The sequence below is a fragment of the Vibrio sp. R78045 genome (genome assembly GCF_042466085.1).
GTDB classification, from domain to species: Bacteria; Pseudomonadota; Gammaproteobacteria; order Enterobacterales; family Vibrionaceae; genus Vibrio; species Vibrio cyclitrophicus.
The window spans coordinates 1,557,129-1,672,471 of record NZ_JAXHBS010000013.1; the positions used below are offsets into that span (position 1 = coordinate 1,557,129).

Annotated in this window: 96 protein-coding genes, 2 tRNA genes, 3 pseudogenes and 1 riboswitch (1 of these 102 only partly in view); of the genes and pseudogenes, 59 read left to right on the plus strand and 42 right to left on the minus strand. The window is 43.4% G+C overall.

Going from position 1 to position 115,343, the window contains the following annotated elements; translation table 11 throughout:
- The first annotated feature begins 103 nt into the window (after nt 1-103).
- From SJY39_RS17375 to thiM, 9 genes and pseudogenes are all read left to right on the plus strand, one after another.
- Nucleotides 104-1,132 (plus strand): DUF4382 domain-containing protein, encoded by a 1,029-nt coding sequence (locus SJY39_RS17375; RefSeq protein ID WP_016789043.1) that lies wholly within the window; start codon nt 104-106, stop codon nt 1,130-1,132.
- Between the two features lie 174 nt (nt 1,133-1,306).
- The gene (locus SJY39_RS17380) at nt 1,307-2,035 is read left to right on the plus strand and encodes a helix-turn-helix domain-containing protein (RefSeq protein ID WP_372264188.1); all 729 of its coding nucleotides are present in this window, start codon (nt 1,307-1,309) and stop codon (nt 2,033-2,035) included.
- Between the two features lie 85 nt (nt 2,036-2,120).
- The gene (locus SJY39_RS17385) at nt 2,121-3,038 is read left to right on the plus strand and encodes a DMT family transporter (RefSeq protein WP_016789045.1); all 918 of its coding nucleotides are present in this window, start codon (nt 2,121-2,123) and stop codon (nt 3,036-3,038) included.
- 98 nt (nt 3,039-3,136) lie between these two features.
- Nucleotides 3,137-3,248, plus strand: a riboswitch (TPP riboswitch).
- A gap of 96 nt (nt 3,249-3,344) precedes the next feature.
- Nucleotides 3,345-4,238 (plus strand): bifunctional hydroxymethylpyrimidine kinase/phosphomethylpyrimidine kinase, encoded by an 894-nt coding sequence (gene thiD, locus SJY39_RS17390; protein WP_010430528.1) that lies wholly within the window; start codon nt 3,345-3,347, stop codon nt 4,236-4,238.
- Nucleotides 4,228-4,992, plus strand: a complete 765-nt coding sequence (locus SJY39_RS17395) for an ABC transporter ATP-binding protein (protein ID WP_016768297.1) — start codon at nt 4,228-4,230, stop codon at nt 4,990-4,992. Before thiD ends, SJY39_RS17395 begins: the two co-directional genes overlap by 11 nt.
- A 103-nt stretch (nt 4,993-5,095) precedes the next feature.
- Nucleotides 5,096-5,830, plus strand: a pseudogene (locus SJY39_RS17400) (ABC transporter permease); the annotation flags it as partial.
- A 120-nt stretch (nt 5,831-5,950) separates the two neighbouring features.
- Nucleotides 5,951-6,907 carry an ABC transporter substrate-binding protein gene (locus tag SJY39_RS17405; protein ID WP_010430522.1) on the plus strand — a complete coding sequence of 319 codons (957 nt, stop codon included), beginning with the start codon at nt 5,951-5,953 and terminating at the stop codon, nt 6,905-6,907.
- An 8-nt stretch (nt 6,908-6,915) separates the two neighbouring features.
- Nucleotides 6,916-7,611 carry a thiaminase II gene (gene tenA / locus SJY39_RS17410; protein ID WP_016768299.1) on the plus strand — a complete coding sequence of 232 codons (696 nt, stop codon included), beginning with the start codon at nt 6,916-6,918 and terminating at the stop codon, nt 7,609-7,611.
- Between the two features lie 3 nt (nt 7,612-7,614).
- Nucleotides 7,615-8,400 (plus strand): hydroxyethylthiazole kinase, encoded by a 786-nt coding sequence (thiM, locus tag SJY39_RS17415; protein ID WP_010430518.1) that lies wholly within the window; start codon nt 7,615-7,617, stop codon nt 8,398-8,400.
- Between the two features lie 127 nt (nt 8,401-8,527).
- On the opposite strand, the gene SJY39_RS17420 is transcribed toward thiM, so the two are convergent.
- Nucleotides 8,528-10,471: a methyl-accepting chemotaxis protein gene (locus SJY39_RS17420; protein WP_016793020.1), complete on the minus strand. Its 1,944-nt coding sequence runs from the start codon at nt 10,469-10,471 to the stop codon at nt 8,528-8,530.
- A gap of 261 nt (nt 10,472-10,732) precedes the next feature.
- Between SJY39_RS17420 and thiE the strand changes: the two genes are divergently transcribed.
- Nucleotides 10,733-11,350 carry a thiamine phosphate synthase gene (gene thiE, locus SJY39_RS17425; protein ID WP_010430512.1) on the plus strand — a complete coding sequence of 206 codons (618 nt, stop codon included), beginning with the start codon at nt 10,733-10,735 and terminating at the stop codon, nt 11,348-11,350.
- 201 nt (nt 11,351-11,551) lie between these two features.
- Here thiE and SJY39_RS17430 read toward each other — a convergent pair whose 3' ends face one another.
- Together SJY39_RS17430 and SJY39_RS17435 are read right to left on the minus strand one after the other, a co-directional pair.
- Complete coding sequence (locus SJY39_RS17430) at nt 11,552-11,896, minus strand: hypothetical protein (protein WP_010430509.1); 345 nt, start codon at nt 11,894-11,896, stop codon at nt 11,552-11,554.
- A 389-nt stretch (nt 11,897-12,285) separates the two neighbouring features.
- Nucleotides 12,286-13,188: a LysR family transcriptional regulator gene (locus SJY39_RS17435; RefSeq protein WP_016793019.1), complete on the minus strand. Its 903-nt coding sequence runs from the start codon at nt 13,186-13,188 to the stop codon at nt 12,286-12,288.
- A gap of 138 nt (nt 13,189-13,326) precedes the next feature.
- Here SJY39_RS17435 and SJY39_RS17440 point away from each other — a divergent pair, with 138 nt between their 5' ends.
- On the plus strand, nt 13,327-13,755 hold the full coding sequence (locus tag SJY39_RS17440; protein WP_016785403.1) for a PACE efflux transporter: 429 nt from the start codon (nt 13,327-13,329) through the stop codon (nt 13,753-13,755).
- A 257-nt stretch (nt 13,756-14,012) separates the two neighbouring features.
- Here the strand turns inward: SJY39_RS17440 and SJY39_RS17445 are convergent, their stop codons facing one another.
- Complete coding sequence (locus SJY39_RS17445) at nt 14,013-15,020, minus strand: AraC family transcriptional regulator (protein ID WP_016788038.1); 1,008 nt, start codon at nt 15,018-15,020, stop codon at nt 14,013-14,015.
- Nucleotides 15,021-15,179: 159 nt separating this feature from the next.
- Here SJY39_RS17445 and SJY39_RS17450 point away from each other — a divergent pair, with 159 nt between their 5' ends.
- Genes SJY39_RS17450 through SJY39_RS17465 form a run of 4 tightly spaced genes read left to right on the plus strand, consistent with a single transcriptional unit; the run spans nt 15,180 to nt 19,093 of the window.
- A complete protein-coding gene (locus SJY39_RS17450) occupies nt 15,180-16,301 on the plus strand; it encodes an HlyD family secretion protein (protein ID WP_016793017.1) in 1,122 nt (373 codons plus the stop codon).
- The gene (locus tag SJY39_RS17455) at nt 16,291-17,310 is read left to right on the plus strand and encodes a DUF2955 domain-containing protein (RefSeq protein WP_016793016.1); all 1,020 of its coding nucleotides are present in this window, start codon (nt 16,291-16,293) and stop codon (nt 17,308-17,310) included. Before SJY39_RS17450 ends, SJY39_RS17455 begins: the two co-directional genes overlap by 11 nt.
- Nucleotides 17,311-17,332: 22 nt before the next feature.
- Nucleotides 17,333-18,433, plus strand: a complete 1,101-nt coding sequence (locus SJY39_RS17460) for an AI-2E family transporter (RefSeq protein WP_016793015.1) — start codon at nt 17,333-17,335, stop codon at nt 18,431-18,433.
- Entirely contained in the window at nt 18,434-19,093 is a 660-nt protein-coding gene (locus SJY39_RS17465) for a potassium channel family protein (RefSeq protein WP_016796765.1), read from the plus strand.
- A gap of 112 nt (nt 19,094-19,205) precedes the next feature.
- Here the strand turns inward: SJY39_RS17465 and SJY39_RS17470 are convergent.
- Nucleotides 19,206-19,463, minus strand: a pseudogene (locus tag SJY39_RS17470) (hypothetical protein); the annotation flags it as partial.
- Between the two features lie 458 nt (nt 19,464-19,921).
- Between SJY39_RS17470 and SJY39_RS17475 the strand changes: the two are divergent.
- A complete protein-coding gene (locus SJY39_RS17475; RefSeq protein ID WP_016793447.1) occupies nt 19,922-20,515 on the plus strand; it encodes a hypothetical protein in 594 nt (197 codons plus the stop codon).
- A 230-nt stretch (nt 20,516-20,745) separates the two neighbouring features.
- On the opposite strand, the gene SJY39_RS17480 is transcribed toward SJY39_RS17475, so the two are convergent.
- Nucleotides 20,746-20,955, minus strand: a complete 210-nt coding sequence (locus tag SJY39_RS17480; protein WP_010430480.1) for a hypothetical protein — start codon at nt 20,953-20,955, stop codon at nt 20,746-20,748.
- A 1,132-nt stretch (nt 20,956-22,087) separates the two neighbouring features.
- On the opposite strand from SJY39_RS17480, the gene SJY39_RS17485 reads away from it, so the two are divergent.
- The 4 genes from SJY39_RS17485 to SJY39_RS17500 all read left to right on the plus strand — a co-directional run bounded on the left by SJY39_RS17485 (nt 22,088) and on the right by SJY39_RS17500 (nt 25,793).
- Nucleotides 22,088-23,020 (plus strand): siderophore ABC transporter substrate-binding protein, encoded by a 933-nt coding sequence (locus tag SJY39_RS17485; protein WP_016793446.1) that lies wholly within the window; start codon nt 22,088-22,090, stop codon nt 23,018-23,020.
- Nucleotides 23,021-23,119: 99 nt separating this feature from the next.
- Nucleotides 23,120-24,073, plus strand: coding sequence for an ABC transporter permease (locus tag SJY39_RS17490; protein WP_016793445.1), 954 nt, complete (start codon nt 23,120-23,122; stop codon nt 24,071-24,073).
- On the plus strand, nt 24,066-25,016 hold the full coding sequence (locus SJY39_RS17495; RefSeq protein ID WP_016793444.1) for an iron chelate uptake ABC transporter family permease subunit: 951 nt from the start codon (nt 24,066-24,068) through the stop codon (nt 25,014-25,016). The genes SJY39_RS17490 and SJY39_RS17495 overlap by 8 nt, the downstream gene beginning before the upstream one ends.
- 12 nt (nt 25,017-25,028) lie before the next feature.
- Nucleotides 25,029-25,793 (plus strand): ABC transporter ATP-binding protein, encoded by a 765-nt coding sequence (locus SJY39_RS17500; RefSeq protein ID WP_016793443.1) that lies wholly within the window; start codon nt 25,029-25,031, stop codon nt 25,791-25,793.
- A gap of 209 nt (nt 25,794-26,002) precedes the next feature.
- Here SJY39_RS17500 and SJY39_RS17505 read toward each other — a convergent pair whose 3' ends face one another.
- The 6 genes from SJY39_RS17505 to SJY39_RS17530 form a co-directional block, all read right to left on the minus strand.
- A complete protein-coding gene (locus SJY39_RS17505; RefSeq protein ID WP_016793442.1) occupies nt 26,003-26,821 on the minus strand; it encodes an ETEC_3214 domain-containing protein in 819 nt (272 codons plus the stop codon).
- A 9-nt stretch (nt 26,822-26,830) separates the two neighbouring features.
- The gene (locus tag SJY39_RS17510; protein WP_016793441.1) at nt 26,831-27,283 is read right to left on the minus strand and encodes a hypothetical protein; all 453 of its coding nucleotides are present in this window, start codon (nt 27,281-27,283) and stop codon (nt 26,831-26,833) included.
- A 9-nt stretch (nt 27,284-27,292) separates the two neighbouring features.
- Nucleotides 27,293-28,516, minus strand: a complete 1,224-nt coding sequence (locus SJY39_RS17515; RefSeq protein ID WP_016793440.1) for a murein transglycosylase domain-containing protein — start codon at nt 28,514-28,516, stop codon at nt 27,293-27,295.
- A gap of 21 nt (nt 28,517-28,537) precedes the next feature.
- Nucleotides 28,538-29,512 (minus strand): LPP20 family lipoprotein, encoded by a 975-nt coding sequence (locus tag SJY39_RS17520; protein ID WP_016793439.1) that lies wholly within the window; start codon nt 29,510-29,512, stop codon nt 28,538-28,540.
- A complete protein-coding gene (locus tag SJY39_RS17525; protein WP_372043019.1) occupies nt 29,512-30,120 on the minus strand; it encodes a hypothetical protein in 609 nt (202 codons plus the stop codon). Before SJY39_RS17525 ends, SJY39_RS17520 begins: the two co-directional genes overlap by 1 nt.
- A 141-nt stretch (nt 30,121-30,261) precedes the next feature.
- Nucleotides 30,262-32,070, minus strand: a complete 1,809-nt coding sequence (locus tag SJY39_RS17530; RefSeq protein ID WP_241805179.1) for a caspase family protein — start codon at nt 32,068-32,070, stop codon at nt 30,262-30,264.
- A gap of 249 nt (nt 32,071-32,319) precedes the next feature.
- Here SJY39_RS17530 and SJY39_RS17535 point away from each other — a divergent pair, with 249 nt between their 5' ends.
- From SJY39_RS17535 to SJY39_RS17550, 4 genes are all read left to right on the plus strand, one after another.
- Nucleotides 32,320-32,454: a hypothetical protein gene (locus tag SJY39_RS17535; RefSeq protein WP_016793436.1), complete on the plus strand. Its 135-nt coding sequence runs from the start codon at nt 32,320-32,322 to the stop codon at nt 32,452-32,454.
- Nucleotides 32,455-32,462: 8 nt separating this feature from the next.
- Nucleotides 32,463-33,437, plus strand: coding sequence for a bifunctional oligoribonuclease/PAP phosphatase NrnA (locus SJY39_RS17540; RefSeq protein WP_016793435.1), 975 nt, complete (start codon nt 32,463-32,465; stop codon nt 33,435-33,437).
- Between the two features lie 223 nt (nt 33,438-33,660).
- Nucleotides 33,661-34,686, plus strand: coding sequence for an HD-GYP domain-containing protein (locus tag SJY39_RS17545; protein WP_016793434.1), 1,026 nt, complete (start codon nt 33,661-33,663; stop codon nt 34,684-34,686).
- The gene (locus tag SJY39_RS17550; protein ID WP_372275185.1) at nt 34,679-39,607 is read left to right on the plus strand and encodes an ATP-binding protein; all 4,929 of its coding nucleotides are present in this window, start codon (nt 34,679-34,681) and stop codon (nt 39,605-39,607) included. Before SJY39_RS17545 ends, SJY39_RS17550 begins: the two co-directional genes overlap by 8 nt.
- Nucleotides 39,608-39,786: 179 nt before the next feature.
- Here the strand turns inward: SJY39_RS17550 and SJY39_RS17555 are convergent, their stop codons facing one another.
- Nucleotides 39,787-40,677 (minus strand): LysR family transcriptional regulator, encoded by an 891-nt coding sequence (locus SJY39_RS17555; RefSeq protein ID WP_016768313.1) that lies wholly within the window; start codon nt 40,675-40,677, stop codon nt 39,787-39,789.
- A 259-nt stretch (nt 40,678-40,936) separates the two neighbouring features.
- Here SJY39_RS17555 and SJY39_RS17560 point away from each other — a divergent pair, with 259 nt between their 5' ends.
- On the plus strand, nt 40,937-42,112 hold the full coding sequence (locus SJY39_RS17560; RefSeq protein ID WP_010430460.1) for an MFS transporter: 1,176 nt from the start codon (nt 40,937-40,939) through the stop codon (nt 42,110-42,112).
- Between the two features lie 250 nt (nt 42,113-42,362).
- Here the strand turns inward: SJY39_RS17560 and SJY39_RS17565 are convergent, their stop codons facing one another.
- The 3 genes from SJY39_RS17565 to SJY39_RS17575 form a co-directional block, all read right to left on the minus strand.
- Nucleotides 42,363-45,119: an immune inhibitor A domain-containing protein gene (locus tag SJY39_RS17565; RefSeq protein WP_372036017.1), complete on the minus strand. Its 2,757-nt coding sequence runs from the start codon at nt 45,117-45,119 to the stop codon at nt 42,363-42,365.
- A 47-nt stretch (nt 45,120-45,166) separates the two neighbouring features.
- Nucleotides 45,167-45,511 carry a hypothetical protein gene (locus tag SJY39_RS17570; RefSeq protein ID WP_010430452.1) on the minus strand — a complete coding sequence of 115 codons (345 nt, stop codon included), beginning with the start codon at nt 45,509-45,511 and terminating at the stop codon, nt 45,167-45,169.
- A gap of 459 nt (nt 45,512-45,970) precedes the next feature.
- A complete protein-coding gene (locus SJY39_RS17575) occupies nt 45,971-46,936 on the minus strand; it encodes a hypothetical protein (protein WP_102308931.1) in 966 nt (321 codons plus the stop codon).
- 153 nt (nt 46,937-47,089) lie between these two features.
- Between SJY39_RS17575 and SJY39_RS17580 the strand changes: the two genes are divergently transcribed.
- Complete coding sequence (locus tag SJY39_RS17580) at nt 47,090-47,554, plus strand: Lrp/AsnC family transcriptional regulator (protein WP_010430447.1); 465 nt, start codon at nt 47,090-47,092, stop codon at nt 47,552-47,554.
- Between the two features lie 166 nt (nt 47,555-47,720).
- Entirely contained in the window at nt 47,721-49,283 is a 1,563-nt protein-coding gene (locus SJY39_RS17585) for a PAS domain-containing methyl-accepting chemotaxis protein (protein ID WP_016768318.1), read from the plus strand.
- Nucleotides 49,284-49,469: 186 nt separating this feature from the next.
- Here the strand turns inward: SJY39_RS17585 and tkt are convergent, their stop codons facing one another.
- Together tkt and tal are read right to left on the minus strand one after the other, a co-directional pair.
- Nucleotides 49,470-51,461, minus strand: coding sequence for a transketolase (gene tkt / locus SJY39_RS17590; protein WP_372275182.1), 1,992 nt, complete (start codon nt 51,459-51,461; stop codon nt 49,470-49,472).
- An 87-nt stretch (nt 51,462-51,548) separates the two neighbouring features.
- Complete coding sequence (gene tal / locus SJY39_RS17595) at nt 51,549-52,499, minus strand: transaldolase (protein WP_010430444.1); 951 nt, start codon at nt 52,497-52,499, stop codon at nt 51,549-51,551.
- Between the two features lie 459 nt (nt 52,500-52,958).
- On the opposite strand from tal, the gene SJY39_RS17600 reads away from it, so the two are divergent.
- Nucleotides 52,959-53,963 (plus strand): sugar-binding transcriptional regulator, encoded by a 1,005-nt coding sequence (locus SJY39_RS17600; protein ID WP_010430443.1) that lies wholly within the window; start codon nt 52,959-52,961, stop codon nt 53,961-53,963.
- A 247-nt stretch (nt 53,964-54,210) separates the two neighbouring features.
- Here SJY39_RS17600 and SJY39_RS17605 read toward each other — a convergent pair whose 3' ends face one another.
- The 7 genes from SJY39_RS17605 to moeA all read right to left on the minus strand — a co-directional run bounded on the left by SJY39_RS17605 (nt 54,211) and on the right by moeA (nt 63,293).
- Nucleotides 54,211-56,514 carry a bifunctional diguanylate cyclase/phosphodiesterase gene (locus SJY39_RS17605; RefSeq protein ID WP_010430441.1) on the minus strand — a complete coding sequence of 768 codons (2,304 nt, stop codon included), beginning with the start codon at nt 56,512-56,514 and terminating at the stop codon, nt 54,211-54,213.
- A 366-nt stretch (nt 56,515-56,880) separates the two neighbouring features.
- Nucleotides 56,881-57,741, minus strand: coding sequence for a sulfurtransferase (locus tag SJY39_RS17610; protein WP_010430439.1), 861 nt, complete (start codon nt 57,739-57,741; stop codon nt 56,881-56,883).
- A gap of 51 nt (nt 57,742-57,792) precedes the next feature.
- Complete coding sequence (locus tag SJY39_RS17615; protein WP_010430437.1) at nt 57,793-58,107, minus strand: hypothetical protein; 315 nt, start codon at nt 58,105-58,107, stop codon at nt 57,793-57,795.
- Nucleotides 58,108-58,291: 184 nt separating this feature from the next.
- Nucleotides 58,292-58,903, minus strand: a complete 612-nt coding sequence (locus SJY39_RS17620; protein WP_016795037.1) for a hypothetical protein — start codon at nt 58,901-58,903, stop codon at nt 58,292-58,294.
- A gap of 11 nt (nt 58,904-58,914) precedes the next feature.
- Nucleotides 58,915-61,050, minus strand: coding sequence for an LruC domain-containing protein (locus SJY39_RS17625; protein WP_010430431.1), 2,136 nt, complete (start codon nt 61,048-61,050; stop codon nt 58,915-58,917).
- A 245-nt stretch (nt 61,051-61,295) separates the two neighbouring features.
- Nucleotides 61,296-62,045 carry a molybdopterin-synthase adenylyltransferase MoeB gene (gene moeB / locus SJY39_RS17630; protein ID WP_010430430.1) on the minus strand — a complete coding sequence of 250 codons (750 nt, stop codon included), beginning with the start codon at nt 62,043-62,045 and terminating at the stop codon, nt 61,296-61,298.
- A 12-nt stretch (nt 62,046-62,057) separates the two neighbouring features.
- The gene (moeA, locus tag SJY39_RS17635; RefSeq protein ID WP_016795036.1) at nt 62,058-63,293 is read right to left on the minus strand and encodes a molybdopterin molybdotransferase MoeA; all 1,236 of its coding nucleotides are present in this window, start codon (nt 63,291-63,293) and stop codon (nt 62,058-62,060) included.
- A 202-nt stretch (nt 63,294-63,495) separates the two neighbouring features.
- Between moeA and folE the strand changes: the two genes are divergently transcribed.
- Nucleotides 63,496-64,149, plus strand: a complete 654-nt coding sequence (gene folE, locus SJY39_RS17640; RefSeq protein WP_010430425.1) for a GTP cyclohydrolase I FolE — start codon at nt 63,496-63,498, stop codon at nt 64,147-64,149.
- Nucleotides 64,150-64,627: 478 nt separating this feature from the next.
- Here the strand turns inward: folE and SJY39_RS17645 are convergent, their stop codons facing one another.
- The 4 genes from SJY39_RS17645 to SJY39_RS17660 form a co-directional block, all read right to left on the minus strand.
- Nucleotides 64,628-65,227, minus strand: a complete 600-nt coding sequence (locus SJY39_RS17645; protein ID WP_010430422.1) for a hypothetical protein — start codon at nt 65,225-65,227, stop codon at nt 64,628-64,630.
- A complete protein-coding gene (locus SJY39_RS17650) occupies nt 65,220-65,759 on the minus strand; it encodes a YaeQ family protein (protein WP_010430419.1) in 540 nt (179 codons plus the stop codon). Before SJY39_RS17650 ends, SJY39_RS17645 begins: the two co-directional genes overlap by 8 nt.
- Nucleotides 65,760-65,875: 116 nt before the next feature.
- A complete protein-coding gene (locus SJY39_RS17655; protein ID WP_010430417.1) occupies nt 65,876-66,085 on the minus strand; it encodes a cold-shock protein in 210 nt (69 codons plus the stop codon).
- A gap of 446 nt (nt 66,086-66,531) precedes the next feature.
- Nucleotides 66,532-67,623 carry a PQQ-dependent sugar dehydrogenase gene (locus tag SJY39_RS17660; protein WP_102282429.1) on the minus strand — a complete coding sequence of 364 codons (1,092 nt, stop codon included), beginning with the start codon at nt 67,621-67,623 and terminating at the stop codon, nt 66,532-66,534.
- Between the two features lie 299 nt (nt 67,624-67,922).
- Between SJY39_RS17660 and SJY39_RS17665 the strand changes: the two genes are divergently transcribed.
- Nucleotides 67,923-69,116 (plus strand): multidrug effflux MFS transporter, encoded by a 1,194-nt coding sequence (locus SJY39_RS17665; protein ID WP_010430412.1) that lies wholly within the window; start codon nt 67,923-67,925, stop codon nt 69,114-69,116.
- Nucleotides 69,117-69,231: 115 nt separating this feature from the next.
- On the opposite strand, the gene SJY39_RS17670 is transcribed toward SJY39_RS17665, so the two are convergent.
- Together SJY39_RS17670 and SJY39_RS17675 are read right to left on the minus strand one after the other, a co-directional pair.
- Entirely contained in the window at nt 69,232-70,017 is a 786-nt protein-coding gene (locus tag SJY39_RS17670) for an ABC transporter ATP-binding protein (RefSeq protein ID WP_065101404.1), read from the minus strand.
- A gap of 79 nt (nt 70,018-70,096) precedes the next feature.
- Nucleotides 70,097-70,855, minus strand: a complete 759-nt coding sequence (locus tag SJY39_RS17675; protein ID WP_010430396.1) for a siderophore ferric iron reductase — start codon at nt 70,853-70,855, stop codon at nt 70,097-70,099.
- Nucleotides 70,856-71,073: 218 nt separating this feature from the next.
- On the opposite strand from SJY39_RS17675, the gene SJY39_RS17680 reads away from it, so the two are divergent.
- From SJY39_RS17680 to SJY39_RS17745, 14 genes are all read left to right on the plus strand, one after another.
- Nucleotides 71,074-71,982: an AraC family transcriptional regulator gene (locus tag SJY39_RS17680; protein ID WP_016785346.1), complete on the plus strand. Its 909-nt coding sequence runs from the start codon at nt 71,074-71,076 to the stop codon at nt 71,980-71,982.
- A gap of 206 nt (nt 71,983-72,188) precedes the next feature.
- Nucleotides 72,189-74,312: a TonB-dependent siderophore receptor gene (locus tag SJY39_RS17685; protein WP_016793428.1), complete on the plus strand. Its 2,124-nt coding sequence runs from the start codon at nt 72,189-72,191 to the stop codon at nt 74,310-74,312.
- A gap of 82 nt (nt 74,313-74,394) precedes the next feature.
- A complete protein-coding gene (locus SJY39_RS17690) occupies nt 74,395-75,333 on the plus strand; it encodes an iron-siderophore ABC transporter substrate-binding protein (RefSeq protein WP_016799594.1) in 939 nt (312 codons plus the stop codon).
- Nucleotides 75,333-77,327: a Fe(3+)-hydroxamate ABC transporter permease FhuB gene (gene fhuB / locus SJY39_RS17695; RefSeq protein ID WP_016799593.1), complete on the plus strand. Its 1,995-nt coding sequence runs from the start codon at nt 75,333-75,335 to the stop codon at nt 77,325-77,327. Before SJY39_RS17690 ends, fhuB begins: the two co-directional genes overlap by 1 nt.
- Nucleotides 77,328-77,548: 221 nt before the next feature.
- Nucleotides 77,549-78,361, plus strand: coding sequence for a crotonase/enoyl-CoA hydratase family protein (locus tag SJY39_RS17700; RefSeq protein WP_016792684.1), 813 nt, complete (start codon nt 77,549-77,551; stop codon nt 78,359-78,361).
- A 93-nt stretch (nt 78,362-78,454) separates the two neighbouring features.
- Nucleotides 78,455-79,636 (plus strand): OmpP1/FadL family transporter, encoded by a 1,182-nt coding sequence (locus SJY39_RS17705; protein WP_016792685.1) that lies wholly within the window; start codon nt 78,455-78,457, stop codon nt 79,634-79,636.
- Entirely contained in the window at nt 79,636-80,325 is a 690-nt protein-coding gene (locus tag SJY39_RS17710) for a hypothetical protein (RefSeq protein WP_010430354.1), read from the plus strand. The genes SJY39_RS17705 and SJY39_RS17710 overlap by 1 nt, the downstream gene beginning before the upstream one ends.
- A 287-nt stretch (nt 80,326-80,612) precedes the next feature.
- Nucleotides 80,613-81,725 carry an NADH:flavin oxidoreductase gene (locus SJY39_RS17715; RefSeq protein WP_022571036.1) on the plus strand — a complete coding sequence of 371 codons (1,113 nt, stop codon included), beginning with the start codon at nt 80,613-80,615 and terminating at the stop codon, nt 81,723-81,725.
- Between the two features lie 408 nt (nt 81,726-82,133).
- Nucleotides 82,134-82,781: a CatB-related O-acetyltransferase gene (locus tag SJY39_RS17720; RefSeq protein WP_016785339.1), complete on the plus strand. Its 648-nt coding sequence runs from the start codon at nt 82,134-82,136 to the stop codon at nt 82,779-82,781.
- A gap of 157 nt (nt 82,782-82,938) precedes the next feature.
- Nucleotides 82,939-83,403 (plus strand): hypothetical protein, encoded by a 465-nt coding sequence (locus SJY39_RS17725; RefSeq protein ID WP_016799591.1) that lies wholly within the window; start codon nt 82,939-82,941, stop codon nt 83,401-83,403.
- Nucleotides 83,404-83,502: 99 nt separating this feature from the next.
- Nucleotides 83,503-84,945, plus strand: coding sequence for a TolC family protein (locus SJY39_RS17730; RefSeq protein WP_016768149.1), 1,443 nt, complete (start codon nt 83,503-83,505; stop codon nt 84,943-84,945).
- An 11-nt stretch (nt 84,946-84,956) separates the two neighbouring features.
- The gene (locus SJY39_RS17735; RefSeq protein ID WP_010430328.1) at nt 84,957-86,696 is read left to right on the plus strand and encodes an efflux RND transporter periplasmic adaptor subunit; all 1,740 of its coding nucleotides are present in this window, start codon (nt 84,957-84,959) and stop codon (nt 86,694-86,696) included.
- Nucleotides 86,693-89,836, plus strand: coding sequence for an efflux RND transporter permease subunit (locus tag SJY39_RS17740; protein ID WP_016799590.1), 3,144 nt, complete (start codon nt 86,693-86,695; stop codon nt 89,834-89,836). The genes SJY39_RS17735 and SJY39_RS17740 overlap by 4 nt, the downstream gene beginning before the upstream one ends.
- 27 nt (nt 89,837-89,863) lie before the next feature.
- The gene (locus SJY39_RS17745; RefSeq protein WP_016799589.1) at nt 89,864-90,424 is read left to right on the plus strand and encodes a cupredoxin family protein; all 561 of its coding nucleotides are present in this window, start codon (nt 89,864-89,866) and stop codon (nt 90,422-90,424) included.
- Between the two features lie 107 nt (nt 90,425-90,531).
- Here SJY39_RS17745 and SJY39_RS17750 read toward each other — a convergent pair whose 3' ends face one another.
- A complete protein-coding gene (locus SJY39_RS17750) occupies nt 90,532-90,789 on the minus strand; it encodes a hypothetical protein (protein ID WP_010430319.1) in 258 nt (85 codons plus the stop codon).
- A 299-nt stretch (nt 90,790-91,088) separates the two neighbouring features.
- On the opposite strand from SJY39_RS17750, the gene SJY39_RS17755 reads away from it, so the two are divergent.
- Nucleotides 91,089-93,374, plus strand: coding sequence for a glycoside hydrolase family 9 protein (locus SJY39_RS17755; RefSeq protein WP_016768146.1), 2,286 nt, complete (start codon nt 91,089-91,091; stop codon nt 93,372-93,374).
- Nucleotides 93,375-93,552: 178 nt separating this feature from the next.
- Here the strand turns inward: SJY39_RS17755 and SJY39_RS17760 are convergent.
- Nucleotides 93,553-93,627: transfer RNA gene (locus SJY39_RS17760), tRNA-Gly, on the minus strand.
- Between the two features lie 38 nt (nt 93,628-93,665).
- A tRNA-Gly gene (locus SJY39_RS17765) sits at nt 93,666-93,740 on the minus strand.
- A 543-nt stretch (nt 93,741-94,283) separates the two neighbouring features.
- Between SJY39_RS17765 and SJY39_RS17770 the strand changes: the two genes are divergently transcribed.
- The 5 genes from SJY39_RS17770 to SJY39_RS17790 all read left to right on the plus strand — a co-directional run bounded on the left by SJY39_RS17770 (nt 94,284) and on the right by SJY39_RS17790 (nt 97,853).
- Entirely contained in the window at nt 94,284-95,447 is a 1,164-nt protein-coding gene (locus SJY39_RS17770) for a threonine/serine exporter family protein (RefSeq protein WP_010430301.1), read from the plus strand.
- 198 nt (nt 95,448-95,645) lie between these two features.
- Nucleotides 95,646-95,984 carry a zinc ribbon domain-containing protein YjdM gene (locus SJY39_RS17775; RefSeq protein WP_010430297.1) on the plus strand — a complete coding sequence of 113 codons (339 nt, stop codon included), beginning with the start codon at nt 95,646-95,648 and terminating at the stop codon, nt 95,982-95,984.
- 135 nt (nt 95,985-96,119) lie between these two features.
- Nucleotides 96,120-96,545: an N-acetyltransferase gene (locus SJY39_RS17780; protein WP_010430294.1), complete on the plus strand. Its 426-nt coding sequence runs from the start codon at nt 96,120-96,122 to the stop codon at nt 96,543-96,545.
- 43 nt (nt 96,546-96,588) lie between these two features.
- On the plus strand, nt 96,589-97,020 hold the full coding sequence (locus SJY39_RS17785; protein ID WP_010430290.1) for a GNAT family N-acetyltransferase: 432 nt from the start codon (nt 96,589-96,591) through the stop codon (nt 97,018-97,020).
- Nucleotides 97,021-97,301: 281 nt separating this feature from the next.
- The gene (locus SJY39_RS17790; protein ID WP_010430287.1) at nt 97,302-97,853 is read left to right on the plus strand and encodes a hypothetical protein; all 552 of its coding nucleotides are present in this window, start codon (nt 97,302-97,304) and stop codon (nt 97,851-97,853) included.
- 80 nt (nt 97,854-97,933) lie between these two features.
- Here the strand turns inward: SJY39_RS17790 and SJY39_RS17795 are convergent, their stop codons facing one another.
- The 6 genes from SJY39_RS17795 to SJY39_RS17820 all read right to left on the minus strand — a co-directional run bounded on the left by SJY39_RS17795 (nt 97,934) and on the right by SJY39_RS17820 (nt 103,971).
- Nucleotides 97,934-98,878: an ADP-ribosylglycohydrolase family protein gene (locus SJY39_RS17795; protein ID WP_010430284.1), complete on the minus strand. Its 945-nt coding sequence runs from the start codon at nt 98,876-98,878 to the stop codon at nt 97,934-97,936.
- 219 nt (nt 98,879-99,097) lie between these two features.
- Complete coding sequence (locus tag SJY39_RS17800; RefSeq protein ID WP_010430282.1) at nt 99,098-100,021, minus strand: amino acid ABC transporter permease; 924 nt, start codon at nt 100,019-100,021, stop codon at nt 99,098-99,100.
- Nucleotides 100,022-100,198: 177 nt separating this feature from the next.
- On the minus strand, nt 100,199-101,008 hold the full coding sequence (locus SJY39_RS17805; protein ID WP_016799587.1) for a transporter substrate-binding domain-containing protein: 810 nt from the start codon (nt 101,006-101,008) through the stop codon (nt 100,199-100,201).
- A 12-nt stretch (nt 101,009-101,020) separates the two neighbouring features.
- A complete protein-coding gene (locus SJY39_RS17810; protein ID WP_016785331.1) occupies nt 101,021-101,818 on the minus strand; it encodes an amino acid ABC transporter permease in 798 nt (265 codons plus the stop codon).
- Nucleotides 101,818-102,564 (minus strand): amino acid ABC transporter ATP-binding protein, encoded by a 747-nt coding sequence (locus SJY39_RS17815; protein WP_016799586.1) that lies wholly within the window; start codon nt 102,562-102,564, stop codon nt 101,818-101,820. Before SJY39_RS17815 ends, SJY39_RS17810 begins: the two co-directional genes overlap by 1 nt.
- Before the next feature lie 258 nt (nt 102,565-102,822).
- The gene (locus SJY39_RS17820; RefSeq protein ID WP_016799585.1) at nt 102,823-103,971 is read right to left on the minus strand and encodes an iron-containing alcohol dehydrogenase; all 1,149 of its coding nucleotides are present in this window, start codon (nt 103,969-103,971) and stop codon (nt 102,823-102,825) included.
- 192 nt (nt 103,972-104,163) lie between these two features.
- On the opposite strand from SJY39_RS17820, the gene SJY39_RS17825 reads away from it, so the two are divergent.
- From SJY39_RS17825 to SJY39_RS17850, 6 genes are all read left to right on the plus strand, one after another.
- The gene (locus SJY39_RS17825; RefSeq protein ID WP_010430267.1) at nt 104,164-105,048 is read left to right on the plus strand and encodes an AraC family transcriptional regulator; all 885 of its coding nucleotides are present in this window, start codon (nt 104,164-104,166) and stop codon (nt 105,046-105,048) included.
- 581 nt (nt 105,049-105,629) lie between these two features.
- Nucleotides 105,630-106,877 carry a RidA family protein gene (locus SJY39_RS17830; protein WP_016799583.1) on the plus strand — a complete coding sequence of 416 codons (1,248 nt, stop codon included), beginning with the start codon at nt 105,630-105,632 and terminating at the stop codon, nt 106,875-106,877.
- Nucleotides 106,878-107,109: 232 nt separating this feature from the next.
- A complete protein-coding gene (locus SJY39_RS17835) occupies nt 107,110-107,466 on the plus strand; it encodes a hypothetical protein (protein WP_010430262.1) in 357 nt (118 codons plus the stop codon).
- 92 nt (nt 107,467-107,558) lie between these two features.
- A complete protein-coding gene (locus SJY39_RS17840) occupies nt 107,559-107,708 on the plus strand; it encodes a hypothetical protein (protein WP_010430259.1) in 150 nt (49 codons plus the stop codon).
- 147 nt (nt 107,709-107,855) lie between these two features.
- On the plus strand, nt 107,856-108,386 hold the full coding sequence (locus tag SJY39_RS17845; RefSeq protein ID WP_016797364.1) for a GNAT family N-acetyltransferase: 531 nt from the start codon (nt 107,856-107,858) through the stop codon (nt 108,384-108,386).
- Nucleotides 108,379-108,627, plus strand: a complete 249-nt coding sequence (locus tag SJY39_RS17850; RefSeq protein ID WP_010430255.1) for a hypothetical protein — start codon at nt 108,379-108,381, stop codon at nt 108,625-108,627. Before SJY39_RS17845 ends, SJY39_RS17850 begins: the two co-directional genes overlap by 8 nt.
- A 94-nt stretch (nt 108,628-108,721) precedes the next feature.
- Here the strand turns inward: SJY39_RS17850 and SJY39_RS17855 are convergent, their stop codons facing one another.
- Entirely contained in the window at nt 108,722-109,168 is a 447-nt protein-coding gene (locus tag SJY39_RS17855; RefSeq protein WP_010430252.1) for a DUF417 family protein, read from the minus strand.
- A 150-nt stretch (nt 109,169-109,318) separates the two neighbouring features.
- Between SJY39_RS17855 and SJY39_RS17860 the strand changes: the two are divergent.
- Nucleotides 109,319-109,510: pseudogene (locus tag SJY39_RS17860) on the plus strand (Rid family hydrolase); the annotation flags it as partial.
- Between the two features lie 110 nt (nt 109,511-109,620).
- Here SJY39_RS17860 and SJY39_RS17865 read toward each other — a convergent pair.
- On the minus strand, nt 109,621-111,207 hold the full coding sequence (locus SJY39_RS17865) for a BCCT family transporter (RefSeq protein WP_016785965.1): 1,587 nt from the start codon (nt 111,205-111,207) through the stop codon (nt 109,621-109,623).
- A gap of 449 nt (nt 111,208-111,656) precedes the next feature.
- Here SJY39_RS17865 and SJY39_RS17870 point away from each other — a divergent pair, with 449 nt between their 5' ends.
- Together SJY39_RS17870 and SJY39_RS17875 are read left to right on the plus strand one after the other, a co-directional pair.
- Nucleotides 111,657-114,824, plus strand: coding sequence for a chitinase C-terminal domain-containing protein (locus tag SJY39_RS17870; RefSeq protein WP_016799582.1), 3,168 nt, complete (start codon nt 111,657-111,659; stop codon nt 114,822-114,824).
- Nucleotides 114,825-115,085: 261 nt separating this feature from the next.
- Nucleotides 115,086-115,343: the start of a sensor domain-containing diguanylate cyclase gene (locus tag SJY39_RS17875; RefSeq protein WP_010430229.1), read on the plus strand. 1,206 nt of this gene lie beyond the right edge of the window; 258 of the gene's 1,464 nt are visible here — the first part of the coding sequence; it begins with the start codon at nt 115,086-115,088; the stop codon falls past the right edge of the window.

Below are 115,343 nucleotides of genomic sequence, written 5' to 3' on the forward strand. Positions count from 1 at the left end.
CATCAAACAATAGCGCTGTTTATTTATGGGTCACAACAAGAAAAAGAATAAGAGGGCACTCAATAAGCCCTTTATTGAGCAGTGATTTTATAGGAAATGAGTTATGAAATATTTAAAGGAAACGGCTTTAGCTAGCCTTGTGTTGGCCGCGCTTGTTGGTTGTGGCGGAGACTCAGGATCATCAAGCAGTACGACACCCATTACCTTGAGTGTGAGTGATGCGCCCGTCGATGATGTTAAAGATGTGACGGTGACATTCAGCAAGGTAGCTTTACTTCCGATTCAGGGAGGTACAACGCTAGTGTATGACGTGTATAAAACGGACGAAAACGGTGATTACGTTGATGAAAATGGCGACCCGTTGCCAGACGGTGAAGATCCTATTCCATTAAGTGTCAATTTATTGGATTACCAAGGAAGCGATGCACTTCCTTTGATTGAAAACGAGGTAGTTCCAGTAGGTAGCTATAAACTATGTGTGTTTGCGAATGATGGCGACCACCCGACACATCCATCTTATGTTGTAGAAAACGATGACTCGATTCGTGAGTTAACGGTGAAAGGTAATGGCGCGTGCCCGCAAGGTGTTGGTAAAGAAGATAACGCTGGCGTGCTTTACTTTAATGATTCATTTAATGTGAACCAACAGAGTAACGATTTTGTTGTCGAGTTCGATCTTCGACGTGGCCTAAAGAACAGTTCGACTTTCCCTGATTACACTATTCAAAGAACGTCTGTAAGCCTTATCAATACGGTTGAGACAGGAAACATTGAAGGTACTGTTTCGAGTACCACTTTTGAAGCTTGTAACCCTACAAATGATAATACTTATGTTCAGTCGGTGTACTTGTATGAAGGTAATATCGACAAAGCTGACATGGCGCCTATTGGCGGTTCCGATGAGGTGAAGCCGATTACTTCAGCATCAGTGGCAATGAATGAAGCACAGACTAACTATGAGTTCTCTCTGGGATTTATTGATCCAGGTACTTACTCATTGGGTTATACCTGTACCGCGCAACACGACAGTGATGAAGACAATGCTGATCCGGTTGCTGATGGTTTTGACATTTATGAAGTTCAAAATAGTGTTCAGGTAGTGGTTGGTCAGGATAACCAAGTATCGTTTTAAATCTTTGACGTGATTAAGCATTCGAATAAAAACGGCCTCTCATTTAGAGGCCGTTTTTGATCATGTCACCTAGTTAGCATGAATTTGATGATCATTGAGTGTGACTCTAGGGAAGTGATAATGTAACTTTGTATCTCTTACTTTAACCTAGCGAAATGTACTCCGGCGTTGCTCATGAAATCTAGCTTAAGCATTCGATCTTACACCAAGCAATTTAATACCCATACTCATGATGACCATCATCAACTGGTATTGCCGATCCAAGGCAGTATTAATATCGAAATGGTGGGGTATGTCGGTAAAGTGGCGGTGGGCGAATGTGTGGTGATTCCGGTAACCACAGCACATGCGTTTAAAGCGGACGAAGCAGCGCGGTTTATTGTCGCGGATATGGCTGTGTTGCCTCAGCATTTGTTAGAGCACGAGCTCTCGGTTTTCACGATAACGCCACCTTTGATGAGCTTCTTGTTGTTTGTTGAGAAGCAGCTGGAATATCAGGTCGATAGCGGTATTGAGTCATCCATCTTGGATGTGTTTTCACTGCTGTTAGAGCAACAACAAGTGAGCAAGAGCATCGACCCAAGAATCCGCGCTGTACAAAGGCTGATAGCGGATAATTACACACAACCATTATCCATTTCGCAACTTGCAGAAACGGCTTGTTTGAGCCCCACTCAATTCAAAAAACGCTTCAAAGAATGTCTGGGTATCAGTGCGCTTAAATACATCACTCGCTATCGTATGGAGAAAGCCCAAGCCTTGTTAACTCATACCGATTTACCGGTTCAATTGATTGCTGAAAATGTGGGCTATAGTGATGTGTCTGCTTTCAGTCGTCGCTTCTCTCAGCACTTTGGCATGTCTCCAAGGGCGTTTCTAGGCTCAATGAAAGACAGTCTTTAGAAACAACAATAGCGTCCTTTCGGCAAACTAACTTTTATCAATCTTCACTATTATCTATTTCAGAACTGAAAATTGGGTAATAGAAATGAATCTTGCCATCAATCGCGTTAACGAATTCCAAACGGGCACTTTAGCCATCTTGTTTGCTTCTATTTTATGGGGCACGACAGGCACCGCCGCAAGTTTTGCGCCTGATCTAAGCCCATTAGCGATTGGTGCTTTCTCTATGGGCGTCGGTGGCCTAATGCAAGCGGGATTGGCGTATCGAAAAATCCTATTCGCTTTCGACAAGCTTTTGCAGAACAAGAAGTTGTTGGCAGTGAGCGCTTTGGCTTTAGCGATCTATCCTTTAGCTTTCTATTCTTCAATGAAATTATCTGGCGTGGCGATTGGTACAGTGGTTTCGATTGCTACCGCACCTTTCTTTTCTGCTCTGTTAGAGTGTCTTATTAGCAAAAAGAATAATATCAACAAACGTTGGCTCACTAGCTTTGCGATTGGTGTGGTGGGTATTGGGTTGTTGGTGTTTTCAGAATCTTCATCGACGAATGAATCCGGTGATGATCTCAAGCTGTTCGGTATTGCTTTAGGTTTGCTCGCTGGGTTGTGTTACGCCATTTATTCTTGGGCGACCAAAGCACTGATCGACAAAGGGATTAAGTCACAAGCGGCGATGGGCAGTATTTTTGGCCTGGGTGCGATGCTGTTGCTGCCAACGCTCTGGTTTACGGGGGAGAACCTGTTTTCCTCGCAGATTAACGTATTAGTCATCAGTTATCTGACGTTAATCCCACAATGCTTGGGCTATATCGCGTTCAGTTTTGGTTTACGCCACGTGACCGCGAGTAGCGCCAATCTGCTGACTCTGTTTGAACCAGTAGTTGCAGCGGTGCTTGCCGTCTGTGTTGTCGGTGAGCTGATTCCTTTTACAGGCTGGTTAGGTATGTCTCTGATTGTGTTGTGCTTGTTTATACAGTCGAAGCCATCTAAAGGAACGTTATAAGTATTTGTTTTGTTTTGCCTAATTGAAATTTTTTCATGTGTAATTCTTATAATTGAATAAAATCAGTATCTCAGTTGTGAGAGTGCTGTTACTATCGCTATCAATAGTCGGGGGGCATATACCTTATTTGGTGTTTGCTGAGATCGTTAATCGAGACCCGTTGAACCTGATTCAGTTAACACTGGCGTAGGGAACTATAAGCACTTGATCTGCGTCTGCACCCATGAAAACTTTCATGTGTTTATTGCGACTTCTCCTTCGATCGGTGTTCGTTCTCCTACGTCTTGTAAGATAGTAGGAGCGACAATGACACACAGTTCTAATTCAAAAGATTTAACGCTAAAAGCCTCAGTTTCACAGCACTCTGCTGATGGTTCGATTCGAACAAACACTCCGATTGTATTGACGATCGCTGGTTCTGACAGTGGTGGTGGCGCGGGCATTCAAGCTGATATTAAAGCCATGTCTGCAACGGGTAGCTTCGCTTGTTCGGTAATTACCGCAATTACCTCTCAGAATACCCAAGGCGTTTCCGCCATTTTGCCTATTCCACTCGACCATGTTGCTAGCCAGTTAGATGCGGTTTTTACTGATCTCAATATCGTGGCAGTAAAAGTCGGCATGTTGGCCGATTCGCAAATCATCAAAGTCGTCGCTGATAAAATTAAGCAGTACCAACCTAAACACTTAGTGATTGACCCTGTAATGGTCGCAACCAGTGGTGATCTTCTTTTAGAAAACTCAGCAATTACTACACTGAAACAAGAGCTGATTCCGCTGGCAGACATCATCACACCTAATTTACCTGAAGGCGCGGCATTAACAGGCAAGCCGGTACCTGAAAGCGAAGCTGAAATGCAGGGCATGATTGAAGATTTACGCGCACTAGGTGCTAAAGCGGTTCTCTTGAAAGGCGGCCACCTGGAGAAAGATGAAAACAGTAACGACTTACTGATTCTGCCAACCACATCTGCTCTGATTAGCGCGAAGCGTTTTCCTACCAAAAACACTCATGGAACGGGCTGCACGCTCTCTTCCGCTATTGCTTCTTTCTTGGCTCAAGGCAACAAACTTCCAGAGGCTGTCGACCTAGGTAAACAATACATTTCACGAGCAATTGCTCACGCCGACGAACTTCAAGTTGGTCAAGGTCACGGCCCTGTAAATCACTTCTTCGTTGGGCACGGTAATGTCCGTTAATACGATTGGCGTTCAACTCAGTAATGCGACTCTGCGTTACCGAGATAGCGAGCACGCGACCTTATCTGGACTGTCATTGAGCTTAAAAGCAGGCAAGTGGACAGTGTTACTTGGTCGCAGTGGCTGCGGAAAAACCACGGTATTGCGTTATCTGGCAGGCTTGTTGGACGACAAGGTGGAATGGCAGGGCACATTGGCAACGTCTGATGAATTGCCTCTTACCGATCGCATCGCTTACATGGCGCAGCAAGATTTGTTACTGCCATGGCTATCGGTTATCGACAACGTGTGTTTGAGCCATCGCTTTCAAAATTCCGCAGATAAGCATAAAAATATCGAGCATAAAAATCAGGCGTTAGAGCTACTGATTTCTGTTGGTCTGGCTGATTACGCGGATGCTATGCCGGATCAATTGTCTGGTGGTATGCGTCAGCGTGTTGCTTTGGCTCGAACCTTAATGCAAGACAAGCCAGTCGTGCTGATGGATGAGCCTTTCTCTGCGCTGGATGCGGTAACGAGACACAAGCTGCAAAGTTTAGCGTGTGAACTGTTAAGGGGTAAAACCGTTGTGTTGATCACTCATGATCCACAAGAAGCGGTGCGTCTGGCGGATAACTTGTATGTGTTGCAAGGCACGCCTACGAGTGCTCACTCTTTATCTGTGCCTCACACGTCAACGCCACGAGTGTTAGATGGTGAGTGTGCCGAGCTACAACAAGCGATCTTAGAACAGTTGGAGCGTGATTATGAATGAACTAACTCGAAGTGAAGCTACTGATAGCTCCAAGATAGAAAACTCAATGGAAGAAAGTTCAACTAACGCGCAGGCTAGCACAGCGCGTCCTCGCCAGATGAATCCTGTTATGCGTTTGCTTATTAGCAGTGCTGTGATTCTTGGTTTGTGGCAAATGGTGGTAATTATATTCGAGATGCCAAGCTTCATTCTGCCAGCTCCCGCAGAAGTCTCCCTCAAGCTGATTGAACGCTACGATGTGTTACTCAAACACACTTGGGTGACTGCGCAAGAGATCTTACTTGGTCTATTGCTCGGTTTATCCATGGGGCTGTTTTTCGCCTTGCAGATGTTGATGTTTGACCCGTTGAAGCGTTGGCTATTGCCTATCTTGATTGCTAGCCAAGCGATTCCTGTATTTGCGATTGCGCCAGTACTTATGCTTTGGCTTGGCTATGGCATCGCTTCAAAAGTGGTGATGGCGGCGATCATTATCTTCTTCCCTGTGACCACTTGCTGTTACGACGGTCTGCGTAATACACCGACAGGTTATCTTGATCTTGCTAAGACGATGGGTGCATCGAAATGGAAATTGCTCCGCTATATCCAACTTCCTGCTGCATTGCCAACATTGGCGTCTGGCATTCGTGTAGCGGTGGTGATAGCCCCAATAGGCGCAGTCGTCGGTGAGTGGGTAGGCTCCAGTGAAGGTTTAGGTTACTTAATGCTACAAGCCAATGCGCGCATGATCATTGATGAGATGTTTGCGGCCTTATTTATCTTGGCGGTGCTGTCTATCTCGCTCTATTTCATCACAGATAAGTTACTCAAAAAAGCCATCCCTTGGGAGAACCAGTGATGGCTTGATCAATAACACTTTGTTTAATAAGGCTTCGCTCAACGCTATTTATCTAAACAAAACGTCGTTAAAAACTAGCTCTATAAACACAATAATAATATTCAAAAGGAAAGGTTAACTATGAAAAACACCAAATTGGTAGGTGCAGTGGCACTGCTTGCTTCGCTAGTGTCAGGTCATGCTCTAGCGGACTCTGAACAAAAGAAACTGACACTGATGTTGGACTGGTTTGTGAACCCGAACCATGGCCCGATTGTGATCGCTCAAGAGCGTGGCTACTTTGCTGACCAAGGTCTAGATGTTGAAATTCAAGAGCCAGCAGACCCAAGCACACCAGCAAAATTGGTCGCGGCAGGTAAGGTCGATTTAGCGGTAACTTACCAACCAAGTTTAACCATGGATGTGGCAGCGGGTCTTCCTTTAGTTCGTGCATCAACCCTTATCGCGACGCCACTAAATACACTAATGGTATTGGATAACGGCAAGAACGATACGCTAGCGGATCTGAAAGGCAAGAAGATTGGTATTGCGATTGCTGGTAACGAAGAAGCGACTATTGGCACCATGCTGGCTCAAGAAAGCGTTGAGTTTACAGACGTGCAAACCATCAATGTTGGTTGGGCACTGTCGTCTTCATTGGCATCAGGGAAGGTAGATGCAATCTGGGGTGGCTTACGTAACTTCGAGACCAACCAGTTAGCTCTTGAAGGCTTTAAAGCAAAAGCATTCTTCCCAGAAGAGCACGGTGTTCCTGCTTACGATGAGCTTATCTTTGTTGCGAACGCAAAGCAACATGATGATGAAGCGATCAAAGCGTTCAACAAAGCATTGGAACAAGCAACCACTTACATTGTTAACCACCCACAAGAGTCATGGAGCGAGTTTGTTGCGTATTCACCTGATACGCTGAACAACGAGCTTAACCAACGCGCATGGAACGACACGCTGACTCGTTTTGCACTTCGCCCTTCAGCGGTTGACCTGAAACGTTACGACGATTACGCACAGTTCATGTTCGACAAAGGCATTATCAAATCACTACCAAAAGCCGCTGACTACGTACCGACTTTTGACTAAGGAATCTCATGAAATACCAAGACTTAATCCAAGCCTGTCAGCAAGATTGGCAAGACTACACAGAGCATGATTTTGTTAAAACGCTGGCGAACGGCACACTCGCTCAGCCGTGTTTCCTGCATTATTTGAAACAAGATTTTCTGTTCTTGAAGCAATATGCTCGCGCTTATGCGTTGGCGATTTACAAGGCGAAAACCTTGGCTGATATGCGCCGTGCATTGCCAAGTGTTCATGCTCTGCTAGATTCTGAAATATCTCACCACGTGACTTACTGTGGTCAGTGGGGCTTAACGGAATCTGACCTAGAAAACGAACCTGAAGATTTCGGCACAGTCGCTTACACACGCTACGTTCTAGACGCGGGTATGACGGGTGATCTTGTCGATCTTTATGCGGCACTGGCTCCGTGTTCAATTGGTTACGCTGTGATCGGTAAAGCGCTGTTAGAAAGCAGCGATACCGTTTGGGAAGGCAACCCATACGCAAGCTGGCTGCAACTGTATGGCGGCGAAGAGTTCCAATCAGGTGTGGCTACAGGCGCGGAGTACTTTAATCAGCTGCTTGCTGAAATTGATATCAACAGCGAGCGTGGTCAAAGTATCGTTCATATCTTTAAAACGGCAACGCGTATGGAAGTGGCTTTCTGGCAGCAAGGTCTGAATGCACTTAATGACTCAACAGCGGCTTTCACGAATAAGGATTAATCCATGCTAACTGAACAAATCATCCAATCACTGCGCGCAGTACGAGAGCAAAAACCATTGGTTGTGAACATCACCAACTACGTCGTGATGAACAATACGGCGAATGCTTTATTGGCGATTGGTGCTTCACCTATCATGGCGCACTCACAGCAAGAACTGGCTGAGATGATGTCATTCTCTGGCGCTTTGGTGATTAACATCGGCACGCTTGATAGTGTTTGGACGCCAAGAATGCGCTTCGCGGTTGAACAAGCGAATGCGAACAACAAGGTTGTGGTCCTTGACCCTGTAGGTTGTGGCGCAAGTACGCTGCGTACTGAGACTTCTCGTGAAATTGCACGTTTAGCCAATAAGCTAATCATTCGTGGTAACGCGTCTGAGATCATTGCGCTAGCGGGTGAGCAAGCACAGAGCAAAGGCGTTGATGCGCTGGATAGCAGTGATGCCGCATTAGGCGCTGCACAGTGCTTAGTGGCTGAATACGGTGCAAATGTGGTAATTTCTGGTGAGACAGATTACGTTGTCACCAAAGACAGTGTTGTGATGTTAAACAATGGTCATCCAATGATGCCGTTTGTAACGGGCATGGGCTGTACCTTAACGGCCTTGACGGGCGCATTTGCTGCTGTTGGTGATGACAGTGGTTTAGCGGCTGCGGCGATATTGGGCGTGGTTGGTGAAATCGCGGCTGAAAACTCACGCGGCCCGGGTAGCTTACAAATGAACTTGCTTGATGAGCTATATCAGTTAGACGAAGAGACTCTGATTCAACGTTTGAAGATTCAGTAGGGTTAATCTAACTGTAAGCCACAAGTTAGAAGCCTAACTTAAAACTCTTTAGATAAAGAAAAGCCCCCGATACTTATGTGCTGGGGGCTTTTTATTATTGGTTTGGAGCTGTGTATAGACTAGCTTGCTAGGTTCTAAATCGATTCACTTGGCTCTCTAGGTGATGAGCAACCTCGGTTAAGTCGCTCGCTGCACCTGAAATGCTGCTTACCGACTCTTGGTTACTTTGCGCGATGGTGTTTGCACCTTGCGCGTTCTCACCGAGTGACTTGGTTAGACGATCTTGCTCATCAACCGATACCGCGATTTGGCTATTGGCTTGATTTAAATCTTGAATGTGTTGGTTAATCACATGCAAGTTCTGAGAAGCCTGCTGTGCCTGAGTTGAAGCATCGGAAACCGTGCTGTGGCTCTCCTTAATCGACTCTAACGCATCTTTAGCGCCACGCTGCAGCGATGTGATGAGTTCATCAATCTGGCTAGCAGAATCTTGGGTGCGCTTAGCAAGCGTTCTTACTTCATCAGCTACGACGGCAAACCCGCGACCTTGTTCACCTGCGCGCGCAGCTTCAATAGCCGCATTCAATGCTAACAGGTTGGTTTGCTCAGAAACGCCTTTGATTACTTCAAGAATGGCACCAATGTTCATCGACTCTTTGTGTAGGTCTGTCACTTTCTGGCTACTCACCTGCATGCTTTCATCGGCGCTGCCAATTTCATGCAGTGTCTTGTCTACTTCTTTAAGTCCCATCGCGACATTCTCGGTCGCTTGATTTGCAACTTGAGAGGCGTGGTTAGCACTTGAAGCAATTTCCGATGTGCTCGAAGCCAATTGATCAACGGCTGACGAGATATTGATCATTTCATTGTTCAACTGTGTCGCGTTGGTCGAGCTGTTGTTAGTCACTTGATTAAGAGATTCGGACATCTCACCAATACGCACACTAGAGCGGTTCACTTGGCCAACGATATCGCGCAGAGATTCAATGGTGACCTCCATGTTGGTCAGTAGTTCGCCAATCTCGTTTTTGCTTTCAATGTTCACTTCAACATTCAGGTTGCCTTGAGAAAGCTCATTGGTGATCTGTTTAACCTGTGCGATACCTTTGGTGATAGAACGAGTCACCAAAACCGCGCTTGTCATGCCAATAAGCAAAGCCACTCCTGTAAGCAAGAAGATGATTTGAATGGAGCGTTTTTCACTGGCTTGCAGTACCGGCGTGAGCGCTTGCTTTTGTTGTTCGAGAATACTTTGAGCATCAGCTACCGAAATAGCTAAGCTATCGCCAATAGAGGCGAGAGTAGCGGTTCTTTGGGTGTTCTCAATCATCTGCTGATGAACTTGCTCAAAACCTTTCGCGTACGCTTCACGTTGGTTAGAGAAATCTTCAATCAGTTCACTTTGATAAGGGGATGATTTAAGAGATTCAATATCACCTTCGATACCTGGTAGAGCATATTCAAAAATGTCTTTACCGGCCTCATAGGTTTTGAGGTCGTTGTTGTTTGAGTAACTCAGCACAGTGATCTTGGCGGCGAGGAAATTCTCCATCAACATACCGGCGTATAAGCTCGCGTTTGGATCGTTGTTGTTGTAAGACTCATACAACAAGCTCTGAGCAGCTTTCAGTGCGTTGGTTTCCCTTTTGACCATCTCCACATTTACCAACTGGTCAATGAGGAGTTGGCTTTGTTTCATTGACCCATAAGCCGAATCAAAAGCTGCAACGCTGGCTTGCACTAATTGCAGGCTCGAGAGACTATCGGTATTGGTGGTGGTTTGGATTAGATTGTTCAGCAGTTCATCAATCGCGAGTTTGCTTGATTGATAATTCGTTTCGTATTGCTCATCCAATGACTCTAAGTAACGTTCAGAGGCTAAACGCATCTGAAGAAAGTGCACTTGAATGTTGCCTGATAATGTCGCTTTATGGCTGAGCTCACTGTATTGGCTAAAACCGTTCGACAAGGTTTGGATACCTTTGTAACTCACAAAGCCTGAAATGACGAAAAAGAGCAAGCAGATGGCATAACCCAGCTTGATCTTGAGCGCTATAGAAAGGTGGCGCATAACTATCCCTATATTGACCTGATTCTTTCACAGAGCAGTATTTCATAAAACGGTGTGTCGGGCATACTCAAAGTGAATAGTTTGTGTAAAAAGTAACGCTTTAGTTAAGTAATTCAGTTTTTTCAACACATTTTCAACGGGTTGCATATTTAATAGCGCGCGCTTAATTGAGCTAATTTAGTATTAACGTCCATGCACATGATGATAATTGTCGGTAAAATGGTAACAACTCAATTTAGACTTCAACGCCAAAGGTGCGATATGACCCTTTATAAACTCTATTTAGTAACGGATGACCAACAAGATTTAGATACGCTCAAGTTCGTGGTTGAACAAGCAGTTGCTGGTGGCGTCACCATGGTCCAAGTAAGAGAAAAGCATGGAGATGTAAGAGCGTTCATTGAACGAGCACAAGCTGTTAAGTCTATTTTGGCAGGAACAGACGTACCTTTGATCATTAATGACCGAGTCGATGTTGCATTGGCGGTGGATGCCGATGGCTTACATTTGGGTCAATCGGATATGCCACCAATCATAGCGCGTCAGTTGATTGGACCAGATAAGATTCTAGGTTTGTCGATAGAAGATGAGCAACAACTTCAACAAGCTGACGATTTGCCGATTGATTACATTGGTCTCAGTGCGCTTTTTACAACACCGACCAAGACTAATCTAAAAAAGCATTGGGGTTATGAAGGTATTCAAATGGCTTTGGAGACAACGAAGCTGCCGATTGTCGGTATTGGTGGAATCAACGAATCGAATATCCCTCAGTTAACGCAAACAGGCATCCATGGGTTGGCATTAGTCTCTGCGATATGTCACGCAAAAGACCCGAAAAAAGCAACGCAGGATCTGTTGTCCCTAATGGAGGAGTGAAAGGGTATTTAGACCAGAAAATAATGCGTTTAGCTGTTTGTTTTCTAGTTAAAACATAAGCACAGAGGTGTGCTTATGTTTATCGACTGAGCTTTTAAGGAAAACTATTAAGCACGGCATTCTATATACCTATGTAAACATATAAGGGACATAAACAGTTTATCGGATGTACAGAATTATCTGTTGAATATTCAGTTTGGTCTACTGAGCGCACAGAGCAACAGTGCCGATGATCATAAGAACGATCGCGGTGTACCAACCGTATTGCGCTGTTTTATTCGCGACAAAAACTTTAATGTAATTGATTTCTTCATGCGCCATCGCGATAAAGTCCGTGTAGTTAATTGATAACTCACGGCTGGCTTCTTTCAAGTCTTGCTGCAGTTTGTTGAAAGCCTCATCGATGAAGCCTTTTGTTTCTGAAACAGAAGGAGTAGCAGCCAAAGCTAGACTATTCCAAACTGCCATACGCGATTCATATTCGCTTTCACTGACACAATTAAGTACGCGTAAATCATACTCTCGTTTGTTACGCTCTTTACCCATTTTCTCAGGGCAAATATTTCTTAAAACGTTCACGACAAATTTTCCAAAAGGTTCATTTAGATATAGAAAAGCACTCAAAGAGGGCTCATAAACTGGGGCGAATCAATATTCAAAAGTGATCTATTTGAAGCTGTCATAAGTTCTTGCAGGGCAGGGACACTTATTTCGAAGATTTGAAGTTGGGTCAGTGTTGTTAAAGAGCGATTTGGGACTGTCTATATTCGTTCGAAAAGACAAACCCGTTGGGATCGCATAGTAGTTATGTCACTTTGGGACATCAACTAGGGTGTTTTATCCAGACGACAAAGATATTTATCGGCAAGATAAGCTAAAATGAGGTAGTCGAGGCGTAATCATTACTAACCTCGATTCTAAGAATGGATCAGCTTTTAGTTTACTTGCCATTGGTTGTATTGCAGTGAATACCGTTCAAGGGTCTCGATGAGGCTAGTAAGAACCGGGCCGTTAATGTGACTGCGAGACACCAAGCAACCAACAGGTGTTATCCAACCACCATGCTCGTGTGCGACAGGCAAAGCCACAAGGTCTCCTTTTTCAATCCCTTTCATTACCATCATTTCAGGCACATTTGCCCAGCCAACATTCTGTTCAACGAGATCAACAATGGTCTTATGATTATTGGCATACCAAAGCATGGAGCTAATGCCGTAAGTGAACCATAGTTCGCGTTGTTTCGAACTGCGATGCACACATTGGCGATAACGCTTTAAGTCTGAGTCTTGCACTACGGGGAATTGGCTCAGTTCGTGAGTAGCCGAACTGACAGTTAGGAAACGCGCTTGGCCAAGCAAGAAAAAGTCCATATCAACCTTTAGCTCACCATCGGCATAGATGATTCCAACTTGCGCCTTGCCGCGTCTCACTAAGTCTTCGACATCGAATGTTGAAGTGGTAATGATATCGAAGTGTGTGATAGGGAATTGATCGGCTAGCGAGCTGATTATCTTAATGAAATTCTTATCGATAATGCTTTCATCAACCGCAATGATCAGTTCATGTTCGTCTTCTTGTGTCAGCGATTCTACTTTTTGGTCGAAGTACTTTTGTTGATCAAGAATGGACTTAGCGACAGGCAATAACGCTTTACCTGTGTTGGTTAAAACGGGGATGTTTTTCTCTCGGTTAAACAGCTCTTGGTCGATGGCTATCTCTAGGTTGGCGATCGACTGGCTGACGCCGGATTGAGCACGTTTCAGCTTGCGCGCTGCCGCTGAAAAAGATCCGCTTTCACACACAGTGACGAAGACTTTTAATTGCTCAAAACTGTACATGCTACCTCTCACTCAATCCAATATGGGCTAATAACGTTCAGGCTATCACTATTCGTGATGGCTGTTAACTTTCTCTTATTATTTCAGATGACATAATCTCGACCAATTCAACACGTAATAGATTATTTAGAGGAATGTATGAGTACGTTAGAAAGAGTGTTTCACTCTGTGTTATTTGAAGTATTGGCCGTAACACTTTCCATTGTCGGCTTAGCGATATTTACCGATCATGATGTGAACGCCTTATCAGGAACCATGATAGTTGTTGCGAGTATCGCGATGATGTGGAACTACTGTTTTAATCGCATTTTTGATCGCCATTTCACGGGGGAAAAATCACAGCGTTCACTTAAGTTACGTGTTTTTCATGTCGTGTTATTTGAGGCTGGCTTGCTGGTGGCGACGATCCCTGTGATGGCGTACTTGCTCAACGTCGGTATTTGGCAGGCATTTTTGATGGATATCGGCGTGACCATTTTTATTACCATTTACGCATTTGTATTCAACCTGATTTACGACCATGTTCGAGCGTTTTTGGTGCATAGATCCAATCTCGCAGTTCAGTAATCTGCTAAGTCAGTAAATGCTATTTTGGCTACTAACTGATTGTTTATTCGTTATTTTTACGGAGGTATTCGGCTAGTAAGCCTAGGTCACTCGTCATTTATTCTGCTATCTTCAATAAGGTGATAATTTGAAATACAAGCCAAACCTGAAGCAAGCTATCGAAGTGCGGATAGGGCGCTTTATCGTGCCAAGGGCAGTGGCCGAAATAGGGTATGTAGTTCTAGTCCGAGTTGCCCAGAGCCAATTGCCTTGGTTAATTATAATCGTGTCTGAGCCGAAATTGAGCGTTGGTAAATCTTTGGGGTAATACCGGAGACTCGTTTAAAGGCTCTAGAAAAGTGGGAAATATTGGTGTAACCCAATTGGCTCGAAATGTAAGTCAACGTATGGCCTTCTTCCATCAGCTCACATGCGACGGAAAACATCAGGTTCTCTTTGATTTTCCGGTAGGTGGTATTTTCGTTTTTCAGCTTACGTTGAAATGTTCGTACAGAAAAGTTTAAGAGTTCAGCTGCCTCTTCAAGTGAGAGGTCTTGCTCCTTCATGTAGGGTTTGAGTAACTCGTAAACGCTGTCAGTAAAGCTTGTGTGCCATTCAATGATCGCCGGCTTGTTACTTAAGTCTTTGGCGGTGAGTCGAATCGGTAGTTGTAAGATCTCATCAGGGATAAGAACCGCGGTAGAGCGATGGCCGACAAACAGCTGGCAGTGATTGGAAAGCAGTGTTTTAACGATGTCGGTGTCATTGCCTTGCAAACGCACTTTGGTTGGTTGCCAAGGTGACTTAGATAGAATGGTGATTAATTCGATGATGTAGGTAATGGCAAAAACTTCGCCCCATTGGAACATGGGTGAATTATCTTCAGTTGCGGTTCGGCAGAACCAACTCTGACCATGCTCTTGAATGAAGTCGACTCTACTACCGGGAGAATCATAAGAGAAAATGGTGTTGATGTGTTTTAACGAATCCTCAATCGTTTCAAACTCGGTAAACTGATGCAAGACGTATGGGATGATTCGTCGTTTAAAGGCCAAACCGAGCACATCCGTAAATCGAGAGACACCGAGTTGTGACGAAGTCAGATAAATCAGTCGCTTGATGGATTCAGACGGCACAAAGTCACTTTCTGATTCAATGAGGCCGGGCGGCAAGCCTGAGTCTTCAAGCAACTTATACAGGTCTAAGCCATAGTCCGTGAACACTTGCACTAAGATTTTGGCATAACTTGTTTGTATTACTGGGACTTGGTAAGAGCGAGTAGCCATGATCAAACAATCCTTGTGTATCTATACGTTATTAGACGTGCATATCATTTACAGTGTTTTGTTTAGTAAATCTAACCCTATTTACTTGAGTTTTCCATGGTCGGGTTTATTTTTAAGATATTAATTTTGTTTGATTTTAGCTATTGAGAAGGGAGTTCCATGTCAGAAGTCAAAGGGAACAAGCAAGACGACAATGAAGAAAGTAGCCAACCCGAAAATGGTAAAGATAAGGTAAGAAAGGTCACCAATTACTTACTCGGGTTTGTGGCATTCACACTGTTATTTAGTGTTATCGCCGATCGAATTATTCCTATTACTGATAACGCACGTGTGAAGGGTTATATCGTTCCTATCAAACCTGAAGTGTCGGGCAAGGTGCTTGATATTTTAGTACAACCAAACCAATTGGTTAATCAAGGCGACACACTTGCGGTTTTGGATAAGTCTGATTATCGAATTGCAGTTCAACAGGCAGAGCAAAACTTAGAAATCGCAGGGCAGAATGTCGGTGCTCAGACTGCGAGCATTGCTTCTGCGCAAGCCAAGTTAACCTCTGCTCTGGTTGAGAAGCAAAACACTCAATTACAGGCTAAACGAGTGTTGGAAATGGCAGACAAAGGTGTCGTGTCTAAATCGGATGCTGACCAAGCCCGCGCTGCACTAGCAACTGCTCGTGCTGGTGTTACTAATGCGGAAGCGGATTTGGAACGTGCTAAACAACAAATGGGTAAAGAGGGCAAAGAAAACAGCCAAGTGAAAGCGGCATTATTGGCCCTAGAGCAAGCTCAATTAAACCTAGAACGCACGGTTATCAAAGCGCCAACTCAAGGGGGTGTGTCTAATTTTAGTTTGTCAGAAGGTTTCTATGCATCTGCGGGGCAAGCCATTATGACGTTTGTCTCAACCGAAGATATCTGGATCGAAGCTTACTATCGCGAAAATAGTTTAGGCAATGTCGCGGTCGGTGATGAAGTGGAAGTTGCTCTAGATTTTGCTCCGGGTCGAATCGTGAAGGGTCGAGTGAGCAGTATCGATTGGGGGGTCGATTGGGGACAAAATGATCAAGCTGGTAAACTAGCTCAAGCGAGTCAACAAACAGGTTGGTTACGCCAAACACAGATGCTTCCTATCACTATTGAATTTGAACGAGATGAGATGCAAGGCATGCTTCGAGTGGGTGGCCAAGCGGATGTGATTGTTTATAGCGGTGATAACTTTGTTTTCAATGCGATAGGCAAAGTATGGATTCGTCTGATTAGCGTATTGTCTTATGTCCGATAAGCCGATTCTTGACCAACAAACACAGCAACGGATCCTGAGGTATACGGTTGGGGTCACGTTGGCTGTTTTCTTGGCGGCATGGATAAACTGGCCACTTGCGTTTGTGGCGCCAGTGTTCACTGCTAAGTTCCTAATTGATAAACCAAATCTTCATAAGGAAACGGTCTACGAATTGCTCTTGGCAGTTGTGGTGACTATGGGGTTAGGTTTATTGCTATCGCGAGGAATTACCCATTACCCAATCCCATTGCTGATTTTAGTGGGGCTAATGATGCTTTGGGGTTACTACTTGTTTGTCGACCCTAAATGGAACCTGTTCGCCACCATATTGTTGATTGCTGTCTTGATGTTGCCATTCATGGCGATTGATAACCCTGGCGTTTCGGTAATGCTGGCATCTGGCTTAGCAACTTCTGGTGTGGTTTCAGTGATGATCTTTGCGTTAGTGCATGTATTTTTCCCTGAGCCTAAATCGGAGTTCTCAGGTTTTGCTGCTGCACCACTCGAAAAGAAACAGCGTTGGTATGCGGCCTTTAGGGCGATGATTATCTCCTATCCAGTGGTATGTTTTTTCTTTATTTTTCAAATATCTGAAGCTTTATTGACAATGATGTTCATTGCGCTGTTATCGTTGATGATTACGTCAGAGAAGTCGATAAAGTTGAGTGCTTTTCTAGTGATAAGTAACGGTATCGGGGGACTGCTCGCGATAGCGGCTTTTTCAATCCTTTCGATTGTTCCTAATATTATCTTCTACTCTTTATTCATAGGCTTGGTCGCTATTGTGATCGCCAAGAAGATCTACACAGTTCCCGAAAAAGCGCCGATTTTCGCCACTGCATTTAGTACGTTGTTAGTACTTGTCGGTAGCACTTTGATGAGCTCAGGCGACATCGATAGCAACACTCTTATACGCATATTCCAATTAGTGTTAATTGGAGTCTATATGATTTTGGCTTCTTTATTCCTAGAAACTCGGAATTGGAAGTTCCTACAAAATCAGCCTTAATTATGTTTTACAAGGACGTCTCATGAAGTTAACCGATGATTTTTCAAAACAGGCGATAGACGCTGCCATCAAAATCGCAGCGATTGCCATGCTCGTGTATTGGTGTTTCTCGATTTTGCGCCCATTCATTCTATTGGTTATTTGGGGGGCGATCATTGCAACTGCGCTCTATCCAGTTGCTGTCGCCATTTCAAATAAGACGGGAATGTCGAAAGGAAAAGCCAGCGCGTTACTGAGCTTTATCGGAGTACTGTTACTACTCATTCCTTTAGTTGCGCTCTCTTCCGGTATTTACACCAGTGCTTCGGACCTAATGACAGGGCTACAGGACGGAACCTTGTCTCTGCCGAAACCCAAAGAATCTTTGCAAGATATCCCATTAGTTGGTGAAAGAGTCTATGCCGCCTTGGTCCATGCTTCTTCGAATATAGAGGGCGTGTTTATCACGTATGCAGACGAACTTAAGGTATTTGCTTCTAAAATGGCATCGATCTTAGGCTCATTGGGTGGTGGTTTTGTCCAATTTATTATCTCAACCATCATTGCAGGTGCGTTCATGAGTAATGCCGATAAATGTCAAACCGGAGTGACTCACTTAGTGGTTCGTTTAACGGATGGCAAAGGTGTAGAGCTCGTGCAGTTATCTAAATCAACCGTGCGCAGTGTTGTACAGGGTGTGATAGGCGTTGCTGTGATTCAATCTATCATGTCGGCAATTGGTTTGGTTATCGCGGGTGTTCCAGCCGCGGCATTGTGGGCGCTAGCGGTGTTACTGGTCGCTATTATTCAGTTGCCTCCGATTCTTGCTTTGTTACCTGCCATTATTTACATGTTCAGTGTTGAATCGACACTGGCGGCGAGCTTGTTCTTAGTGTGGTGTATTTTGGTGAGCGGCAGTGACGCTATCTTGAAGCCAGTACTACTGAGCCGTGGCTCTCACATTCCAATGTTGGTGATTTTGCTTGGTGCGTTGGGCGGAATGGCGATGTCAGGAATCGTTGGTCTGTTTGTTGGTGCTGTGATACTGAGTTTAAGCTATGAGCTGATGATGGCGTGGCTTGGGCTTGAAGAGAAAAACCAAGAAGACACTGAGAAAAAACCAGTAGAGGCAGAGGAAAAATAGATGAAGCCAGTCTCTAAAGACGACAACTTCTACTTCTTATTCTATGCACTGTTGGTGTTGTTTTTTGGTTGCGCGGTGATGCAGCAGTTTTATCCGCAAGGCCAGAAAACAATACTATTTCTCATCATCATTACTCTGGCGAGTTCAATTGTTGGTATCCATAAAGAGCGAGCTTTGTATCGCTCTTGGTATGGGATGTTGTTGATTACGGCATTAGTGTCTGGTGTGTTTTCGTTTTTGGAAGGCTATAACCTGTCGATAGTGACGCTATCGGCGTTGGCTGTGTTCTTGTTTTCACACATTTACTCGGCGTTAAAACAGGTGATGAAAGCAAAAACGGTAACACCCAATCACATTATCGGCTCGATCTGTATTTACTTGTTGTTGGGGTTTGCTTGGTCGACCATCTACTTGTTGATTTTAGAAATATTTCCCAACGCCTTTAATGGGTTAGAAGAGCAAATCTGGCTAACCAATTTGTTTAATGCGATGTACTTTAGCTTTATCACATTGACTACGGTTGGTTATGGTGACATATCACCGGCATTACCTATTGCTCAGTTCTTCGTGTTTATGGAATCCATTATCGGCAGTTTTTACTTGGCCATAATGGTGGCGAGTTTGGTGAGCATTCGACTTACACAGTCTCAATCTCAATAGGGCATTTACAAATAATAGAGCACATACGAAGAAGCCCAGCAGTTGCTGGGCTTCTTCTATTTTGTGAGCTTTAAAGTCTGTTTAAGTTTGAACTCTGTGTGGGCGATGAATCTTACGCTTCAGTGCCTTGTATCTTCTCTAATTCAGCGATGGTCGTTTGTGACACAAGCTGACCATCCATGTAATAGCTAACGTTTTGACCCTCTTTGATACCTGTCAGAGTTGCCGTTTCACCAGAGGTATAGACGATGTCCATTTGAACCGTGTTTTCGTCAATCTTAATCATCTCACCCGTTTCAATCGTGCGATTGTTTGAAATTGGCCCAACAGGTGCTTCTTTCAAGCTTGGGTCTAGGTCGTCGTTCAGTTTTGAAAGGGAGGTTGTGGCAATACCAACGGTTACTTCATGACATAGGTGTAAGTTTTTACTGCAAGCCAACGTAAAAGGCGAAAGATAAGGGTAGTGGCTTTAAAAGCAAACTTGGCGATTGAGGTCATCGCTTCAGCCGCAATGCTCAAGCATTTATGTAAATCTGATTATTTGTATTCTGAGTAGGTCATCTTGTTATCTCATCTCTCGTTGTTATCTTTTACATATAAATAATGACTCCTGTCTAGCTCTATCCCCTGAGTACGTAATGTACGAATATTCAACGTGAAATATTTACCATTTAGTGCCACGTAGCTTAGAAATTAGCCGAAAGGGAATTCGTTGAGAGAAATTAAGCACCTGCCTAGGTGTAAGTTATTAAGTTACCGAAAAAACGAGGTTATATAGTGGTATGATCGCAGGCTCAGCACCATAAGTAATAAAGAATAGGAAACAGAATGACTCACCTTACCGAACAGCAAGAAGCTGCAATGGCGATGTTTAAAGAAAACTTACACCTTCCAAATGGTGGTTTTCATAAACTGATTATCGAGCTAAGTAAGGAATTTCAGCTGCCTTTTCAAAAGGTGCGTGCGGTTTTAAAGAAAGCTCAAAAAGATGTTGAACGACAGATACGAGAAGACTTTACCAACGTTGATGACACAGTACTGAGCCAAGCGAATTGGGTAAACATCATTAAGTCGAAGCTTGTTGAGTTAGCGGAAGAAAACCAAACGGTCATGGATAAGCTGCAACTCAATCTGAAATATCAAAAAGTATTGTCGGCAACCAATGGTTCAATCGCAAGCGAAGACGAACGTGACGAGTTGATTGAAGAGTTGATTCAAGCTTATGAGAAAGAGGTGTTCAAACCTTTACTGGCGATGCTGCATACAACAAAGCTGTATTGGAAGTTAATGCTGGTGGATGAGACATGTAAGATGAATGAGGAAAATCGTGAGAAGTTCAGTGATTACCCTCAACACATGCAAGCTGCAGAACACTTATATACTTTGGATCAGAAGTTAAGGTCTATGCCGTTAACTTATTAGTCCATGAATGCACTGATAATGACTCATTGGTGATTCAGAGTTTGATATAAGTTGGTTTCAATAGAAGCACGATAACCTAGCTAGCGTTAGCCGCGTGTGAAATGCAAAAAGGGCTAGGTTTCTGATCTGTTTTACTTCTACTCTATTTCGTTCAGCTAGAGCGAATTGAGGGTGACATCTTTTGTATCTTTGGAACTAGGCAGTGTTTCTTTTTGTAGCCTTTGGAAATGCTATAGGAGTGTGAAATGTCCTAGGGTGTTTCCGTTGCCCGAAACGATAGTTCCGATGCTGTCTCGTTCATTAAATTCAAAGTCGATGAGATAACTGTTGTGTTGTAGCTTAGGCAATATGTGGCGGTGAAGTATATCGCTATTGAGCTGTCGGATCTCGGTGACCCATGAAATTTCTTCTTTATGTAAGTCTATTTTTATCGTGAGCATTTACTACCTTTAAGTTTATTAACTGATTTGTCGCGTGATAATTGGTACCAATGGGTTTGTCGTGTTGTTCTGCGTGACATAACTGTGCCTTGTGTTTATTACATTTATATTTAAGTCGTCGAACTATTGTTGATTCGCTTACTTTAAAGAAAGCAAATGATGAATAGAACGGTAGTGGGATCTATTTTAAAAGCTATTGAATGACTATCTGGGTGAAAGCTGACGCAGAGATGGTGTAACGAGGGAATCGAGAACTGTCTATGTGGAACTTGGACTTACTTTAGCATTAACAGCTCTATAGATTAGAGCCAATTGGCGAACTATACGCCTAGTTTTTTAAATTACAACCTTATTTTCAATTAAACTTTAAATAAGCCTGAATAAATTAACGCCACTAATTGAGGGTTAAATGAGCGAATAGAGTAGGGTTCATCGCCTCACTGTCTGGGGTAACTACAGTTCTTACTCAAGTTATCTTAGGTTTACTGATTGCCTTTTTTATGATATTTCATTTTAACTTTCTGTTATATAAAGTGTTTACATTGTAAATTGGAAGGCTGGTTTATTTGTGAACTGTTGGGTTTTGAGTTATAGAGCTAAAGCTATAAAGCTTCTTTTTGTTGATTGGTTCGGGAATGTCACCGAGCTTATCCTCTGATAAATCTAATGATTTGCTGTATTTTCAGCTATTCGCGTTTAAAAATTACCGACATCACTCCATCCATATTTCTCATCTGGACCTATTTCCTTATTCTGATGCTATTTTGAACAATCAAGCTTATGGATGAGAAAGCGCCTCCTGATTTATGAACCTCCACTGACTTGAGTCGCATTTTTTCCAGGTCGCTCTTACTACAGAGACCTTCAATTGTGAGTTCTACTCGCCACTACCTGATCTAACAAAAAATGAATACTCACTTTAACGTTTCTGAATAAGAAAGTTGTTGTTACACCAATTTAGTGCAAATATAATTGATAATAATTCTCACTTGCGTTACAAGTATGTTGTCAATTTGGCGGCAGACTTTAAATTATCGTTATTTAGCGGTTGTGTACGCCCCATACTCACCTATGAGTAATGTGACTTTCATTGTCATGAGTGGTGGTTTGTATCAATGGCAAAGGAATAAACATGAAGAAAACAATCAATGCAGTTCGTCAGCTATTGAGCGGACTTGTTATCGTTCTTTTATCGTCAGTGATGGCGATGGCTCAAGCGAAAACCGTGACCATTGAACACGTAAAGGGCACGGCGCAGTTTACTGAAGTACCACAGCGCGTTGTGGTACTTGGCTTTGGTAGCTTGGATGTGCTTGATCAAATTGGTGTACAGCCAGTTGGTGCGCCTCATAGCTTGCTGCCCGATTACCTAGCTTCGTACAAAGAAACGACAGCAAATACAGGATCATTGAGTGAACCGGATTTTGAAGCTATCTACATGTTGAAGCCTGACATCATTATCGCGGAAAACCGTATGCTTAAGGTTTACGACAAGCTGGCACAAATCGCTCCAACGGTCATGTTCTCTATTGAAGGTGATAAATACTGGGCTGATGCTCAGCAAAACTGGCGCGCGCTAGGTGACATCTTTGGTAAGCAAGCTGAAGTAGAAGCGATAATCAAAGAGACTCAAGCGTCTATCACGGCGGTAAACGACAAAGTTGCGTCTGACGAAACGTCTGCAATGATGCTGATGAACAACGGCAACAACATTGCGATGTTCAATAAGGGCAGTCGCTTCTCGATCATTTTTGATGATTTTGGTTTCGAGGAGTCAAAGAGTGCGACAGTGGCTCCAATTAAAGGGACTCACGGCAACCTAATCTCGTTCGAATACATTGCTGACGCAAAACCTGAAGTGCTTTACGTTCTTGACCGCGAAAAAGCGATCGGTAAATCAGAAGGGCGCGCACAACAGCTGTTTGATAACCCATTAGTTGCGGCGACACCTGCAGCGCAGAAAGGCAACATCGTTTACCTTGATTCAAGTGCTTGGTATTTGGCTGGTGGTGGCGTGACAGCGATTCACAGAATGTTGGGTGATATTGAACGAACGATTCAATAGTCATCAATCATCAGATTTTTGGGCTTATAAGAGCGTTCTTATAAGCCCTTTTTCACTTTTCATACGGACTCAAAGAGCCCTACCTTTAGTATTATTTCTATGTTGAAACCCATTGCCGCTGCTGTATTTCTTGTTGTGTTATGCATTATGTCATTGATGATTGGAGTCGCTGAAATCAGTTTTAGCGACTTCTTCAATGGCAACCAACACGCCAACTCTATTTATGTTGTTAGTCGAATCCCTCGACTGTTCGCGATTGTACTTGCCGGTGCGGGCTTGAGTGTCGCTGGCTTGATCATGCAACAGATCGTGCAGAACAAGTTTGCCGCGCCTTCGACTATGGGTACCATTGACTGCGCCATGCTTGGCTACATAGTCGGTATTCTGGTTCTGGGCAATGCAGCGCAATGGAGCTACTTAGGTTTCATTTTCGCGTTTGCGGTTTTCGGAACCATGCTATTGGTCCGCTTCCTACAGCACCTCAAGTTCAAGAATGCGGTGTTGGTGCCTTTGATTGGCATCATGTATGGCAACGTTGTTTCGTCTCTAACAACCTTTATTGCTTACAAGTACGACTTAGTACAAACCATGTCGGCATGGACAATGGCGAACTTTGCGAGTGTGTTGCAAGGCAGCTATGAAATTCTTTACCTCGCAGTGCCTGCTTGTGTGTTGGCTTACTACTTCGCGAGTCAGTTCAGTGCGGCGAGTATTGGCGAGAGCTTTGCGAAAAACATCGGCTTGAATTATCAGAAGATCGTCTTCATTGGTGTTGCATTGGTCGCTATCTGTGCCTCTTCTGTGGTGATGATCGTTGGTGTTATCCCATTCCTTGGCCTTATCGTGCCGAATATCGTGTCGCTGATGATGGGCGATAACATGAAGAAGATTCTGCCTTGGACAGCCTATTGGGGCGTGATCTTGGTATTGGTTTGTGACTTGTTAGCTCGAATCGTCATTTTCCCTTATGAGATTCCAATCTCGATGGTAATCAGCATCTTTGGTGGCTTGATTTTTATCTACCTAATCATGAGAGACAAGTCGAATGCGTGATTCAGTAAAAATTGCGATTCTGGCCATCGCGTCTTTGTGTATGGCGGCAGTATTTGTGGGGCAGGGACTTACGTGGGATAACTATGAGTTCTTCTTGTCTCTGCGACTACCAAAATTGCTGTCGATTGTGTTGGCGGCGGTGGCGATCTCGGCGTCGTCATTGGTTTTCCAAACCATCACTAATAATCGAATTCTAACACCATCCATCTTGGGCTTTGACAGCTTGTATATGCTGGTTCAAACGGTGCTTCTGTTTGTGTTTGGCAGTACAAGCTTCTGGGTCATTGATTCAATCGCAAACTTTTCGATGTCTGTAACCGTGATGATCTTGTTCTCGTTTGCTCTGTTCCATTTCTACTTTAAGAGCAAGCGAAATAACGTATTCACACTGCTTTTAATAGGCATAGTGTGTGGCAGCGTATTCTCGAGCTTAGCGAACTTCCTTGCGATGTTGATTGATCCCAATGAATTCGCGGTGCTGCAGAATGTGATGTTCGCAAGCTTCAATAACGTGAAAGGCGAACTGGTTTACCTCAGCCTTATTCCATTAGGTTTGAGCTTGCTTGGCCTGTGGTTGTTAGCACCTAAGCTTGATGTGCTTTGGCTTGGTGTCGATAACGCAACAAGCTTGGGCGTGAATACCAAGCGACTGACTCAGATTACCTTGGTTATTGTGTCAGTGATGGTCGCGGTATCAACTGCCTTGGTTGGCCCGGTACTTTTCTTCGGTTTAATCACAGTAAGTTTGGCTCGTCAGATATTCAGCTCTTATCAGCACCGTACTCTAATCATCGCTAGCAGCTTGTTAGCGGTAGTGTTGCTCGTGTCTGGTCAATGGTTCATCGAAAAAGTAATGGCGTTTGAAACCACAGTGAGTGTGATCATTAACTTGGTCGGTGGTTTGTATTTTATGTTCTTGTTGTTACGCACCAGAATTCAGTAAAGGTAGTAAGTAGTGATTAAATTAACAGGTTTAACTAAGAAGTATGGCAAGTCACTCGTGGTTGATGATGCCAGTGCTATGTTCCCAAAAGGGGAGGTGACTTCTATTATTGGCCCAAATGGTGCGGGTAAAAGTACACTGCTTTCAATGGCAAGCCGTTTAACAGAAAGTGACGCGGGTGAAGTGGTAATTGGCGATAAGTTATTGGCTGAGTGGGATACCAAAGAGCTAGCCAAGCACCTTGCCGTGTTAAGACAGTCAAACAACATCAATATGCGATTTACGATTCGTGAGTTGGTTTGTTTTGGTCGTTTCCCACACTCTCAAGGTCGCTTGAAAGACGAAGATCATAAGATCGTCGATACGGCACTAGAGCATCTTGGGATTACCGATATCCAAAACAAATACCTTGATGAATTGAGTGGCGGTCAGCGTCAAATGGCGTTTATCGCGATGGTTGTGGCGCAAGATACAGATTATGTGTTCCTAGATGAACCACTGAACAATCTTGATATTAAACACTCGGTCGAAATCATGCAGACGCTGCGTCGTTTAGCGCATGAGTTCAATAAAGCGGTGGTGATCGTGATTCACGACATCAATTTTGCTTCTTGCTATTCAGATAACATTGTGGCGATGAAGAAAGGAAAAGTGGTTAAGTCAGGTAAGGTTTCGGAAGTGGTTGAAAAGTCCGTGATGGAGTCTATCTACGAGATCCCATTTGAGATTCGCGAGTTCGATGGTGTTCGAATCTGTATGTATTACTCTGGTCGCTAATTTACGGCATCGCTGTGCTATTTGAATCTCTAGTGACTGAAATGAAAAAAGCTCCTACGATATGAGGAGCTCTTTTTGTTTTCAGTTATTGGCACTTTCTAACATTTGCTCAGTTCTAACAAACTCGAAGAGTTCATCAATGTACGTAGAGCCAACCGAATCAGATATACAGATTACTGGATACCGATTATCAATGACCAACGCTGCTGTTAATCAGTGATCAATTCATATTCAAGTTTGGTAAGAATTGCAGGGGCGAGTGATTCTAAATCGACAGTCGTATACCCATAGAAGTTTGGCCTGATTTCACTACGTAGTTTAGTTAGAGAATCTTTTGTATTCTCTTCCATCATCAATTTGTCATTAAAATCAGCGAGTAACTTGAGTTGTTGCGCAGAGAGAGGGGATAGGTATTCGCTGTAACCACCGACAGAGCTGTATAACAGTTCATAGCGACCACCTTCTGCTTCTTCAATGTAATAATTACCTGAACGCGCAATATTAGATATGGCAGCATGTTCTGTTGTCGAGTTAATGAAGTTGGTTTCCAAATAAGTGGCGCTGCCTGCGTGGTAGTTCACATCAGCGACAAACCCCGGTTTAGGGAAAATGAGAAAGGCATCTATTGTATCGTTGGATGTTATTGTAGAAAGAATAAACTTACTGTCTTTGTAGTACTTTATCTGTACCTCACCATTCGACATCTTGGTATAAACCGGAGAGCCAAATGTCTCTTCTAAAATGCCACTAGAAGCACGAATATAGACTCTAGAAAGACGCTCGTTCGATGGAGCATCTGAAAAGTTAGAAATTAAGAGGTCCCAACCTTTGCTTCCCATATCAATAGCATCGTTGAACTGACCACCTGCGATGATCAGCGCAATGATGGCAAGGATAGAGTTTGGTGTCTTCTCTCTCATTATTTCAAGAAAATCTTTTTGATCTTCATTGGGAGCTTGTTGAGTTAAAGACATGCCTTCTTCTGGTGCTGCTTTATCAATAGGTGAAGGTAGAGCTTGTTCTGACATGATACAACCTTATTCAGCAACAACTTGAGGTGCTCGCGCAACCACACGGGTACATAAATATTCTTCAATATCTTTTTCTACAGAAACGCTTTCTGTTACCCAGGTAAACTTCATTAGCTGGTTGGTCAGTTGTTTTGTGGTCGATTTAGCGGTTACGGTTGTAGTCACAACATTGTCTTTACGATCGGCTGTTACAATCTTCTTTTTCTCCGAGGTTCGATTTGTATCGAGCTCTTTTTGCACCATGGCTTCGAGAGACGCAGCTAGCGATGCTCTTGCCTCCATTGAAGCTATGTCCATATCAAGCGTCATGTCTCCCATACTTTCAACACAAGCAACACCCGCGATTAAGCCTTCAGGCAAATCAGATTGTGGGTTCATGCGCCAGCTAGGAAATTCGGAGTTAGCGGCTGCTTGAAATGATAATGTAGCAATTGCAGCGATAATTAGAGTCTTTTTCATGTTTTATCCTTAAATCATATTCTTTTCGTAATTAACTTCTGCTTTACTTACTTTTTTCAAGTAGTTACGAGTTTCCGCAGCAGAATGCTTTTGTTGGATAGTTTGGAATACTTGTTGTGGTTCAAGCTGGTTAATATTCTTGATTGCAACTGAGCGTTTGCCACCGAAAATATGATAGATTGGCCCCATGCCTCCGTTGTAAGCCGCTGTTATGCAGTACTTTAAGCTCTCTTCATTGGTAACGCCTTTGAAGTAGCGAGAACGCAGTAAGTGTAAATATGCGGTGCCAACCTCAATGTTTTTTTCGGGGTCGAATAGGTATTCTTTATTCAGTAACTGCTGCTCACCAAATAGGAAGTTTGTCGCATCCAATCCTGCGGAACTTGGGACAATTTGCATCAAGCCAAAAGCAGGAACATGTGAGGTTGCTGTCGGGTCGAAGGCGCTTTCTGTCTTGATGATGGACAGTATAAATTCAGGCTCAAGTTTGTATTTTTCTGCGTAAACTTCAACGGTATCAAAAAAGCGTTGTTCTTTACGATTAAGCCAACTTGGCGGAAAAGAAATAACGGCTTTGAGAACGGTATTGCCTTTACTGTCTTTGGCTTTGGTCACGGCCACATTTTCAAGAGCTTTGTCTAACTCTTGAGCCTGAACCTTTGGTGTTTCGGAAACGGGTAAGAATGTCTTGTCACTGAGTTTCTCAACATTTGTTGCTTCAATCAGTTCAGAGGTATAAGCATCGGCTTGTTGGGCTTCGCCAATGGTCAGCTGAGATGTACGCACGATCTCTTCTTTGAGTTCTTCTATTGAGGTTGTTTCACCTGCAATAGTGGTGACTTGAATCGTATTTTTCTCGAAGTTAACTTCACGTTTTATTTGTAGAGAGGGGCTGTAGCTGACCCACTTAAATTGGTCGCTAAAGGTAGGATTATCCCAAGATTCTGAAACTTTGGTTTTAAACTTATCAAACTCTTGTTGAGCTTGTGCCACATATTGATCGAATTCGCAGTTCTTTTGTACTTTGTAAAGATCAAATTGGGCTTCACTGCAGAGTTTGTATTTTTCAAACTCATCTTTAGCTTCAAAAGGTTGATTGACAAAATGTTCGACGCTAGGGCAACTTTGTTCGGTAATTGAAAGTTCACACGCTTGCTGCAGCGTATCAGCAGATGCCCATCCACTAGAGAACAGTATTGCTAAAGGGGATAGGTGGCAAATTATTTTCTTCATATCTGTTCCTTGACCGAGGGGTTAACCTTTCTCTATCGAGAGTCGTTCCATGACAAAATCACAGTGCTCGAAATAGTTCAGGATCAACCCAAACCCTGGGGTGTCTGTTGATAAACGCGATTCATCCAATCGCTCAAATCGAGAGGTGTCAATTTTTGTAGGGCAGAGCAATGCGATATTGGTATCGTATGTCTCCTGTCCATCGTTGAGCAGTGCTTCGATGCCGTCATACTTGTTTCTATCTGGAAACTCGATAGAGTCGCCATCTGTGACTTGATGGTTTTCAACTAACACACCGGTACTGCCATCTTCATAAACTTGAAACAAAGAGAGGTAACCCGCTTGGTTTGAGTTGAGTTGAATAAAGTAATGGTCGCCAGCATTGAGTCGTCGCTTGGATGAGTGAATATTTATACTTTCATCTGAATAGTTGAAAAATAGGTGGTTATACTTTGCTTCCGGTAGTATTAACTGGCCACTACTGTTGGAAAGCATCCAGCCCCCAGCAAACCGCTCGATATCTATATCCGGCAGACATTGGTGCTGTTCTACCCAGTTTTTTAGCATGGTCGTTGTTGACCAATATGGGTGTAATTCACTGTGACATTGTGATTTCTTTAACCAAGCAGAGAGCTTTTGTGCAAATGACTCGGGGTCATATTGAACTTGAATATAAAACTGGCTTTGCGATTTTTCACTGTTGATAATGGTGACGTTGTTTCGAAAAACTACATTGGATATGGACTCTTTATGAGAAGCCGCAGATTTTTTTAACTCGCCATTTTTGAAGGTTTTAGTACTGGTGGTTTTACTGACTATTCGGTTTTCTACACCTTTAGCCAGATCATGATAGGCCGCGTCTTTGGCTTGTTGATAGGTGTTGCCTTTGCCGAACCCATAGCTCAAAGTTGAGTCCAATGGCACTTCCCCGTACCAAGACGGGGAAGCGAAAGCACAAGCACTCGACAGGGAGATGATTAGCGCTAGGGTCTTCATTAGTCTTCCGGTTGTGGTTCGGGAGCTGAACGCAATGCCCAAGAAAGGCTCGGCTCTGCACTAGAGCTATATCTAACAACTGTAATCATGTTCCCAGCTTGTCCAGCGGTTGCAACATAGTCACCGTTTAAAAGTCCATAGTTTAGACTTGTAGGGTTTTTGATAATTACCTTATACGCATCCATTTGAGATATTAGTCCATTACCTTTTGCCGGCCCGCTCATGACTTGTAGGCTCGCGGAACCATTACCGAAGCATCGATTGCTACATGATAAACTCCATACAAGTCTCCCGTCGGGGGCGGTAGAAGGGCCGTCAACGTACCAACTTTTCCCACGTTCATCGAGGTAATGTCCAGCTCTCATTTGATTCGCACTTGCAAAAGCAACGGATTTTACTGAGCTCATATTCTTAAAGATTAGATTACCGTTTTTATCGGCTGCAAATTGAGCGCTCATGTCAAAGAACTGGGTTTGTCCGGTATCTTTGTTGGTTACCGGAACTCGCAGCATGGTGACTTGATTACCCGCGCCTTGGAAGTGTGCACCTTGGAATGCGATATCTAGATTAGAGTTTTCCACATCTGCAGCGAAGGCTGTTGATGTCATTAAAAGTGCAGATGTTACTAAAAGTGTTTTCTTAAACATGGATATAAGCCTTAATCAATATTTCAAATATGCTGTAAATTGAAATAGTTTTTAAAAGTGGAAACGATTTTAAAGTTGCATGATTTTAAAAGAGACCAGCTCTTATAGAGCCATAGTCTGGTTACCAGTAATTGTTGGATGTTGACGTTTTAAATCCCCCATCTCAAAAGAGGCAGATTTCACTTTGTCGTAAACATCTTGATAAAGCGTATTCACATCTTTGTTTCCCTCGATCATTGACTTCATGAGGTAGTAACTAAACAGGCGATGACCTTTTTCTTGGTACATATTGGAATACTCTTTATCGCGTCCCGCGGTGATCACGACCATACGCTCAGGATCAATACTGACTTTTTTCGGTGCCAGTCTAGAGGCGGCAACCCCTTTGATGACAGATACACCATCAGTCGCTCCACTGAAACAACTGTCTACCATAACGACTATCTTGCCTGCTTTGCTGTTAGACAGTGTTTTGTAGAGGTTATCGAGTTTGAAGAACTCATCATCAGTTATGTAGTCAGGGATCTTATCTTGAGGGAGAATGTAAGGATCATTATCGGGAATCGCAGGGATACCGTGACCACTGTAGTAGAAGTAAACCGTATCGCCTTCATCGACGTTGTCTAACATTAAACGTAACTTATCTTTAATCGCACCACTGGTTGCGTCACGGTCAATGAGTTCGTAGACGTGCCTTTCTGGAACCCCCAGAACTTTTGTCGCGACGTCAGACATCACTTCACCACTGCTGCGCGCAAAGGCTACTTGATCTGAATTTGCGTAATCTTCGATCGATAGGTTGAAGAACCAGTTGGATGAGTTACTTTCCACAGGCACAAAGCCATTAAGTAGTTGCTTCAATTCATCAGAAGCGGTGTTGTCCGTTGCCGAGAGGCGTGAATCGACTTCAAAAGCATCGATTAAGTTAGGGTTTTGCATCTCTAGCCCTGGAGTCGCGGCACTACTTGGGCCACTGTTAAGAACTACACTCAGAGCTTCGGGCTGATAATTACTTTTAGCTACATCCCCAGAAAACATAGCGTCATTGTAGTTGCCTTTTATATTTACGAGCTCTAGTTGATTCTCGTCATAAGAGTAGGTGAGTGCGAGGTCAAGGTTATCGATATTGCTGAAGACATCACGCGCCTGCTCAAGAGGTACATTTAGAATAATGTCTCGCTGATAGTTTTGATTTGACGCTTTAAACAACAGGTGCATTTGCTGGTTTTCAGCATCATAACTCTTTGTTGTGACGACAGGCTTACCCATTACATCTCTAAAAGCCTTAGCGACGAGTCGAGTTTTCTGCACGCCCAAGTTGCCCTTTCGAGAGTCTGCCCCTTCTTGTAGGACTCGAATTTGGGCATTTCGAGTTTCTACTTGTTGACGATATTTAAGTTGTATAGCGGCTATCTGTTGTTGTCGTTCTATTCGCAATTTTTCAACGCGTTGATCAAACTGGGTTTTGGTTTCAAATTGATCTTTTACGATTTCTGGCGCCTTGGGCAGATCTGGCTCTCGAATTGGTGGTGGGATGTCTGAGCTGGTCAATGTAGTGTGTTGTACTTCGTATAAAGAGGCGACCGCGCCAACCAATGACATTGGGTCCTCAGATTGCATACATCCGATAGAGCTCGTCATGTATTGTTGTTCGATAGAGGACTCTTTTCCTGTAAATAGGTCAATATTATTGCTTGCTTTTCTTTGTCCACCGCGAGTGATGACCTTGCCATTCAGCGAAATAGGAGCATCAACTGGCAGCTCACCGCCAAGCTGCCAAATATCAGGATTAGATGAACATACAGTTCCCTGTTTAGAGTGCGAAAATTCAAATTGATTGTCAGCGTTAGCAAAACTAAGAGTTGGTGCTAGCGCAAATAGCATACCTGTGACAATTCTATTCCGTGTCATTAGATAAGTCTTCCGTATGGCCGTAGTGTCAGATGAGCTCAAGACCATATAATCTAGTTGAATATCACTCAATAGCGCATCAATCGCAATGAGATATAAGTCAATGTTTGTTTTGTTAAATGTGAGCAAGTTTTAGTTAATTTGGGAGGAGTGTTTCTTAATCTACTTCTATTTGAGAGGCTTAGGAGGGTGTTGTTCTTACTTTTAGAGCTCAATTGATTCGCTTTATTTATAGATGGTGGTGTTCTCATGTTAAAAATTATTGCTCTTCTCTTAATCGCTATCGGCATTTTTATTGGAATTCAATATGGAGATGAGATGGTTAGTCAATTGGATAGTGGTACTGAAACTGTTCTCAATACAATAGAAAAGCTCAAAGGTTAAGGTGAAGTATGTCTATTTTCTCATTTGACGATTTTCTCGAGCGCCTAAGAGACTGCGAACGAATCATTATTCAAGCTCATGACTTTCCTGATCATGATGCGGTGGGCTCCGCTTTTGCTCTCGCCTATTTACTTAGGAAGAAGGGCTTTAAACCACTCATTACCTATCAAGGCTTTATTGACCGTGTTTCTTTACATAATTTGATTGGGTGGCTTGATATTCCCATCGTTAAATCTCACCGATTAGATCTAAAACCCAATGATAAAATCATTGTTGTGGATGGCTGCATTGGTGAAAAAAACGTTACCGATTTACCGGGTATAGAAGTTGGGGTGATCGACCACCATCAGGTTAAAGCCCCCAGTTTCGTTTGGTTTTCCGATATTCGACCTAACTATGGCGCAACAGCTTCCATTATGGTTGAGTACTTTAATCAATACGACCTGCCAATTCCCGAACGCGTAGCAACGGCTCTACTTGTTGGATTAACGTTCGATACGGCAAATTTTACCCGAGCAATGAACAAAGCTGATATCAAAGCCCTCTTTCAACTTCAAAGCTGTGCTGATATGAATATGGTCAATCGCATTTGTCGCAACCAAATCGAATACCAAGAATTGAAGTTATTTGATTCCATGTTTGAGGCTATTAGGAAAGACGGGAATTGTGCATTTGGGAGCTTACCAGAAGGGTGCCCTAAAAATATGCTGGGAGTGCTTGGTGACTTTCTACTTACTGTTGATGAAATAGATATTGTTGTGTTAAGTGCCCGTACCCATGAGAGAACATTCGTTTCATTGCGTTCTGAATGCCCCCAAAATGACGTGGCTAAGGTGATAAAGAAAGCTCTCAATGATACAGGCGTTGGGTTTGGTGGAGGACATTTACATATGGCTGGCGGTGTTGTTAATCAAGTCTTTAACCACTCCATTGAACAAAATTTTGTTTATGATCTCATTCGTCCTCAACTGGTTGTTTGTTGAATTGGAGCGAGTGTTTTTTGAAACTAATCGATGGTTTTTATCTGATTCACTTTAAAGGCTGGATGCCGAATTTTTGACTGGTTATACTTCAACTAGCGTTGGTTTGATGTCACTCGAAGATCTACTCTTCATTTTTAACAATCATTTGTCATTTTCATGTTGAGAGGTACGAAAACCCATCTACACTATGTTTATAACTATTTGATTTTTATACGAGGTGTCAATGAGTCGTAAACCTATAGTGTTAGTCGTGGATGACACCCCAAGTAACTTAGATGTGTTAACGGCAATCCTCAAAGATACCTATCAAGTTAAGGTCGCGATTAACGGTACTATCGGTATCAAAATAGCGAAGATGGTGCCGCAGCCAGATCTTATTCTCCTTGATATCATGATGCCTGACATCGATGGCTACGAAGTGTGCCGTCAATTAAAAGCGCAGCCAAATACTGCGCATATCCCCATTATATTCGTTACCGCAAAGATTGGCCCTGAAGCCGAAGTAAAAGGCTTGTCCTTAGGTGCTGTTGATTATTTAACGAAGCCAATTACACCTGAAATTGCACTACAACGTGTAAAAACCCATATTGCTCTTTATGACCAGCAACGAGCTTTGTTTAGTCAGGTGAAAGAGAAAACCCAAGAGATCAATCTCGGTAAGCTAGAAACCCTGAACATATTGGGTAGAGCGGCTGAATTTAAAGATAATGAAACTGGTATGCACGTCATGCGCATGAGTCATTATTGTGAAGTATTAGCTAAAGCCTTAGGCATGACAGACGAAGATGCAGAGACTCTCCGTGATGCGGCGCCGATGCATGATATTGGGAAAATCGGCATTCCTGATAGTGTGTTATTGAAGCCCGGTAAGTTGGATGCTGATGAATGGGCTACCATGCAAAAGCACGTTGAGTATGGTGTTGAGATACTAGGTAGACAAAGCGATTCAAAGTTGATGCGAATGGCAACCCAAGTAGCGCAGTATCACCATGAAAAATGGGATGGCAGCGGTTATCCAAATCAGATCGCGGGTGAAGCTATTCCTTTAGTTGGTCGGATTGCGGCTGTTGCTGACGTGTTTGATGCTCTGACGGCTGAAAGACCTTACAAAAAAGCGTGGAGTGTTGAAGAGGCGCTTGCTCTAATTACGGAGCAGAAAGGCAAACACTTTGACCCGACAATAGTCGATTTGTTTCTCGTCAACTTGCCCGAGATACTAGCGATTAAAGAGAAGTTCAAAGATGAATAAGCGCTTTATTATATGGATTAATCAGTGTTTTATTCTCATTTCTAGCTTATCGCTTCTGATCGTTGGTTTACCACATGCTTATGCTGAAAGCGTCAGTGAAGATGATTTAACCCAGTGGTTAGAAAGCAAACCAACAGTGACCTTTATTGCGCTTTCCAGTCATTATCCTTATTCATTTATCGATGATGAAGGTGAGGTATCCGGTATTATTCGAGATTGGGCGAAAGAGTTTGAACTCAATTATGGAATTGAAACGAACTTTATAAGTGTGAACTCTCATTCCGAAGCAAAGCAGGTCCTACTTGATGGGCGTGGCGATGTTTTTCCTTTCCAGCAATTCGACCCAAGCGAAGGTGGTCGATTTCTCGCTACTAGCCCTTATATTCCCTACCAAATCGCGGTGATTCTCCCTACCGACGATCCTACTAATAATAACATCGAGCAATCTGATAAGCGTCGTATCGCCATGGTGCGAAATAGTATCGATCTAGAAAAGTCAGGAGTACAACTCAGCTCGATCGAAAGAGTTCAATTTGATACTGCTATTGATGCTATTCGTGCTCTGGAAGAAGGCTCAGTCGATGGCATGCTTGCTGAGCCAGTCACTACGCTAGATCTCGCTCACAAGAGCGGCGTATACAGTTTAGCGGTTAATTACGTTCTCGAACGCTGGAAATACATAGAAGCTTCAATGGTTGTTCGAACTAGGGACGCCAAACTGCTTGCTTTGTTAAACCAACAAATCGCAACATTTGATATTGGGAAGAAAAACCGGATTTTATCGCACTGGTTAAAAGATTCGCCCCATCGCACTCCAGTAAAAGGTGTGTTTGGATTTGGTAACCCTCCTTACATGTACCCAGAAAGTACATCTGTAGGGATTGAGCATGACATTATGCAGCGCACGCTCAACAATATGGGATATCGACTTGGTGACGTTGTCACTCTTCCTCGTAGCGCAGCCAACCAGGCTATTGATAATAATAGTTCGATATCGTTTGTTTCAGGAATACAGGCTGATGGGGCTTCAGTACATTTTTTGAGTGATAAAATCATGGATGTTGAGTTTGTACCTATTTCGCTAAAAAGGCGCAACTTGAACCTCAACTCTGCCGAAAATTTATCGCTGGGTGCTTTGCTATTTGATGATACTTCGCCAATAAAAAACTCCGTTGAGATACTGAGAAACAAAGTCAGTATCGGTAGCCTTGAGGATATCGACAGCCTAGAATCTGCATTTTCTCAGCTACGTGCACAAAACGTCGATCTATTAATGGTTGAGAAACGGGTGCTGAGGTGGTTTGTCATGAATACCCGTTTCATTGAGATGCGTGAAATCGAACTACATGAAGATTTTAAAGTCAACTATCCGATTTATGTGGATTTTAGATCAGCTAAGCTAAGAGACAGCTTCAATGAAGCGATTAAACATCTAAAGCAAACTAATGACGAGTTTGAGCAGATACTTGAAACTCAAGTTAGGAATGATCTTACTCCAGTACTTAGGAAGGCCGACATCATTGCTCAAATATCGGCTTATTTTATTGTGAATGACCGCTTTGAAGAGCTCCCTAGGATCTTCGATATATTCGATGCTGAGCATACTTTTAGAGTGATTTCCGCACAAGCAGATAACAACAAAAGGCCTATTGAGTCTTGGTATTTAGGCGAAGATCTAGATTCCTCACTGAACAAAAAAAACACCTCCAAATTATCATCTGTGACTAAAGGCGCTGGCTATAAAACGCAAACAGGAAGTGTTAATGCAGGGTTCATGACGTTTTACTTTGATGTTAGTTCCGTCGAAAGAAATTATGTATATTTCCCTTCCATTGAACAATTTGAATCGTTTGGAGAAGGAGCACAGCGTTATATCGCCGGTGTCTATCAATCAAACAACTTGACTGGTGAGCTTCTAAATCTCAGCCAAAAAGAGCGTCAATGGATCAAGAACCATCCCGAACTAAAAGTAGGTATCGACCCCAATTCATTACCTTATGAAGCCTTGTCTAGTAAGGATGAATATATTGGAATGATTGATGATTACCTGACGTTAATTGAACAAAAAACTGGGTTACGATTGAGTCATGTTGATGTTGAAAACTGGCAAGAAACTCGCAGACTTGTTGATCACCGTCAGGTTCATCTAGTGTCTGCTGCTGTCGAGAACCGCTCGTTAGGTGAAAATGTAAAACCAGCAAAAGCGCTATTTTCTAGCCGTCTTGCTATAGCTTCACACCGAGATATTAATAGTCTTGTGCTGGAAGAAGCTTATGGATGGAAGCTTGGAATATTAGCAAATGGTGCCAATACTGAAGCTATTGTGGAAAGTTACCCAAATATTGAATGGGAGCTTGTCGATTTTACGAGAAAAGGGTTGGAGCGAGTTGAGTCTGGTGAGCTCGATGGAATTATTGACACTGTCGACGTGCTTAATTACTTGATCGATTCGTTTGGTTACCGAGGTATTGGGATCATTGGGCGATTAGATTTTTTCTTGTCACCAACATTTCATGTCATAAAGTCTGAGCCGTTATTGTTGTCAATTATGAATAAAGCGATTGAAAATATATCGGCTGAAGATCATCAAAAAATATCAGCTAAATGGGCGGCACCTAAAGCGATTGAAAAAATTGATTACCAACTGGTTTATACCATATCGGTATTCTCGATCGTGATAGTGTTGCTGATTGTATTTTGGAATAGAAAGCTATCCAAACAAATCACTATTGCCAATAACGCGACCGAAGCACTTCGCAAAGCACAAGATCAACTATACAACATCCTGAATACTTCGCCTATCGCGGCGAGTGTCATTGTTGATGACCAAGTGCGTTATGCAAATGATACGGCCAAACGCCTATTTGGGGTGGGACGAAAAGAACTCTCTTCTATCGATGTTGAAGTTGTTTATGACTCTTTGTCTGATCGTGATGCGTTTGACAAAGAGCTAGATCTTAACGGTAAAGTAGTCAACCGGGAGTTAGTGCTGAGAAAGTTTGATGGAGGCCGCTTTGTCGCGCTTGTGAGCTATTACCTATTTGAACTTGATGGGGAAGTCGCGACTCTATTTTGGGCTTTTGATATCTCTGAAATGAAGCGCCTAAATGAGCAACTTGAAGAAGAGAAAGAGAGAGCCGATCTGGCTAGCCAAGCTAAATCTGATTTCTTAGCTAACATGAGCCATGAGATCAGAACACCGATGAATGCGATTATCGGTTTGTCTTATTTGGCTATTGGCGAAATATCTAATCCTGTTGCTCGAAATTATATCGAGAAAGTGCATCGTTCAGGACATTCACTGTTAAGTATCATTAACGATATCCTCGATTTTTCTAAAATAGAAGCGGGGCAGCTATTCATTGATAGCATCCCATTTAACCCTATGGTGACCTTTAAAGATGTCATAGAACTGATGGAGTCTAAGGCGTCAGAAAAGCAACTTAACCTATCGATGTCTGTTGACCCAGAGTTAAACAGTCCAATGCTCGGCGACCCGTTAAGGCTCTTTCAAGTCATTCTTAACCTTATTGGTAATGCCATTAAATTCACAGAGTTTGGACATGTGACATTAACCGCTGTTCTACTGGAGTCTAACGATCACAGCGTGAGTATGAAGATCAGTGTATCCGATTCGGGAATCGGGATATCAGAAGAGAATCGACACAAGCTCTTTCAAGCATTTAGTCAAGCTGACAGCACCACGACCCGAAAATTTGGTGGTACTGGTTTAGGTTTGAATATTAGTCAGAAACTCGTGCATGCTATGGGCAGTAAAATTTCAGTCGAGAGCGTGTTGGGTAACGGCAGTGAATTCTCTTTCCCTATCACGTTACTTAAATCGAATGCACAAGAACTTGAGCAATTTAAGTCCCAAGAATTAAAATTTGATTACCATGTTGAATTTAAAGGGCAAAGGGTACTTTTGGTTGAAGATAATGAACTGAATCAAGACTTGGCATTGGCGTTCTTGGATCGTTTCAAGCTAAACGCAGATTTGGCCGAAAATGGTCAAGAGGCCGTTTCACTAGCCAAAAATAATGATTACGAAGTCATTTTAATGGATCTTCAAATGCCAGTTATGGATGGCTTTGAAGCGACACGGAAAATTCGAGAGTTTGACATGCAAGTTCCTATCATTGCGATGTCGGCTAATGTGTTCGCTGATGCCAAACAGAGAGCAAGAGACGCAGGGGTAACAGATTTCCTAGATAAGCCGATAATCATTGATGAAGCGAGCTCTTTGCTTATTAAGTACATTGTGCCTGAGGTTATGGTTGAAGGAAAAGCTGCACCTTTAACGGATCAAGTGGTGAGCTCAGCGGAGAACGATGACCATTCCATTGATGAGAACTCTGAAGAATCTCCTGTATTCTCAAAACAGCGCTTTGATCAACTCACTCAATCCGACGTTGAACTCCAAGATAAGCTGCTTAGAAAGTTCGACAATAGTGCACCAAAGATCATGGCAGAGGCCTTTGAGAGTCATGAGAAAGGTGAATGGGTGAATTTAGAGCGTAGCCTACATACCTTGAAAAGTATGGCAGCATCGATTGGTGGAGTACGTTTAGCAGGCTTGCTAAGTGATTTAGAGGCGAAAGCCCATGCGAAGGAGTGTCATGAGTTTGATCTTCAAGAAGGTAAACATGGTTTGCTCGAGCTCATTAAGGCTATTGAAAGTCAATTTGATAAATCACAAGTAGTTGAAGCGGTTAATCTAGGAGCTTTGTCGTCAACGGTGACAGAGAAGCAAAGAGTGAAGTTGCTCAGTCTACTTGAAGCCTACGACAACGAAGCTGCGCAATATGTGTCTGAGTTACTTGTTTTGTATCCAAGTTCTGCCGAGCTTAAAGAGGTGCAACGTGCGCTGGATGGGTATGATTTCGAGCGGGCGACTGACGTAATCCGAACTTTTCAATAATCACATAATTTGTGTTAAATCACATCAGTACTCAAAAAATTGGCCCTTTTAACTGTTTTAGTTTAGGGGCCAATAATGTTGGAGGAACCGATGAAGCTAAAGGTCAAATGCAGTTAAAGATTAAATGCAGTAAACAGCTACAATACGGTAAAAGGGTCTAATCAAATCGGCAAACACACCTAATCACGGACATTTTGTTTGATTAGATCAATGACAGTATCGTATCTGTGTGGCAGTTTTCGGTTCCTCTTCTGAACCAAATACAGCGTTTCTTCTACCTTTACCTTTGGTGGTACAACGTACAGCTTATCTCTGCCTGGGAAGTGTTCAACAGCACCGGCGGGCAGTACCGTAAAGCCTAATCCTTTTGATACTGGTAGCAATATTTGATGAAGTTGATTGATGTAGCCAGACTTTGGTATTTCGTTGATGTTGATATTCGCCAAATCTTTGTCTCCGCATAAGTCGAAATACAAAGACAGATAATGGGCAGAGTCTGGGTGCGCAATTAATCCAATGTCATCCAACACTTTTGGTGTTATCTCTAAACCTGCATGGCTTTGATGGACGATTAAACACAACGCTTCTTTACCGATGACTTGGCTTTGATAATAACTGTCGTTTGGAGAATGTCTCACGATGCCGATATCTGTCGTGCCCTCAAGTAAGTCATTTAATATTTTCTTGTTGGGAGCTGCTTCTAGGTTAATGCTTAATTCTCTATGCTGTTGCTGCAATTCAAGAAGCTTTGGATAAAGGCGCAGAGATAAAGAGCCAGAGCACGAAAGGTTGCATTGCCCTGAATAAGGGTTATCAAAATTCAAAGACTCGAAAAGATCTTCTTGGTCTTTTTCCAGTTTGAGAGCATAGCGATACATAATGCGACCTTGCTCGGTAAGTTCGAAGCTCTTATTTTCCCTCGATAAAAGGTCACAATCACACACTTGCTCTAGCTTTTTGATATGTTGGCTAACTCCGGGCTGCGTCATATACAGCTTTTCGGCCGTTTGGGTAAAATGACCTACTTCAACCAGAGTCTTAAACGTGTTTAGCCAAAGCGGATTAATCATACTCATTTCCAAATCCCCAAACCTGTGAATAGCAAAATTAAAATCAACATGAATAACGAAAAATTATTATTCTATTAAGTAATGATAATTTCAACCTCAAAAAGACACTTCTATGGAAATCAAAGCAAGCTAGTGTAAAGCGAACGATATGTGTTTTTGGCTAGATACGGACGTTAATCTATTTATTGAGTAACAAAGTGTTGCGACTTTGTTGAATGTTTGGTTTATTGGCCGACTACGATCGTATTTGGGAATGAAGATGAATAGAAACGTTTGGCTGCTATCACTGTGTCAGGCCTTATTGATGACGGGTAATATATTACTGATCTCGGTGATTGGTTTGATAGGTAAACAGATCGCCCCTAGTGTCAGCATGATTACTTTACCCGTTGCTTTACAGTTTTTAGGTTTAATGGCGGCCACTATTCCCGCGTCTTTAATTTCAGGTAAGTTAGGACGAAAACGAGGGTTTAGTATTGGCAACGTAGTCGGTATTACAGGGGCAAGTCTTGCAACTTACGCGTTATCTCAACAACACTTTTATCTGTTTTGCTTCGCCACATTTTTGCTTGGGATAGGTATAGGTTTTGGCACGCTTTATCGTTTCGCTGCTATCGAAGTGTGCGATGAAAATGCTCGCCATCGTGCGATTTCTATATCAATGGCTGGTGGCGTTCTTGCTGCCGTGTTAGGGCCTAACTTGGCGATTATGTCGCAACAATGGTCGCAAGATGGCTTGTATATTGGTGCTTTTGCTTCGTTGATTGGATTGAACATTCTTGCGTTGCTTATCTTACAAACCATTCAATTTCCAAGAGTCTCTTTTAATAGTCAGGCTCCCAAAGCTGATCCTTTAGGTGTGATCGTTAAAGCACCGAACTTTATTGGAGCAGTTTTTGCTGCAATGGTCGCTTATGCGGTGATGAATATCCTAATGACAGCAACACCGTTGGCAATGATTGGCTGTGGTTTTGATTTTACCAAGGCGGCTGGCGTGATTGAGTGGCATGTTCTGGGGATGTTTGTACCTGCATTCTTTACCGGATCGCTTATCGAGAAGTTTGGCTCAAGAATGATGATCTTGGCGGGCGGGATTCTGTTCGTTGTCTGTATTGCGATTAACATTCATGGCGAATCTATCTGGCACTTCAGAGCGGCCTTGGTCGTGCTAGGTGTAGGTTGGAACTTCATGTTTATCGCGGCAACAGGCTTGTTTAGTCAGTCTTACCAATCGCAAAACAAAGCCAAGGCTCAAGCATTCAATGAATTTGTTGTCTTTGGTTGTGTGACTATCACAGCGATGCTTTCTGGTTGGCTAGAATCAACAGCAGGGTGGCAGAACCTTAATATCTACGTATTACCCTTCGTATTAGCTGTGATCTTGCTGTTCGCTTTTAGCGCGCGTAAATCGCGTGTTCAAAAACAGCCAGTATGATGATTTTCTGAGCCTCCAAGCCTCCAATTAATTCAAGCTTATTATAGGTAGTACGAATCTTGTTAGATTGAAATACAGACTAATAAAAAGCCCTACCATTTGGTAGGGCTTTGCTTACGGCTTAAATAATCACGTTTTCTTAAAACTGCTGTCGTGGCTTATCTCCTGTGACAACAGTACTTAAGTTTGCTTTCAAGTCGATATGGTAGAGTCCACATCGCTATTATTGGGTTTAAAAACCTGCTGTGATTTACAGGTCGACTAAAATTGTCTTAGTCGTAATCCCACCTTGGTCATCGATTATCTTCAGTGTCACCTCGTGCTTTCCGTATGAAGGGAAGATTGACGTGAATGTGCGACCACGTTTCACCTTTCCGTTTGGAAGTGTCCACTTGGTATCAACAATACGACCATCGCTGTCTGAACTTGTAGACCACATGGTTACCCAACGCCCCAAGTGTATGTACTTCGCTCTCGCTTCTGGAAGAGCATTTGGAGACTCAACAACCACTAATGAGCTAAACGAATCGGTAGCGCCTTTGTCGTCGACAACGGTCAAGCTTACCGTGTATTCACCGGCTTGCTCGTAAGACCAAGTTGGTGTCACTTCGTTGCTTGTTGTACTGTTTCCAAAGTCCCATAGATAATTGGTGATTTCACCGTCTTGATCAGAACTGAAGTTACGTGCAGAAACGTTCCGGCCAGTAACATCGACCTCGAAGTTTGCAGTAGGGGCGACGTTGTGTTGGTTTACTTTAGATAAACGCACCACACCATATTCGTTGTTTTCACCTTGGTTGAGTATTTCAATTTCAAGGCCAAACTCTGTTAACTTACGCCCTGAGTCTGGTGCTTGAGGTGATGCGTAGTCTTCAGTATCTGAGAAGTTGGCAGTTCCAACTAAGTTGGTGTCTTCTAGTACGTCGTTATCTCCATTGACGAGGCGCATTGGTGCTTGATCACTCAGTGAGAATGCAGCATCACGCACTTGGAATCGAGTTTGAGCGACTTCTCCTGAATTCGCCCATGCCATGGCATTTTGATCTGCATCCACCACACCTAGCCAACCTTCGCCTGGGTGTTTGCCTACCCAGTTATCGGTGAGAGCTTCATCGACGTACCAAATAATGAGGCCCGGTTCGAATGAGATCAGTTGACCCATGCGTTTGATGTTGGCTAGACCTTCATCAACGTCCATGTGGCTACGCCATTGCAGCAGGTAGTAGTGTTGCGCTTGGTGGAATCCATTACTCAGCTTGTAGCCATTTAGGGCGAAGGTGGAGTTGCTTTCACCATCGTCTATTGAGGTGACTTCACCATCAACGACAACACTGAGGTTATCCAGATAGAAGCCTTCCATCGCCAAGCCACCATCGGTGATGTACTCGAATGACAGTTCTACTTCTTGGCCTACCCATTGTGAAACGTCAAACTCAGCGTCAATCCACCCGCCAGATTCGCCCCCAATAGCAGGAACGAGGCCAGTATTGTATGGGTCATCCATTGAGGTGATGTTGCCTGCGATGGCTTGTCCATTCACGAGTACCCGCGCAAAGTCGTAGTCTTTTTCAATCTCGTACCAAGTTTTGAAAGACAGCAGCGCAGATTCACCCGCTGGAATCACCAACTTGCGAGTCATGTTATTTTTCAGGTCATCGCCTTTTTGAGAGTGGAACGAATACTCTCCCTCAAAGGGTTTCAGACTTTCAATTTGCTTTTCAGGAAGATCGACCTTAATCATGTTCGGACGGTTGTTATCCGTTGTTTGGAACAACGTATAAACTTGTGGGTTGTCTTCTAGGTCATCAATTGAGATCTGGTCGTCGTTAATCCAACGTCCGCCAATCGATTTTTGTAGGAAGTGTTTTGCCCAAGAGCTGAATGCCGTTGGTTGTGTACCACCAATTTGACCAGCCCAACTGCCTGAAGACATGATTGACCAATAGGAAACCGGTTCACCTTTGCCTGTGTATTGAGTGTCATACTCATCAGGTAAGCCTAAATCGTGGCCGTATTCGTGAGCACAAACCCCGGCTGCAGCATCAATCGGCTGAATAGTGTAATCGAACGCGGCGTATTGACCACCAAAGCGGTGAGGGAGGGAACTTGAGGTGCCACTAAGAATATGAGCTTGGCCAAGATTAAAGCGGTGAGACCAAATTGCATCAGGGCCTAATACGCCGCCACCGGCTTCTTCGCCTACCGATGCATGGAACACCATTAGATGATCTATCACACCATCGGGTTCGCGGAAGTTTCCGTCACCGTCGTAATCGTAACGATCTTCAATGTCGTAATCGGCAAGGTTGATACTTGGGTCTTGCGCCAGTTGATTAAGCGCTTCACGAACCAGTTCCTGTGCGTTTAAGTCGTTGTCGGTGGTAGGGGAGTTGCCACCATAGAATGACGCAGGCTTAGAAGCGCGGTACCAACCTACCGCTTGACCTGCAACGCTGTAACTATCACCTGATTCGCTTTGGTAATATTGACGCATTGAGATTAGGTTCTCGCCATTAGGTCCGATGTAGCCAGAATTTGAAAACAACAATTCTTGATAATGATTTGGATTGTAGCTCGCGTACAACATCTGAGTATGTTCTTCAGTCAGTTTGTTGTCGTCCCAGTTTAAATCAGGAAAATCAACCAGTAGAGCGAGTACTTTATCTGTACGCTTGGTGCCGACTTCCAAAGCAAAGACGCTCGCCTTTTTAACACCAGATCCTTTCTCGATGGCTTTCAGTATCTTCGCTCGTTGTTCTAGCGCTTTTTTACCGAATTGGGCATCACCTTTAAAACCAGAATTGATCTTATTCTTTAAATAACGGTCGAGCGCATCGTGTTTTGCTACATCGGTTGCGTCTTGATCAACTAAGCCTTGTCTTATTAGCATTTCAATTAGCTTGTCTTCATTAACCACGCCTAAATCAATAGGTGTCTTTGCATAACTACTGACGCTAAATAGAGCAAGCATTGCTGAAGCCAACAATGTTTTTCTCATCATTTTCATTGTATTTCCTTTTTATATTTCCATGTCGATATCAGTATCAACTTGCCTTATTCGGATCTGTTGTCCGAGTTTGGCCTAATACACTCTTGTGGTGTTATATTTAACTGACGTGTGTTTGTGGTATGTTTCGTATTTTCTATCTCTTTTATACGTTCTATTTCTTTTGTATTAGTTGTCTCTTTTCTATTTTTTGAATCAAACGGAGTGCCCTTCACTTTTTTAGCGTTGAGATAAACACGCAAAGCTTCTTGATTGTCCTCATAGGTTAAGCCAGAGCAGATAACGCCTCGTCCAATCAATGATTTCAGCAAGAGTTCATCGTTCTCAATAGTGGAGGCCTGTGACAGTGAGCAATAAAGTAGAACTATTAAAGGCATTGTTTTGGAAGACATCGTGATAAGAGCCATTAGTTTTGATTATGTAACAAAATATATTTATAAAATTAACCAATCAAATGGTTAATTTTTACAAACAATTATTCGTTCCGATTTCAACATTAAGAGTTAATATCAAATAAGATGGGTTAATTATTCTTCTGTCAGTTATTTAATGAAAGTTAATGAATAAATAGGTGATAGTTTGGTTATTAGTACTATTCATTGAAATGAACGTTATTACTCTAGAAGGTAATAAATATGAGGTTTGTCATAATCACTGTTTAATTATTTTCGTGCATTTGGAAATCTAGAAGTGAATTAAATTATAAGAGATGAATGTAACTTTAGTCGTTAAATTATTTTTAGATGGAAAGCGTGCAACAACAGAGTTTTTTGGAATAAACGAATAAGTAGTAAAAAGAGCCGAGTTAGGCTCTTTCGTTTGTATTCTAGTTAGTCATTTGGTGACAATACCTATGATTGAGAGACATCGCGATAGAAGTACCGTTCACACACTTTGGGGTTAATGCGCTTGATGACATTTGAGATCAAAGCAACGACAAGCACTGAGAATACTAATCTTCCCCAAAATATGGTGTAGAAGTCAGCCCCAATGAGCAGGATCAACAACGTATCTTCAATCAAACTGTGGAGCAAGTTGAGCAGCATGAGCGCGGTGAACACGTCTCTAGCTGAGATATGTCCTTTCTTGGCTTCGTTGATCAATAAGCCACCGCCAAACGAAAGCCCAAGCGTGATTCCGATAATCGTTAGGTTGGTTGCGTCTTTGCTGATCCCTAACAGTCTTAAGAATGGTCTCAACATTACAGCCATCAGTTTTTCAATTCCGACAAGCTTTAAAATTTTGAGTAGCAGTAATAGTGCTGAGATTACCATGAAGATAACCGCAAAACTCTTAAGCTGATCCAAGGCCCAGGTGAGGTAACTTGTATCCGTTGATACTTCCGGTTGCCAAAGCACTGTCGCGGGGTAGTTGAGTAAGTCGCCATATTGATAGCTGAGATTCAATAACCATGCTAATACCAAACTGCCGCCGACTCTGACTGATAACGTCGCCAACCAACTGACGCCTGCTTTTTTGGCTATCGCACCTTCGATTGGCAGTGAATGGGCGAGGAGCATCATGCTGCCTAATACAGAAGCCTGAGCAACAGTGAGAGTAATATCTGAGTTAATGAGAATAATGAGCCCCGCATAGATGTTGGTGAGTATGGTGGTTGCCCATACCAATCCCATCTCTTTTGGTAAGCCGACGCTTTCCATTATTGGGCTAAGCCATTCGCTAAGAATCACGATGCCGCCGAGCTCTTCAATGACCTTTATCACGATGATAATTGGAATCATGATTCGGAAAAGAGTCGAGGTGACATCGATAATCTCTTTAAGGAGTTCTTTAAAAAATTGATAGGTTGATTTCATCGTTACGACCATAGTTCGATTGTTTAGTATGAAAAGATCTTACCGTGATTGATGTGATTAAAATTTCTAAATTGAACTTTAAAGTTGCTATGGATTTTTTAATTATCGTAATATTAAAAATTATAAGTCAAAAAATTCTTGGTTTAAGAAATTATGGTAATTGATCGTATAGATAGGAATATTCTCGTTGAACTGCAGAAGAACAACCGAATTCCAAACCTCACATTGGCTGAACTGGTCGGATTGTCACCGCCTGCTTGCTTAAAGCGAGTGAAACGGCTGAGAGAAGAGGGCGTTATAGTTGGTGATGTGTCTATCATCAACCCAGAACTGACCGGCAGTAAGATGACTTTGGTTGTGTCCGTGGAAATGGAGCGTGACCGAGGGGACATTTACCAGATCTTTCGCCATTCTATTTCAAAGGCAGAAGAGGTCACGCAGTGTTATCAGATATCAGGCAGCTTTGACTTCATGTTGATTGTGACGGTCAAAGACATACAAGCCTATGAAGATTTCGTTGAGCGTGTATTGCGCAAAGATTTAAATATTCGTAAGTTTCACACGTCTGTTTCTATGAGAACGGTGAAATTCAGTACAGCTGTCAATTTAGATGAGTGATTTGGCTTTTTAAATTTGTAGGGTGAGTTCGAACTCTGTGAAGTATCTAGCTTAAATCTGTATAAATAGCAGGCATTTACGCAAAATGTGATATTCACATTTTGTCATAACTTTAATAATTGTATATATTCCTCGCCTAAAATAATAATTAACAAAAGTTAATATAATGACTGTCAGCTCATTTTCTCAATCACGTGAAACGCTTCTAAGCGAAAACGAACAACTCGTCTCAACTACCGATCTTAAAGGTGTGATTACTTACAGTAATGATGCTTTTTGTCGTATAGCAGAATATAGCCAACAAGAACTCCTAGGACAAAACCACAATGTTGTCAGGCATGGTGATATGCCCAAAGCTGCATTTGCCGATATGTGGATCAACCTAAAACAAGGTAAAGCGTGGCGTGGAATCGTAAAGAACAAAACGAAGTCCGGTGGCTTTTATTGGGTCGATGCTTATGTCACGCCAATTTACGATAATGGAAAGGTGAGTGGCTATCAGTCTGTTCGTGTTAAACCTAAGAATGAGTGGGTGCAGATTGCAGATAAGGCCTACCAAGGCTTATTGAAGGCTGAGAAGTCTGGCCGCCAATGGTCATTACAGATCAGCGATAGTGTTCGTTATGCCGTGTTATTGGGATCGTTGGCTGCGCCTCTCGTATCAAATCTAGTCGAAGTTGGGCAAATGTCGCAATGGTTTCTTAGTTTGCTTCCTGTTTCTGCATTGGCTCTGCTTTTCCGACAAGAACTCATTGATACACCGTTACAGTTAAAGAAGCTTCAGTCTAAGTTTGATAGTGTCAGTCGTCTTGTTTATTCAGGTAATAGTAAGTATTCAATCGCCGACTTCCATTTGAAGCTGTTGTCAGCGCGAATCAGAACGGTGTTAGGTCGTATGACGGATTCTGCGAAGCCATTGCAAGACTTAGCTGATAATCTCAATACGACTTCATTTGAAGTGTCAGAAGCGTTAGATCAACAAACGGAAGATATTTTACAAGTGCGTGAAGCAACTGAAGAAGTTGAAGTCACGGCGAATGAGGTCTCTTCTCGTACAGAAGAAGCGCATCAGATTGTTGATGTGACTTTGCAAACCTGTGCGGGTGCTAAAGAAAGCATTAATCAAACTCATCAAAATTTAGAAAGCTTAGCTTCACAGGCAGAGAAGGCCACCCAAACAACTTACCAACTGAGCGACCAAGCTCAAAGCGTCAGCAAGATAATGGAAGAGATAGGCGGAATCGCCGAGCAAACCAACTTGTTGGCACTGAACGCTGCGATCGAAGCGGCTAGAGCAGGCGAGCAAGGACGTGGTTTTGCGGTGGTTGCTGATGAAGTGCGTGCGTTATCGGGTCGCACTTCTAAGGCGACGGTTCAAATCAAAGAGAGCATTGATACCATGTTAGCGACGATTGAAGGTTGGCAGAAAGATATTTTGGCTAACCGAGAACAAACGGATGCGTGTGGCGATGTAGCAAAGGTAAGTGCAGAGCGCTTGTCAGAAGTTGAGAACCTGATGCAATCGATGAACGAGTTAATGCAGTCGGTTGAAAGTTCCGCACATAAGCAACGTCAGCTATCTAGTGACGTAAACCTTCATATGCAGTCTATCGCGTCAACCGCCGAGCAAAACCTAGTGGCGACACATTCAGTCAAAGATCATTCGAAAGAACTCAAAGAGCAAGTGAATGAATTCTATCAATTGGCGAAGCGTTTCGAAGAGAAATAGCGGTTAGATTTACGCCGAGTAAGAAATAAGAGAAAGCCTTGCGAAATTAGCAGGGCTTTTTTGTGAGCTAAAGGAACTGTTAACAATCAAAGACTAACAGGCAACTGATACAAAAAAGCCCCGCATTTTCATGCGGGGCTTTCTGTATGCATCAACCCATTTAAGGGTGAGACAATTTAATCAAGACTAAGCTAGAAGCTCTTTTGCTGTGTTTACTACGTTTTCAGTAGTGAAACCGAACATCTTGAATAGCTCGCCTGCTGGTGCAGATTCGCCGAACGTTGTCATACCGATGATCTTGCCACCGAAACCAACGTACTTGTACCAGAAGTCAGCGATGCCAGCTTCTACAGCGATACGTGCAGTTACGTCAGATGGAAGTACAGACTCGCGGTATTCAGCGTCTTGCTTGTCGAATGCGTCAGTTGCAGGCATAGAGACTACGCGTACTGCTTTACCTTCAGCTGTTAGTTGTGCTGCTGCTTCAACAGCAAGCTCAACTTCAGAACCAGTCGCGATCAGGATAAGCTCTGGTTTGCCTTCGCAATCTTTCAGGATGTAACCACCCTTAGCGATGTTTGCCACTTGCTCAGCGTCACGATCTTGCTGTGCAAGGTTTTGACGAGAGAAGATAAGTGCAGAAGGGCCATCTTTACGCTCAATTGCCAGTTTCCAAGCAACAGCAGACTCAACTTGGTCACATGGACGCCATGTGCTCATGTTTGGAGTCAGACGTAGAGAAGCGATTTGCTCAACCGGTTGGTGAGTAGGACCATCTTCGCCAAGACCGATAGAGTCATGAGTGTAAACTTGGATGTTCTGAGTTTTCATCAGAGCAGCCATACGCATTGCGTTACGCGCGTATTCCATAAACATTAGGAACGTTGCGCCGTAGGGTACGAAACCACCATGCAGAGCGATACCGTTCATGATAGCCGTCATACCGAATTCACGTACACCGTAGTGGATGTAGTTACCAGAGAAGTCATTTGCTTCAAGAGACTTAGAACCAGACCACATAGTCAGGTTAGAAGGCGCAAGGTCAGCAGAGCCGCCCATGAATTCAGGTAGCATAGCACCGAACGCTTCTAGAGCATTTTGAGATGCTTTACGTGATGCGATGTTTGCTGGGTTAGCTTGAAGATCGGCGATGATTGCTGATGCTTTCTCTTCCCATTCAGCAGGAAGGTCACCGTTTACGCGGCGTTTGAATTCAGCTGCCAACTCAGGGTATGCTGCTTCATAAGCTGCAAGTTTCTCGTTCCACGCTGCTTCCTTAGCTGCGCCTGCTTCTTTCGCATCCCACTCTGAGTAAACTTCCGACGGAATTTCAAAAGGACCGTGCTCCCAACCTAGTTGCTTACGAGTTGCTGCGATTTCATCAGCGCCTAATGGTGCACCGTGACAGTCGTGCGTACCTGCTTTGTTTGGAGAACCAAAGCCAATCACTGTTTTAGTACAGATTAGAGTTGGACGAGGGTCTGCTTTAGCTGCTTCGATAGCCGCGTTGATAGCGTCAGCATCGTGGCCATCAACGGCTGGGATTACGTGCCAGCCGTAAGCTTCGAAACGCTTAGGTGTATCGTCAGAGAACCAACCTTCAACTTCGCCATCGATAGAGATACCGTTGTCATCCCAGAAAGCAACCAACTTACCAAGACCTAGCGTACCTGCTAGAGAACATGCTTCGTGAGAGATACCTTCCATCAGACAGCCATCACCCATGAATGCATAAGTGTAGTGGTCTACGATGTCGTGGCCTTCTTTGTTGAACTGTGCCGCAAGTGCTTTCTCAGCCATCGCCATACCAACAGCGTTAGTGATGCCTTGACCTAGAGGGCCAGTAGTCGTCTCGATACCTGATGCGTAGCCGTACTCTGGGTGACCTGGAGTCTTAGAGTGCAGTTGACGGAAGTTCTTAAGATCTTCAATTGAAAGCTCGTAACCTGCTAGGTGAAGCAGAGAGTAAATCAGCATTGAGCCGTGGCCGTTAGACAGGATAAAACGGTCGCGGTCAGCCCACTCTGGGTTTGCTGGGTTGTGGTTTAGGTGAGAGCGCCAAAGTACTTCAGCGATGTCAGCCATGCCCATAGGAGCGCCTGGGTGACCAGAGTTTGCTTGTTGTACGCCATCCATGCTTAGAGCACGAATAGCGTTAGCTAGATGTTTGCGATTCATAAGAACTTCCGAATAAAAATTAAGAAAAACAAAATTGATAAAAGTAGGGGAACTGAACGTTCCCCTATTTGAATTTGGTAAGAGTGATTACAGCTTAGCTGCAATCATGTCTTCTAGTTTGCCTTGGTCAACTGCGAAGTTGCGGATGCCTTCAGCTAGCTTCTCAACAGCCATTGGGTCTTGGTTGTGATCCCATAGGAACTCAGCGTGAGTCATCGCTGCAGGGCGCTCTTTAGTACCGTTAGAGTCGATTAGCTTCTCTACTACTTCGCCTTCTGCTGCTTCTAGGTCTGCTAGAAGTTGAGGAGCGATCGTCAGACGATCACAGCCTGCAAGTTCAAGGATCTCGCCGATGTTACGGAAGCTTGCGCCCATAACAACAGTCTTGTAACCGTGGTCTTTGTAGTAGTTGTATATGTCTGAAACAGAGATTACACCTGGATCTTCTGAAGCTTCGAAATCACGACCTTCTTTCGCTTTATACCAGTCCATGATGCGACCAACGAAAGGAGAGATTAGGAATACGCCAGCTTCAGCACAAGCACGAGCTTGAGCGAAAGAGAATAGAAGCGTTAGGTTACAGTTGATGCCTTCTTTCTCTAGGATTTCAGCAGCACGGATACCTTCCCAAGTAGAAGCTAGTTTGATAAGGATACGGTCGTTAGTGATGCCAGCGTCGTTGTACATTTTGATAAGTTGACGAGCTTTAGCAACGCTGCCTTCCATGTCGTAAGAAAGACGAGCATCTACTTCTGTAGAAATACGGCCAGGTACGACTTTAAGGATTTCTTTACCGATGTTTACGTTAAGCATGTCGCAAGTGTCTTGAACTTGCTGTGCTTTGTCATCGCTTTGCGCTTTAGCGTATTCGATAGAAGCATCGATTAGAGGTGCATACTCAGCAATTTGAGCAGCTTTAAGAATTAGAGATGGGTTAGTTGTCGCGTCTTCTGGTGTGTACTTACTGATAGCTTCGATATCGCCAGTGTCAGCTACAACAGTTGTTAGTTTACGAAGTTGCTCTAATTTATTGCTCATTTTGATCATCCTATGTATCGCATAACACCCCTTTAACGGGAGAGGTGCGGGCATTTGCAAGCTAACTAATGAAGCGCTCAATGGTTGTACCAGTGAGCCGAACTTACATTAATTTAAATTTTTCTCCGAACGAACATTTGCACAGAACATTTGATCGCTCGATGAGTAAATGATGTAGCCATATTTATCCGTTCTAGCCCCAAAGTCAACGTTAAATAGTGCTGTATGGTGACTTTAGTCAAATATATTTCGCTCTAGTAATCATGGGGACTATAAGCAAACGTTTAACAGCTAATATGGCGTTAATTTGTCACCGTTAAAAACCTGGTTAACACCCTGAACAAATGTTCCTTGTTGTTACATATGCTCGGGGTGTAAACTTGTGTATCACATGCTTAAGCATCGAACATTAGTCCTCCAAGCAGGTAAAATAATTGTTAAATATTGGTTGAGTGGTATATGAGTAAGAATATCCAAGATGTTTCCGAAGAAAACACTGATCTCCTCACTGAAGTCGCGGTCGCTTATTATCAAGATGGCGCGACTCAGGAAGAGATTTCCAAAAAGTTCTCTATTTCTCGTGCAAAGGTTGGTCGAATGCTCAAACAAGCCAGAGATGAAGGTATTGTTGAGATAACCGTGAAATATCACCCAGTATTCAGTGCCAAGATAGAACAGCGTTTGATTGAACGTTTTGGTGTGAAGCGTGCTCTGGTTGCGTTAGACCAGCCGAATGAAGAACAACAACGTCTTCAAGTAGCAGGCTTGGTGTCTAATTATCTTACCAGCACATTGAAAAATGGCATGGTGGTGACGGTTGGCCAAGGCCGAAACGTATCGTCGGTTGCTCACCATACTGGTGTTATCACGCCACGTGACTGTAAGTTTGTATGTGGCATCGGCGGTATTCACCCGAGAGGTGGTATGTTTAACGCCGACCATATATGCAGACAGTTAGCTAAGAAGTACGGCGGTTCATCAGAAACCTTATACGCCCCCGCTTATGCAGAGAATAAAGCACAAAAAACCGCGTTTATGGAGAACAGCACCGTTAAGCAAACACTCGATCTAGCTCGTAAAGCCGATGTCGCATTAGTGGGTATTGGTGATATGAGTGAAAACAGCTATATGGTCGATTTAGGTTGGTTTACACCTGGTGAAGTCGTTCAATCGAGGTTGTTACAAGGTGTCGTCGGTGACTTTGCGGGTTACGACTTTTTCGATGTACACGGCAAAGCTGCCAATACAGTAATGAGTGACCGTGTGATTGGTTTGGCCTTGGAAGAATTTCGCCCAATTGCTGAAGTTATTGCTATTGCTGCTGAGAACAGTAAACCTCTCGCTCTATTAGGCGCACTAAGAACTGGTGTGGTAGATGTGATTGCAACTAGTGTAAGTAATGCTTTAACGGTACTTAACTTGGATGAGCAAATGAAGCATGTTGAACTGATTGATAAAAACTAAAGAGAAGACAAAGGAGATATACTTTATTGTCCTATCCCTTGTTGTTCTTACGAATGCTCTGCTCCAGTCAAAATGGATATTTTACCTAAGCGACATTTATTCAGGAGAATGGATAATATGTTTCTTCTTGCTCGTCATGGTTCAAATCAGTAGTGATTGTACTCACTTAACTCAGTGTCCAAAACTGTTGGTGTTGATCAGATTTTAGTATCAGTAATATGCGACTATTTATACCAAATAATCAAAACTAAGATAGAGACACGGTTAGATCCGTTTCCTCAGTTAGAGTGGTGGCTAAAAACTGACATAGTTGATCGTAAGGAATAGGTCGTGAGAAGTAATAGCCTTGCATTAAATCGCACCCACACGCCTTTAGAATAGAGAAGTGTTCGTTGGACTCTACGCCTTCTGCCAATACCACCATGCCAAAGTTTTTGCCTATCGCAATGATGTTTTGCACCATCGTGAGCGACTGTTGGTCTATAGCGATGTTCTCAATGAAACTCTTATCAATTTTAAGCTCATTAATAGGGAGAACTTTCAGCATACTTAATGAGGAGTAGCCGGTACCGAAGTCATCGAGAGATATTTTTATATCCTTCTCTTTCAAGGCTTGGAAAATAGGTTTCACTAAGGTTACGTCCTCAATGAATAGGCTTTCGGTAATCTCTAATGTTAGGCAATGAGCAGAAAATTGATATTTTTCTAACGTAGCGAGTAAGTGTTCAGAGAACGACTTATGAGAAAACTGGCGAACCGATATATTAATCGACAATCCAATGTTTTGTTCAGTCGTTCTATGTAGATGAGCGATTTGCATGACGCTCGATTCAATGATGAAAGCGCCCAATTTTTGCATTAAGCCAGTACTTTCAGCTATGGGTACAAAGACATCGGGCGGAACAAATCCAAGCTCGTCATCAATCCAACGCACCAGTGCTTCAACGCCATGAATGCTCTTATCGGTGCGGACCAGTGGTTGAAAAACCATAAATAGAGTTTGTTTTTCGATAGCAATGCGTAGTCTTTGTTCCACTCGCATTTTGTAGATATGGGCATCTTGCATTTCTGTCGTAAAAATACTGTATGAGTTTTGCTGTTGTTTTGCTTTGTACATTGAAATGTCGGCAGAACGGAGCAAGCTATCTAAATCTTTCCCGTGTTCAGGGAAACGAGCGATACCAATGCTACAGCCTAACAAAAACTGCGAATTTTCAACTTCATAAGGTTGAGATAGCACATCAATAATTCTTTCTGCGAGCCGTTTAATCTCGGGTTCGTTGGTTAATGGCGTTAAGAACAAAAACTCATCACTGGATTCCCGTACCACTAAGCTCAAGCGTGAGCGGAATCTCATTAAACGCAATGCAATCTGTTTGAGTACTTTGTCACCGAAATCGTGTCCGTGAGTATCGTTAACGCATTTAAAATTATCGATGTCGATAAATAGTAGAGAGAATTGCTCTGACTCATTTTTTACCCAATTATGAATGTTTCTTCGCATGTATAAGCGATTGGGTAGGGACGTTAATGGGTCGTGATTAGCTTGGTAAATGAGTTGGCTTCGGGTTCGTTGCTCGTTCTTGGCGATTGATTTAACCAAAAAGTAGAAACCTAGCTGTAGAAAGATAAAGATAATGAGAAGAATACCGAACTCATTGATAAAGATGTTATCGACATAAGAGAGCTCAGTACGACCAACGACCCAAAGTTTGTAATCTGGGATGTATTTAGCGCTTAACAAAGCGTGGTACTTCTCGTCACTGATGACAAAAGAATAGGTGTTTTTTCCTGTTGCAGCGTCTTTGATGCTTATGCCAATTTGCTCATTAAAACTCTTAGAGATGCGTTTCATTACATCCTGCCCAACGGGATCTGAGTAGGCATCGAGTGATTCGATATCGCTGGAAAAAAACTGTCGGTAGTTGTCGAGTCGAAGTAACGTTAATGTGTTGTAGCTACCGGCGTGCGCATTGTTTTCAAAAACTATTGTGCTGTCCAAACGTAAGCCAGCAGTCATAACCGCAGCAATATTTTTGCCATCGATTGAAATAGACTTCCTCATTGGGATAATGAGGCTGTTTAAAGATTCTTGAAAGTAAGTACGACCCAACACCATTTTCTCGCTCGCCATAGCGTCCAAAAATGAAGATCTTGTTTCTTTGTACTGGAGCAGATTTTTCTGGTCAGATAGTTGAAGATTTGAGCTAATTGAAAGGTAATCACCTTGAGTATTGAGTAAGCCAAATGCAGCAATAGCAGGGTGTGTATCAAGTAATTTATCTAGAATAGGTCGAATTTGAATCGAAGCCGTCCGTGTAAAGTCAGACTGCTGGGCTAACTGGTGCCCAACTACTTCCAATAAGGCTTCTTGACTGGTTAATAGTGAGCTGACAGAGCTTGAAAATAGCTCAACTTGAATATGCTGCTGCTCTGTGAAGTCATTTCTGTTTGACTGCCATTTAGTGACGCCCAGCCCAGCGAAAAGCATCAGGGTAAGCAGTACGATCAGAGCGTACAGCGACCAGATGTTTTTCTTAAATAGAGCCATAGGGTGCCTTTTGTTAGTTACTTCTTTTAACTGATTGCAAGTGACAAACTATTAGGTTGTCAGCGTTGTGCGTGTAACAAATCGATGAATAAAGTATCAAGGATTAAATAGTGTAACGACTACAAGCTGAGATTCTTGAGCGAAATATTAACTACAAAAATAACGATAACGATTAACCTAGAGCTGATCACAGTTTTTACTTATCAAACAACCACGCTTTCGAATCAACCGTTTTTAGATTGTGCTAGTTTCAAACTAAGATGAGATATCTCAGCCATAAAGAGCTTACTTTGTAAGGAGTCCTTATTATCTGTAAGCTCTTATGCATGCGTAGTATATGCTATCAATGGCATTGAGCAAAACGAATTACTTATGAGTGACGGCCATCGGCAGTTGTTCATTGGCACCCCATTCAGTCCACGAGCCGTCGTAAACTCCCATTTCACCTGAATAGCCAGCAAGTTTCGCCGCTAATAAAATGATGCAGGCTGTTACTCCAGAGCCACAGCTAAAGAACATGGGTTGAGAAGGGGTTAATTCTAACGTTGAAAAGATATCAACAAGCTCACTCTGGGGTTTTAGCTTGCCGTTATCGAGTACCTGTGCAAACGGTAGGCAAATTGAGTTTGGAATATGACCACTGCGCAAACCTTCACGTGGTTCAGGTACTTCTGAATCGAAACGCGCTTGAGAGCGCGCATCTAGAATGTTTGCGCTCTTGCTAGTTGAGTAACTCTCAATCTGCTGAGCATTTACAAAATAGTTATCTTGACTACTTCCTTCAAAATTCCCGGCTTGGATTTCGGTTCTATAGTCAGTGTCTGTAGCGTAACCGGCTTCTATCCATGCTGGCAAACCGCCGTCTAAGATGTATACGTTGTTGTGTCCCATCGCCATAAACATCCACCATGCACGAGGAGAGGCTAAGGTACCTGAATTATCGTAAACCACGATGGTGCTGTTTTGATTGATACCAATTTCTTGTGCCCGTTTATTGAAGTGTTTCTCGGTCGGGAACATATGAGGAAGTAGAGTGTGTTTGTTGCAGAAGTCTTTGTCGTAGTCAAAACGAATAGCCCCAGGAATCATCTGTCCTTTGATCTTTTCTGATTCGCTTGGAATTTGAAACTCGATACTGGCGTCGAGGATGACTAGGTCGCTTTTTAGCGAATGATTTTCTAGCAAACGTTGTTGAAGTTGTTCTGGTGAGATCAGTGGCTGATTCATTCTTGTTATGTCCATTTTTTGTTGTGATAGCTATTACTGCTATAGCCAGTACTACGGTGCAGTAAGGCAATGGGCGAACTGGTAGCTATTTTGTCCGGTTATTTGATTGCTTAATGTATCAAGCACGACCACAGAATCAATAGGGCAGTCTGTCGTTGGTGGAATTGAAACGCGAAATATTTCGTTGCCTTGACTTTGAAGAGTGAGGTAGCGCCTGTGGCCATCTAGGGATTGAGTGAGTGTGTTCGAAATTACTTTTGCTTGAATGCGTTGACCTGTTTCAGATGTCATCGGGAAATAGGTGAGGGCCAACAATAAGCCCACACCACATAGTAAGATTAATAGGCCTATTTTTAATTGAGTCATGAGAGTAAGTCTTTGAAGGTTATATTTAAAATATAAGTGAGATTGGCGGTAAAGTGAATGGAACCAGCTGAGAAAGCTGAATTACCTGTTATTCGACGAAACGAAAAAAGTGAGCACGTATGCTCACTTTCTATCGATACAGAATCCGGTTTGTATCTGTTGACGACCAAACTGTTTCGACCGATTACCAGACGATCTGAGAATCACTGCTTGATACCACTTGTTGTAATGGCGGCTGACCATCGTAAAACCAAATCTCTATCAAGAGAGCTTCATGGTTTACCGGTGCTGAAAAGTTGGAGGCGAACATGCCATTGTGTAATGGGCCTGCAATCACTTTACTGGAGTAATCCGGCTTCAAGGTTGAATCGTCTCTTGTGCTAAAACGGCTGTAAACGGTCACGAAAGAACGATCTGTCGAGATATTACTGATGTCGATATCGAGCTCAAACTGTTCGACAGAGCTGTAGTCAAACCCGTCAGGCACTATTAGATCACTCATTGTATAGCTTTGCGCTGCGACTGTACTTGTCACGGGAGTTGGAGAAGGGTTTGCTGTTAGCACAGTAGAAGGTGTTTCTGGGGTCGACGGACTGGATTGCGATGGAGTAGATGTACTGCCCCCACCGCCCCCACCTCCACAACCCACTAATGCCAGTGGAGTTACCACTAAAATAGTGACTAGTGATTTCTTGATGTTCCAAGTACTTTGCCCGGACATATGTTCTTCCTCAGAAAGGTTACGACTTGAGTCAACGTAATGATTTTCTTGAGACTGTTTTGTGTAAATAGTCATAACATCTCTCCTTATGGTTGGTAGCGTTGGTTGTCTGTAGGTGATAGATACCATGTCTGGTTCGTAGCTCCGCCTGATTCTGCGTATTGTTTGAACTCTGGGTAAGCGGTAACAATATCTACGTACTCTAAAGGCCATTCCCATTCATCGTCCGAAGTTACTATCAGCGCCCAAGGGTGATTTTCTGCGGTTTTGAAATATTTGCCGGTTGATGGATTACTGTCATCGACGCCTAATCCAGCCTCAAAGAGATTCGTGGTATCAAATGCCTCGGTTGGAGCTTGGTCTGGTAGGTGAACTTCCCAGCTGCGTCCTGGATGCAGAGGTAGATTTTCGCCGTGATAGTAACCTGGTGTTGCAAAGATGAACGGGTCGTAAGGCATGTCTGTCCAATTGTCAGTACTCACACCGTCACCAGCTAAGGTAATACCGATTTGGAACGAGAATTGTTCGCTGTCTTTACACGAGTTACTGGTTCGGTAGAAATTACACGACGTATCTGTTTTTGAAGTTAAGTCCTCAGCCGCAATAAATATAGCTTCACTGCGTCCTACTTCCATATCTAGGTCCGTAAAGATGCCATTGTGCTTCATGTAAGAGCTTCCGCTGCTCACTAAGCTCGGATCTAGATTCGGAAGTCGAACGGCGAATCCATTTCTATATGAAGCACCTACGGCTGCTAGACGTCCGTCGATGGTGGATTTCACTACTTTTCCGTCTTTAAGTATCTCTGTAATGCGGTACATAATTACAGCATCATTCATGTCGTAATCAGCTTTATAAGGCCAGTTATCTTCATAGGCCAGAGTGGCGTAGCCAGAAGCACTAGGGAAGTAGCGGGCTGTGGCTCCGTCGTTAAGCACATCCACTTGAATATCAACGACCTCACCGGATGTAGAACCACCAAAGTAGCTTAGATTGGTTTGTTGGCTGAATCTAAAGCGAGCCCAAGTAGTACCAGTAAGTGCGTTGATGTCGACGTTAAGGAACAAGTCGTTCTCACCTGCATCCAGTTGGTAATCGGTAAATACTTGCTCATTAGCGCCATCAAAACTGCCATCTTGGTTCCAGTCAATCCAAGCTGAAAGATAACCGGTTGTTGAAGCTTCAATCACCACTTTTGAATCGAGTCCGGCTTCAAGTGCGGTAACAAAACCGATACCACCGTTTGCCCACTCGTCATCAATGCCGACACTTTCATCAGATTGTGGTGTGACATAACCATCCAAATCAGCATCTGGAGGTGTTGTTCCTAACCATGTGTTGCCATCAAGCTCATGTCTTGGGCCGTTACTTGCGAGTAGAGTTAGGTAGCTGTCTGGCGCATCGCCGAAATCGATGCTGGAATCTTCATCTACAACTGGGGCATTTGCACAACGAGCACCATCGTTCTGTCCAGACGCTGGACCATTCGATACAAACTCAACCGCAGGAACAATCCCAGCGGCTATGTTGGCAGCGTTTTCTGGTGATAAGTTGATGCGGTAGATCTTACCGTCTTGGTTTCGTGACACATAGTAGTAGCCGTTTACATCGAAATAGCCAGCTCCGAATGTTCCTGTTTCTCCTGTGTCACCGATGTAGGTTTCGGTACCAGTTTTAGGATTGAAGCTGTATAAGCCTCCGGAGTCATTATCTATACCATATAAAGAGCCATCACTTGGGTGAAAAGCAAAATCGGTGAGTTTTACAGTTGCGGGGCTGTTTGCAATCTTATTTACAGTGACGGTCGCATTTGGATCAGCATCTAAAGGAGATAGGTCAACGGTGAATAGCCCTTTGCCCGTGCGGTATAAGTAGTAAACGTGGCCATATACGTCACCTACATAAAAGGTGTGATCGGTTGGTAAGCCACTGGTATTGATAATTTCTGCTTGGAAGTCTTTGCCAAGACGCACCAAGCGTTTGTTGGTGGTGTCATAACCATAAATATATCTGTCTTCGAAATCGAAACCGACGCCGTTGATGTTGGCATTCATACCCGTGTCGTCTTCTAACAGGGTGGTTGAACCTGTCACTAGGTTTACACCCCAAACCTCGACGGGTTTAGACTGAAAGAGGTAAGCCTGACTCGGGCAAGTGTCGAATGGTGCGGCGTTGGCGAATAGGGGTGCACTCAATAGCAAACTTAACGTTGTAGTTCTCATATCTACATCCTTGTGATGGAAGTTATAGATACTTAATCAAGTTATATGCCATTTTTAACTTGCTGATTTTATGTTACTTTATTTCTATTGTTTTTGGTTTCTCAAAATGAGAATTCAAATGAAACCTAAATCTCATGTGCTATTTCAAATTGACAGGGCAATCTAGGATTCCTATTTTGAGTTACAAAAAAGCCCTGATTTTTAGTCAAGGCTTAGGTTTTCGATAAGAGTGGATATGAGTTAGTCTACCCACACACCAAACAATTAGGCATTTTCATTAAATTCATCTCACGCCAGCTGTGTGACATGGCATCGAGAATCAAGAGTTTGCCTTGTTTTGGTTGCCCGAATTTTGCAATCACCTTGATCGCTTCTAAAGCTTGAGCTGCGCCCACCATACCGACAACAGGCGCCATAACGCCGGCTTCAACACAGCTTAGAGCAGCATTGCCGAATAGAGCGCTCAAACACTGGTAGCAGGGTGCGTTGTCATCTTGATAAGTGAATACGCTAATCTGACCTTCCATACGAATTGCAGCACCAGAAACAAGTGGTGTTTTTGATGCGTAACATAAACGGTTCAATTGATTGCGCGTTTCTACGTTGTCGCTGGCGTCAAGAACAAGCGAGTGTGCTTCAACCAACTTTCCAAGCGCTTGGTCATCAAGTCTATGATCGACGGTCTCAACTTTTAGGTGTGGGTTTAACATCTGCAATGATTCTGCGGCTGAGTCGACCTTCTTCTTACCAATGTCAGCATCGGTGTGAAGCACCTGTCGCTGCAGGTTTGAAAGCTCAACAACATCATCGTCGATCAGCGTGAGCTTACCAATACCGGCAGTCGCCAGGTATTGAGCAGAGGCACAACCCAAACCGCCGGCACCCAGCACCAAGATTGAGCTCTGTTTCAGCGCTTCTTGGCCTTCAAAATCAAACTGTTTAAGAATGATTTGACGGTTGTAGCGAAGCATCTCAGCATCGGACAGTATTTCCATCAGCAAGCCTCGTTAGTAAAGCGTCGAGTTAAACAGTTGGATCTGAACCGTTTCGCCTACTTCAACACGGCCACGTTCACGTTCTAGTACCACAAAGCAGTTTGCCAAGCTCATCGAGCGGAAAGCACCAGAGCTTTGGTTGCCAGTTGTTTCTACCACAAACTGACCGTTTTCAATCGAGTAGATGCCACGTTGGTAATCAGTACGGCCTGGACCTTTTTTGAATGCAGACTTAGTAATAGCAGGAATCGATTCTGGTGCTGTCCATGCTGTGTGACCTGCAAGTTTAGCCAACATTGGCTGAACTAAAACATACATGGTCATCATCGCTGATACAGGGTTACCCGGTAGGCCACAGAACCACGCGTTATCCAATTCGCCGAATGCGAACGGTTTGCCCGGTTTGATTGCCAGTTTCCAGAAGCCGATTTGGCCAAGCTCTTCCAAAATATCTTTGGTGTAATCCGCCTCACCAACACTCACGCCACCAGAAGTCACGACCACGTCTGCTATTTGCTGTGCGTTCTCGAACGTTTCTTTAAGCGTTGCAGGGCAATCTGGGATGATACCCAAGTCGATAGCTTCACAACCAAAGGCTTCGATTAATGGTTTAATACCGTAACGGTTACTGTCGTAGATCTGACCGTCTTCAAGCGGTTGGCCTAATGGTTTTAGTTCATCGCCAGTAGAGAAGAAAGCGACTTTAGGCTTATGTAACACTGTCACGTGGCTCACACCCAATGAAGCAATCATTGGAATGTCACGAGGTGTTAAACGCTCACCGCGACTAAGAACGATATCGCCTTGTTTGATGTCGTCACCAGTAGGGCGAATGTTATTGTTCAGCTTTATGTTGTCTTGTTGAATCTCAATACCAGCCTCAGTTTCGGCCGTATTTTCTTGCATGATGACGGCGTCACAACCTTCAGGGATCTTTGCGCCAGTCATAATGCGAATACAGGTATTGCTTGGCCATTCACCTTCGAACGGTTGGCCTGCAAAAGATTTGCCTGCTAATGGTAGTACATTACCGTTCTCTAGGTTTGCTAAGCGCAGTGCATAGCCGTCCATTGCTGAGTTATCAAAAGGAGGTACGAAAATAGGGGAAAGAATATCTTCAGCAAGGACATAACCTAATGCTTCAGCAAGAGGCAGAGATAAAGTCGTTTGGATTGGTTTGATTGGTGATAGCAGCTTATCTAGTGCTTCTTCAATTGGCATTAAGCCCGGAGCGTCGCAACAGCCCATAATTGAAATCCTTGATCGTTATTATTTTGATTTAGGTGCTCGGCCTTTCTGAGCTTATTAAAACTCGCCGACGAAATTGAAGTCACTTTAGCATAGTTTAAGCCCCGTAAATAATGACCTCCCTTAAAATATGGGTGTATTTCTTCAAAATTCCGAGTATCCTTGTTTGCCATCCAAAAGGGGTAATAGAAGAGGAAGTTCAATGCCAGGTCTTAGCGAATCAGCGAAGTTGGTTAAAGATGCGCTAGCAAGCCGTGGATTAGAGACACCAATGCGTCCTAACCAGGTGAGCCGAGAAGAGAAAAAGGAACGAATCGAACATCATATGCGTGAGATTCTCACTCTCCTTGAACTTGATCTTGCGGACGACAGTCTGGAAGAAACACCACAGCGTATTGCTAAAATGTATGTGGATGAGATTTTCTCTGGTTTGGATTACGCCAATTTTCCTAAAATCACCGTAATTGAAAACAAGATGGGTGTTCGCGAAATGGTTCGTGTAAAAGACATTACCGTGACCAGTACCTGTGAGCACCATTTAGTGACTATTGATGGTAAAACGGCCGTAGCTTATATCCCTCAAGGCAAGATTATTGGTCTTTCGAAGATCAATCGTATCGTTCGTTTCTTTGCTCAACGTCCTCAAGTTCAAGAACGCATGACGCAGCAAATTCTTGTTGCATTACAAACGCTACTAGAAACGGATGATGTTGCTGTAACTATGGATGCTGTTCACTACTGTGTGAAATCACGCGGTGTGATGGACGCAACTAGCGAAACGACAACGACAGCTCTGGGCGGTATTTTCAGATCAAACCCAGCAACGCGCCACGAGTTCTTACACGGTCTGCGTTAATACGTTTCGTTATTTGATGAACGCGATTTAGCCTCTGTAAATTGATGTTCGTTAAAAATAAATATTCTAAGCCTCGCTTTCTGCGAGGCTTTTTTGTACTTGTAATTAAGTTGACTACAATAACTGCGAATTTCGTCATTCCCTAGAGTGAAGAATGAGCGGAGTAGGGAGTCTGTTTATCTGTGTGCTTTCTGACTTGATACGAGAACCCGACTCAGTCGTTCCTCCTTCTCGAGGATGGCGGCGTGTGAGGTAAAATACGAGAGTGAGGGTTCAGTGTGTATTCTACGCCAGCCTTTTAGAAGCAAACGCTGCTGATCTTGCAGAATGAGCGACTTAGTCACTTTCGTCATTCCCTAAAGTGAGGAACGAGCGTAATAGGGAATCTGCATTTTCGAGAGGTGGATTGGAACGGAAATTAGATGCGCTCTACAGAATCTATAAAGCGCAAATTGGGGTACAGCAGCTGGTGGAATACTTAAGAAAGATTAAACAAACGCTTAAAGTGGTGAATAAAACCAGATGGCTTGTTCTCGGCTTGATAGATGTTTAACCCATCATAAAAGCTACCCATGAACTCTACGCGAATCTCATCATCACTGCTTCTCAATAAGCGAGACAGTAATCTTGCGGTTACTTCAGCATGATCATTAGCTAGGCTGTAATCCATACCGAGTCGCCCTTGAATGAAGAGCCATAAATGAGTGATTAACGTTAACTGTTGCGCGTTAGAGTGTTGAAACTTGTCACTGTGCGTATTGCCAACGGTATTATCGAATACATTTTGCATCGCCTCACTGGCTTCTTTATTGCTTTCGAAGCGATAGCTGACATCGATATGTACTTTTGTTAGCAGTCCAAGCAGAGTCTGGCGTGCAGAGTTATCGGGCTTATTCTCACAAGCATGTTTAAACAGAGCATGGTTTTCGTCGATAAAAGACGTTAGCTCTTTCTCAAAACCTGTCGCAATCGCGGTTACTGAGTCTAAACCGGCTTCTTTTAAACAAACGTGAAGTTTGGTTTTGGCTTGCTGGTTTGCTTCAAGTTTCTGCTGACTGTTAGTTGGTAGCTCAGTCATTACTCTGTAGCTCTTCCCATGTTATCTCCGCAGATTGCGTGTCGCTATTCACAAACGCAGAGTTACCTGACAGCATCACTGAAAGATCCATTGTACGTTGTGTCATTGCTGCTAGCTGCTCAATACCATCGTTGTCTAAACGTACAATTTGAGCTTTCAGGTAACCGAATTTACCTTTGTTTTGCTCCCACCAAACGTTCGACTTAGTGTTGAAGCTGAATACACGCACTGACTTAGATAAGCGAGTCGCTTTTTTAACACGCTCTGGATCCGGCTCGCCAACATCAATCCAATCTAGGATTTGATCATCTAATGATTTCTGCCATAAATCAGGTTCTTCAATGCTAGACAACCCTTTAGTGAATTCAAGTTCAGGAGATGCATTGATACAAAATGCAATGATACGAGCCATCATACGCTGTTCTGTTTCAGACGGATGTTGTGCAATCGTTAGATTGAAAGAGTCGTAATAGTCGCGATTCATATCAGTTAGAGAGAGTCGAAACTTATAGATTGTCGGTTTAAGAGCCATTGAGGGGTGTCTTAGATAGAAATAGTGAGGGGGAATATTACCTTAAATCTCTGAATAGCGGGTAAAAAAATAGCCAGCAGAGGCTGGCTATTTTTAGAAAGCTTTAAAATACTAAATTAAAGTACTTTGATGCTGTCAGCTTGTGGGCCTTTTTGACCTTGAGATACTACGAACTCAACTTTTTGGCCTTCAGCAAGAGTTTTGAAACCGTCGCCAGTGATCGCAGAGAAGTGTGCGAATACGTCTGGACCGTTTTCTTGTTGAATGAAGCCGAAGCCTTTAGTTTCGTTGAACCATTTTACTGTACCAGTAACTGTGTTAGACATGATTATATCCTAAAATTTAATTTTTATAGTGAGCCAATTGTGGCACTGATAGCGTGGAAAAGTTTATTGCTATTGCGTACAACACAACGGGGTTACTAGTAATCCAACGAAATGTTTATATACAAAGAACTTTCTTTCTAGCCGAGATGAAGTCTAAATCAAATCAAGGGATAGTCAATCGAATACATAGTGAAAGGTTGCAGAAATTTGGGGGTAGTCAAACTTTGCATTCCTTAAATATCATGGAGTTACAGTTGTATGGCGATTTGTTGTCGTTTTTGTGAAAAAGGTGGATGAAATTGATGACAAACCTAGGGTAATTGCACCAATTTCATAAATTAAATTACGGCTCATAAAAAGCCGAAAATGAGGTTTTAGATCCGTTTAGCAGCTTGTATTTATAAATATTTTTGCGATTGAACAACTGTAGTTGAGCGATTGTCACTTTATTCCTTTAAGCGATACAGGTTCCCATTATCGGTGCTGAAAAATATGTCCCCGGCGGGTGAGATTTCTATGTCTCTAATTCTTTCCCCTAAGTTTTCTAGAATGCGTTCTTCCTCGATTACTTCACCTTGCTCGTTCAAAGTAACGACATTAATGTGGGTGAGTTTAAGTGCGCCGGCTAACAGCTTACCTTTGAGTTCTGGAAACTTATCGTCCCGATAAACCATTAGACTGCCTGGTGCTATTGAAGGTACATAAACCTTTATAGGAGGCTCAATGCCAGCTTTGGTTTCAGATTCGCCAACGCTAATCGGCCCCCAATACTCTTTGCCGTGTGATGTGACTGGCCATCCATAGTTTGCGCCTGCTTTTATTAGGTTGATTTCATCACCACCTCGCGGGCCGTGTTCAATCGACCAGAGTTTTTTAGTAGGGAAATCGTAAAACAAGCCTTGTGGGTTACGATGACCAAAACTCCAAATTTCGTTCAGAACCTTATTATTATCAATGAATGGGTTATCACTTGGCACGCTTCCATCTGGATTCAATCGTAAGATCGAACCAGCGTGAGTCATTGTGTTTTGGCCATTATCTCGGTCGCCCCGATCACCTATTGAAAAGTAAAGGTGAGTCTCATCAAAGGTGATTCGGCTACCAAAGTGACGCCTAGTGTCCGTTCTGGATTTTGATACAAACACGTCTTTCCAATTTGAGATTTTACTGTTGCTGTAATTAGCAGAGGCGAGTGCCGTTACACCTTCGTCATCAACGTTTTTGCTGTATGTTATGTACAACTTATCTTGTTCAAAAGGGGATAGAGCGATATCTAATGCACCGCCTTGGCCCTTAGCCCACACATTTGGTAGTCTGAATAAAGTCTCTTGCTCACCTGTCTTTAAATCAACGTGCTTAATGACGCCTTCTTTTTCAGTGAGTAGCATTGAGTCACCGTTGATATAAGCCAGCCCCCACGGAATAACGAGGCCATCGGTGATCTTCTCAGCTTGCCATGCATAAGACTTTGGTGAAGCTATTGGACCTGATGCAACGAGTGCTAAAGCACAGGAAATAAAGCGATGATAAACGTTCATTGAAGTCCCTTGATGATCATTCTTTTTGTTAGTCTAGCGCTTGTGTCTAATAGTTGGAAAGTTAGGGTGAGTGAAAAGTGACTATTCACATATTTCTCTCAACTAATATTGTATGAACAAACAAGCTGGCGTATGTTTATTCTGCCACCTTCTATTCGATTCTTTCGGAGCATAATGAATATTACCCCTGCAACATCTTCGCTATTTTTTCTGTTTTTAAGTTGTCAGGTAGAAAGCCAAGCTATCTATTCTCAAACCACCCGATCTCAAAACAGCTGTTCTTTTGGATACTTTACATCATGAGTCGTCGATTTGATTTTAAATCGATCTTACTCGCGTGTTTGGTCATCAGCATTGGCCAACTCAGTATGGGGTTGGTGTTTCCTTCTTTACCTTGGATTGCCAAAGACTTCGATGTGTCACTAGAGCAAGCTCAGCTTTTGGTGAGTGTGTATTTGTTAGGTTTTGGCCCTTCTCAATTTATTTATGGCCCTATTTCTGATGCTCTGGGACGTAAAAAAGTACTGCTAAGCGGCTTATTAATCGCAATGCTTGGCTTGTTGATGATTATATTCTTCAGTCATTCGTTCACCAACATAGTAATGGGAAGGTTCTTACAAGGTTTAGGTACGGGTTGCTGTGCGGTACTGGCTCGTGCCTCAACACGAGATCGTTTTAGTGGTTCTGATTTGCCGCTGGCAATGTCCTATATCGCAATGGTTGCATCTATTACACCTCTGATCGCGCCCGTTATTGGTGGGTTTATCAACTTCCACTTTGGTTGGAGCATGGTGTTTATCTCGTTACTTGGATACGTATCTTTTGCTTGGGTCGTGTTGGCGTTCAAATTTAAAGAAACGGTCACTCAATTCTCGGCGATTCCTTCACCAAAGAAAATGATTGCACAATACAAGGAATTACTCACCTCTCGTTATTTTATGAGCTTTGCGAGTATAGGTTGGCTCAACTTTAGCTTGATGATCACTACTGTGTCAGTGATGCCGTTTATCATGCAAAACCAGATCGGTATGACATCCGACGAATACGCGATGTGGGCGGTGATTCCTGCATTAGGCATGCTTGGCGGAACAAGTCTTTGTAATCGTATTCGTCCGATACTAGGTAATAAGAAAACACTGTTATGCACACCTATATTGCATATCTGTGCGGCCTTGTGGCTTTTCTTCTGTCCACTTGAACCACTGTACTTAATGATTGGTCAGTTCTTGATGATACTTGGTAATGGTATCGCGTTACCTTGTGCTCAAGCTTTGGTGATGTTGCCATATAAAAAGAACGCAGGCGCGGCGGCTGCGATGTCGGGCGGTGGGCAAATGGTCGTATCTTCAATGGTGAGTATGGGGCTAGTCCAATTAGGACTCGGGGAAGCATGGCACCTATCGCTCGTGATCATTGTGTTCACGCTGGTTACTCTGATTAATATTTTGCGTGGTTTTAGTAGCCAAGAAGCGAGAGAGTCTCAGCTTAACTAGCGAGTAAAAATTCCAAGAAGGCCATTGAAGTTCTGAGATTCAGTGGCCTTTGTTTTTTTTGTGGTGGGGGGGGGGATGGGGCTAGTAGTTGGTTTAAAGCGCTTGAAAGCGTGAACTATTCGCAGACTACCGCCACTTTTTCACTCGCGGCTGTCTTAGCTGGAACTGGATGATCGATCAATCGGATAGGTGATTCATACAGTGCAGACAATGCTTGTTCATCGAGCAACTTATCGGCGCTGCCTTCAAATGCTATCTGTCCTTTTTTTAGAGCGACAATATGTGTAGCGTAACGCAGTGCAAGGTTCAAATCATGCAAAATGACGATCACCCCAACGTTTTCCTTTTTGTTGAGTTCAGAAAGCAAACCCATTAACTGAAACTGATGGTGAACATCCAATGCAGAAGTTGGTTCATCAAGGATGAGTACAGGCGATTGCTGAGCCAGTAACATCGAGACCCACGCTCGTTGACGTTCGCCGCCAGATAAATCATCCGCAAGTGACTGTGAGAATTCAGCAACGCCAGTTCTTTCCATTGCTCGTTGGATAATAGATTTATCTTCAGAGTTCCAACGGCCTAATGCTCCTCTCCATGGGAAGCGACCTAAACGAACCAACTCTTCCACCGTTAAACCTGCAGAAGCGGGCAATTTTTGAGGCAGATAGGCAATTTTCTTGGCTAAGTCTTTGCTTTTTAACGAGGACAGGGAAGCGCCTTCTAATTGAACTGTGCCGTAATCTGGAGCTATTTGTCCGGATAGCAAATTAACTAGCGTTGATTTCCCTGAACCGTTGTGACCCAGAACGACGGTGAGTTCATCGGTCGGAATAATAAGGTCTTCAACAGATAGGATAGTTCGGTTGTCTCGAACGATGTTGATATTTGAAAGCTGAAACATATCGGTCCTGTATCAAGACCAATGACAGTGCCTAATGAAAGCGGCTCTCTATATTGGTCTTTTAGAATAATGGGTATTGCTAAGCGGTTTTTCTGTTGTCAGGGTGCCTAGGACAGTCGTCACAATATTTCCCCGAGTCACACTTATAGACGAGGCAGCAACTGATTCTGATCAGTTTAAGCATACCTGAACCTGAATCAATCTTAAGGCTGTCTAAGTGGCTGTCAGGTAATTGGCATGCGTCTAACCAAAGCTTAGCTTGCGATGTGATGTAGTCGTTAGTCAGGCTCGGTTCATGTTGTTGTAGTTTTATCAAACTGGCTAACAACAAATCAGCCAGTAAGTGATTGGTAAACCCTGGTCGAATACGAGTCCATTCACTTATTTGGCTACGATAAAACTCAGTAAGATCAAGAATGGCTTTGCCGGCATGTGGGATCAATTCTTCCGGTGTACCGTGTTGATGATCACCGTTAAAGAAGCGATAACCTGTGACAAATTCTTTGTACCTAAACTGGCCAATATTCTTAATATCAGGCAACGAACGAAGCCCATAAATAGAAATGAAAGTCACATAAATCGGTTGCCAACAAACGAGATCCCAAGTTCGAGTTAACCAATAGGCTTTGCCTGCTTCAGGGTGACTCTGTGCAATGCCATCATAAACGCGTTTGATCTCTATATGACTCTGGACATTCGTTATTGCGATGCTTTTACTGCTCAGAGAACCATAACTACCGCTTAGGTAAGGGGTTACCTGTTTTGAATAAGCGAAGATTTTTTGGTGCAGAGAAGGGGCTCTCCTACGAGTGACAATATTGTGTAGTTGGGAAAGCATTTTAAACCATTAAATGAGAATCAGTTGCGTTATCATAGCGAACATAATCGAGGAGAACCACACAAATTGGAGCATCTACTTCGAACGTTGGTCGTTTTTGATACTTATAAACAGTACATGGACTGCTTGTTTTAAGTGATAAAGACCTTGTTAAATGATAAAAGTACGGGTGAACCCTGTTTGCCACTGCCAACTAAAGAGAAGATGAAAGCTTGAATATGAACACACCAGCATTTGATCGCATCAGTCGCGTTCTGGCATATATCCATACGAACCTTAGTTCTGCGTTATCTCTAGAAGATATTGCTAAGCAAAGTTGTTGGTCTCGTTGGCAGTTACAAAGGGTGTTTCAAGCCGAAACTGGGCTCACCGTAGCCAATTATGTAAGGGAGCTTAAGCTGAGCCAAGCTGCGGAAGAGCTACTTGATGGAAAAGAACGTGTGATAGATGTTGCACTTGGTCTTGGATTCAACTCAGAAATTAGTTTTAGTCGTTCGTTTAAGCAGATGTTTGGGGTTAGCCCGAGCCAATATAGAAAAGCAGGCAAAAGAGTTGGGCTTAGAAAGCCGATTCAGGTTTCTGAAACTAAAAGCGCTGCTGATCATGGTGCTCTCAGTTTTGTGAAAGTTCGTATTGATGAGAGAGAGTCATTTCTTGTTAAGGGTATGACATCAGAAATCAGCGGTTTATTTTCACTGACACAAGACTTCGCACAAAAAGTTCCACAACTTTGGTCTCGTTTAGAGCATGAAGTTACGATTCCAAACGATAATGTGCTTCAGCTTGTTGGTGTCGTCGACCTAACTCAGTCTTGCTTTGATGGCACGAATATTCATTATTGGGCTGGCGTTGAGTTACACGATGGAATATCAATCCCTCAATTACCGAGCATTATCTCTGATAAATTAGAGGTGTTAACTATCCCTAAGCAAACCTACGCCGTGGTCAAACATTGTGGTCCTATAGAAAACCTGCGACATACCTTAAGTTGGTTTGTTCTTAATTGGCTGCCGAACTCTGGTTATCGCGGTGTGGATGGTTACGAACTCGAAGTATACCCATTTAGCTATCAAGCGCACGCCGCTGATGCCGAAATGGAATATTGGGTTCCTATTATAAAATCGTAGTCATATCTATTCAAATTTCTTTCTATAAAGCCCTCCCTCTCATTACAGCTAATTGCCGTTTTAATCATCAATTGGCTGCTTTTTAGTCAAAATAAGTCAAGTTCTTTTGGAATTTGCACCAAATTGTTAATTATCCCATTCATAGATACATACAATGCAAATGAGATTTATTATTATTTATATTAAGCATTGGTACCGAGGGAATTATGACCACTCACACTCGTTTTAAGTATTCATCATTGGCAGTTGCGTTGCTGACGGCGTTTTCAACGCAAGCGTTGGCGGAAGATACTATTACAGCAGCAGATTCGAATATAGAAACTGTCACTATTATGGGCAAAGCGTATCGTAATACCGCAACCAAATCGGCACTTGAACCAGAAGAAACGCCTCAAGGTATTACGGTTATTGATGAAGCACAGTTAGAGCAACGAGGTGTTCAATCTTTGAACCAAGCCCTTCGTTATGCACCGGGTGTTGTAACTGAAAACCGAGGTGGCTCTGTAGCCATGTTCGATTCTTACTCTATACGCGGTTTTAAAACCAATAACGTTAACTATTACGATGGTTTATCACTTCAACAATTGAATGGCTGGAATTTACAGCCGCAGATTGATCCTATCGCAATGCAACAAGTTGAGATTTTTAAAGGACCGACTTCTGTACTTTATGGAGCGATGCCACCGGGCGGCATGGTGAACATGATCGCTAAGGCTCCGCAAACTGAAAAATCAACGAAGGTTGGTGTCGCGACAGGTTCGCGAAACCTACAAGAAGCTTCGATTGATACCACTGGCCAGTTTGGTGACAGTGATTTCTCTTACCGTTTGATCGCACTTGCTCGCAAACAAGATAGCCAAGTTGATAACGCTGAAGAAGAACGTTATTTAATTGCCCCTTCTGTAGACTGGCAAGCAACAGACAGCACATTAATCAACTTCAACCTTTATTACCAAAACGATCCTTCAATGGGCATCAACTCTTCAATGCCATTAGATGTTCTGAAAGCAAGCGACCCATCTGTTTCTATGGGTGATAAGAGCTGGAGTAAATTTGAACGTGAAGTGTTGATGGTTGGTTATAAGATTAACCACGACTTCAATAATAATTGGACATTCTTACAGAATGCTCGTTATACCGATGCATCTCTTTACCAAGAGAACACTTACCATGTGAGCTACGATTCAAATACGCCGAATCAACTTAGTCGATACTTGTATTCTACAGATGAAAGCTTTAAAGGCTTTGTCATTGATAACCAACTGAGTGGTCTTATCAAAGCTGGTTCAATAGAACACAATGTGTTAGTTGGTATCGATTATCAAAATATGGATGGAGACGTAAATTACTCGTCTTATAGCGCTAACGGAAGTGGTTTCAATAGCTTCGACCCGTTGAACCCTAACAATGATCTCCTCGATCGTAGCGATGTAACAAAAACGGGTGAGTATCTTGATGACACCACATCAAGCCAACTTGGCTTATACCTTCAAGACCAAGTTCGTTTAGATGCTCTTGTCCTAATTGCAGGTGCTCGTTTTGATCACTACAAGTCAGAAAGCGATTACTATGCACATGAATCTGATCACAAGCAATTTACTTATCGTGTAGGTGGTTTATACGAACTTAATAATGGTCTATCTCCATTTGCGAGTTACGCGACCAGTTTCGAGCCAGCTCCGGGTGTTGATAAGAGTGGCAACGAATTTGATCCTGAAATGGCGCAGCAAGCTGAGATTGGTGTGAAATACCTGTCTGATGATATGTCGAAAGAAGCGACGGTTTCTTTATTCCATATTGTTAAGCAAGATATGTTGATGACAGATCCGACAAACGTCTATGGACCAAGAATTCAAGTGGGTGAAGTGGTATCGCAAGGTGCTGAACTATCAGGCCGTTGGTTTGCTACTGAGAACTTTGATATTGCGGCAGCTTACACTTACGTCGATATGGAAATAACAGAAGACACGAGTAATGGCCTAGAGGGCACTACGCCAATCTATGTACCTGAACATACTGCGAACTTGTGGGCTAACTACAACGTATTTAACGGCATGCTAGCGGGCTCCCGATTCAGTGCTGGTGCTCGTTATGTTGGCGAAATGCAAATGGATGCGAGTAATACTCAAGGTAAAGTACCTGCGTACACAGTGGTTGACCTGTCTGTAGGTTATGACTTAGGTGCAGCGAGTGATACTTTATCAGGCGCTACTGCTAACTTAGCCGTAAATAATATCTTCAATGAAGAATACTATGCCTGTTACGATCAATCGAACTGCTGGTTCGGTGCTGAGCAGTCTGTAGAACTCAGCGTGAACTACGAGTTCTAATTTATTTGAATACATAAATCTAAGCAGCCTGTGTGGGCTGCTTTTGTCGTTAAATAAACAATTAAAAAGTGACAGTGATTATATGAAAGCCAACTATTTTACTTCTCGTGTCCCTAAAGTGAGTTTGTTCATTGTCTCATTGAGCTTGTTGTTATCAGCTCAAGCGATGGCCAACTTTCAAGTTGAAGACAGTGAGGGTGTTAAAACCCTTGAAGCTCAGCCTGTTAGAGTTGCGGCGCTGAACTGGGACATAGCTGAACAAGTGATTGAGCTCGGTGTAATACCAGTAGCAGTACCTGATATTGCAGGTTATACCGATTGGGTTGTTCAACCTGCGATTCCAGAAGGCGTAGCGGACATTGGTACTCGAACTGAGCCCAATTTTTCTGCTTTGAAGAAGCTAAACCCTGATGTGATTCTTATCGCTTCGCCTCAGAAAGATCTTCAGCAACGACTTTCTGAAATTGCGCCCGTGCTTTACTACCAAACATACAGTGACCAGCACAGCAATGCAGCGGCGGCTATCGAGAACTTCAAGAAGATCGGACAGTTGCTTGGTAAAGAAGAACAAGCGAACCAAAAGCTGGCCGTAATGGATGAGCGTATCGCGGTTTTAAAAGCTGAGTTAGACAAAGCGTATCCGGGCGATAAACCGAAAGTCACTTCTTTCCGTTTTGCGAGCACGACTTCTGTATACATTTACGGTGATAACTCTATTCCACAATATGCACTTGAGCAGCTTGGCTTTGACAATGCGATGGATCTTCCTGCAAGTCAGTGGGGTATCAGTCAAAAGCGTATGACCGAGCTTAAGAACGTGAAGAAGGGGATTGCGCTTTACTTTGAACCTTTCCCATATCAAGACAAGCTAGACCGTTCTCCGGTTTGGAAGAGCATGCCCTTTGTTCGTAATGGTCAATTTAGTCCAGTAGCCGCAAGTTGGAGTTACGGCGGTGCAATGTCGATTTTGTATAACACAGAAGCCATGGCGCACTCGTTGTTGACGCTAGCGGAGCAGTAATGAAATCCAGTGGTTTTATGATGGGGGCTGCGCTGCTTTGTGCTGCCCTTATTCATTTGTGGTTAGGGCAGTCGGAATTTGGCCCTATTGGTGAGTTGCTTCAGCAAGCCTCACAGATCAGTGATATCGCAACATTCAACGTAATGGTCGATGATTCATTCGAGCTGATGGCGTTAACCTATGTCAATTTACCTCGCTTGGTGATGGCGATCTTGGTTGGTGGAACACTTGGCACCATAGGTAGTTTGTTCCAGCAGCTGACTCAGAATCGCATGATGTCGCCGTTAACTTTAGGTACATCATCAGGTGCATGGCTTGGTTTGGTTATTCTGAATGTGGTGGCGCCAATGTTAGTTGCTCAATATTCGGTTTGGTTTGCGCTAGTCGGGGCATTGCTTGCTATGGGGCTGATTGTTTCGATTGTCGGAATCAAAAATATGAGCGGCTTGCCAATTGTATTGGCGGGCATGGCGATCAACTTATTGCTAGGGGCATTTGCAACGGCGATTATTCTGCTTAACGACCAGTACGCTCAAAATCTGTTTGTATGGGGGGCGGGCGATCTAGGACAGAACGGTTGGGAACAAATAATTTGGCTGATGCCTAAGTTGCTGCCGATCTTCGCCATCTTCTTGTTGGCGCCAAGAATCCTGACTTTGCTTTCGATCGGGACTGAAGGGGCAGCAGCGCGCGGGCTCAATATTGGCGCAACATTCTTTGTATTGATGGCGGTTGGCGTTTGGTTGGCTTCAGTATCGATTACCTCGGTAGGCGTGATCAGCTTTATCGGCTTGATAGCTCCAAACATTGCTAGGCATTTAGGTTTTCTAAAGGCCAAATCTGAACTCGTCGCCAGCTGTGTATTAGGTGCGCTATTACTCTGTGTCACCGACAGCTTGGCGATATTCTTGGCGCAATGGTCTTTAGATATGATTCCAACAGGGACGGCAACCGCGGTGATTGGTGCTCCAGCGTTGATCATTATTGCTCGCAAGCAAATGTCTGCTCAAGATCAGCTATTTTTCTCGATGCCTAAAGGGCCGAAGTCTATTTCATCTTTGGCTTACTTCTTGTTGGGCTCGATGATCCTCGGGTTGCTGGCGTTGAGTACATTGTCTCAGCCTTCTTCAGATATGGGCTACTTCGTTATCCCCGATGTATTTGAATGGTCGATTCGTTGGCCGAGAATGTTAACGGCGATATTCGCTGGTGGCGGTTTGGCAGTGGCTGGTGTGATTTTACAAAGGTTGGTTTATAACCCACTTGCAAGCCCAGACATTCTTGGCGTATCGGCAGGTGCGGTGTTAGCGCTGATTTTCAGTAGTCTGTTTATGGGATACTCGATTCACTCACTAAGCCCGTGGGTTGCGTTTTTAGGCAGTGCGATTGCACTCTGTTTATTGCTACTCCTCGGTAAGAAGCATCAGTTTGCTCCATCCATTTTAATTCTTACAGGCATTTCTTTGACCGCGGTGCTGGAAGCTTTAGTGCAATTTTCTCTAACGCGAGTAGGTGAGGGGAAATACACCTTATTAGCTTGGTTAGCAGGGTCTACCTATCGTGTTGAACCTGAGTCTGCCACTATAATGGCTGTCGTGATTACGGCTTGCATAGGTGTTGCTCTACTGTTGAGTCGTTGGGTGACCTTAATTGCGACTGGACGTCAGTTCGCGAGTGCCAGAGGGTTGAATATCAACATCGCCTACGTCGTCTTGTTGTGTATTGTTGCGATCTTATGTTCGGTCGTGACAACCACCATGGGGCCTGTCGCGTTTGTCGGCTTGTTAGCTCCGCATATCGCTGCAATGGTAGGGGCTCGTTTGGTTCGAGAGCAGATTATCTTGGCGTTTTTGATTGGCGCAGCAATGATGCTATTTGCCGATTGGCTAGGTCAAGTGGTGGTGTTCCCCGCGCAGCTTGCCGCAGGAACCTTAGTTTCTATTATTGGCGGCAGTTATTTCATCTTCTTGTTACTGAAATCTCGAAGAACATAGGTTCTCCCAAAATTGAGAGTCCTTGATTATCAAAGCTACTGGTATTCAAAGCTACGAATAAAAAGCAGTGAATGGAGCGATCCATCACTGCTTTTTTATTTATGTCGTTTGTGTAAAGGGGCGGTGTTAAGCAACACAGGTCTCGCTTCTTAATGTGCAAGTTTGGCATATGTTAATAAAATGTATAACCTAAAGGTCTGACCACTTATAAGGTAGCCACCATGCCAAACCTCGATCGTATTACTTGTTCTATCGATGAAAACCAAATTGCGACGGTTGTGTTGAATCGACCCGATAAGCTCAATGCTATTGATATGGCGATGTTTGAAGCCGTTAATGACATGATAAGTGAGCTCAAGAAGAACAGAGATATTCGAGCTGTTATTGTTAAAGGCAGTGGTTCCGATTTTTGTTCTGGTTTAGATGTTAAATCGTTATTGAACAGTAAAGTAGGGGCGATGAAGCTTTTGTTCAAATGGTTACCGACATTACCTAATGCTGCGCAGCACTTTTCGCTTGGTTGGCGAGAGATCCCATGTCCTGTCATTTTTGCGATTCATGGTCGTTGTTGGGGAGGCGGCCTTCAATTAGCCAGTGGTGGTGATTTTAGGATGGCCAGTCCAGACGCGACTTTCTCGATACTGGAAGCCAAATGGGGTTTGATTCCTGACATGGGAGGCGCCATCGCATTTCGAGAGTTAATGCGTAAAGATCACACCTTAGAAATGGCGATGACCGCGAAGGTGATCGACTGTGAAACTGCGAAAGAATATGGATTGGTGACCAAGATTGCCGAAGATCCTTACGCTGAAGCTTATGCGTTAGCACTTGAGTGTGCTAATCGATCGCCAGATGTCCTTGCCGCCAATAAGAAGCTCTACAATAAAACGTGGTGGTCTAGCCCTGGTATTGCGCTGTTTTTAGAGACTTGGTATCAAATCAAAGTTGGAGCAAGGAAGAACAGAGCGATTGCCATCCAGCGTGAAACTCATAACGATAAACCACGAAAATATCTTCCCAGAACCTTTAAGTAGGGCTTGTACAGGAATAATCGTTATTACCTTTGTTTATGGGACTTTGCGGTAGCCTTAGAGCAATTTAATGTCTAAGGCTAAATGAGCAATCTGATGAACAAAACTTTTACTTACTCGCTAGCTGCCACCGCAATTTTTACAAGTTTAAATGCTTTCGCAAGTGGTCTGTTTTTACAAGAAGCTGTCGTCGCCAATGCTGGTACTACCGGCGCTGGGGACGGTGTTTATACTCGCTCTGCTGCTGCAATGTGGACGAACCCTGCCACCATGTCTCATATGGGCGAAAGCAAAACGACCATCAACACCATGGCGTTTGATCTTGAGATGCAATATCAAGACAACGATGGTAATCCAGATGGTAAAGCTCATTCCGTAATGCCGTCATTTGGTGCCTTTCACGCTCACCAAGTGACTGACAAATTACACCTTGGTATCGCGCTGGGTGCAGTAGGGGGCTCTAGCCTTGATTACGGCAGTGAGTGGGCGGGAGCTGAACTCTTAGAAGATATCACCCTCACTGCGATGCAAGTAAACCCATCACTAAGCTACCAACTGAATGACCAGTGGTCGGTTGGTGCCGGTATCCAGTTAAGTTGGGCTGCGTTACAACAGTCATCCTCTGTTTTTACAGCAAAGCAAGACACTGACTGGGCTTATGGTTATAACCTAGGTGTAATGTTTACGCCGTCGGATAAACTTAAGTTGGGTGCTAGCTATCGGTCAAAGCTTGAGCACGAGTTTAATAATGAGTTAAGAGGGGTAGAAGATTTTTCTAACTCTCTAGCTATGGATCTTGCTTTACCAGAGATCGTTGATATCAGCGCTAGTTACGCACTTAACCCAAAGCTCGACTTATTGGCTAGTGTGCAATTACATCGTTGGAGTGAGTGGGATACAACAGTTCTTGATTTTGGTGTTGCTGGAAGCCCAATTAGTGGTGTTCCACTTGAACGCGATTGGGACGACGTGTGGAAGTTTGCGGTTGGTGCTGATTATCAGCTTAACTCAGACTGGCGTCTAAAAGCCGGCTTCTCTTACGAAACCTCTCCGCAAGACGACCCAACAATGCAGTATGTTGACCTTCCTGTAGGCGAACAGTATCGCTATTCGGTAGGTGCTTCAACGTATTGGGATGATATCTTGATTGATATGTTCTACGAGTATGCGGATTTAGGTTCAGTTGATATGAATCGAAGTGGACCAAAAGGTAATACTTTGCTAAACGGCTCATTCGACGGTCGCATCCACTTTGTTGGCGTTAGTGCGACCTTCTAATGACAAAATATAATCTATTAATTGTTGCAGCAATGACACTGTGCTCGATGGGTGCTTTTTCTGAAGAGAAGCATCCGGATGATCCAACCAAGATCGTAACTAAAGCCGGCGTTGCATATAACGAAGAGCTTAAGTTTTCGGGTTCTATCGGGCTTGATGAAGCGCGAATGATCAACGCGCGCGTTAATGCAGACGGCGAAGAATGGCGAGTGGGCGGCTCATGGCTATTGCCTTTGGGGATCGTCAATTTCAACTTTAGTCGCTCTGAATACGACAACGATGCTTACAAGAATAACTACAGTATCGGAACATTTGTTCCATTGAGTTATTTCGATATCGAACCCTTTGGTTGGCAAATCTTCCCGATGGCTGGCTACAGCTATAACGATGGTGAAGTGGCGGTATTCGATGATGAGAATGTGGGTTCTGATTATGTATTGATGCCGAGTTCGACTCATGGCGGTTATATTGGTGCATTTGGTCTGAAAACGATAACTGAAGAGTGGTCTATCATGGGCTTTGGTGGTGGCTCTATGGGTTCTGATGATTATTCAGGCTATTGGGCAGGGGTCGGTGCTAGCTACAAATTGAGTGACGCCCAGTCGTTCAATTTCTTCACTATTTTTGCTGAGGATGACTTCGGTGAGAATAACAGTGTTGGTGCGTCTTACACCTATGAGTTTAAATAGCTGTTAGCAGGTAGCAATTCGCAGGTGGACACCTCTCGTAAGAACCATTGACTTAGTCCAGATTAAATTGAACAAAGTCGCTTATTAAAGTTGAGCGACTTTCTTTTATTACCATTTCTCCAATCTTTTTTATCTCTTTTTGATGCTTTCTATACCTCTCTCATATAAGAGTGCCGCTCTCTTAATCTAGATTAAGTTTTACCTGCCATATTCTCTGTACTATCCGCTTGAATCAGTGCCCATGCTTAATGGGTAACTTGCGTAATACGATTTTGAGAGGAAGACACTTGAGCACTTTGTTTACAGAAACCCACATTGGCAAGATGACACTAAAGAATCGCTTCATGAGAAGTGCAACGTGGGAAAATATGGCCACCGAGGATGGGCATATGACAGATAAACTGTACGCTATCTACGAAGAGTTGGCTCAAGGTGAAGTCGGCCTGATCGTGACGGGTTACGCGAACATCGTTGAAGAAGAAAAGCCTAATGCGGGCATGATGGGGATGTATAACGACTCATTCATTGCAGAGTATCAGAAACTGACTCAACTGGTGCACGACAACGACTCTAACATAGTAATGCAATTGGCTTATGGTGGCACCAAAACCACGCATGATCTTGGCGAACGAGTGATCTACGCACCAAGCGAGGTTCCGGAAAAAGGAACTCAAACACTAGGCAAAGCGATGACCAAAGACGAGATCGACTACATTGTTGATGCCTTTGCTCAAGCGTCTTTGAGAGCACAAAAATCAGGCTTTGATGGCGTTGAGATTCATGCTGCACACACCTACCTGATTAACCAGTTCTTAAGCCCTTATTACAACCAACGTGAAGATGAATACGGCGGTAGCTTAGAAAATCGTATGAGATTCTTGCTTGAGATCTACACATCGACTCGTAAGTTGGTAGGTGATGACTTTCCTATCTTAGTTAAGCTTACAGCTTCTGAGTTTTTCGAGGGCGGAGTGACGTTTGATGAAACTCGATCGGTGTGTAAGAAGCTTGAAGAAATTGGTGTTGATGGCATCGTGGTGTCAGGCAACATCCATGGTAAAGCCGACACCATGATTGGCGAATATCACGATGGATTCACTATTCAAGCTGAAGGTTATTTTCACGAATATGGTCATGCTATCAGCCAAGACGTTAATATTCCGGTGATCACTGTGGGTGGATTGACAGATTTCGATGCGATTGAAGCCATCGCTAATAACACGGGTATTGAATACTTCGCGCTTTCAAGACCTCTGCTATCAGAGCCTCATTTAGTTAAGCGTTGGAAGGAAGGGGATAGAAGTCCTGTTGAATGTGAGCGATGCTCTAAGTGTCGTACTAAGCGCGGCAACTTTTGCGTGGTGAATAAAGACAGAAAAGTACAGCTCGCTCGCATGTAATCGCTGATCCTAGACCCAAGCGTAAGCCTAAATTAATAAGCGAGTCTAAGTTTGAGTTTGTGTTAATTACAGGCTCAAACTTGTATTCTAAAAACGATATTTGAAACCTTATTAATCACATTCTTGTGTCAAATGAGTGTGCATTAACGGATACAATATACCTGTAAATTATCTAACCAAGTTATCGATAACCAACTGAGCAAACTTTGAAATTACTTCCTCTCTTAAAGCAACCTCGAATCCACTGACACCTTTTTAGTTTTAGCGGCATTACGATCATTTCAACTGTGACTACACTATTGATGTATCAGGGCACCCATTGCTACTACGTCAGCGAAGCTGTGCACGTTGAATCTGTATGGTCGAGTATATTGATATTTAACTAATAAAGATTAATCAGAGGTAAAAATGCAAAACAAGCATTGGTCCAAATTCGAGTTGCTGCATGAAATCGTAACCAACCCCAATATTCACGTAAAAGGTCAACACAGTTATTACAGTGATTGTTGGGATAATGGCTTCGAACAATCGGTAGTACGCTATTTACATGGTGACGAAGTCAGCCGCCAGTGGGAGCCTCGATGGGAAATCGACGAACTCTATATTGGTGACTATGTTTGCATTGGCGCAGAAGTTGTCATTCTCATGGGCGGAAATCATACTCACAGAGTGGATTGGTTTTCACTGTATCCGTTTATGGACGTGATTGAAGACGCGTATATCGGCAAGGGTGACACTCATATTGAAGATGGTGTTTGGCTAGGCATGCGAGCCATGATAATGCCAGGAGTAACGATTGGTGAAGGCGCTGTGGTTGCTGCAAATAGTGTTGTGACAAAAGACGTCGCTCCCTACTGCATTGTCGGTGGCTCTCCTGCGAAAGTGGTTAAATACCGTTTCGACGAGTCTGTTATTGAAGAACTGATTTCGATGAAAATATACGACTGGCCTGAAGATAAGTTTGAATTATTGAGGAAGCACTTAAGTGGTTCTGATCTACAGGCACTCAAAAATTCGCTAGTTGAGTATGATGCGCAAACCCCGGTAAACGATTAATTGAACTTAGTATTAGGAACACTCAGTTGCTTGTTGAGTGTTCTTTTTGTCCATCTATTCAGCAACTACCATCAATTTCATCACATCTGTGTACTTCATCATTGACCTTACCCTAAGGGTAACCTTTATAGTTACCTTGAAAACCTAAAGGTAAGCTATGACAAACACATTCCGAAAAACTTGGATTATTGTTTTCAGCATCATTGCGATGTTGATGTCTAGCTATGCCTCAAGCTCCTCAGCCTTGATGACTGAAGTAATGATGATGGAAATGGGGTCGAGCAAATCGGCTTGTTACCACAGCGGTACTTCGGTTAATGATTCAATGGCAGGGTGTCATGTGATGAGTGAAAAAGTACACGCTGAAGACTCTAACATGAGTGCCCATGCTTTGATGGCTCAATACGATATGTCTTCAATGAGCGGAGACGGCAGTTCGATGATGGGTAACCATTGTTCGAGTGCCGATTGCTGTGCCTCAATGTGTTCTGCAAGTCCCTATCCAATTCAGGCTGTTCAAGCCGTTGATCAACTTTCCTTTTCATTAGCTCGTTTTCAATCGGTCACGATTGGCCAGAAAGTCGCACGTGCTCAATCTTTGTTACGCCCGCCCACTGCATAAATCTATATCTAAAAATACAGCTCTATCAGTTAGCTAAATCTGATAAGTCATTCTTTTTTATGCGCTAATTAGCGCTAGATATGGACATTCATTGTGAATATGAAACCAACAACCTCTGTGTTTGTCATGAACACGAGCTTAGTGGTTGCTGCTGCCTTGCCTATGGCCTTGTTTTCAAGTGCTACGCTCGCGGCTACCACTGCGTCAGCTTCAAATGCTCAAGATATTTCAGCACATGACCAAGCAAGTTCGACGCAGCAACTCAATACACTGATTGAGATTGCTTTAAGCGAAGATGGAAATCGCAAACAGTACTTTGCTCAGTCTCAAGCGATGCGAGAAACGGGCATTGCCAACGCGACCTTAATGGACCCGAAATTAAAAGTTGGATTTGGCGGTTTGCCTGTCGATAGCTTTCAATTCGACGAAGACCCGATGACTAATATATCGGTAGGGTTGATGCAGCAGTTTGAGCGTGGCGATACGCTTAACCTCCAACAGAAAAAGGCAGGCCAACAGGCTGATGCTTTAGCTTTGCAGGTGCAAGCAAGAGAATTGACGGTTGCGAATAGCATGACGCAGCTTTGGCTTGAATTGGGTTACCAGAAAGTCGCAGAAGGTGTTATGCGTGAAAATCGTCGTTTGTTGCTTGAGCTTGAAAATTATGTACAAACCAATTACTCGATTGGTAAAAGTGAAGCACAAGATCTGCTTAATGCTCAGCTTCAAGTGAGCAAGCTTGATGAGAAACTTCAGGCAAACCAACAGGTTCAACGACGTTTAATCTCTCAGCTTTCTGAATGGTTGGGTTCTGATTGGCTAGGCTCTCAGGTTCTTGATTCTCAGGGCACATTGAATGCAACTAACCAAATCGATTGGTCATTGTTAGAAAGCAAATTAGCGACCAATACCGATTCAACCAAGCACTACCAGCTACTGACTGACCATCCTTTGGTTAAGATCTCCGATGTCAGTATTTCCTCCAATCAAACTCAGGTTGAGTTAGCCGAGCAAGCTTATACCCCGCAGTTTGGGGTAGAAGTGATGTATGCGTACCGCCAAGCCAATAACATGGCGGGTGAACCTGCTTCTGATTTGGTGAGTGCTTATCTGACAGTCGACATTCCGCTGTTTACGGGGAATCGACAAGATAAAAACTTATCGGCTGCTCAGTATCAAGTTGGTGCGGCTAAATCTCAAAAAGACACCTTACTTTCCCAAATGAACGCGCAAGTGAACGCATTGCTGGTGGACAGATCAAATCTTATCCAGCGATTAGATCGCTATCAAACGTCCTTGCTTCCTCAAACCGCAGCCCGAATCAGCGCGGTTGAAAGGGGTTATCAAAACAATACCGCTCAGTTTAACGATGTCATTTTAACAACGACCGATGAGCTGGCGCTTAAGTTAGAGCAACAACGTTTGATCACCGATCTCAATATCGTTAACAGCAAACTGGCGGCGTTAATCAGTGGTTTTGAATACCAAGTAAACCAACCACAACTCAACTCAAGCGCAACTAAACACACAGCCAATCAATAAGGGAATAGACAATGAATACAGTAAAAGTAGCAACAATCGCTTTATTGGTCGGTGGTGCATTGGGGTTTGGTGTGAATCACTTTGTCGTTGGGTCAGCACATAACATGTCAGCAATGGCAACGAGTACAGACGCCGAAGTAAGTAAACAAACCAAGGATGAGCCTCTGTACTGGGTGGCTCCGATGGACCCAAATTATCAGCGAGACAAACCGGGGCAGTCACCAATGGGGATGGATTTAATTCCTGTTTATGCGGATGACTCAAGTGCGGGACCAGACAAGGCGGGAACTGTGTTTATCGACCCGTCGGTAGAAAATAATCTTGGTGTCAAAACAGCAACAGTTAACTTTGAAGCGTTGTCTCCTCGGATTGAAACCGTGGGTTATGTGGCGTTTGATGAAAGTACATTGTGGCAAACCAACGTAAGAGCAGCTGGCTGGGTTGAGAAGCTCTATATCAACGCAGTGGGTGAGAAGGTAAACAAAGGTGATGTGCTTTTCACACTCTATTCTCCAGAGCTTGTTAAAGCACAAGAAGAGTTGATCAGTGCTTATAAAACGGGTCGTAAAGGTTTGATCAAGGGCTCGACTGAACGCTTGATTACCTTGGGTGTTGATAAGACGCAAATCCGCGCTATTACGCGACAAGGCAAAGCTTCGCAAACCATTAAAATTAAAGCGCCAGCCGATGGTGTCATTGCAAGTCTGAATATTCGAGAAGGTGGTTACCTTTCACCAGAACAAGCGGTGATCAGTGCAGGCCCACTAGGGGAAGTATGGGTTGATGCCGAAGTGTTTGAGCGCCAAGCGCACTGGATCTCATCAGGCAGCAATGCGGTGATGACTCTAGATGCGATTCCCGGCAAAGAGTGGTTAGGTAATGTCGATTACGTTTACCCAATCCTTGACCCAAAAACTCGAACTTTGCGCGTTCGTTTGAAGTTCTCCAATCCCCACGGCGAGCTAAAGCCAAATATGTTTGCCAATATTGCGCTGAAACCCATTAGTGATGAAGCCGTTCTTACTATCCCAAGATCTTCGGTGATTCACTCCGGTGGTATGACTCGAGTGGTAATGTCAGAAGGTTCTGGAAAGTATCGTTCTGCTCGTATTGAGGTTGGTCGTGAAGCTGGCGAAAAAATAGAGGTGCTTCAAGGGCTGGAGCAAGGCAAAAACATTGTCACTTCTGCGCACTTCATGTTGGATTCTGAATCTAGCCAATCAGCTGATCTGTCGCGCATCAATGGTGTTGAGGAAGATGCTGAAACTGTATGGGCAAACGGTGAAATTTCCGATGTTATGCAAGGCAGTCGCATGGTGACGATTAACCATCAGCCTGTTCCAGAATGGGATTGGCCGGGCATGGTGATGAACTTCACCTTTGCGGAAGGCTTGGACATGAGTGACGTGCAGCGTGGTAAGGCAATTGATTTTGAGATGAGAAAGACAGAGTCAGGGCAGTACGAGGTTGTTGATTACAAGGTCAACAAACACAAGATCGCTGGCGAAGTTTGGGTAACAGGTGACATCACTATGTTGATGGCAGATTTTGGCATGATCACCGTAAATCACAAGCCAGTGCCTGACTGGAATTGGAAGGCGGGTGAAATGAACTTCCAAGTAAGTGATGACCTTGATTTATCCGAGTTTACCGAGGGTCAAAGCATTCGGTTTCTAGTGGCGAAGCAAGGTTCTGATTATGTGCTCAAATCTCTTGAACCGACGAATAGCACGGGTGAGGGCGAACTATGATCAATGCAATCATTCGTTGGTCCATCAGTAACCGATTCTTGGTTCTGGTTGCCACGGTCGCCATCGTATTTGGCGGCTTATACAGCGTTAAAAATACGCCCGTCGATGCTATCCCAGATCTTTCTGATGTCCAGGTGATCATCAAAACCAGCTATCCGGGGCAAGCGCCTCAAGTAGTCGAAGATCAGGTGACCTATCCGCTCACAACGGCGATGTTAGCCGTTCCGGGTGCAGAAACGGTTCGTGGCTACTCGTTCTTTGGTGATTCCTATGTCTATATCATCTTCAATGACGATACCGATATGTACTGGGCGCGTTCACGAGTGTTGGAGTACTTAAGCCAAGTTGCACCTAACTTGCCATCGAGTGCGAAGCCAACACTAGGACCAGATGCAACTGGTGTAGGCTGGGTTTACAGCTATGTACTGCAAGACAAAACCGGTAAGCACGACTTAGCAGAGCTTCGTAGTCTGCAAGATTGGTTCTTGAAATACGAGCTGCAAACCGTAGAAGGCGTGTCTGAAGTGGCGACCGTTGGCGGCATGGTGAAGCAGTACCAAGTACAGATTGATCCTGCCAAGTTACGTGCTTACGACCTAACGCTTCAGCAAGTCAACAAGGCAATCCAAGATGGTAATCAAGAAACCGGTGCGTCAGTGGTTGAGATTGCGGAAGCCGAGCACATGGTTCGTACAACCGGCTACCTCACAAGCATCGAAGACATTCAATCTCTGCCGTTGAAAGTGACCGACAAAGGTACTTCGCTGCTATTAGGTGACATTGCTGACATCAACCTTGGACCACAAATGCGTCGTGGTATCTCTGAGCTGAATGGTGAAGGTGAAGCCGTTGGCGGCGTAATCGTGATGCGCTTTGGTGAAAATGCCAGTGAAGTGATCGACTCGGTTAAATCCAAACTCGCTGAACTACAAGCGGGCTTACCTGATGGTGTCGAGATTGTCGCGACTTATGACCGTTCGACTTTGATTGATTCAGCCGTTGAAAACCTTTGGAAGAAGCTGGCTGAAGAGTTCATCGTGGTCGCCGTCGTGTGTGCGCTGTTCTTGTTCCATATCCGCTCATCACTGGTTATCGCGCTAAGTTTGCCTGTCGGTATCTTAGGCGCATTCATCGTTATGCATTGGCAGGGTATTAACGCCAACATTATGTCTCTTGGCGGGATCGCGATTGCGATTGGCGCCATGGTGGATGGTGCCATAGTGATGATTGAGAACGTTCATAAACACATTGAACGGACTCCGCTCACTGACAAAAACCGTTGGCAAGTGATTGGTAAGGCAGCAGAAGAAGTTGGCGCGCCGCTGTTCTTCTCTCTGATTATCATTACCTTGAGCTTTGTGCCTGTGTTCGCGCTAGAAGGGCAAGAAGGCAAGATGTTCTCGCCACTTGCGTTTACCAAGACGTATGCGATGGCTGCAGCAGCCGGTTTGGCAATCACGCTGGTGCCTGTGTTAATAGGCTACTTTATTCGTGGCAACGTGTTACCTGAAAACAAGAATCCAGTTAACCGCAGTTTAGTGGCGATGTACAAGCCGCTTCTAAACCTCAGCTTAAAATATCCAAAGATGATGATTGTTATCGCACTTGGCTTAATGGCGTCTGCCTATTACCCAACCAGCAAGCTTGGTAGTGAGTTCATTCCTCCTTTGGACGAAGGGGATTTGATGTACATGCCAACCACGTATCCGGGTATCTCAATAGGTAAGGCTCGTGAGTTGTTGCAACAAACCAACAAGCTCATCAAAAACATTCCAGAAGTCGAAACCACATGGGGCAAAATTGGTCGAGCAGAGACGGCAACCGATCCTGCACCGTTAACCATGATTGAAACCGTGATTCAGCTTAAACCGCGAGATGAGTGGCGTGACGGCGTCACTACGGAGTCGCTGCGTAAAGAGTTTGATGATCTGATTCAGTTCCCCGGTTTAACCAATGCTTGGGTTATGCCAATCAAAACCCGTATCGACATGTTAGCGACTGGTATTAAAACCCCCATTGGTATCAAAATCGCAGGCCCGGATCTGAGCGTGATTGAAGATATTGGTTCGCAACTTGAACCTATCTTGAATGGTGTCAGTGGTACGGCTTCTGTGTATGCCGAACGTGTGGCTGGTGGTCGTTATGTGACGATAGACATCAAACGTCGCTCGGCTGCGCGATATGGCTTGAGCATTAAAGAAGTGCAACAGGTTATTTCGACTGCGGTTGGTGGCATGAATGTGGGCGAAACCGTTGAGGGGCTAGAACGTTACCCAATCAATGTCCGCTATCCACAAAGCTATCGTGACTCTGTCGTTAAGTTGCAGAACCTGCCGTTAGTGACACCAAACGGTGCGCGAATTGCTCTCTCTGATGTTGCTGATATTCGTTATGAAGATGGCCCACCGATGATCAAAACGGAGAACGCACGCCCTAACGGTTGGGTGTTCGTGGACATTGATGGTCGTGATTTAGGTTCTTACGTGGCTGAAGCGCAAAAAGTCGTTGCCGAACAAGTTGTATTACCGGCGGGTTACTCGCTCGCTTGGTCTGGTCAATACGAATACATGGAGCGTGCGAAGGAGCGTTTGAGTGTCGTTGTGCCGATCACCATCGCCATCATCATGTTGTTGCTCTACCTAAGCTTCCGCCGCGTCGGTGAAGTGATGATGATCATGGCAACACTTCCTTTGGCTATGGTGGGCGGACTGTGGTTGATGCATTTCCTAAATTACAACTTCTCGATTGCGGTGGGTGTTGGCTTTATTGCACTTGCAGGCGTTGCGGTCGAGATAGGCGTGATCATGTTGGTTTATCTCAACCAAGCGTGGCACTACAAAAAGCTCGATGCAGAACAAAACCAACAAACGCTTCAACAAGCTGATCTAACCGATGCCATTAGAGAAGGCGCAGGACTGCGTGTGCGCCCTGTGATGATGACGGTTCTTACGGTGATCATTGGTCTCATTCCAATTATGTATGGCGAGGGTACGGGCTCGGAAGTGATGCAACGAATTGCCGCGCCGATGATAGGCGGAATGGCTTCTGCGCTGTTGCTTACCCTACTGGTGTTGCCTGCAATCTTTAAGCTCTGGAAACAGCGTGAGATTACGCACAGCCAAAGCGAGACAAACAAATAAATAACTGAATTAATCTAAGGAACGATCATGAAAAAGACACTAATTGCTATAGCTCTAACACTGACTACAGCAACCGCGTTTGCTGCAATGGACCATTCAGCTGGTGACCAATCAAATATGGATCAATCAGGTATGGATCATTCGATGATGAAGAGCGGAAAGATGGACCATTCAAAGATGATGAATATGGATGGAATGATGGACATGGAAGGTATGTCAGAAGTTGGGATGCCAGCTAAAGGCGCGAAGCCCGATAAAGTGGTTCATGTGCTGCTAAGTGATGATATGAAAATCACATTTAAAAACAAGGTCGGTATAGAGCCAAATGACGTAGTGCAGTTTGTTGTGATGAATACCGGCAAGATTGATCACGAATTCTCGATTGGCTCTGCTTCAGAGCAATTGGAGCATCGTGAAATGATGAAAAATATGGGGAATCACGCTCATGATTCGGGCAGTACAGTCACAGTTAAGTCGGGCAAAGCGAAGCAGATGCTGTGGCATTTCCACGGTGATAATCAAGTCGAATTTGCCTGCAATATTCCAGGACATGCGGAAGCGGGCATGGTGAAGTCGATAACGCTTTAGGCATTATCTAATAGAGCTAGAAATAGCTGCTAGAAAAGTACTAAAACAGAAAGCTAAAAGATAAGTCTTAGCTCATCACGCTAGTTGAGACTTATCTTTCTTGGCCACTACTGTAATAGGATCGATGTTTCCAGTAAGTGGTGTGCTTCACCACTGAGGTGTGGTAGCTCTGACATGATCTTCTTAAGCTTGTCGTCGATCGATTCCACTTCATTCAAAGAACGAAACGCAAGCACGGCCTGTTCTGGTTCGCTGCTCACATAACCTTTCAACGTATTAAGCTGAATTTTGTTCGCATTTTCGACTTTTGACAGTGCGATATTGATTGCTTCTATGTTTATTGTTAACGCATTGTTTTTAAACATTTTTAATTATTTTTGGTTGTTGCTAATGCGCGCACATTAACACAACTGCTTTTTTGGATATTGACCAAGATTACTAAACCCGCACTTTTATGAAATCTGATTTTAATTGAGAAGCACTAGCACAATATTGTTTTGGCTATCCATGCAATTGATTCATGAGCTTGTTCCTTAGTGTTAAACATCACAAGAAATCATAATATTTATTTTTACGAGTCCATTTTTTGCGAATGTTAACGCTCTATTATTGAATCTATTTCGCTAGTTTCTTTGGATATATGAAACATCTCTAAGGAATAATGATGCAAAAAGGAACGTTATCTCTCGCGATTATCATGATTTTATCTTCTGGAGCTATTCACGCAGAAGAGCAGATTAGAAATAGTCACTTTAAAGGCAATATGGATGGTTGGTGGAATGCTGGCGCCAACATAGCTACAGAAAGTAATGAAGCGTGTATTGATATTAAAAACCCAGGAAAAAATTCTTGGGATATCATTTTAGGCCATAGCGGTATTGGCTTAGAGCAAGGTCAGAAATATCAGGTATCGTTCGATGCATATGCGAATATTGATACTGAGATGAAAGCCTTGATCCAACATGAAGGGCCTCCTTATACGCATTATTTTCTAAGTGACGTGGGTATATCAACAGACAAGCAAAGCTATACGTTTGATTTTGTACACGAACTTGATAGTGACGCCGATACAGAATTCCAGTTTCAATTAGGCGCACAGAAGGAAGGTATCATCTGTGTAGACAATGTTTCTGTCGTAGGTAAGCCATTTGTAAAAGTGGCGACTAAGATGCCTATTCGAGCCAATCAAGTTGGCTTCTTACCTCAATCCGATAAATTTATCTTCGTTGAAAATACGTCGACGACACCTTTGAAATGGACATTAATATCTCATTCCGGGATCAGCCTTGATCTTGGTAAAACTGAAGTATTCGGCCTGAATAAAGCGTCGGGTGAGCACATTCACCGAGTTAATCTTTCAAACTATACAGACACAATGAAAGGCTTAACGATCGAAGTCGGCGATGATGTCAGTTATCCGTTCGATATTCGAAACGATGTTTATAGTAAGTTGAAGCTCGATGCTTTGTCTTACTTCTATCAAAATCGCAGCGGCATTGAAATAAAGCCAGAGTTTGTTCAACGTGAGGATCTTGCGAGGCCCGGGGGTCACATGTCCGATACTGCAACATGTTTTGATAAAGTCGATAGTTGGGGAAATAAATGGCCTGGCTGCGATCTGACGATTGATGCGACCGGTGGCTGGTACGATGCAGGCGATCATGGTAAATATACGGTGAACAGTGGCATCTCAACATGGACACTCTTGAACCTATTTGAGCGAGGGAAGTTCTTAGAGAACAAATCACTTCCTTTTTCAGAGAGCAAAGTAAAAATCCCTGAAGCAACCAATGGCGTTAACCCGTTGTTGTCTGAAGCTCGCTGGAACATAGAGTTCATGTTAGCGATGCAAGTTGATTCTGACACGCCTATCGCCGTTCCTGTTGGTAATCAGTCTGCGAGTAAAAACCTCAAACTTACCGAAATTAACGCGAGAGGGTTGGCTTTTCACAAGATCGCGGATGAGTCTTGGACAGGCATGCCATTACCGCCACACAAAGATACTCAGAAACGCTATGTTGGTTATCCGACGACAGCGGCCTCATTGAATTTGGCCGCCATTGGTGCTCAGTGTGCACGTATTTGGAAAGATATCGACAGTGATTTCTCGCAGTTATGTTTGGATTCAGCGACCAAAGCGTGGAACGCCGCAAATCAACATCAAGATATCTATGCTTACGACAACTTCACGGGGTCAGGGCCGTATGATGATATCGAATTGAGTGATGAGCGATACTGGGCTGCGGCCGAGCTCTTTATCACAACCAATGATGAGGCTTATAAAGAGGTATTGGTTGATTCGCGACACTATCTTGAAGTGCCTAAAGGTAATATCAATGCCGATGGTGACATGTATTGGCAGTATATAGCGCCTGCGGGCACCGTGAGTTTAGCCGTGGTACCTAACTCATTGGACAACCAAGTTATTGAACAAGCACGTAAGAACATCATTAAAACGGCAGAATCTTATACTAAGCAAGTTGCCAATGAAGGCTACAACATCCCTTATACAGTCGAAGAGTATTCCTGGGGCTCAAACTCCAACCTTGTAAACCGAAGTATTTTTTTGATTTACGCTCACGATTTTTCTAATGATGTTCGATACATCAAAGCGGCGGCTAGTGCGATGGATTATATCCTCGGAGGTAACCCGATGAATATCTCTTATGTTACTGGTTATGGAACGAAACCTGCTGAGAATCCTCATCATCGATTCTGGGCTTACGCTGCTGATGAAAGTTCACCAAAACCAGCGCCGGGTGCGTTAATTGGAGGCCCAAATTCGGTAAGTTTTAGTGATCCTATTGCCGCTGTGATGAAAGGTAAGTGTGTTGGACAAACGTGTTACAGCGATAATATTGGAGCTTGGACGTTGAACGAGATAACCATCAACTGGAATGCGCCGCTAGTATGGGTTACTTCTGCTTTAGATGAAGGGCAGCTTGATTGAGGTAATCAATTAAATTAAGAATATTCAAAGAGTAATACCATTTGGTATTGCTCTTTTTCAATACAAAGAATCACACAATGAAGTGCGCAGTTTTAATTGTTTTAGGTTTTGAAGCTAAGAGGAGATGCTGAATCTAAAGGGATCGTGTAACTAAAGAGATTTGTAACTAAACAGAAGTTGGAGCGTGCAGCGGGAATCGAACCCGCATCATCAGCTTGGAAGGCTGAGGTAATAGCCATTATACGATGCACGCACACTGTCTTAAGAGTAAGACTTAGGCATCAAGAAGACTGGAGCGTACAGCGGGAATCGAACCCGCATCATCAGCTTGGAAGGCTGAGGTAATAGCCATTATACGATGTACGCACATCGTCTTAACGAGTTTGATAATGCCACATCTAACTGAAAACGAAACCTTTTTCTTTCATTTTTATTCTAAGTGCTCGCATAACCACCACTCCGCTAGTTTTTCAATCATATCTGGCGTTCTGAGAGTGAATAAAATGTGACTAAAATCTCGTTAAGCAGGAGGCTCTCAAATAACCGTTATCTAGATAACCATTATTTGTAATAGGGAAGCGTTTCATTCGATTCGATAAAGTTACATTGGTGGCCATTTATATCCCAAATAGGTCCAAAGTAAGAGCAAAGTTCGAGGTTACGTGTGTTAACACAAATTGATTCTAAACCGAATTTTCGAGTATTTTAATAACAGTGTGGATGCATAGTTTTAACTTTCGAACGATGCGTTATATTCATTAAACTAATTACAAATAAGTGGAGTTATCGATGCTTCTAAGTCTTTGACGAAAAAAGTAACGAATTTAGTTGATAATTCACGCAAAAGTCTCGTCATTCCGTCTATCGTTTGGTACATTTGCCGCACATTTTGTCTCGCCTCAAATACCCATGCCTTCTCAGTACCGAATTAACAAAATTGTTGAAATTGGTGATACTCTTCACCGCAGTGGTTGTGCTCCGTATAAGCTTGAAAAATATACACAATTCTATGCAAAAAAGCACGGCGTTGATGTAATGATTCAAGCGACGCCAACCGCGATCAATTATCAATTCCCAGACGATAACAACGCCGTAATTCTTAAGCGTCTAAAGCCAGCTTCAATTAATCTGAGTTTGTTGGCCAATACCATCATTCGTATTAATCAGCCTAGTAGCGAACCAGTCCCAGAGCCTGTCGGTTACTCTAAATTTGTGACTGCACTTGCCAATATGGGGATTCCACCTGCGTATTTAATGCTAGTTGGCAGTACGCTGGAAGCGGTCGGTTTCTCTGCGTTGTTGGGTTTAATGGTTTGGGTCTGTCAGCAAGTTCTTCATTCACGTCGTGCTATCGCGGTTGAGTTCATCTCAGCTTTGTTAACGGGTATCTTCGTGGCTTTTTTAGCGAGTACAGGGCTACCAATACCTGTTTGGGCGTTGTGTATTGCCTCTATCGTCTTGTTTGTCCCCGGTTTATCTATAGCCAACGCTTTAGAGTGTTTGGCCTTTAATGATTTAGTTTCAGGTACTAGTTTGCTCGGCCAGAGTGCCTTAACCCTAATCAAATTGTTTGTTGGGATTATCATGGGTCTCAATATTGGTGAAGCGATATGGGGACAAGCGGTCTCTATTGACTATATCAATGCAGTGCCCACGTGGATGCATATATCGGGTTTAGTGCTGATCTCTGTGTCTATCGGGGTAATGTTCAATGCGCGCCCTAAAGACATTTTGCTTGGCTTGCCAGTTGCGGTTCTTGGCATGTGGGGGCCGTTCTACCTTGGTTTTGATAGTGGTTGGGTTGTGGGTACTTGGGTAACCACGGTTCTTATTACTTTGTACGGAACTTGGATTGCTAAAAAGATGGAGCTCACCGGCTCTATTTACATCGTGCAGGGTATCATCATCTTGGTTCCGGGTAGCCGAGTATTGGTGAGTGCGAGTCAATCTGTGTTTGAGCAATCAATCTTGCCGATCCCGAGTATCGGTTTATCGGCGCTGTTTATGTTCTCCGCGATTGTGGCAGGACAAATCACGGCGTATTCGATCTACTCACCAAAAGTAGAGCGTTAATCTGACTAGCTTACAACTGTCGCTCAGGCACACTCGATTCATAAACAAACACAGCTTAGCGGCTGTGTTTGTCCGTTTCAGAGCCGCTCTTTTCCGACGTTAGGTTTATCTTGAGATAATTTGTTAGGTTTGTGCTCGCTAAGCCTAGCAAGAGTCATTAAAATGGACGTAAATTCTATTTAAATTAAGTATTAACGTATGTCTTTACCTCCTTGTCCGCAATGCCAATCTGAATATGTCTATCCAGACCAAAACAACCTAATCTGCCCTGAGTGTGCCTATGAATGGAACCCAGAAGAGGAGCGTTTAGAAAGAGAAGCCGCGCGTGTAAAGGACGTGAATGGTGTTGTATTAGACACTGGCGATAAAGTTACCTTCATTAAAGATCTAAAAATTAAAGGCAGTTCTTCTGTACTGAAAATAGGCACTAAAGCGGTAATCAGACGAATTAGTGAAGGCAAAGATCATCAGTTAGATTGCAAGCTGGATGGTGGCGGTGAAATGCTCGTTACGGCGAAATACGTTAAGAAACAATAGCGGCCAATGGTATTGGTCTATCATTACCGTTCAATAATTCTGACTGGGACATTGTCGTAAATCTTCAATGAATTTACGTCGCTTCTTGGCATATTGGTTCGCAGTTTAAACAATATTAATTGCCTGAGAATTAAGATGATTAGAGAGTACAACCCAGCCGATATTGAAGCCGTTTTAAATCTTTGGTTAACCGCCTCGATAAAAGCCCATGACTTTGTGACTCCTGAGTTTTGGGAGTCGCAAGTGGCTAATATGCGCGACCTATATATTCCTGCATCACAGAGCTATGTGTATCAAGTCAATGGTCAGGTTCGCGGCTTCTATTCACTTTACGAAGGGATACTAGCGGCGATCTTTGTCCGCCCTGAGCATCAAGGGAGTGGCATCGGGAAACAGCTCATGCAACATGCCAAGCTTGAATGTCCGAACTTGTTATTGAATGTGTACAAAGAGAATCAAGCGACCATTGAGTTCTACCTTTCTCAAGGTTTTAAGATCGTAAGTGAACAAGCCGATGAGCACACAGGGCATCAAGAGTACACCATGTATTGTAGGGCTTAGTCAGACGATTAGTTGGCGGGAATAGGATTTATATGGAGATATTTTGAAGTATTCGATAAGACCCGCTCAGTCATCAGATTATGAATTTCTGTTCGATCTAAAAAAAGCCGCGGAGTTTGAGCCAATCAAGGCTGTATTTGGTTGGGATGAGCAAGTTCAACGAGATATACACGCCGAAGAGTGGGCTGAAGAACGGCCCGAGATCATTGAACATCAAGGCAAAGCGATTGGCAGTGTGTTACTTCAAGACAAAGACGATCACTTCTATTTTTGCCGATTCTTTTTGTTACCTGAGTATCATGGAAAGGGCATTGGTAGCCAAGTTTTAACGGATTGCTTAGCTCAAGCAGCCAAACTCAATAAGCCTGTGGCGTTGTGTTATTTACAAGGTAATCGAGTTGGGGAGTTGTACTTGAGGTTTGGCTTTGAAATCACCTCGCAAAACGACCAGTTTGTCTATATGTGGCGTAAATAGATATTCTTTAAACGGATAACATTTAAACGACTGGCATAAAAATGCATTCATAGACATGGGAGGTGTATCTACAAACGCCTCTTAGTTAACAATGAACAACTTGAAGAGATCTTCCTTGAAAGTGACTCTATTGGATAAATCAAAGTGGAGATTTTTTATGTTAGTTATTGATAAATAAAACAATGTTAACAATATCACTCTTTTATAAATTTGTGGTTGGAGTCTTTGTTTTTAATGATAGTGTCTGCGCATGATTTCATTGATAATAATAAAGGCTTTATATGAAACGTTTTTTAATTGCTGCATTGGCTATCGGGATTACAGGTTGTAAAACACTTCCAAATACAGCTACAGATACATTGTCAGAACCACAGGGAAATGGTGCACTCGCTATTGCAACGATTATCTCTAAGCACGACTCGACATACCCATGTGAAACCTTCGTATTTGATTTAAAAGAAAAAATTGATGGGAACTTGGTTGGTTCTGAACCACAAACCCTACGTATGTTTGTATATGAAGACGCTAAATACGCACTGTTTGATGGTATCAAACCGGGAAATTACATCTTAACGCAGTTCCGATGCAATATGCGTCGTGGCCTTGCTGTCAATGGTGGTAAATCATTTCTTAGCGTTGACTTAGGTATTGAGCATACCATTAAGGAGAACGCTGTAACGGTCTCTCCACTGTTTGTTTATGCGACTCAACAGAAAGACCGTTTTTTCAATGTGCAAGTTGACTTGTGGGAACAGAAAGATGTTGAACCTTTTCAGGAATTGTTGACGAACGAAGTGAGCAATAAATGGGAAGTCAGTGATTTTGAAGGCTAGCTGACTGGATGATTCGTTGATTAGATGACTATGGCACCTTTACGTTATTGCCATAGTCATTGATTCTTGAACGAAAAATGTTATTCAATCGGCAGAGACAATACACCGCCATTAAGGTTTACCTTACTAAGCCACTCAGTTGGAATCGCGCCATCTTCTTCGTAGAAACACGCCGCTAATACCGCGCCAATCACAATTGCACGCCCGCAACTGTCACCGCCACATAAGATGTTGTCGCGAATGCCTTGTTTATAATTCTGAGCACCCGCAATGATGCGAATCAGCAGTGGGAACGCGGCACTCAGTTCACAATGCAGTCCAAACTTCTTCGCGGCATCTGTTATTGAAAGCTCAGGTTCAGCCAGTGCTTCATCGATTTGATCGTGTATAAACTTGCTGCAGGTTTGTCTTACCATTTCTACCGATTGTAGTGGTGAATTACCTTGTATCGCAGCTTGAATCAGTAGTGTGATGGCTTGTGCCCACTCTACCGCTTTATCGTTATTGTTGGTGACTCGCACTGCGCTATCGACCATCGCTGGTAAAGTGTGAGAAGTGTAAGTACACGCCACCAAAGGAATTAGCTTTGAAACAGCAGGTAGCTGGGTGTCATCTGCGCCACAAGCAGTGATTGGGGCATCAGCTAGCTCTAATTGATGTATGTTCAGCAAGCTCATACGAGTGGCTTTATCAATGTAGCCTTGCCAGCTGCCACCAAAATCAAACCAGAAGCGGAAGTGTTTAATGTAACTCGCTTCATTGTACTGTTGATTGTCGACTAGGCTGTCGACCATCGCCAATAACTGAGCACCGTATTGCGATTGATCGCCTGCGGTTTTTCCTTGGTGCGCGAAATATCCTTTGTCTTGATAATCGAACTGGTTTGGCGAACGAAATTCTGGCTCAAAGCCAGCTACCTGTAAGATCCTCTCTTGGTCATACAGCCAATGCAGCCCCATTGAAGCAGCGTCTCCAACCAATGCGCCCACAACGGCGCAAAAAGCTCTTTGTTTATGATTGTCCATGCTGAGTGAAGTCCTTGAGAAGAATCAATGAAATTGGGTACTGAAAGTATAGTGTTTAAATGAGGGGTTTGCTGTGTTTCGATAGATAGTTTTTAGCGAATTAATCCTGATTGGTCAATGAGTTAAACCAATCAGGTTAAGTTGATGAATATTATCAATTAGGTGTTGATGTTGGCCATCGATCTGACGCTCGAATTCACGCGAAAATAAACATTAATTTTAACGGTTAAGGTAAACACTCGAACGTTGTTCGATGACTTTGAAAATACGTGAAAGGGTGAAACATAGTGCGAAGTAAACCGCGCCTACAATCAGCCAGATCTCGAAGATCAAACCGGAAGAGTTCGCCATTTCGGTGCCAACAAACGTCATCTCTTGAATAGAAATCAGTGACACAATTGAGGTGTCTTTCACTAGCGAAATTGCCTGACCTGCCAAAGGTGGCGTAATCGCCGTTAATACCTGAGGGCCAACTACAAATCGATATTTAGAGAATGCCGACAACCCGAGTGAATCAGCCGCTTCCCATTGCCCTTTAGGAATGCTTTCTAAACCAGCTCGAATCACTTCAGCGATATAAGCTGAAGAGAGCAGGCCAATACAGATAACACCAGAGGCTAAGTTTTCCCAAAGGTTTGCAGGCCCAAATAGGAAATCTTGAACAGCGTTAATTTCTCCATTGTGTTCACGTAAAATGCTTTCTAAACCAAGTAGAGGGATCAGCTGGTTAGAGACAAAGAAGTAAAAGATAAACACAAATACCAATGGCGGAATATTTCGAACCAATTGAATGAAAATCAACGCAGGTGTTTTGAAGAAAGCGATCTTAGAGTGTCTTGCTACCCCTAACAAGGTACCGAAAGAGAGCGCTAACACCATGCTCCACAAGCTCAAACGCAATGTTGCGACCAAGCCTTGGAAGAAGTAAGGAATACTGCCTTGAGAAGGTGGAATAAAAATTAATGTGAACGCGTCTTCCCATCGCCACTGATAGTTGATACCGACAGAAGAACGATAATAAAGCCAACCTGCGAACGCACAAATGATGGCAAACAACACTCCATCTAATAGATTGAGGCGTTGATACCAAGGCTTCGTGTGAAGGTTGGGCTTGGGCGTTGATAATGCGCTAGTACTACTCACGTCATTCCTGTTTAAACATTAATTATTATTGGGTTGTTGCTTGGATCTAAAACGAATCAAATAAAGCTACTTAAAAAGGCTACTTAAGTTTTCGATGAGAAGGCAGTGCAAACAGCGCACTACCTTTATTTAGATTCGACAGATTAGCTCATATTAAAAAATGAGCTCAGTTTCATATTACTGACCTTGAGCAATCTGATCTTGCCAATCTAGAGTAGAGAACCAGTACTCGTAACGGTCTTTCAACCAACCGTCTTCAGTACGTGCTTTGATCCACGCGTTGAAGAACTCAGTTTTGTCTGTTTCACCTAGGCGCACAGCAAATGCTTCATTACCTTTTGATAGGCGTTCTTCAAATGGGATGAATAGAGTGTCTGCGTTTTTGATTGTTTCGTGCTCAGGTTTCGGGCTAGATGCGATAACTGCGTGTGCATTGCCGTTTAGCACTTCTTGGAACGCTTGAGCATCGTCATCGAACTGAAGTACTTTCGCTTTCGGGAAAGTTTCACGAGCCACTTGAACCGTGAATGCGCCGCGACGTGCTGCAATTTTCACACGACGAGAATCGAAATCAGAGATCTGTGTAAAGCCTTCAGCTAGTTCCTTGTTTGCTGCTAATTGAACACCTGAATGAGAGTAAGGTTCAGTAAACAGCACACTCTTAGAGCGTGCTTCAGTGATCGATAAACCACCGATGATCACGTCAAACTTGTTCGACAGTAGAGAAGGAATAATCCCATCCCACGCCGTCGGTACGAACTCAACTTTCCAGCCTGAATCTTCAGAGAGGCGTTTTGCCACATCGATTTCAAAGCCAACAAGGTCGCCCTGTTTGTTACGCATTGCCCAAGGTACAAAAGTCGACATACCAACACGTAGAGAGCCACGTTCGTTGATTTTATCTAGGTTTGGCGTTTCAGAAGCAAGTGCAGGCAAACTTACGGCAAGCGCAAGTAGAGCTGTAATTGCGGTTTTAAATAGCTTCATGCTGATAAATCCTTATTGTGTTCGCCAGTTAGCTCCGAGCTTATGCTCAAGCCAAGCTGCAACGGCAGAAAGTGAAAGTGTAAGAGCAAGATAGATGATCGCCACAGAGAACCAAATCTCAAATGGCATCGCGGTTTCAGAAACGATGTTTCTGGCTTCGGTTGTTAGGTCGAAAATTGCCATGACACTCACAATCGAAGAATTTTTAATAAGAGATATGACTTCATTTGTCAAAGGTGGCAAGGTGCGTTGAATTACCTGAGGAAGAATCACATCCCAATAAGTATAGGTCTTTGATAAGCCCAAAGATTGAGCGGCTTCAAATTGTCCTTTTGCAATACCGTTCAGACCAGCCCTAAATATCTCAGCGGTATATGCACCTTGGAAAAGTGCTAAGGCTAAAACGGCTGTGCTAAAACGATCCAGCCCTAATACGGGGCCAAACACAAAATAGAGCAAATAAATTTGTACCAATAGTGGGGTATTGCGAATCAACTCGACATAACTGGTGGCTAAAGTGCGTCCAACTGCGGAATTTGAATTTCGTAGCAAAGCTGTAGTTAAACCAATAACTAGCGTAGCGACCAAAGAAATCAAAGAGATATTGATGGTAACGAGTAGCCCTTCCATCAATTCTGCAGGCCACCATTCGCCGTCTTCATAAAAGGCAATGTAGTCGGGCACGCGTTCCCACTGCCAGCTGTATCCCATGGCTTGTGCGCCAGAATCGAGGATCCAGATAACAGCTGCCGCGAGTACAACAATTTGTACTAACGCAGATAGGGCAGGCTTCACTATTTTAAGCAGCATCAGTAAGTCAGAATCTGATTTAGGAACGCTTGAGTACGCTCGTGTTGAGGATTCTCGAACAGGCATTGTGGTGTATTGGATTCCACGATTTGTCCTTCATCCATAAATATGACACGGTCGGCAACACGCTTTGCAAAGCCCATTTCATGTGTCACACACACCATGGTAATCCCTTCACTGGCAAGCTCAACCATCACATCAAGCACTTCATTGATCATTTCCGGATCAAGCGCAGATGTTGGTTCATCAAACAATAGAAGTTCAGGCTTCATACAAAGAGAGCGAGCAATCGCAACACGTTGTTGTTGGCCACCAGAAAGCTGAGCTGGGTACTTATTCGCTTGCTCTGCAATGTGTACACATTCGAGATAATGCATCGCCGTTTTCTCTGCTGCTTCTTTGCTTTTCTTGAGCGTACGAATCGGAGACAGAGTCAGGTTTTCAAGCACAGTAAGATGGGGGAATAAATGGAAGTGCTGAAACACCATTCCAACCTGGCCAGGAGTGTTGAACTTACACGGGAGCGCTTGTTCTAGCACGAAAAGCTCGCCACTCTCGAAGGGTTCTAGCTGATTGATACAGCGGATCAAGGTTGATTTACCCGAACCAGACGGTCCGCAAATCACCACTATTTCTCCCTGTTCAATCTTTAAATCGATATCCTTTAGGGCATGAAAACCACCATACCACTTGTTAAGTGACTTAAACTTAACCATTTCCTTGAGATTGTTCAAATCGTTGTTCATACCTAGTAAAGAGACAGGTTTACCTTAACAATATAGAAATGTGATTGCACATAAAATTAAGAGCTTATGAGAATTTAATAACATCATGTAGGGCAAACAAAAAAACAGCGCCCAAATTGAGCACTGTTTTTTGATGTACGAGATAATAAAGAAATTAGTTCAGTGTGACGGCACAAATCATGTTTTGTGATTTATCACACTGACCGCATCAGCTTTGATTTATCGTTTACCCTATCTTTCTTATAGTTTTAGCAATTCTTATTGAATTGCAGACTCTAAGATTTCACGTGTTTTTGCTGGCGTGATCGCTTTGTTCTCGCCCAGCTCTAGGTAACCGTGAGATTCAAGTTGAGCGACAACTTTATCGACTGCTGCTGTTTTATTTGTTTCATAGCCATCGAACTGAGTTGGTACATCTAGGCTGTGGTAGAACGCTTCGATTGCATCGATAGTGCGTTCTGCTAGATCAGCTCCTGCTTCTAGGCCAAATACGTTACGACCCATTTGCTCTAGCTTGCCGCGCTTCGCTTCGATTTGGTTGCGAAGTAATGAAGGTTGAACGATCGCAAGAGAGCGAGCGTGGTCGACGTGCCATAGTGCTGTGAACTCATGACCAATCATGTGCGTTGCCCAATCTTGAGGAACACCTGTACCAATTAAGCCATTGAGCGCTTGGTTTGCTGTCCACATTAGGTTTGCACGCCATGCGTCGTTGTCACGCTCGTCATATTGCTTGCCAAGCACAAGTAGGTTTTTCAGCAGTGTTTCTGCGTAACCATCTTGAACCATCGCGTTTGTTGGCATTGTGATGTACTGCTCACATACGTGTACCCAAGCATCAACCAAACCGTTAATCAGTTGGCGTTCTGGAAGAGACTTCATTACATCTGGGTCCATAACCGCAAACTTAGGTTGAACAGCAGGGTTCATGAAGGCCAGTTTTTCTTGTGTCTCTTTACGAGTGATTACCGCACCCATGTTAGATTCAGAACCTGTCGCAGGAAGCGTAAGTACTGCGCCAATTGGTGTCGCTTCTGTTACCTGGTGTTTACCCGCTAAGATGTCCCAACCGTCGCCGTCGTATTTAGCCGCTGCAGCAACGTATTTAGAACCGTCGATTACTGAACCACCACCAACAGCGATAATGAACTCTACGTTTTCTTCTTTAGCAAGATTGACTGCTTTGTCTAATGTTTCTTTTGTTGGGTTCGCTTCAACGCCAGAGAACTCAATCCAAGCGTGATCTTTAAGTGAAGCGACTACTTGATCGTAAACGCCGTTGCTTTTGATTGAACCGCCACCGTAGATGACAAGTACTTTCTTTGAAGTATCAACCGCTTGGCTGATAGCGTTGACTTGGCCTTGACCGAAGTGGATAACAGTAGGATTAACATAAGTGAATTGCATTCTAAGTTCCTTGTGTAAAGCTGAATTTATTATTTTGGTTCATTGCTCAATTTCTATATTTGCATATTAGTACAGTAAATCAGGGTAATGAAGAGCTGATTCTCCAAATAAATTGCCTATTTCTACAAAATTGATATTCTAATCTACTCTAGTTTACATATTCTTAGCACTTGGAATGGAAAGTCGCCACTTATGAAAACACTCGCGCATTTATTACAGTCTTATGTAGAACACAAAGGTTGGGATGATCTTGAAGGAATCAGAGAAACTGAAATTGGCGGTGTATGGCTGTACAGGAGCAGTGTCGGGAATCTGCGTCAACCCTTCACTTACCAATCAGGTATTATCATGCTCGGACAAGGTAAAAAGAACATCTATATTGGTGACAGGCCTGTCACATATGCTGCGGGCGACTATCTAGTTGTCGGTGTGCCAATGCCATTGGAGTGCGAAGCCTTGCCTGTTAATGGTGAGCCATTGCTTGGTTTGTCGATCAGTATCGACTCTCAGCGCTTGCATAGCTTAGTCAAAAAGCTCGAAGACCAAGGCTTCCTAGAGAGCTACTGCAACAAGCACAAACAGAATTCGAGTGGCTTAGAATCGACGCCAATGGAAGAGCAGATGCTAGAGAGCTTTACTCGGTTGGTCAAAATGCTGCATTGCGACATCGAAGCCAACATATTGGGTGATGCCATGGTGACGGAAATTGTCTACCGCGCATTAACCGGTACAGAAGGGCGTGTGCTGTTTGACTTAGCTCATCATGACGGCCATTACGCACGTGTCGCTAAAGCGCTGTCTAAAGTGCATGAAGAGTATGACCAAACCATCACTGTTCAATCGCTTGCCGACGAAGCCAACATGAGTGTGTCTGCCTTCCATAATGCTTTTCGTAATGTCACCTTTGAGTCACCACTTCAATATTTGAAAAAGGTAAGACTCAACAAAGCCAAAGAACTGATTCAGCTAGAAGGCCTTCGTATCAGCGATGCTGCACGTCGAGTCGGTTATTCGAGCCCATCCCAATTCAGCCGTGAATTTAAGCGTCACTTCAATACCACGCCAAGAGCGGTGTAGTTTTTCTTTCTAGAAAGCGTTACTACTTGGTTCACAACCACTTTTCTCATGTATTTCCCCTGAGTCTCACATTTGTTTAATTATATGAGTAAATGTATCTAATTATGGATATTGTCATCTTGTTGGTATTGGATTATCGAATATATTATTAATGTATTTACATAACAGTAGCCCTGTAAATAATTAGTTAACTAGCCTAAGAGTTTATGCACGTATATAAGATAGTTAGCGCGATAATTAATCTAGTAAGAGCATTTTAGGACTATTAGTGTGAACAACTTATCAAATATAATCTAAATTGCGAAAAATATCCCTCGTTCTTTCTGAGATTGTATTCATGATTATTGAATGATTAAAAAATAAAGATAATCTAGCACTCGATAAAGCCCCTTATCATGGATAATTAGTCGTTTGATGACTAATTATTCTGTAACTTGCTGATTTATAGTCAACTGAGAGTCTGATGGATATCACGTTTACCCTCTAATAATTCACTTAACATGGCGCTACTTTAATCATTCTTTCTAATACGATTGTTCACTATAAATACGTATTCCTATATTATTTAAAGGATAATTCCTATGAGTAGCGATATCATTAAAATTTCAAGAAATACTGAAAACGCACCAACAAATTCTGTATCTACACAAACGGTCGCTTTTTCTCATTATAATAACTTTTCAGCTCAATTACCTGTTGACCCTAAAACAGGTGAAGTTGTGATTGGTGATATTAAAGACCAAGCAGCACAATGCTTAAATAATATTAAAGCCATTGTTGAAAGCATCGACCATGTTATGGATGATGTAGTGAAGGTTAATGTTTTCGTTAAGAATATTTCTGATATCGATGCTATCGATGAAGTTTACAAAAGCTTCTTTAACAACAGCATGCCTACACGTACCGTTGTCGGTGTAACTGCACTGCAAAACAGCGATGCACTAGTTCAAATGGATGCTTTGATTTCAAACGGTGAAGGCACTAAACCACAAGCACCTTGCACACTAGTTAAGGTATCAAGAAATACAGATAATGCACCTCAGAGTGCTGTATCGACGCAGACAGCGGCTTTTTCTCACTACAACAACCTTTCGGCTCAATTGCCTATCGATGTAAATACAGGTGAGTTGGTTGATGGTGGTATCGAAGCGCAAACGTCACAATGTCTATCAAACATTAAAGCGATTCTAGAAAGCATCGGTCATGTCATGAGTGATGTGGTTAAAACGACTATATACGTAAAAAATATCGCAGATACGGAAGTGGTAAATGAAGTTTGTGCTAAATTCTTCCCAAGCTATGTTCCTGCTCGTACCGTTGTTAATGCAGCAGAATTACCAATGGGCGCTTTAATTCAAATTGATACATCCGTTTCACATGGCGATGGCACACCGCCACAACTGCCAGAAGACACTTGCTTACTGGTTATTGAAGCTAATAATACAGTTGATGCGCCATTCATGCCTTATTCTCACACCGTTGCTTTCTCTCACTACAATCATATTTCTGGTCAACTACCACTAGATCCGAAAACCAATGAAATAGTTTCAGGTGGCATAAAAGAGCAAGTTGAACAATGCCTTAAGAATATTAAGGCGATCATTGAAAGTGTTGACCATAGGATGGACGATACGGTGAAAATTAATATTCAGCTTAAAGATGTTTCAGATATTGATGTGGTAGACGAGATCTACACTACGTTCTTTAATGCTGACTTACCGGCAAGAACAGTGGTAGGGGTTTCAAAGATTCCTATGAATGCTTTAGTGCAAATAGATGCAGTCGTTTCTAACTGTGAAGGTACACCTCCACAAGACGTCCTCGCTTAGATCAATTGAACCCCTTCGATAAAAGCATTTAAATTCAGGCTCTAGTTCCTAACAAGGAACCAGAGCCGATTCTCTGATTAGTGGCCCCATTCCAAGAAATATCCCCTTCATTAAGCCTCTTAACACAAGTTACTCGAAGTAATACAACTAAGCTTATCCCAGAGATATGGTGTTTATAGAGTTGAAGTGTTTTAATATGAAAAACAGATGCTTAACGTAAGAAATTCAGTTTATGCAATTTAGAGTTATTTTAATGTTGTGCCTAGCTATTATGGGGTGTTCATCCAAGCAAGAGTTGGCACCTGACCCAACAACCATCACACTTTTTTATGGCGATAAATCGATCTCCGCGGGTGTGTTAGAAGACAAAACATTTAATTCTATACTTGCAGATAGAGTTGAAAGCGTGACTTTTTCAGGCTCAATATCAAAGCAAGACTCTGAGTTCTTGATTAATATGTTAGTGATTAGAGAAACGAAAGAGCCACGTTCAACACGGCAATTGAATACCACGCTTCTTATGAAACCGGGAGGGTTAGTGGATGTTGGCGGTGTAAATAACGATGTGTTCAAGGTAATCCTCGAGTAACAAAAAAAGTGTTCAATTAATCTGATTTTTTGCTTTACCTCAACCTAACTTCAAGTCTTAAGCTTCTCTTAACCATTTAAAAGGAGCTTATTATGCAAAATAATTACGTAAAAGAACTTGCCGTTAAGACTTACCAAGAAGAAATAGCTAGAGAGAGTATGAAAGCTAAAGTCCAGTCATTTCACGCACCGAGTTTTTTCGGTGGTGTGTTGTTTTCGGTTATTTTAGTTGGACTGTTTTGATAAGTTAATCCTTATAATCTTTGATTCAGTATTAACTCTCATCATTCCAACTCACCTGAACTCTCACGGTATAATCTCTTAGGTTCGATTGTGATTTTAGTATCAGTGTTTAAAATGGCTTGTTAGATAAGCGATAGAGTATTGATTATGGATGTATTTTTACACTTACTTCACCCAAGCGATGTCAGTGCTTTATTGGAGTTTGAAGTCGAAAATAGAGAGTGGTTTGAGCAATTTGTTCCAGCACGGGAAGACCGTTTCTATTCCAATGCGGGTGCTGCCGAGCAAGTCATGAGCTTTCTAACTGGATACGATAATGGCGAGATGATTCCTATGTTGGTCAAAGACGCTAATGGCACTATATGTGGGCGAATCAACGTTCGTGATATCGACCAGAACGCTGAAAGTGGAGAACTAGGTTATCGAGTGGGGCACGCATTTGGTTCTAAAGGTATTGCGTCTAACGCGGTGAGGAAGTTACTTATCTACTTGGCCGAGCAATCCTCCCTTAAATATGTTGATGCCTATGCGCTAGTAGGTAATGTCGGTTCGAATAAAATTTTATCCAAGGCCGGTTTTGACTTAGTTGCGCATGTAGAGAATTACGTTGTATTTAAAGGGCAAAACCAAGACGCCAATCATTATCGTAAGGCTATATCTTCTTCAGTGAATGTTTGATATTTATTATTTGTTCTATCATCAAAGAGATAATAAATTTAGACAAGATGCGCTCACATCAATTGTTGTGCGAATCAATACAAAGATCATCGGAGATAAACCAGACGAGCATGCTGTTAAGTTTTGGAAAGGGGTTATTAGTGACTACACCTCAGGTAACTACGTAGAAGATCAATATCAGGGCGAAAAATGGGGCTTGGTGACAAGACAGGGCTTTAGTCACGATGCTAGTACAGAGTAAAACTTTATACATTAGAAGCTGGCAGTGTCCTTCTAGCCAGCTTCGAGCCTTTTTATTTCAAGGTTTAATGTTACGGCAACTTATAGATTTACGGTTACTTCTGAGATTTGTTACGTTCGATTACGCTAATAGCGATCGCTAAAAACAGGATGTCTTTCACTAGGAAGAAATTAGTAACTAAGATGCCATCCGATACTTTCCAAGTATTTGGCGTTGTAATTAGGAAGCTCAGTGTTACGGCAAAGATAGCCGCTGCTGCGATGCCAGAATAAAAGGCCACTCTAGAGTTAATGAATCCTACGATTAACCCAACAGCCACGATAATTTCTGCACCACCAACCATATTTGAAACCGCTTGTACTGAGAATAGGCTGTAGAGCCAGTTCAGCGCAGGGTGATTAGCGATAAGGGGTTCAATGAGCATAGCTTCGGTTGGGGTAAATTTGTAGATTCCAATCCAAGTTAACACCAATGCGACACCAATCACGCCAAGGTTATATCCCCAATTACTCTGTTTTAAATCATAGGTTTGAACATGCATAAAAATACTCCATTTAATAAAATCCTTGAATATGACCGTACAAGTAAAAATTTAATTTCGCTGTGATGATGATAATTAGTGAATTTATCTAGGTAGCTTATACATGTCCCTTTATCGTCTCGATTATAATGGAAAAAAAGTGATGTTGTGCGTAACGTAATTCAGTTAGTGATTGTTTATCTGACTGATTTCACTAACTTTTATGTATTTAATGAAGTATGGAATTCATGGTTCCCTGAAGGCTGTGCACCAAGCCGTGCATGTGCAAAAGCAGAACTCGCAAATCCTGAGCTATTGGTTGAAAAGTCGTTCATGGCTGCTGCGGGTGAAAAGTTTCAATAAGCGGAATTCGTTAATACAAGTAACAAACCGATAAAACAAAGCCACTCAGGTGAATCACTTGAGTGGCTTTTTCGTTTTAAACGCTACCCGAAACTAAATCGGATTAGGCATTAAGCGAGACCTTGATCTCTGGCCATCTGTTTCGCGATCTTCGGTGCGTGCCATAAGCATGGCAGTAAGATAAACGATACCGGAACGGCTGTGATCACAATGAACGACTGTAGAGCGGAGATACCGCCAGAACCCATTGAGATAAGCGCAATTGCTACTGCACCCATGATGATACCCCAGAAGGTACGTACGGCTGCATTTGGTTCTGTAGTGCCTGTCATTACCACACTGATGGTGTAAGTCATCGAGTCACCTGTTGTCACGATGAACGTGGTCGTCAGGATAAGGAACAGAATCGCAATCAAAGTAGGGAACGGCAGTTGAGCGGTAATTGCCAGTAGCACAGCAGGAAGGTTGAAGCCTTCGAACGCGCTAGAAATTACGCCTGGGTTCTCTAATTCAAACGCTAGACCACTACCACCAACGATACTGAACCAAAAACACGTTACTAGCGGTGCAACGATGCTGATAGAAACGATCATTTGGCGAATCGTACGGCCACGTGAGATACGAGCAATGAAAATTGCCATCATCGGACCATAGCCTAAGAACCAACCCCAGAAGAATACCGTCCAGCCACCTAGCCACGCTGTATCTTGGCGGTAGAGTGCCATTGGGATGAAGTTATCCACCATTTCGCCCATACCTTGTAGATAGCCATCAATGATAAAGCTCGTTGGGCCTACTAGCAGAATGTAGCCGATTAGGCACACTGATAAGATGATGTTGTAACGGCTAACCAGTTGGATGCCTTTGTTCACGCCGCTCAAAGCAGAAAGCGTGTACATTGCGATAGCAAAGATAATAACGATACTTTGAGTTGCAAAGCTGTCGGAAATGCCAAACAGTTCGCTCAGGGCGTAACTGATTTGTAGGCCAAGGAAACCAATAGGGCCGATAGTACCTGCGGCTACAGCCACAATGCTGCATGCGTCGACTACGTTACCAACCCAGCTGTTAATCGCTTTGTCGCCAAGGACAGGGTAAAGAAGAGTACGGGGCTTAAGAGGGAGGCCTTTATCGTAATGCAGATGCATTAGTACGATAGAAGATAAGCCACCTAAGATGGCCCATGCAAGGAAACCCCAGTGCATGAAAGATTGTGATAGAGCGTTGAACGCCATCGCTTGAGGATCAGCATTGCCATAAAGTGGCGGTGCTGAAACAAAGTGAGCAATTGGCTCTGCGGCTGCCCAGAACACACCACCGCCGGCTAGCAGCGTACATAAGACGATAGACATCCATTTAAAAGTGGTCATTTCAGGCAAGGCAAGCGTTCCTAAACGAACGTGGCCTGTACGTCCTAGTGCTAGCACTAAGCCGATAATGAAATTGAGAAGTAGAAGGACTTGCCAGAAAGCACCGAACCACTTGGTAGAGTAGTTGAAGCCGATGTTAACAAGTTCGGACAACACGGAGGTGTTGGTGAAGGCGAGTACGACAAAGAGGGTTAAAAAACTGCCACTAAGCCAGAAGACTGGGTTTCCGAGTTCCAGTTTTTCACCCAAAGATTGAGCTTTATTGAAATCGATAGAAGTAGATTCTGCGTTGATGTTTTCGTTGGCGACTTGCGTCAAGTTGGACATTATTTCTCCGCTAAATTTGGCTCTTTTAAGCCTATGTATTTCTCTCACACTTGCATAGTAATGTGAGGTTCGTCAAAAAAGCCGCAGATACTAACACATTTGTTACCAAAAAGTGGGCGAATTCATAAAAGAAGCTTGAATCGACTGTAAATCTCTACTTTTTGGCTAGTTTTAACGCGAGTTTTGTCTTGAATCCAGATCACATTCCCGATTTTAGATACGTTATTTTTAGCTTTCCGAAATAAATTAATATTAGTTGTTGGTGCAAAATAAGTGTCGAGTCATTGCATGCATACAGCAAATTAATGCGAGTCATTTTATAAATAAAGAATATTTTAGGTGTTTAATTTACGTTGTTACCTACAGTTGTTTTGCGAAGAGATTTAAGTGGTAAGTAAAGCCCCATTTAAATTAAACATCTTGAAACAACAACTTAAGGGATAGCTAACATGCACCTAAACCAAGGAAGAGTGGCCAAGACGGTTTTTACACTCAGTACTCTCACCGCGTCATGCTTGATGGCGTTCAACAGTTATGCGGCTGTTGATTGTTCAACGTTAGAAACGTGGGACTCTGCCACGGTATACACCGGTGGTGATCAGGTTTCACATGACGGCAGCGCGTACTCAGCAAATTACTGGAATCAAAACAACAACCCAAGCCAATTTGAAGGTGACTATGCACAGTGGAAAAAGCTAGATGTGTGTAGCGGGGATGGAGGCGGTGGTACACCAAATGAAGCACCAACGGCTTCGTTAACAGCACCAACGGCATCAGATGTAATTGTTGAAGGCGACAATGTCGTATTAAGCGCAACAGCACTCGATGCTGATGGCAGTGTTGCTTCCGTGGAATTCTTTGTCGATGGTGCTTCGGTCGCGGTTGTGACATCGGCACCATTCGATGCAGCTTGGTCTGCAACGTCTGGCAACCATCAAGTTTCAGTTGTTGCAACGGACAATGAAGGCGCAGCGAGTGTTGCAAGCGCGGTTTCTGTATCTGTTGATTCAGCACAGCCAGGGAATGAAGCGCCGACAGTTTCGGTTGCGCTTTCAGCAGCTTCGGTCGATGTTGGTGGTGTAGTAACGCTTACCGCAACAGCAGCAGACAGCGATGGCACGGTTGACAAAGTAGATTTCTATGTGGCAGGCGCTCTTATTGGCACAGCTGCAACTAACCCTTACACGCTTGATTACACAACCACTCAAGCGGGTTCTTTAGCGGTTTACGTAAAAGCGACTGACAATCAAGGCGCAACGACAGATTCAGCGCTGGCTTCTTTGACGGTGAATGGCACACCAACGGTGAGCACTTGTCGACCTGATGGCTTATATCAAACCCAAGGTGTCGATGTTCCTTACTGTACTATTTACGATGATGAAGGCCGTGAGAAAATGGGCGCGGATCACCCACGTCGTGTCATTGGTTACTTCACCAGCTGGCGTGCAGGGGATGACCCACAAGCTGCTTACCTAGTAAATGACATCCCTTGGGAACAACTCACACACATTAACTACGCTTTCGTGAGCATTGGCTCAGATGGCAAAGTAAACGTGGGTGATGTGAACGATCCGAACAACGCAGCGGTTGGTAAAGAGTGGCCGGGCGTTGAAGTTGATCCTAACTTAGGCTTCAAAGGCCACTTCGGTGCATTAGCGACCGCTAAGAAAAAACACGATGTTAAGACTTTAATCTCAATCGGTGGCTGGGCGGAAACGGGTGGTCACTTCGCCACTGACGGTAGCCGAGTGGCTGATGGTGGTTTCTACACAATGACGACCAACGCCGACGGTTCTATTAACCATCAAGGTATCGAAACATTCGCCACTTCAGCGGTTGAAATGCTGCGTAAGTACCAGTTCGATGGTCTGGATATCGATTACGAATACCCAACTTCTATGGCGGGTGCCGGTAATCCGTACGACAAAGACTTCATGGAGCCGCGTCGTCAATACCTGTGGGCTTCGTACCAAGTGTTGATGAAAGTGTTGCGTGAGAAGCTTGATGTGGCGTCTGCTGAAGATGGCAATCACTACATGTTAACGATCGCGGCTCCTTCTTCTGGTTACCTACTGCGCGGTATGGAAACATTCGATGTAACCAAATACCTCGATTACGTAAACATCATGTCTTATGATCTTCACGGTGCGTGGAACGATCACGTAGGTCATAACGCTGCGTTGTTTGATACAGGTAAAGACTCAGAGTTAGCACAGTGGAACGTTTACGGTACTGCGGCTTACGGTGGTATCGGTTACCTGAACACCGATTGGGCTTACCATTACTTCCGTGGCTCTATGCCAGCAGGTCGTATTAACATCGGTGTGCCTTATTACACTCGTGGCTGGCAAGGTGTGACAGGTGGCGAAAATGGTCTTTGGGGTCGAGCTGCCCTACCAAACCAAGCTGAATGTTCAGCAGGCACCGGTGAAGGTGAGAAGAACAACTGTGGTCATGGCGCTATTGGTATCGATAACATGTGGCACGATACCGATCCGAAAGGCAACGAAATGGGCGCGGGCTCTAACCCAATGTGGCACGCTAAGAACCTAGAGAAAGGTATTTGGGGTTCTTACGCTGAGGCTTACAAGCTTGATCCTGTAAATGATCCGTCGGATGTTTTAGCAGGTACTTACACGCGTAACTATGACAGCGTGGCGGTTGCTCCTTGGTTGTGGAATGCAGAGAAGGGCGTATTCCTTTCAACGGAAGATAAACAGTCTATTGATGTGAAAGCAGACTACGTTATCGACAAAGAGATCGGCGGTATCATGTTCTGGGAACTAGCAGGTGATTATAACTGTTATGTACTCGATGCGAGTGGCAACCGAACTTCAATCGATACGACAGAACAAGCGTGTAACAGCGGTAACGGTGAGTTCCACATGGGTAATACAATGACGAAAGCTATCTACGATAAGTTTAAGTCTGCGACTCCATACGGAAACAAAGTGGCGACTGGTGCTATCCCGACAGAAGCGTTAGATATTACGGTTTCAGTTGGTGGCTTCAAAGTCGGTGACCAAAACTACCCAATCAATCCTAAGATCACGTTTACAAACAACACAGGGCAAGCACTTCCTGGCGGTACCGAGTTTCAATTCGATATTCCAGTATCGGCGCCTGACAATGCAAAAGATCAATCTGGTGGTGGTTTAACTGTGATTGCTTCGGGTCATACTCGTGCGGATAACATTGGTGGATTAGATGGAACCATGCATCGAGTAGCGTTTACTTTGCCGACTTGGGAAGAACTTCCTGCAGGTGGTGTGTATGAGCTAGATATGGTGTATTACCTGCCAATCTCGGGCCCTGCTAACTATGCTGTGAGCGTGAACGGAGTCGATTATGCCTTTAGCTTTGAGCAACCAGACTTACCACTCGGTGATATTAGTTCTGGTGGAGGCAACCCTGGTGATGGCGGCACTAGTCCTGGTACTTGTGATACGGCAGGTATAGTCGTTTATCCTGATTTACCTCAGAACGATTGGGCGGGTAACTCAAGCCATGCAAATACAGGTGACCAAGTGGTGTACAACGGTAGTATTTACCAAGCAAATTGGTGGACAAGTTCCGAACCGGGTAGCGATGGCAGTTGGACTAAAGTTTGTTCGTAAGACAATGGTAAGAACGCAATAATTGATAATAGATATGAATGTATTATCCCAAATTATCAATGTATTAGCTTATTCTAAAAGTAAAATTAAAACGCCGCACTGAATCCAGTTCGGCGTTTTTGCTATAAGTCACAGATTGCGTATAGAAAGCCTTAAAAATAGCGACGTTCGTTCAGTAAAACTGACAAATATGATATAAAACAGTCTGCTTATATGGAAATTAGTAACGTTACCTAAAATTAGAAAATTATGGGGTAATCTTTGACAGTCAGACGTAAATACATTCTTAGTTTTTCAATTGTTCTGGCTGTTGTTTCTTTGATTCTTTCAGCTCTGCAATTTAACCGAACTAACGAATCACTATCAGAATCCAACCAATTTTTCTTTCGTACAATTGTGAACGCGAGTTACGATATTGTAGACACCACAGTTAACGAAGCAATAAAGACCTATCTAACGGGTGTGACCGACACGGTGACGTCTCACATGCTGCTTGTCAGCCCTGAGCAACAAGTCCAA

Coding starts and splice junctions, on each gene's coding strand:
- SJY39_RS17375 (WP_016789043.1), top strand. CDS start 104: ATGAAATATTTAAAGGAAACGGCTTTAGCTAGCCTTGTGTTGGCCGCG.
- SJY39_RS17380 (WP_372264188.1), top strand. CDS start 1,307: ATGAAATCTAGCTTAAGCATTCGATCTTACACCAAGCAATTTAATACC.
- SJY39_RS17385 (WP_016789045.1), top strand. CDS start 2,121: ATGAATCTTGCCATCAATCGCGTTAACGAATTCCAAACGGGCACTTTA.
- thiD (WP_010430528.1), top strand. CDS start 3,345: ATGACACACAGTTCTAATTCAAAAGATTTAACGCTAAAAGCCTCAGTT.
- SJY39_RS17395 (WP_016768297.1), top strand. CDS start 4,228: ATGTCCGTTAATACGATTGGCGTTCAACTCAGTAATGCGACTCTGCGT.
- SJY39_RS17405 (WP_010430522.1), top strand. CDS start 5,951: ATGAAAAACACCAAATTGGTAGGTGCAGTGGCACTGCTTGCTTCGCTA.
- tenA (WP_016768299.1), top strand. CDS start 6,916: ATGAAATACCAAGACTTAATCCAAGCCTGTCAGCAAGATTGGCAAGAC.
- thiM (WP_010430518.1), top strand. CDS start 7,615: ATGCTAACTGAACAAATCATCCAATCACTGCGCGCAGTACGAGAGCAA.
- SJY39_RS17420 (WP_016793020.1), bottom strand. CDS start 10,471: ATGCGCCACCTTTCTATAGCGCTCAAGATCAAGCTGGGTTATGCCATC.
- thiE (WP_010430512.1), top strand. CDS start 10,733: ATGACCCTTTATAAACTCTATTTAGTAACGGATGACCAACAAGATTTA.
- SJY39_RS17430 (WP_010430509.1), bottom strand. CDS start 11,896: ATGGGTAAAGAGCGTAACAAACGAGAGTATGATTTACGCGTACTTAAT.
- SJY39_RS17435 (WP_016793019.1), bottom strand. CDS start 13,188: ATGTACAGTTTTGAGCAATTAAAAGTCTTCGTCACTGTGTGTGAAAGC.
- SJY39_RS17440 (WP_016785403.1), top strand. CDS start 13,327: ATGAGTACGTTAGAAAGAGTGTTTCACTCTGTGTTATTTGAAGTATTG.
- SJY39_RS17445 (WP_016788038.1), bottom strand. CDS start 15,020: ATGGCTACTCGCTCTTACCAAGTCCCAGTAATACAAACAAGTTATGCC.
- SJY39_RS17450 (WP_016793017.1), top strand. CDS start 15,180: ATGTCAGAAGTCAAAGGGAACAAGCAAGACGACAATGAAGAAAGTAGC.
- SJY39_RS17455 (WP_016793016.1), top strand. CDS start 16,291: ATGTCCGATAAGCCGATTCTTGACCAACAAACACAGCAACGGATCCTG.
- SJY39_RS17460 (WP_016793015.1), top strand. CDS start 17,333: ATGAAGTTAACCGATGATTTTTCAAAACAGGCGATAGACGCTGCCATC.
- SJY39_RS17465 (WP_016796765.1), top strand. CDS start 18,434: ATGAAGCCAGTCTCTAAAGACGACAACTTCTACTTCTTATTCTATGCA.
- SJY39_RS17475 (WP_016793447.1), top strand. CDS start 19,922: ATGACTCACCTTACCGAACAGCAAGAAGCTGCAATGGCGATGTTTAAA.
- SJY39_RS17480 (WP_010430480.1), bottom strand. CDS start 20,955: ATGCTCACGATAAAAATAGACTTACATAAAGAAGAAATTTCATGGGTC.
- SJY39_RS17485 (WP_016793446.1), top strand. CDS start 22,088: ATGAAGAAAACAATCAATGCAGTTCGTCAGCTATTGAGCGGACTTGTT.
- SJY39_RS17490 (WP_016793445.1), top strand. CDS start 23,120: ATGTTGAAACCCATTGCCGCTGCTGTATTTCTTGTTGTGTTATGCATT.
- SJY39_RS17495 (WP_016793444.1), top strand. CDS start 24,066: ATGCGTGATTCAGTAAAAATTGCGATTCTGGCCATCGCGTCTTTGTGT.
- SJY39_RS17505 (WP_016793442.1), bottom strand. CDS start 26,821: ATGTCAGAACAAGCTCTACCTTCACCTATTGATAAAGCAGCACCAGAA.
- SJY39_RS17510 (WP_016793441.1), bottom strand. CDS start 27,283: ATGAAAAAGACTCTAATTATCGCTGCAATTGCTACATTATCATTTCAA.
- SJY39_RS17515 (WP_016793440.1), bottom strand. CDS start 28,516: ATGAAGAAAATAATTTGCCACCTATCCCCTTTAGCAATACTGTTCTCT.
- SJY39_RS17520 (WP_016793439.1), bottom strand. CDS start 29,512: ATGAAGACCCTAGCGCTAATCATCTCCCTGTCGAGTGCTTGTGCTTTC.
- SJY39_RS17525 (WP_372043019.1), bottom strand. CDS start 30,120: ATGACATCAACAGCCTTCGCTGCAGATGTGGAAAACTCTAATCTAGAT.
- SJY39_RS17530 (WP_241805179.1), bottom strand. CDS start 32,070: ATGACACGGAATAGAATTGTCACAGGTATGCTATTTGCGCTAGCACCA.
- SJY39_RS17535 (WP_016793436.1), top strand. CDS start 32,320: ATGTTAAAAATTATTGCTCTTCTCTTAATCGCTATCGGCATTTTTATT.
- SJY39_RS17540 (WP_016793435.1), top strand. CDS start 32,463: ATGTCTATTTTCTCATTTGACGATTTTCTCGAGCGCCTAAGAGACTGC.
- SJY39_RS17545 (WP_016793434.1), top strand. CDS start 33,661: ATGAGTCGTAAACCTATAGTGTTAGTCGTGGATGACACCCCAAGTAAC.
- SJY39_RS17550 (WP_372275185.1), top strand. CDS start 34,679: ATGAATAAGCGCTTTATTATATGGATTAATCAGTGTTTTATTCTCATT.
- SJY39_RS17555 (WP_016768313.1), bottom strand. CDS start 40,677: ATGATTAATCCGCTTTGGCTAAACACGTTTAAGACTCTGGTTGAAGTA.
- SJY39_RS17560 (WP_010430460.1), top strand. CDS start 40,937: ATGAATAGAAACGTTTGGCTGCTATCACTGTGTCAGGCCTTATTGATG.
- SJY39_RS17565 (WP_372036017.1), bottom strand. CDS start 45,119: ATGAAAATGATGAGAAAAACATTGTTGGCTTCAGCAATGCTTGCTCTA.
- SJY39_RS17570 (WP_010430452.1), bottom strand. CDS start 45,511: ATGTCTTCCAAAACAATGCCTTTAATAGTTCTACTTTATTGCTCACTG.
- SJY39_RS17575 (WP_102308931.1), bottom strand. CDS start 46,936: ATGAAATCAACCTATCAATTTTTTAAAGAACTCCTTAAAGAGATTATC.
- SJY39_RS17580 (WP_010430447.1), top strand. CDS start 47,090: ATGGTAATTGATCGTATAGATAGGAATATTCTCGTTGAACTGCAGAAG.
- SJY39_RS17585 (WP_016768318.1), top strand. CDS start 47,721: ATGACTGTCAGCTCATTTTCTCAATCACGTGAAACGCTTCTAAGCGAA.
- tkt (WP_372275182.1), bottom strand. CDS start 51,461: ATGAATCGCAAACATCTAGCTAACGCTATTCGTGCTCTAAGCATGGAT.
- tal (WP_010430444.1), bottom strand. CDS start 52,499: ATGAGCAATAAATTAGAGCAACTTCGTAAACTAACAACTGTTGTAGCT.
- SJY39_RS17600 (WP_010430443.1), top strand. CDS start 52,959: ATGAGTAAGAATATCCAAGATGTTTCCGAAGAAAACACTGATCTCCTC.
- SJY39_RS17605 (WP_010430441.1), bottom strand. CDS start 56,514: ATGGCTCTATTTAAGAAAAACATCTGGTCGCTGTACGCTCTGATCGTA.
- SJY39_RS17610 (WP_010430439.1), bottom strand. CDS start 57,741: ATGAATCAGCCACTGATCTCACCAGAACAACTTCAACAACGTTTGCTA.
- SJY39_RS17615 (WP_010430437.1), bottom strand. CDS start 58,107: ATGACTCAATTAAAAATAGGCCTATTAATCTTACTATGTGGTGTGGGC.
- SJY39_RS17620 (WP_016795037.1), bottom strand. CDS start 58,903: ATGACTATTTACACAAAACAGTCTCAAGAAAATCATTACGTTGACTCA.
- SJY39_RS17625 (WP_010430431.1), bottom strand. CDS start 61,050: ATGAGAACTACAACGTTAAGTTTGCTATTGAGTGCACCCCTATTCGCC.
- moeB (WP_010430430.1), bottom strand. CDS start 62,045: ATGGAAATACTGTCCGATGCTGAGATGCTTCGCTACAACCGTCAAATC.
- moeA (WP_016795036.1), bottom strand. CDS start 63,293: ATGGGCTGTTGCGACGCTCCGGGCTTAATGCCAATTGAAGAAGCACTA.
- folE (WP_010430425.1), top strand. CDS start 63,496: ATGCCAGGTCTTAGCGAATCAGCGAAGTTGGTTAAAGATGCGCTAGCA.
- SJY39_RS17645 (WP_010430422.1), bottom strand. CDS start 65,227: ATGACTGAGCTACCAACTAACAGTCAGCAGAAACTTGAAGCAAACCAG.
- SJY39_RS17650 (WP_010430419.1), bottom strand. CDS start 65,759: ATGGCTCTTAAACCGACAATCTATAAGTTTCGACTCTCTCTAACTGAT.
- SJY39_RS17655 (WP_010430417.1), bottom strand. CDS start 66,085: ATGTCTAACACAGTTACTGGTACAGTAAAATGGTTCAACGAAACTAAA.
- SJY39_RS17660 (WP_102282429.1), bottom strand. CDS start 67,623: ATGAACGTTTATCATCGCTTTATTTCCTGTGCTTTAGCACTCGTTGCA.
- SJY39_RS17665 (WP_010430412.1), top strand. CDS start 67,923: ATGAGTCGTCGATTTGATTTTAAATCGATCTTACTCGCGTGTTTGGTC.
- SJY39_RS17670 (WP_065101404.1), bottom strand. CDS start 70,017: ATGTTTCAGCTTTCAAATATCAACATCGTTCGAGACAACCGAACTATC.
- SJY39_RS17675 (WP_010430396.1), bottom strand. CDS start 70,855: ATGCTTTCCCAACTACACAATATTGTCACTCGTAGGAGAGCCCCTTCT.
- SJY39_RS17680 (WP_016785346.1), top strand. CDS start 71,074: ATGAACACACCAGCATTTGATCGCATCAGTCGCGTTCTGGCATATATC.
- SJY39_RS17685 (WP_016793428.1), top strand. CDS start 72,189: ATGACCACTCACACTCGTTTTAAGTATTCATCATTGGCAGTTGCGTTG.
- SJY39_RS17690 (WP_016799594.1), top strand. CDS start 74,395: ATGAAAGCCAACTATTTTACTTCTCGTGTCCCTAAAGTGAGTTTGTTC.
- fhuB (WP_016799593.1), top strand. CDS start 75,333: ATGAAATCCAGTGGTTTTATGATGGGGGCTGCGCTGCTTTGTGCTGCC.
- SJY39_RS17700 (WP_016792684.1), top strand. CDS start 77,549: ATGCCAAACCTCGATCGTATTACTTGTTCTATCGATGAAAACCAAATT.
- SJY39_RS17705 (WP_016792685.1), top strand. CDS start 78,455: ATGAACAAAACTTTTACTTACTCGCTAGCTGCCACCGCAATTTTTACA.
- SJY39_RS17710 (WP_010430354.1), top strand. CDS start 79,636: ATGACAAAATATAATCTATTAATTGTTGCAGCAATGACACTGTGCTCG.
- SJY39_RS17720 (WP_016785339.1), top strand. CDS start 82,134: ATGCAAAACAAGCATTGGTCCAAATTCGAGTTGCTGCATGAAATCGTA.
- SJY39_RS17725 (WP_016799591.1), top strand. CDS start 82,939: ATGACAAACACATTCCGAAAAACTTGGATTATTGTTTTCAGCATCATT.
- SJY39_RS17730 (WP_016768149.1), top strand. CDS start 83,503: ATGAAACCAACAACCTCTGTGTTTGTCATGAACACGAGCTTAGTGGTT.
- SJY39_RS17735 (WP_010430328.1), top strand. CDS start 84,957: ATGAATACAGTAAAAGTAGCAACAATCGCTTTATTGGTCGGTGGTGCA.
- SJY39_RS17740 (WP_016799590.1), top strand. CDS start 86,693: ATGATCAATGCAATCATTCGTTGGTCCATCAGTAACCGATTCTTGGTT.
- SJY39_RS17745 (WP_016799589.1), top strand. CDS start 89,864: ATGAAAAAGACACTAATTGCTATAGCTCTAACACTGACTACAGCAACC.
- SJY39_RS17750 (WP_010430319.1), bottom strand. CDS start 90,789: ATGTTTAAAAACAATGCGTTAACAATAAACATAGAAGCAATCAATATC.
- SJY39_RS17755 (WP_016768146.1), top strand. CDS start 91,089: ATGCAAAAAGGAACGTTATCTCTCGCGATTATCATGATTTTATCTTCT.
- SJY39_RS17770 (WP_010430301.1), top strand. CDS start 94,284: ATGCCTTCTCAGTACCGAATTAACAAAATTGTTGAAATTGGTGATACT.
- SJY39_RS17775 (WP_010430297.1), top strand. CDS start 95,646: ATGTCTTTACCTCCTTGTCCGCAATGCCAATCTGAATATGTCTATCCA.
- SJY39_RS17780 (WP_010430294.1), top strand. CDS start 96,120: ATGATTAGAGAGTACAACCCAGCCGATATTGAAGCCGTTTTAAATCTT.
- SJY39_RS17790 (WP_010430287.1), top strand. CDS start 97,302: ATGAAACGTTTTTTAATTGCTGCATTGGCTATCGGGATTACAGGTTGT.
- SJY39_RS17795 (WP_010430284.1), bottom strand. CDS start 98,878: ATGGACAATCATAAACAAAGAGCTTTTTGCGCCGTTGTGGGCGCATTG.
- SJY39_RS17805 (WP_016799587.1), bottom strand. CDS start 101,008: ATGAAGCTATTTAAAACCGCAATTACAGCTCTACTTGCGCTTGCCGTA.
- SJY39_RS17810 (WP_016785331.1), bottom strand. CDS start 101,818: ATGCTGCTTAAAATAGTGAAGCCTGCCCTATCTGCGTTAGTACAAATT.
- SJY39_RS17815 (WP_016799586.1), bottom strand. CDS start 102,564: ATGAACAACGATTTGAACAATCTCAAGGAAATGGTTAAGTTTAAGTCA.
- SJY39_RS17820 (WP_016799585.1), bottom strand. CDS start 103,971: ATGCAATTCACTTATGTTAATCCTACTGTTATCCACTTCGGTCAAGGC.
- SJY39_RS17825 (WP_010430267.1), top strand. CDS start 104,164: ATGAAAACACTCGCGCATTTATTACAGTCTTATGTAGAACACAAAGGT.
- SJY39_RS17830 (WP_016799583.1), top strand. CDS start 105,630: ATGAGTAGCGATATCATTAAAATTTCAAGAAATACTGAAAACGCACCA.
- SJY39_RS17835 (WP_010430262.1), top strand. CDS start 107,110: ATGCAATTTAGAGTTATTTTAATGTTGTGCCTAGCTATTATGGGGTGT.
- SJY39_RS17840 (WP_010430259.1), top strand. CDS start 107,559: ATGCAAAATAATTACGTAAAAGAACTTGCCGTTAAGACTTACCAAGAA.
- SJY39_RS17845 (WP_016797364.1), top strand. CDS start 107,856: ATGGATGTATTTTTACACTTACTTCACCCAAGCGATGTCAGTGCTTTA.
- SJY39_RS17850 (WP_010430255.1), top strand. CDS start 108,379: ATGTTTGATATTTATTATTTGTTCTATCATCAAAGAGATAATAAATTT.
- SJY39_RS17855 (WP_010430252.1), bottom strand. CDS start 109,168: ATGCATGTTCAAACCTATGATTTAAAACAGAGTAATTGGGGATATAAC.
- SJY39_RS17865 (WP_016785965.1), bottom strand. CDS start 111,207: ATGTCCAACTTGACGCAAGTCGCCAACGAAAACATCAACGCAGAATCT.
- SJY39_RS17870 (WP_016799582.1), top strand. CDS start 111,657: ATGCACCTAAACCAAGGAAGAGTGGCCAAGACGGTTTTTACACTCAGT.